The 115,343-nt window shown below is 45.6% G+C and carries 120 protein-coding genes, 6 tRNA genes, 1 rRNA gene and 1 pseudogene (1 of these 128 running past the window's edge); 26 read left to right on the top strand and 102 right to left on the bottom strand.

Translation table 11 applies throughout. From position 1 onward, the window contains the following. Window positions 1–648, top strand: the 3' portion of a protein-coding gene (locus MUB50_RS06475) for a hypothetical protein (RefSeq protein WP_118624145.1). Its footprint begins 1,596 nt before the window's first position; only the last 648 of its 2,244 coding nucleotides appear in the window; the start codon falls outside the window, past its left edge; the stop codon is at window positions 646–648. 204 nt (window positions 649–852) lie between these two features. On the opposite strand, the gene MUB50_RS06470 is transcribed toward MUB50_RS06475, so the two are convergent. From MUB50_RS06470 to MUB50_RS06455, 4 genes are all read right to left on the bottom strand, one after another. Further along, window positions 853–3,411: an HAD-IC family P-type ATPase gene (locus tag MUB50_RS06470; protein ID WP_118624147.1), complete on the bottom strand. Its 2,559-nt coding sequence runs from the start codon at window positions 3,409–3,411 to the stop codon at window positions 853–855. A gap of 89 nt (window positions 3,412–3,500) precedes the next feature. Further along, complete coding sequence (nifU, locus tag MUB50_RS06465; RefSeq protein ID WP_015526995.1) at window positions 3,501–3,947, bottom strand: Fe-S cluster assembly scaffold protein NifU; 447 nt, start codon at window positions 3,945–3,947, stop codon at window positions 3,501–3,503. A 28-nt stretch (window positions 3,948–3,975) separates the two neighbouring features. Beyond that, window positions 3,976–5,163 carry a cysteine desulfurase NifS gene (gene nifS / locus MUB50_RS06460; protein WP_118513047.1) on the bottom strand — a complete coding sequence of 396 codons (1,188 nt, stop codon included), beginning with the start codon at window positions 5,161–5,163 and terminating at the stop codon, window positions 3,976–3,978. 25 nt (window positions 5,164–5,188) lie between these two features. Then, a complete protein-coding gene (locus MUB50_RS06455; protein WP_015526993.1) occupies window positions 5,189–5,617 on the bottom strand; it encodes an RrF2 family transcriptional regulator in 429 nt (142 codons plus the stop codon). A gap of 190 nt (window positions 5,618–5,807) precedes the next feature. Between MUB50_RS06455 and MUB50_RS06450 the strand changes: the two genes are divergently transcribed. Together MUB50_RS06450 and MUB50_RS06445 are read left to right on the top strand one after the other, a co-directional pair. Beyond that, on the top strand, window positions 5,808–7,142 hold the full coding sequence (locus MUB50_RS06450) for a polysaccharide biosynthesis protein (RefSeq protein WP_244790242.1): 1,335 nt from the start codon (window positions 5,808–5,810) through the stop codon (window positions 7,140–7,142). Between the two features lie 42 nt (window positions 7,143–7,184). Further along, window positions 7,185–8,216 (top strand): 3-deoxy-7-phosphoheptulonate synthase, encoded by a 1,032-nt coding sequence (locus tag MUB50_RS06445; RefSeq protein WP_118513045.1) that lies wholly within the window; start codon window positions 7,185–7,187, stop codon window positions 8,214–8,216. Between the two features lie 139 nt (window positions 8,217–8,355). Here the strand turns inward: MUB50_RS06445 and xerD are convergent, their stop codons facing one another. From xerD to uraA, 6 genes are all read right to left on the bottom strand, one after another. Next, window positions 8,356–9,240: a site-specific tyrosine recombinase XerD gene (xerD, locus tag MUB50_RS06440; RefSeq protein WP_118513044.1), complete on the bottom strand. Its 885-nt coding sequence runs from the start codon at window positions 9,238–9,240 to the stop codon at window positions 8,356–8,358. 179 nt (window positions 9,241–9,419) lie between these two features. Continuing rightward, entirely contained in the window at window positions 9,420–10,028 is a 609-nt protein-coding gene (locus MUB50_RS06435; RefSeq protein WP_118513043.1) for a stage II sporulation protein M, read from the bottom strand. A gap of 130 nt (window positions 10,029–10,158) precedes the next feature. Further along, window positions 10,159–11,718, bottom strand: a complete 1,560-nt coding sequence (gene rny / locus MUB50_RS06430; protein ID WP_021650814.1) for a ribonuclease Y — start codon at window positions 11,716–11,718, stop codon at window positions 10,159–10,161. 173 nt (window positions 11,719–11,891) lie between these two features. Next, window positions 11,892–12,380, bottom strand: a complete 489-nt coding sequence (locus MUB50_RS06425) for a regulatory protein RecX (protein WP_118513042.1) — start codon at window positions 12,378–12,380, stop codon at window positions 11,892–11,894. Window positions 12,381–12,383: 3 nt separating this feature from the next. Next, window positions 12,384–13,436, bottom strand: coding sequence for a recombinase RecA (gene recA, locus MUB50_RS06420; RefSeq protein ID WP_118513041.1), 1,053 nt, complete (start codon window positions 13,434–13,436; stop codon window positions 12,384–12,386). A gap of 264 nt (window positions 13,437–13,700) precedes the next feature. Beyond that, on the bottom strand, window positions 13,701–14,951 hold the full coding sequence (gene uraA / locus MUB50_RS06415) for a uracil permease (protein ID WP_330637451.1): 1,251 nt from the start codon (window positions 14,949–14,951) through the stop codon (window positions 13,701–13,703). Window positions 14,952–15,139: 188 nt separating this feature from the next. On the opposite strand from uraA, the gene pepT reads away from it, so the two are divergent. Continuing rightward, the gene (gene pepT, locus MUB50_RS06410; RefSeq protein WP_118624279.1) at window positions 15,140–16,366 is read left to right on the top strand and encodes a peptidase T; all 1,227 of its coding nucleotides are present in this window, start codon (window positions 15,140–15,142) and stop codon (window positions 16,364–16,366) included. A gap of 132 nt (window positions 16,367–16,498) precedes the next feature. Here pepT and MUB50_RS06405 read toward each other — a convergent pair whose 3' ends face one another. The 27 genes from MUB50_RS06405 to MUB50_RS06275 all read right to left on the bottom strand — a co-directional run bounded on the left by MUB50_RS06405 (window position 16,499) and on the right by MUB50_RS06275 (window position 46,038). Continuing rightward, window positions 16,499–18,124 carry a putative polysaccharide biosynthesis protein gene (locus MUB50_RS06405; RefSeq protein WP_118624151.1) on the bottom strand — a complete coding sequence of 542 codons (1,626 nt, stop codon included), beginning with the start codon at window positions 18,122–18,124 and terminating at the stop codon, window positions 16,499–16,501. A gap of 15 nt (window positions 18,125–18,139) precedes the next feature. Next, complete coding sequence (ung, locus tag MUB50_RS06400) at window positions 18,140–18,814, bottom strand: uracil-DNA glycosylase (protein WP_118513038.1); 675 nt, start codon at window positions 18,812–18,814, stop codon at window positions 18,140–18,142. A 21-nt stretch (window positions 18,815–18,835) separates the two neighbouring features. After that, entirely contained in the window at window positions 18,836–19,594 is a 759-nt protein-coding gene (hisF, locus tag MUB50_RS06395; protein WP_118513037.1) for an imidazole glycerol phosphate synthase subunit HisF, read from the bottom strand. 2 nt (window positions 19,595–19,596) lie between these two features. Continuing rightward, window positions 19,597–20,229: an imidazole glycerol phosphate synthase subunit HisH gene (hisH, locus tag MUB50_RS06390; protein ID WP_118513036.1), complete on the bottom strand. Its 633-nt coding sequence runs from the start codon at window positions 20,227–20,229 to the stop codon at window positions 19,597–19,599. A gap of 146 nt (window positions 20,230–20,375) precedes the next feature. Beyond that, on the bottom strand, window positions 20,376–21,893 hold the full coding sequence (locus tag MUB50_RS06385; RefSeq protein WP_244790240.1) for a sensor histidine kinase: 1,518 nt from the start codon (window positions 21,891–21,893) through the stop codon (window positions 20,376–20,378). Then, window positions 21,890–22,570, bottom strand: coding sequence for a response regulator transcription factor (locus MUB50_RS06380; RefSeq protein ID WP_015526981.1), 681 nt, complete (start codon window positions 22,568–22,570; stop codon window positions 21,890–21,892). Before MUB50_RS06380 ends, MUB50_RS06385 begins: the two co-directional genes overlap by 4 nt. 225 nt (window positions 22,571–22,795) lie before the next feature. Continuing rightward, the gene (locus tag MUB50_RS06375) at window positions 22,796–23,662 is read right to left on the bottom strand and encodes a phosphatidylserine decarboxylase (protein ID WP_244790238.1); all 867 of its coding nucleotides are present in this window, start codon (window positions 23,660–23,662) and stop codon (window positions 22,796–22,798) included. Continuing rightward, window positions 23,659–24,342, bottom strand: coding sequence for a CDP-alcohol phosphatidyltransferase family protein (locus tag MUB50_RS06370; RefSeq protein ID WP_118513034.1), 684 nt, complete (start codon window positions 24,340–24,342; stop codon window positions 23,659–23,661). The genes MUB50_RS06375 and MUB50_RS06370 overlap by 4 nt, the downstream gene beginning before the upstream one ends. Before the next feature lie 99 nt (window positions 24,343–24,441). After that, window positions 24,442–25,473: a lysylphosphatidylglycerol synthase transmembrane domain-containing protein gene (locus tag MUB50_RS06365; RefSeq protein WP_244790236.1), complete on the bottom strand. Its 1,032-nt coding sequence runs from the start codon at window positions 25,471–25,473 to the stop codon at window positions 24,442–24,444. After that, window positions 25,473–26,171 (bottom strand): phosphatase PAP2 family protein, encoded by a 699-nt coding sequence (locus tag MUB50_RS06360; protein WP_118624283.1) that lies wholly within the window; start codon window positions 26,169–26,171, stop codon window positions 25,473–25,475. Before MUB50_RS06360 ends, MUB50_RS06365 begins: the two co-directional genes overlap by 1 nt. Before the next feature lie 325 nt (window positions 26,172–26,496). Further along, a complete protein-coding gene (locus MUB50_RS06355) occupies window positions 26,497–27,144 on the bottom strand; it encodes an L-rhamnose mutarotase (protein ID WP_244790234.1) in 648 nt (215 codons plus the stop codon). 192 nt (window positions 27,145–27,336) lie between these two features. Continuing rightward, a complete protein-coding gene (locus MUB50_RS06350; RefSeq protein WP_244790232.1) occupies window positions 27,337–28,524 on the bottom strand; it encodes a S41 family peptidase in 1,188 nt (395 codons plus the stop codon). Window positions 28,525–28,659: 135 nt separating this feature from the next. Then, on the bottom strand, window positions 28,660–29,565 hold the full coding sequence (gene ftsX, locus MUB50_RS06345) for a permease-like cell division protein FtsX (RefSeq protein ID WP_118624163.1): 906 nt from the start codon (window positions 29,563–29,565) through the stop codon (window positions 28,660–28,662). Beyond that, window positions 29,555–30,238 (bottom strand): cell division ATP-binding protein FtsE, encoded by a 684-nt coding sequence (ftsE, locus tag MUB50_RS06340; RefSeq protein ID WP_015526972.1) that lies wholly within the window; start codon window positions 30,236–30,238, stop codon window positions 29,555–29,557. The genes ftsX and ftsE overlap by 11 nt, the downstream gene beginning before the upstream one ends. Before the next feature lie 477 nt (window positions 30,239–30,715). Beyond that, window positions 30,716–31,807 (bottom strand): PucR family transcriptional regulator, encoded by a 1,092-nt coding sequence (locus MUB50_RS06335; RefSeq protein WP_015526970.1) that lies wholly within the window; start codon window positions 31,805–31,807, stop codon window positions 30,716–30,718. Window positions 31,808–31,943: 136 nt separating this feature from the next. Further along, window positions 31,944–32,813: a YitT family protein gene (locus MUB50_RS06330; protein ID WP_244790230.1), complete on the bottom strand. Its 870-nt coding sequence runs from the start codon at window positions 32,811–32,813 to the stop codon at window positions 31,944–31,946. A gap of 191 nt (window positions 32,814–33,004) precedes the next feature. Further along, window positions 33,005–33,379, bottom strand: a complete 375-nt coding sequence (locus MUB50_RS06325; protein WP_244790228.1) for a PqqD family protein — start codon at window positions 33,377–33,379, stop codon at window positions 33,005–33,007. Next, the gene (locus tag MUB50_RS06320; RefSeq protein WP_118513029.1) at window positions 33,379–35,277 is read right to left on the bottom strand and encodes an OPT family oligopeptide transporter; all 1,899 of its coding nucleotides are present in this window, start codon (window positions 35,275–35,277) and stop codon (window positions 33,379–33,381) included. The genes MUB50_RS06325 and MUB50_RS06320 overlap by 1 nt, the downstream gene beginning before the upstream one ends. A gap of 218 nt (window positions 35,278–35,495) precedes the next feature. Continuing rightward, window positions 35,496–37,295 (bottom strand): nitric oxide reductase activation protein, encoded by a 1,800-nt coding sequence (locus MUB50_RS06315; protein WP_118624165.1) that lies wholly within the window; start codon window positions 37,293–37,295, stop codon window positions 35,496–35,498. Continuing rightward, the gene (locus tag MUB50_RS06310; RefSeq protein ID WP_118624167.1) at window positions 37,288–38,205 is read right to left on the bottom strand and encodes an AAA family ATPase; all 918 of its coding nucleotides are present in this window, start codon (window positions 38,203–38,205) and stop codon (window positions 37,288–37,290) included. Before MUB50_RS06310 ends, MUB50_RS06315 begins: the two co-directional genes overlap by 8 nt. 204 nt (window positions 38,206–38,409) lie before the next feature. Beyond that, window positions 38,410–40,527: a glutamine synthetase III family protein gene (locus tag MUB50_RS06305; RefSeq protein WP_118624169.1), complete on the bottom strand. Its 2,118-nt coding sequence runs from the start codon at window positions 40,525–40,527 to the stop codon at window positions 38,410–38,412. Window positions 40,528–40,620: 93 nt separating this feature from the next. Then, complete coding sequence (locus MUB50_RS06300; RefSeq protein ID WP_059085348.1) at window positions 40,621–41,586, bottom strand: diacylglycerol/lipid kinase family protein; 966 nt, start codon at window positions 41,584–41,586, stop codon at window positions 40,621–40,623. Between the two features lie 179 nt (window positions 41,587–41,765). Continuing rightward, window positions 41,766–41,839: transfer RNA gene (locus tag MUB50_RS06295), tRNA-Met, on the bottom strand. Between the two features lie 16 nt (window positions 41,840–41,855). Continuing rightward, window positions 41,856–41,928 (bottom strand) — tRNA-Val (locus tag MUB50_RS06290). A gap of 7 nt (window positions 41,929–41,935) precedes the next feature. Further along, window positions 41,936–42,009: transfer RNA gene (locus tag MUB50_RS06285), tRNA-Met, on the bottom strand. A gap of 17 nt (window positions 42,010–42,026) precedes the next feature. After that, window positions 42,027–42,099 (bottom strand) — tRNA-Val (locus tag MUB50_RS06280). Between the two features lie 183 nt (window positions 42,100–42,282). Beyond that, a complete protein-coding gene (locus MUB50_RS06275) occupies window positions 42,283–46,038 on the bottom strand; it encodes a phosphoribosylformylglycinamidine synthase (RefSeq protein WP_118624171.1) in 3,756 nt (1,251 codons plus the stop codon). Window positions 46,039–46,192: 154 nt separating this feature from the next. On the opposite strand from MUB50_RS06275, the gene MUB50_RS06270 reads away from it, so the two are divergent. Then, window positions 46,193–47,071 (top strand): LysR family transcriptional regulator, encoded by an 879-nt coding sequence (locus MUB50_RS06270; RefSeq protein WP_021650784.1) that lies wholly within the window; start codon window positions 46,193–46,195, stop codon window positions 47,069–47,071. A gap of 169 nt (window positions 47,072–47,240) precedes the next feature. On the opposite strand, the gene MUB50_RS06265 is transcribed toward MUB50_RS06270, so the two are convergent. From MUB50_RS06265 to MUB50_RS06255, 3 genes are all read right to left on the bottom strand, one after another. Further along, a complete protein-coding gene (locus tag MUB50_RS06265; RefSeq protein ID WP_118513025.1) occupies window positions 47,241–48,077 on the bottom strand; it encodes an Mrp/NBP35 family ATP-binding protein in 837 nt (278 codons plus the stop codon). 94 nt (window positions 48,078–48,171) lie between these two features. After that, the gene (locus MUB50_RS06260) at window positions 48,172–48,540 is read right to left on the bottom strand and encodes a metal-sensing transcriptional repressor (RefSeq protein WP_118513024.1); all 369 of its coding nucleotides are present in this window, start codon (window positions 48,538–48,540) and stop codon (window positions 48,172–48,174) included. Between the two features lie 14 nt (window positions 48,541–48,554). Continuing rightward, a complete protein-coding gene (locus tag MUB50_RS06255; protein WP_015526956.1) occupies window positions 48,555–48,782 on the bottom strand; it encodes a hypothetical protein in 228 nt (75 codons plus the stop codon). A 173-nt stretch (window positions 48,783–48,955) separates the two neighbouring features. Here MUB50_RS06255 and MUB50_RS06250 point away from each other — a divergent pair, with 173 nt between their 5' ends. Next, window positions 48,956–49,528 carry a xanthine phosphoribosyltransferase gene (locus MUB50_RS06250; RefSeq protein WP_015526955.1) on the top strand — a complete coding sequence of 191 codons (573 nt, stop codon included), beginning with the start codon at window positions 48,956–48,958 and terminating at the stop codon, window positions 49,526–49,528. Window positions 49,529–49,623: 95 nt separating this feature from the next. Here MUB50_RS06250 and MUB50_RS06245 read toward each other — a convergent pair whose 3' ends face one another. The 12 genes from MUB50_RS06245 to rpmJ all read right to left on the bottom strand — a co-directional run bounded on the left by MUB50_RS06245 (window position 49,624) and on the right by rpmJ (window position 59,288). Continuing rightward, window positions 49,624–51,015, bottom strand: coding sequence for a substrate-binding domain-containing protein (locus MUB50_RS06245; RefSeq protein ID WP_138277145.1), 1,392 nt, complete (start codon window positions 51,013–51,015; stop codon window positions 49,624–49,626). A gap of 13 nt (window positions 51,016–51,028) precedes the next feature. Beyond that, window positions 51,029–51,646, bottom strand: a complete 618-nt coding sequence (locus tag MUB50_RS06240; RefSeq protein ID WP_118513022.1) for a WYL domain-containing protein — start codon at window positions 51,644–51,646, stop codon at window positions 51,029–51,031. Window positions 51,647–51,655: 9 nt separating this feature from the next. After that, window positions 51,656–52,384, bottom strand: coding sequence for a type 1 glutamine amidotransferase (locus tag MUB50_RS06235; RefSeq protein ID WP_015526951.1), 729 nt, complete (start codon window positions 52,382–52,384; stop codon window positions 51,656–51,658). Next, entirely contained in the window at window positions 52,381–53,715 is a 1,335-nt protein-coding gene (locus MUB50_RS06230; RefSeq protein ID WP_118513021.1) for a MurT ligase domain-containing protein, read from the bottom strand. Before MUB50_RS06230 ends, MUB50_RS06235 begins: the two co-directional genes overlap by 4 nt. A 30-nt stretch (window positions 53,716–53,745) precedes the next feature. Then, complete coding sequence (locus tag MUB50_RS06225) at window positions 53,746–54,597, bottom strand: phosphatidylinositol-specific phospholipase C/glycerophosphodiester phosphodiesterase family protein (RefSeq protein WP_244802530.1); 852 nt, start codon at window positions 54,595–54,597, stop codon at window positions 53,746–53,748. A 232-nt stretch (window positions 54,598–54,829) separates the two neighbouring features. Continuing rightward, window positions 54,830–55,570, bottom strand: a complete 741-nt coding sequence (locus tag MUB50_RS06220; protein ID WP_244790224.1) for a LytR/AlgR family response regulator transcription factor — start codon at window positions 55,568–55,570, stop codon at window positions 54,830–54,832. Window positions 55,571–55,768: 198 nt separating this feature from the next. Then, window positions 55,769–56,305: a 50S ribosomal protein L17 gene (gene rplQ / locus MUB50_RS06215; RefSeq protein WP_118513018.1), complete on the bottom strand. Its 537-nt coding sequence runs from the start codon at window positions 56,303–56,305 to the stop codon at window positions 55,769–55,771. 91 nt (window positions 56,306–56,396) lie between these two features. Beyond that, window positions 56,397–57,356: a DNA-directed RNA polymerase subunit alpha gene (locus MUB50_RS06210; protein ID WP_118513017.1), complete on the bottom strand. Its 960-nt coding sequence runs from the start codon at window positions 57,354–57,356 to the stop codon at window positions 56,397–56,399. Window positions 57,357–57,440: 84 nt separating this feature from the next. Next, a complete protein-coding gene (rpsD, locus tag MUB50_RS06205; RefSeq protein ID WP_118513016.1) occupies window positions 57,441–58,034 on the bottom strand; it encodes a 30S ribosomal protein S4 in 594 nt (197 codons plus the stop codon). 16 nt (window positions 58,035–58,050) lie between these two features. Continuing rightward, complete coding sequence (gene rpsK / locus MUB50_RS06200; RefSeq protein WP_015526942.1) at window positions 58,051–58,443, bottom strand: 30S ribosomal protein S11; 393 nt, start codon at window positions 58,441–58,443, stop codon at window positions 58,051–58,053. Between the two features lie 55 nt (window positions 58,444–58,498). Beyond that, window positions 58,499–58,867 carry a 30S ribosomal protein S13 gene (gene rpsM, locus MUB50_RS06195; protein WP_008707282.1) on the bottom strand — a complete coding sequence of 123 codons (369 nt, stop codon included), beginning with the start codon at window positions 58,865–58,867 and terminating at the stop codon, window positions 58,499–58,501. Between the two features lie 307 nt (window positions 58,868–59,174). Next, window positions 59,175–59,288 carry a 50S ribosomal protein L36 gene (gene rpmJ / locus MUB50_RS06190; protein ID WP_003022746.1) on the bottom strand — a complete coding sequence of 38 codons (114 nt, stop codon included), beginning with the start codon at window positions 59,286–59,288 and terminating at the stop codon, window positions 59,175–59,177. A gap of 220 nt (window positions 59,289–59,508) precedes the next feature. Here rpmJ and MUB50_RS06185 point away from each other — a divergent pair, with 220 nt between their 5' ends. The 3 genes from MUB50_RS06185 (at window position 59,509) to MUB50_RS06175 (ending at window position 62,768) form a co-directional block, all read left to right on the top strand. Continuing rightward, complete coding sequence (locus MUB50_RS06185; protein WP_227573670.1) at window positions 59,509–60,237, top strand: YoaK family protein; 729 nt, start codon at window positions 59,509–59,511, stop codon at window positions 60,235–60,237. Window positions 60,238–60,544: 307 nt separating this feature from the next. Beyond that, the gene (locus tag MUB50_RS06180; protein ID WP_227573669.1) at window positions 60,545–61,270 is read left to right on the top strand and encodes a UTRA domain-containing protein; all 726 of its coding nucleotides are present in this window, start codon (window positions 60,545–60,547) and stop codon (window positions 61,268–61,270) included. Between the two features lie 175 nt (window positions 61,271–61,445). Continuing rightward, window positions 61,446–62,768 (top strand): sodium-dependent transporter, encoded by a 1,323-nt coding sequence (locus tag MUB50_RS06175; protein ID WP_244790223.1) that lies wholly within the window; start codon window positions 61,446–61,448, stop codon window positions 62,766–62,768. 257 nt (window positions 62,769–63,025) lie between these two features. On the opposite strand, the gene infA is transcribed toward MUB50_RS06175, so the two are convergent. The 31 genes from infA to MUB50_RS06020 form a co-directional block, all read right to left on the bottom strand. Further along, window positions 63,026–63,244, bottom strand: a complete 219-nt coding sequence (gene infA / locus MUB50_RS06170; protein ID WP_005428560.1) for a translation initiation factor IF-1 — start codon at window positions 63,242–63,244, stop codon at window positions 63,026–63,028. A 34-nt stretch (window positions 63,245–63,278) separates the two neighbouring features. Further along, window positions 63,279–64,037 (bottom strand): type I methionyl aminopeptidase, encoded by a 759-nt coding sequence (gene map / locus MUB50_RS06165; RefSeq protein WP_015526936.1) that lies wholly within the window; start codon window positions 64,035–64,037, stop codon window positions 63,279–63,281. Between the two features lie 2 nt (window positions 64,038–64,039). After that, window positions 64,040–64,684: an adenylate kinase gene (locus MUB50_RS06160; protein ID WP_118624187.1), complete on the bottom strand. Its 645-nt coding sequence runs from the start codon at window positions 64,682–64,684 to the stop codon at window positions 64,040–64,042. 98 nt (window positions 64,685–64,782) lie between these two features. Beyond that, entirely contained in the window at window positions 64,783–66,096 is a 1,314-nt protein-coding gene (gene secY / locus MUB50_RS06155) for a preprotein translocase subunit SecY (protein WP_118513011.1), read from the bottom strand. Further along, window positions 66,096–66,536 (bottom strand): 50S ribosomal protein L15, encoded by a 441-nt coding sequence (rplO, locus tag MUB50_RS06150; protein WP_015526933.1) that lies wholly within the window; start codon window positions 66,534–66,536, stop codon window positions 66,096–66,098. Before rplO ends, secY begins: the two co-directional genes overlap by 1 nt. Window positions 66,537–66,548: 12 nt before the next feature. Next, window positions 66,549–66,728: a 50S ribosomal protein L30 gene (gene rpmD, locus MUB50_RS06145; RefSeq protein WP_015526932.1), complete on the bottom strand. Its 180-nt coding sequence runs from the start codon at window positions 66,726–66,728 to the stop codon at window positions 66,549–66,551. A 13-nt stretch (window positions 66,729–66,741) separates the two neighbouring features. Further along, a complete protein-coding gene (gene rpsE, locus MUB50_RS06140; protein ID WP_015526931.1) occupies window positions 66,742–67,251 on the bottom strand; it encodes a 30S ribosomal protein S5 in 510 nt (169 codons plus the stop codon). Window positions 67,252–67,268: 17 nt separating this feature from the next. Continuing rightward, window positions 67,269–67,637 carry a 50S ribosomal protein L18 gene (gene rplR / locus MUB50_RS06135; RefSeq protein WP_118513010.1) on the bottom strand — a complete coding sequence of 123 codons (369 nt, stop codon included), beginning with the start codon at window positions 67,635–67,637 and terminating at the stop codon, window positions 67,269–67,271. A 17-nt stretch (window positions 67,638–67,654) separates the two neighbouring features. Next, window positions 67,655–68,194 (bottom strand): 50S ribosomal protein L6, encoded by a 540-nt coding sequence (rplF, locus tag MUB50_RS06130; RefSeq protein WP_015526929.1) that lies wholly within the window; start codon window positions 68,192–68,194, stop codon window positions 67,655–67,657. Between the two features lie 97 nt (window positions 68,195–68,291). Continuing rightward, window positions 68,292–68,693: a 30S ribosomal protein S8 gene (gene rpsH, locus MUB50_RS06125; protein ID WP_118513009.1), complete on the bottom strand. Its 402-nt coding sequence runs from the start codon at window positions 68,691–68,693 to the stop codon at window positions 68,292–68,294. Window positions 68,694–68,774: 81 nt separating this feature from the next. After that, window positions 68,775–68,960, bottom strand: a complete 186-nt coding sequence (locus tag MUB50_RS06120; protein WP_015526927.1) for a type Z 30S ribosomal protein S14 — start codon at window positions 68,958–68,960, stop codon at window positions 68,775–68,777. 13 nt (window positions 68,961–68,973) lie between these two features. Next, window positions 68,974–69,513 carry a 50S ribosomal protein L5 gene (gene rplE / locus MUB50_RS06115; RefSeq protein WP_021650765.1) on the bottom strand — a complete coding sequence of 180 codons (540 nt, stop codon included), beginning with the start codon at window positions 69,511–69,513 and terminating at the stop codon, window positions 68,974–68,976. 22 nt (window positions 69,514–69,535) lie between these two features. Next, complete coding sequence (rplX, locus tag MUB50_RS06110; RefSeq protein ID WP_021650764.1) at window positions 69,536–69,847, bottom strand: 50S ribosomal protein L24; 312 nt, start codon at window positions 69,845–69,847, stop codon at window positions 69,536–69,538. Window positions 69,848–69,858: 11 nt separating this feature from the next. Next, entirely contained in the window at window positions 69,859–70,227 is a 369-nt protein-coding gene (gene rplN, locus MUB50_RS06105; RefSeq protein WP_118513008.1) for a 50S ribosomal protein L14, read from the bottom strand. Window positions 70,228–70,240: 13 nt separating this feature from the next. Next, the gene (gene rpsQ / locus MUB50_RS06100; RefSeq protein WP_021650763.1) at window positions 70,241–70,495 is read right to left on the bottom strand and encodes a 30S ribosomal protein S17; all 255 of its coding nucleotides are present in this window, start codon (window positions 70,493–70,495) and stop codon (window positions 70,241–70,243) included. 17 nt (window positions 70,496–70,512) lie between these two features. Beyond that, the gene (rpmC, locus tag MUB50_RS06095) at window positions 70,513–70,722 is read right to left on the bottom strand and encodes a 50S ribosomal protein L29 (protein WP_021650762.1); all 210 of its coding nucleotides are present in this window, start codon (window positions 70,720–70,722) and stop codon (window positions 70,513–70,515) included. After that, complete coding sequence (gene rplP, locus MUB50_RS06090) at window positions 70,712–71,149, bottom strand: 50S ribosomal protein L16 (RefSeq protein ID WP_015526924.1); 438 nt, start codon at window positions 71,147–71,149, stop codon at window positions 70,712–70,714. Before rplP ends, rpmC begins: the two co-directional genes overlap by 11 nt. Beyond that, entirely contained in the window at window positions 71,149–71,805 is a 657-nt protein-coding gene (gene rpsC / locus MUB50_RS06085; protein ID WP_015526923.1) for a 30S ribosomal protein S3, read from the bottom strand. The genes rplP and rpsC overlap by 1 nt, the downstream gene beginning before the upstream one ends. Before the next feature lie 11 nt (window positions 71,806–71,816). Further along, window positions 71,817–72,206, bottom strand: coding sequence for a 50S ribosomal protein L22 (rplV, locus tag MUB50_RS06080; protein ID WP_015526922.1), 390 nt, complete (start codon window positions 72,204–72,206; stop codon window positions 71,817–71,819). Window positions 72,207–72,292: 86 nt separating this feature from the next. Continuing rightward, window positions 72,293–72,574, bottom strand: a complete 282-nt coding sequence (gene rpsS / locus MUB50_RS06075) for a 30S ribosomal protein S19 (RefSeq protein ID WP_015526921.1) — start codon at window positions 72,572–72,574, stop codon at window positions 72,293–72,295. A 15-nt stretch (window positions 72,575–72,589) separates the two neighbouring features. Then, window positions 72,590–73,435: a 50S ribosomal protein L2 gene (rplB, locus tag MUB50_RS06070; RefSeq protein ID WP_015526920.1), complete on the bottom strand. Its 846-nt coding sequence runs from the start codon at window positions 73,433–73,435 to the stop codon at window positions 72,590–72,592. A 102-nt stretch (window positions 73,436–73,537) separates the two neighbouring features. After that, window positions 73,538–73,837: a 50S ribosomal protein L23 gene (gene rplW / locus MUB50_RS06065; protein ID WP_015526919.1), complete on the bottom strand. Its 300-nt coding sequence runs from the start codon at window positions 73,835–73,837 to the stop codon at window positions 73,538–73,540. After that, window positions 73,837–74,457, bottom strand: coding sequence for a 50S ribosomal protein L4 (rplD, locus tag MUB50_RS06060; RefSeq protein ID WP_015526918.1), 621 nt, complete (start codon window positions 74,455–74,457; stop codon window positions 73,837–73,839). The genes rplW and rplD overlap by 1 nt, the downstream gene beginning before the upstream one ends. Window positions 74,458–74,478: 21 nt before the next feature. After that, the gene (gene rplC / locus MUB50_RS06055) at window positions 74,479–75,111 is read right to left on the bottom strand and encodes a 50S ribosomal protein L3 (protein WP_015526917.1); all 633 of its coding nucleotides are present in this window, start codon (window positions 75,109–75,111) and stop codon (window positions 74,479–74,481) included. Between the two features lie 65 nt (window positions 75,112–75,176). Further along, a complete protein-coding gene (gene rpsJ / locus MUB50_RS06050; protein ID WP_015526916.1) occupies window positions 75,177–75,494 on the bottom strand; it encodes a 30S ribosomal protein S10 in 318 nt (105 codons plus the stop codon). A 348-nt stretch (window positions 75,495–75,842) separates the two neighbouring features. After that, a complete protein-coding gene (locus MUB50_RS06045; protein ID WP_138277140.1) occupies window positions 75,843–76,922 on the bottom strand; it encodes a hypothetical protein in 1,080 nt (359 codons plus the stop codon). A gap of 144 nt (window positions 76,923–77,066) precedes the next feature. Next, on the bottom strand, window positions 77,067–77,321 hold the full coding sequence (locus MUB50_RS06040) for an HPr family phosphocarrier protein (protein WP_015526913.1): 255 nt from the start codon (window positions 77,319–77,321) through the stop codon (window positions 77,067–77,069). Next, window positions 77,318–78,274 (bottom strand): DNA-binding protein WhiA, encoded by a 957-nt coding sequence (whiA, locus tag MUB50_RS06035; protein WP_118624191.1) that lies wholly within the window; start codon window positions 78,272–78,274, stop codon window positions 77,318–77,320. The genes MUB50_RS06040 and whiA overlap by 4 nt, the downstream gene beginning before the upstream one ends. Before the next feature lie 48 nt (window positions 78,275–78,322). Then, complete coding sequence (rapZ, locus tag MUB50_RS06030) at window positions 78,323–79,201, bottom strand: RNase adapter RapZ (RefSeq protein WP_118513004.1); 879 nt, start codon at window positions 79,199–79,201, stop codon at window positions 78,323–78,325. A 148-nt stretch (window positions 79,202–79,349) separates the two neighbouring features. Then, window positions 79,350–80,267 (bottom strand): UDP-N-acetylmuramate dehydrogenase, encoded by a 918-nt coding sequence (gene murB / locus MUB50_RS06025; RefSeq protein ID WP_118624193.1) that lies wholly within the window; start codon window positions 80,265–80,267, stop codon window positions 79,350–79,352. Between the two features lie 117 nt (window positions 80,268–80,384). Beyond that, window positions 80,385–81,116 (bottom strand): tRNA threonylcarbamoyladenosine dehydratase, encoded by a 732-nt coding sequence (locus MUB50_RS06020; protein ID WP_244790221.1) that lies wholly within the window; start codon window positions 81,114–81,116, stop codon window positions 80,385–80,387. A 191-nt stretch (window positions 81,117–81,307) separates the two neighbouring features. Here MUB50_RS06020 and MUB50_RS06015 point away from each other — a divergent pair, with 191 nt between their 5' ends. From MUB50_RS06015 to MUB50_RS05995, 5 genes are read left to right on the top strand one after another with little or no spacing between them, the layout of a single operon-like run. Next, window positions 81,308–81,724 (top strand): stage V sporulation protein AB, encoded by a 417-nt coding sequence (locus MUB50_RS06015; protein ID WP_118513001.1) that lies wholly within the window; start codon window positions 81,308–81,310, stop codon window positions 81,722–81,724. Window positions 81,725–81,765: 41 nt separating this feature from the next. Further along, window positions 81,766–82,224, top strand: coding sequence for a SpoVA/SpoVAEb family sporulation membrane protein (locus MUB50_RS06010; RefSeq protein ID WP_182433951.1), 459 nt, complete (start codon window positions 81,766–81,768; stop codon window positions 82,222–82,224). Further along, entirely contained in the window at window positions 82,221–83,276 is a 1,056-nt protein-coding gene (locus MUB50_RS06005; RefSeq protein ID WP_118624197.1) for a stage V sporulation protein AD, read from the top strand. The genes MUB50_RS06010 and MUB50_RS06005 overlap by 4 nt, the downstream gene beginning before the upstream one ends. Before the next feature lie 2 nt (window positions 83,277–83,278). After that, the gene (locus MUB50_RS06000) at window positions 83,279–83,635 is read left to right on the top strand and encodes a SpoVA/SpoVAEb family sporulation membrane protein (RefSeq protein ID WP_138277136.1); all 357 of its coding nucleotides are present in this window, start codon (window positions 83,279–83,281) and stop codon (window positions 83,633–83,635) included. 25 nt (window positions 83,636–83,660) lie between these two features. After that, the gene (locus MUB50_RS05995) at window positions 83,661–84,275 is read left to right on the top strand and encodes a stage V sporulation protein AA (RefSeq protein WP_244790218.1); all 615 of its coding nucleotides are present in this window, start codon (window positions 83,661–83,663) and stop codon (window positions 84,273–84,275) included. A 132-nt stretch (window positions 84,276–84,407) separates the two neighbouring features. Here the strand turns inward: MUB50_RS05995 and MUB50_RS05990 are convergent, their stop codons facing one another. Beyond that, entirely contained in the window at window positions 84,408–86,390 is a 1,983-nt protein-coding gene (locus MUB50_RS05990) for a sodium-translocating pyrophosphatase (protein WP_044961021.1), read from the bottom strand. 196 nt (window positions 86,391–86,586) lie between these two features. Continuing rightward, entirely contained in the window at window positions 86,587–87,510 is a 924-nt protein-coding gene (locus tag MUB50_RS05985; RefSeq protein ID WP_244790217.1) for a 4Fe-4S binding protein, read from the bottom strand. Between the two features lie 227 nt (window positions 87,511–87,737). On the opposite strand from MUB50_RS05985, the gene MUB50_RS05980 reads away from it, so the two are divergent. Further along, a complete protein-coding gene (locus tag MUB50_RS05980) occupies window positions 87,738–88,655 on the top strand; it encodes a LysR family transcriptional regulator (RefSeq protein WP_118512997.1) in 918 nt (305 codons plus the stop codon). 119 nt (window positions 88,656–88,774) lie between these two features. Here MUB50_RS05980 and MUB50_RS05975 read toward each other — a convergent pair whose 3' ends face one another. Both MUB50_RS05975 and rfbD read right to left on the bottom strand, forming a co-directional pair. Further along, window positions 88,775–90,073, bottom strand: a complete 1,299-nt coding sequence (locus MUB50_RS05975) for a dicarboxylate/amino acid:cation symporter (RefSeq protein WP_118512996.1) — start codon at window positions 90,071–90,073, stop codon at window positions 88,775–88,777. Between the two features lies 1 nt (window position 90,074). Then, window positions 90,075–90,965 carry a dTDP-4-dehydrorhamnose reductase gene (gene rfbD / locus MUB50_RS05970; RefSeq protein WP_442863183.1) on the bottom strand — a complete coding sequence of 297 codons (891 nt, stop codon included), beginning with the start codon at window positions 90,963–90,965 and terminating at the stop codon, window positions 90,075–90,077. A 293-nt stretch (window positions 90,966–91,258) separates the two neighbouring features. Here rfbD and MUB50_RS05965 point away from each other — a divergent pair, with 293 nt between their 5' ends. Continuing rightward, complete coding sequence (locus tag MUB50_RS05965) at window positions 91,259–93,790, top strand: leucine-rich repeat domain-containing protein (protein WP_244790213.1); 2,532 nt, start codon at window positions 91,259–91,261, stop codon at window positions 93,788–93,790. A gap of 169 nt (window positions 93,791–93,959) precedes the next feature. Then, complete coding sequence (locus MUB50_RS05960) at window positions 93,960–94,457, top strand: QueT transporter family protein (RefSeq protein ID WP_173754285.1); 498 nt, start codon at window positions 93,960–93,962, stop codon at window positions 94,455–94,457. Window positions 94,458–94,519: 62 nt separating this feature from the next. Here the strand turns inward: MUB50_RS05960 and MUB50_RS05955 are convergent, their stop codons facing one another. From MUB50_RS05955 to MUB50_RS05915, 9 genes are all read right to left on the bottom strand, one after another. Next, entirely contained in the window at window positions 94,520–95,242 is a 723-nt protein-coding gene (locus MUB50_RS05955; RefSeq protein ID WP_021977047.1) for a SigF/SigG family RNA polymerase sporulation sigma factor, read from the bottom strand. 2 nt (window positions 95,243–95,244) lie between these two features. Further along, window positions 95,245–95,670: an anti-sigma F factor gene (spoIIAB, locus tag MUB50_RS05950; RefSeq protein ID WP_015526893.1), complete on the bottom strand. Its 426-nt coding sequence runs from the start codon at window positions 95,668–95,670 to the stop codon at window positions 95,245–95,247. Continuing rightward, window positions 95,654–96,013 carry an STAS domain-containing protein gene (locus MUB50_RS05945; protein ID WP_118512993.1) on the bottom strand — a complete coding sequence of 120 codons (360 nt, stop codon included), beginning with the start codon at window positions 96,011–96,013 and terminating at the stop codon, window positions 95,654–95,656. Before MUB50_RS05945 ends, spoIIAB begins: the two co-directional genes overlap by 17 nt. Window positions 96,014–96,138: 125 nt before the next feature. Next, window positions 96,139–97,458: a hypothetical protein gene (locus tag MUB50_RS05940; RefSeq protein ID WP_118512992.1), complete on the bottom strand. Its 1,320-nt coding sequence runs from the start codon at window positions 97,456–97,458 to the stop codon at window positions 96,139–96,141. Between the two features lie 10 nt (window positions 97,459–97,468). Next, window positions 97,469–97,621: a hypothetical protein gene (locus tag MUB50_RS05935; protein ID WP_021977044.1), complete on the bottom strand. Its 153-nt coding sequence runs from the start codon at window positions 97,619–97,621 to the stop codon at window positions 97,469–97,471. Further along, window positions 97,618–98,916: a bifunctional folylpolyglutamate synthase/dihydrofolate synthase gene (locus MUB50_RS05930; protein ID WP_138277132.1), complete on the bottom strand. Its 1,299-nt coding sequence runs from the start codon at window positions 98,914–98,916 to the stop codon at window positions 97,618–97,620. The genes MUB50_RS05935 and MUB50_RS05930 overlap by 4 nt, the downstream gene beginning before the upstream one ends. Before the next feature lie 171 nt (window positions 98,917–99,087). Then, window positions 99,088–101,199: an LTA synthase family protein gene (locus tag MUB50_RS05925; RefSeq protein WP_244790211.1), complete on the bottom strand. Its 2,112-nt coding sequence runs from the start codon at window positions 101,197–101,199 to the stop codon at window positions 99,088–99,090. 15 nt (window positions 101,200–101,214) lie between these two features. Next, window positions 101,215–103,869: a valine--tRNA ligase gene (locus MUB50_RS05920; protein ID WP_118513122.1), complete on the bottom strand. Its 2,655-nt coding sequence runs from the start codon at window positions 103,867–103,869 to the stop codon at window positions 101,215–101,217. Between the two features lie 413 nt (window positions 103,870–104,282). Further along, window positions 104,283–105,026 carry a creatininase family protein gene (locus tag MUB50_RS05915; protein ID WP_118512989.1) on the bottom strand — a complete coding sequence of 248 codons (744 nt, stop codon included), beginning with the start codon at window positions 105,024–105,026 and terminating at the stop codon, window positions 104,283–104,285. Window positions 105,027–105,261: 235 nt separating this feature from the next. On the opposite strand from MUB50_RS05915, the gene MUB50_RS05910 reads away from it, so the two are divergent. The 5 genes and pseudogenes from MUB50_RS05910 to MUB50_RS17035 all read left to right on the top strand — a co-directional run. Next, window positions 105,262–105,624 carry a hypothetical protein gene (locus MUB50_RS05910; protein WP_002584990.1) on the top strand — a complete coding sequence of 121 codons (363 nt, stop codon included), beginning with the start codon at window positions 105,262–105,264 and terminating at the stop codon, window positions 105,622–105,624. Between the two features lie 210 nt (window positions 105,625–105,834). After that, a complete protein-coding gene (locus MUB50_RS05905; RefSeq protein ID WP_244802529.1) occupies window positions 105,835–106,755 on the top strand; it encodes a DUF6017 domain-containing protein in 921 nt (306 codons plus the stop codon). Between the two features lie 14 nt (window positions 106,756–106,769). Continuing rightward, window positions 106,770–106,994: a DUF5348 domain-containing protein gene (locus tag MUB50_RS05900; protein WP_002584988.1), complete on the top strand. Its 225-nt coding sequence runs from the start codon at window positions 106,770–106,772 to the stop codon at window positions 106,992–106,994. Window positions 106,995–107,065: 71 nt separating this feature from the next. Beyond that, window positions 107,066–107,542: a PcfB family protein gene (locus MUB50_RS05895; RefSeq protein ID WP_046921244.1), complete on the top strand. Its 477-nt coding sequence runs from the start codon at window positions 107,066–107,068 to the stop codon at window positions 107,540–107,542. Continuing rightward, window positions 107,539–107,814: pseudogene (locus MUB50_RS17035) on the top strand (VirD4-like conjugal transfer protein, CD1115 family); the annotation flags it as partial. The gene MUB50_RS05895 and the pseudogene MUB50_RS17035, both read left to right, overlap by 4 nt. A 212-nt stretch (window positions 107,815–108,026) precedes the next feature. Here MUB50_RS17035 and MUB50_RS05885 read toward each other — a convergent pair. Next, on the bottom strand, window positions 108,027–108,380 hold the full coding sequence (locus MUB50_RS05885) for a helix-turn-helix transcriptional regulator (protein WP_244802527.1): 354 nt from the start codon (window positions 108,378–108,380) through the stop codon (window positions 108,027–108,029). 160 nt (window positions 108,381–108,540) lie between these two features. Here MUB50_RS05885 and MUB50_RS05880 point away from each other — a divergent pair, with 160 nt between their 5' ends. The 3 genes from MUB50_RS05880 to MUB50_RS05870 are packed head-to-tail and all read left to right on the top strand — an operon-like array spanning window position 108,541 to window position 109,231. Then, window positions 108,541–108,723 (top strand): helix-turn-helix domain-containing protein, encoded by a 183-nt coding sequence (locus MUB50_RS05880; RefSeq protein ID WP_006863686.1) that lies wholly within the window; start codon window positions 108,541–108,543, stop codon window positions 108,721–108,723. A gap of 42 nt (window positions 108,724–108,765) precedes the next feature. Then, a complete protein-coding gene (locus MUB50_RS05875; protein ID WP_244790209.1) occupies window positions 108,766–109,065 on the top strand; it encodes a response regulator in 300 nt (99 codons plus the stop codon). Next, window positions 109,055–109,231, top strand: a complete 177-nt coding sequence (locus tag MUB50_RS05870) for a hypothetical protein (RefSeq protein WP_006860138.1) — start codon at window positions 109,055–109,057, stop codon at window positions 109,229–109,231. The genes MUB50_RS05875 and MUB50_RS05870 overlap by 11 nt, the downstream gene beginning before the upstream one ends. A gap of 228 nt (window positions 109,232–109,459) precedes the next feature. Here MUB50_RS05870 and MUB50_RS05865 read toward each other — a convergent pair whose 3' ends face one another. Both MUB50_RS05865 and MUB50_RS05860 read right to left on the bottom strand, forming a co-directional pair. Then, complete coding sequence (locus tag MUB50_RS05865; protein WP_244802526.1) at window positions 109,460–113,317, bottom strand: FtsX-like permease family protein; 3,858 nt, start codon at window positions 113,315–113,317, stop codon at window positions 109,460–109,462. An 8-nt stretch (window positions 113,318–113,325) separates the two neighbouring features. Next, on the bottom strand, window positions 113,326–114,039 hold the full coding sequence (locus MUB50_RS05860; RefSeq protein WP_138277130.1) for an ABC transporter ATP-binding protein: 714 nt from the start codon (window positions 114,037–114,039) through the stop codon (window positions 113,326–113,328). A gap of 327 nt (window positions 114,040–114,366) precedes the next feature. Here MUB50_RS05860 and MUB50_RS05855 point away from each other — a divergent pair, with 327 nt between their 5' ends. Then, a complete protein-coding gene (locus MUB50_RS05855; RefSeq protein WP_244790205.1) occupies window positions 114,367–114,705 on the top strand; it encodes a hypothetical protein in 339 nt (112 codons plus the stop codon). A 180-nt stretch (window positions 114,706–114,885) separates the two neighbouring features. Here the strand turns inward: MUB50_RS05855 and MUB50_RS05850 are convergent. From MUB50_RS05850 to MUB50_RS05840, 3 genes are all read right to left on the bottom strand, one after another. Further along, window positions 114,886–114,956, bottom strand: a tRNA-Cys gene (locus MUB50_RS05850). A gap of 3 nt (window positions 114,957–114,959) precedes the next feature. Then, a tRNA-Asn gene (locus tag MUB50_RS05845) sits at window positions 114,960–115,032 on the bottom strand. A 90-nt stretch (window positions 115,033–115,122) separates the two neighbouring features. Then, window positions 115,123–115,343, bottom strand: a 23S ribosomal RNA gene (locus MUB50_RS05840); the annotation flags it as partial.

Raw genomic sequence — 115,343 nt, 5'->3', positions numbered from 1 at the left:
CTGGCAGGTATTTTCCCTGATTCCTTTGCCCGGGGTGAAATTTATGTAAATCCGGAAAACGAGGAATCTGAGCTCTGCGGAACAACCGCATCTCTTGCAGGAATTGAGCGTTTTGATTATGAAGGAAATATGGAGGGTGTCAGCCGGGGAATCCGCTATGACGTAACACTTCATGCATTGCTTCTTTCCCTCCCCGGAATTCCGGTACTTCGAAGCGGTGACGAGGTCGGACAGCTGAATGACTACACCTATAAAGCAGACATTTCCAAAGCATCTGATCCCCGCTGGCTCCACAACGGACGTTTCAACTGGGCACTTGCCAGGAACAGAGCCGATGTCGAAACGATTCAGGGACGCATTTTCAACAGCCTTGAGCAGCTGGAATCCATCCGCGCCAGCCATCCGGTATTTGCACCTGAAGTTCCTGCACATACGGTGGAAACCTGGGAAAGGGCTCTCCTTGCCCTGGTAAGAGAAACTTCTGAAGAAAAGCTGATCTGCATCTACAATTTCAGTGATCAGGATAAGGTAGCCTGGATCAACGAACAGGACGGTACTTACACAGATCTTCTCACAGGAGTTCAGAGAGACGCACAGGCTGTAGAGATCCCTGCCTTCGGATTTATCTGGCTTATGCACACGAAATAATAACTTCGTCAGGCGGATATCCACAATCTGCATTCTCTACACAGATCTGCACCGGATAACTTCTCCACAGTTTATTCGCCCAAAAAAGGTTACTGTTCACTCCGTTCTCAGTAACACACCTCGCGGGATATTACCAGTGAACAGTAATCAAAAAAGAACACTGCCATTTTCAACGGGCAGTGTCCTTTTTTATTTCTCATATTATTATTTTCTCAGCTTATCAATAAATGCGGCAAATTTCCCCTGTTCCCCACTATCCAGCGAACGACTGTAAATATTTCTGAGCCAGGCCGTGATCACATCGATCAGGATCGGAGAAAATGTCATCAAAAGGAACACCAGAATGATCATTCCGAATTCCAGAGATCCCAGTGTCAGAAGATTCTGCAGAACCACCGCCGCACCGAAAAAGATCACCTGCATACTGTAAATGATCACCTTTCGATAGGTATTCAAAGGCGCATAAACCGTCTTAAGTGCCGCCATATAATTCCATCCTGTCACAAGCACACAGGCTGTATTCAGCATGGCATTGGAATGGTATACATTCTGGCATACCAGCATCACACTGAACACACAGCCCGTGATGGTCACAGCAGCCGGAAATGCATTCATAAACACATGACGCAAAAATGTATGGTCGATCTTCTCATAATTATTCTCCTGTGCCAGAAGGAACGTAGGAATACCAACAGCACAGGCACTGATCAAAGACATCTGGATCGGCTCAAAAGGATAAGAATCCCCGAAGAAGATCGTAATCAGTGACAGCAGCACGGAAAAAATCGTTTTGATCAGAAACATAGATGCCGCAGTACGGATATTATTTACAACCCGGCGTCCCTGATTCACGATTTCCGGCATTGCTGCAAAATTAGAATCCAGCAATACCACATTGGCAATATTCTTGGCGGCATCACTGCCCTCAGCCATGGCAATACTGCAGTCCGCCTCTTTAAGCGCCAGAACATCATTGACACCATCACCGGTCATGGCAACCGTATGCTTCTGAGCCTGCAAAGACTTCACCATTGCCTGCTTCTGCTGAGGTGTTACACGTCCGAACACACTGTATTCTGCAACTGCCTCGTCCATCTGTTCCTGGGTTGTGATCGTTGTCGCATCTATATAATGCTCTGCATTTTTAAGACCTGCACGTCTGGCAATTGCAGAAACTGTCACCGGATCATCACCGGAGATCACTTTCAGATCAACACCCTGACTTTCGAAATATGCCAGCGTATCCGGTGCCTCTGCACGGATCACATCCGTAATAAGCAAAAGTCCGACAGGTTCCAGTCCCCCCGGAAGCTCCGCACCCTCACTCACATTTACACTATGGGCAAGGACCAGCACACGAAGACCTTCCTCTGCAAATCCGCCACAATACTCCATCAATTCCGGGTTCCCTTCCGGGAAAAGAAACTGCGCTGCACCCATCAGATAAGTACCTGCATCTGTAAATGCAGCTCCGCTGTACTTCCTGTCAGAAGAAAACGGGATCACATGATCCAGCTCCATATCCTGAGATACTTTAAATCTTGCCCTGAGTGCATCGGCAGTGGCATTCTGATCCTTCAGCACAGAAAGCAGATTTCCCATGATATGCTCGATCTCCCGGAGCTTCTCCGGATTTTCCTGACTGTGTTTCTCCGGGTCAGTGTCTGACTTTTCCTGCAATACGAGATTCGCGCTTCCATCCTCCTTTGCGATAGCATCTGTTGCTGAAACTGCAGAGGCAGCAGAACTTTCAGTTCCATCGCTGTCACCTTCGCCGGATTCAGGATCTTTCCCGGATATTTTCTCGGAAATCTCATCATACACCGGCGGATAGCTTTCCACCGCTTCCACACACATGGTACCCTCTGTGATAGTTCCTGTCTTATCCAGACAGAGCGTATCCACGCGTGCAAGAGTTTCTATACAGTACAGTTCCTGCACCAGCGTCTTCTTCTGAGCCAGCTTCAGTGCCCCCAAAGTCAGTGCCACACTGGTAAGAAGGACAAGCCCCTCCGGGATCATTCCCAGGACCGCTGCAACCATATTGACAACAGAATCCCGGATATTATCTCCCACAAAATAGTACTGTTTATAAAAAAGCAGCGCCCCCATTGGTACGATAATGATACTGATCACCTTCAGAATGGCATTCAGGGAATTTCTAAGCTCTGAATTATGGCGTTTGAATTCCTTTGCCTCGCTGGTGATCCTTGACGCATAGTTGTCGCTTCCCACATGGATGATCTGGCAGCAGGCCTGTCCCGCCGTCACAAAGCTTCCGGAAAAAAGCTCATCTCCCGGATTCTTCGGAAGATTGTCTGCCTCACCGGTAAGCAGGGATTCATTGACCTCAAGGCTTCCCTCCAGGATCTTCGCATCTGCCGGAACCTGTTCTCCGGTCTTCAGGAATATCAGATCATCGACAACCAGCTTCTCTGTAGAAATTTTCCATTTTTTTCCTTCACGCAGAACAACCGTCTTGGATTCTGTCAGGATTGCCAGCTTGTCAATAGTTTTCTTAGCACGGACCTCCTGAATGATCCCGATCACGGTATTAATAAAAATGATTCCTACAAACATGGAGTTTTTGTAGGAACCAACCAGCAGTACGAGAACCAGCAGCACCAGGTTCAGAAAATTGAAGAATGTCAACGTATTCTCCAGAATAATCTGCTTATATGTCCTGGTGTTGGGGTTTTCGTTATTATTTACCTGACCCTGCGCAATTCTTTCCTGAACCTCTTCGTTCGTAAGTCCTGTCATGCTTCTTACTTACCTGTCCTTTCAATGGCTTACGGTTCTGTTCAACTGAAGCTTGCTCATGCCCCGGTTATGATCGTAAATAAAAGGGATCAATACTCCTCTTCTGTATCCTCTTCACCCTCGTGGATATCAGACTTCGGTTTGGAAAGACCCTCGATCTTAATGTGATGTTTCTCTGCATAATCCCAGAGAGCTGCATGAATTGCTTCCTCAGCAAGCAGGGAACAGTGGATCTTCACCGGCGGAAGTCCGTCCAGAGCCTCCATAACGGCCTTGTTGGTTACTTCCATAGCTTCCTCAATGGTCTTGCCCATTACAAGTTCTGTTGCCATGCTGCTTGTTGCAACTGCTGCACCGCATCCAAATGTTTTAAACTTGCAGTCTTTGATAATATGAGTTTCGTCATCGATATCAAGGAATATTCTCATAATATCACCGCATTTTGCATTTCCTACAGTACCCACGCCACTTGCGTTCTCGATCTCACCTACATTACGTGGATGCTGAAAATGATCCATTACTTTTTCACTATACATTATTTTTTCCTCCTGGCAAGTATTTTTATTATTTTTTCTGTTTTTTAATAAAATCTTCATATAACGGAGACATGCTTCTTAAGTTTGCAGTAATATCTTTCAGCTTATCTACTACAAAATCAACATCCTCCATTGTCGTCTCCTCGCTTAAGGTCATACGGAGAGATCCGTGTGCGATCTCATGAGGAAGACCGATAGCTAACAAAACATGTGACGGATCCAGAGAACCGGATGTACATGCAGAACCGCTGGATGCACAGATTCCAAAATTATCAAGCATCAGAAGAAGTGACTCTCCCTCGATGAACTGGATGCTTACATTTACGTTGTTCGGAAGACGTTTTACTTTATCTCCATTGAGGCGTACGTACGGGATCTCTGTGAGGATCCTGCTGATCATATGATCTCTGATCTCGATTTCTTTTGCAGTACGTTCTTTCATGGACTTGTTTGCACGCTCTGCTGCAAGACCGTATCCTACGATACCAGGAACGTTCTCTGTACCTGCACGACGTTTTCTCTCCTGTGCTCCGCCATGTACGAAGGAGCGGATCTTAACGCCTTTACGGATATAGAGGAAGCCGATTCCCTTCGGTCCGTTGATCTTATGTCCGCTGGAGCTGAGCATATCAATATTGAACTCATCTACATTGATCGGGATCTGGCCAAATGCCTGAACAGCGTCTGTATGGAACAGGATTCCATGCTCATGTGCGATCTGTCCGATCTCTTTCAGCGGCTCAAGAGTACCGATCTCATTGTTTGCAGCCATAACAGAGATCAGGATGGTCTCCGGTGTGATGGCTTTCTGAAGCTCATCCAGGTCAATGAAACCATTCTCATCTACATCCAGGTATGTGACCTTGGCACCACGCTCTTTTTCAAGGTACTCGCAGGTATGAAGGATTGCATGATGCTCGATCTTTGTTGTGATGATATGGTTTCCTTTATTTTTATATGCCTCAAAGGTCGCTTTCAGGGCCCAGTTATCGGACTCGGAACCACCTGCTGTAAAATAGATCTCCTCTTTTTTGGCTCCGATCACATCTGCGATCTGCTGTCTTCCTTTTGCGATGGCAGCCTTGCTGTTTGCCGCAAAATCATAAACAGTTGAAGCATTTCCATAAAACTCTGTAAAATACGGCAGCATTGCCTCCACAACTTCCGGTGCGGTCTTTGTGGTAGCCGCGTTGTCCAGATATATCATTTTTCCCATTTTCTTTTCCTCCTGTTCAGGATAATTATTTTTCGTGTATTCTCCGGCTTTCTTCGATCAGCTCACTGAGCATCAGGGTATCCACTGCATCTGTGATGCTGTCATTGATCCTCTTCCACACTAATTTAGCCACGCAGAGATCGGAACCCTGGCAGCCACCGTCACCTTCTGTTCCCGGACATGTTGCAGCCTCCAGGCCACCCTCCAGGACACGAAGGATATCTCCCACTGAAATCTCTTCTGCCGGTCTTCCAAGGAAGTATCCCCCGGCTGCGCCGCGGACACTCTTCACAAGGCCCGCTTTCTTCAAAAGTGCCATCAGCTGCTCCAGATAGCTGACTGATATATTTTGACGGCCCGCAATACTCTGAAGCGAGACCGCTTCTTTTTCACTGTAAAGACCAAGGTCTATCAAAGCCTTAAGTCCGTATTTTGCTCTTGTTGACAGTTTCATCCGCTCACCTCTTTTTTCAATTCCCAGTGTTTTCCTCGGATTTCATGTTTACTCTATCAGAAACATATGGTTCTGTCAAGGCTAACTTCTTCATATACTGACAAAAAGGTGCAAGGTTGTTACTATTCACTGGTAATATTCCGCGAAGCGTGTTGCTGAAAATGGGGTGAACAGTAACTCAAGGTTATCCATGTCAAAAAAAATATTTCTCAAAGGAACCCTGATTCTTGCCTGCACAGGCCTTATCAGCCGTATCGCAGGTTTCTTTTATAGAATATTCCTCTCCCATGCCATTGGTGCGGAAGGTCTTGGTTTGTATCAGCTGGTTCTTCCTCTCCAGGGACTTATGGCCGCTTTATCCTATACAGGGATCCAGGCTGCCCTTTCACGCCTGATCGCATCCAGACTTGCCCTTCAGGAGAAAAAGGAGGCACGTTTTTCGCTGGTTACAGGAACACTTATGGCTGTCTTTTTTTCTGCTACAGCCGGTTTTCTGCTTTTTCAACACGCATATTTTTTTGCTTCCACAATTCTGAAAACACCGCAGACTGCCAGTCTTCTTCGCATAACAGCTGTCAGTATTCCGCTCTGTGCCATTCATTCCTGCATTGACAGCTATTATTATGCCCGGAAAAAAGCCTCTGTTCCGGCAGCCGTGCAGCTTTCGGAGCAGGCTGCCCGGATCGGCACTACCTATATCCTGTATCTGATCTTTCTTTCCGAAGGACGTCCGATCACTGCATTGATCGCAGCGGGTGGTTCTCTTGCCGGAGAGGCTGCCGCTTCGCTGGTGTCTCTGCTGGTAGTTTCCTTTCATTTCGGAAATCACCCTGTACAAGAAAAAAATCCCATCAGGATCTTTTCGCTGTTAAAGGACCTTTTCACACTGTCTTTTCCCATTTCCCTGAACAGAATTCTTCTGACACTTCTCGGCAGCATAGAAGCGGTTCTGATTCCACAGATGCTTCTGCGTTCCGGCATGACAGCATCAGACTCACTGAAAATCTATGGGATCTTTACCGGAATGGCACTGCCCCTGCTCCTGTTTCCTTCCACACTTACGTCTTCCGCCGCTGTGATGCTGATGCCTTCCATCGCACAGCTTGATGCGCTGGGAGAGCAGAAGCAGATCCGCCGTGTCACAGACCAGACCTTTTTTCTGTGCATGTTCCTTGGATTTCTGTGCGGAAGCGGATTCTTTCTTTTTGGCCCATTCCTCGGAGCGTTGCTTTTTCACAGCCAGACTGCCGGCACCTACATACGGTATCTGTCTTTTATCTGTCCTTTTCTTTATACAAACACCATGCTCACCAGCATCCTGCAGGGACTTGGAAAACCGGGGCTCTGTCTGATCCACAGTATTGCCGGTATTCTCATCCGCATTTCCTCCGTTGTTTTTATAATTCCGTTGACAGGGATACGAGGCTATTTTTACGGAATTTTCCTGGGTGAGCTGCTGCTTACTCTTCTACACGTGAAAGCGCTAAAATTTCCCTATCGACAATCGGCCAATAATCGTTTATAATAAATAATCGAAATGTCTATAGTTATGGAGGAATAGAGTACTATGAGTTTTGAATTCATAAAAAAACTGCCAACTCCTGAGGAAATCCGCAATCAGTATCCGCTCGATGCTGAACTTCAGGCGCTCAAGGAGAAACGCGATGCTGAGATTCGCGACGTTTTCACCGGAAAATCCGATAAATTCCTCGCTATCATCGGACCATGTTCTGCAGATAACGAAGATGCCGTATGCGATTATCTTTTAAGACTTCGCAAAGTTCAGGAAAAGATCGAAGATAAAGTCCTTATCATCCCGCGTGTTTACACAAACAAACCACGTACGACCGGTGAAGGATACAAAGGAATGGTCCATCAGCCGGATCCTGAGAAAAAACCGAACCTTCTTGCCGGACTGATCGCGATCCGTAAGATGCACATGCGTGCTATCCGCGAAAGCGGCTTCACCTGTGCAGATGAGATGCTTTACCCGGAGAACTACCGTTATCTCTCCGATGTGCTCTCCTACGTTGCTGTAGGCGCACGTTCTGTTGAAGATCAGCAGCACAGACTGACTGTCAGCGGTATGGATGTTCCGGCTGGTATGAAGAACCCTACCAGTGGTGACTACAGCGTTATGCTGAACTCCATTGTTGCAGCACAGGGCGCTCATCGTTTTATTTACAGAAGCTGGGAGGTTGAGACCACCGGTAATCCACTCTCTCACGCAATCCTTCGTGGTGCGGTAAACAAGCATGGGGAAGCAATCCCGAACTACCATTACGAGGATCTTCGTCTTCTCTATGACAAATACCATGCAAAGAACCTTGCCAACCCGGCAGTGATCGTGGATACCAACCACTCCAACTCCAACAAGCATTACGAGCAGCAGGTTCGTATCGCAAGTGAGGTTCTTCACAGCCGTCAGGTAGATCCTGAGCTTCACTCAATGGTAAAAGGTCTCATGATCGAGAGCTATATCGAACCAGGCAATCAGAAGATCGGCGGAGATCACATCTACGGAAAATCCATCACAGATGCCTGCCTTGGTTGGGATGAATCTGAGAAGCTGCTTTACACGATCGCTGAAAATTGCTAAGCTCTGTCTGATCTGCACTTCAGGGAACAGACATTTGTGATCATTCTACAATTTACATTCAAAAAAAGAACCGACATTCTTCCATTTTGGAAGCTGCCGGTTCTTTTTTGAACGCGTTTTTTGTATTATTTCTTACAGATCAATGCCTCGGATGTGCTTTCATATATACGTCTCGCATTTTCGCAACGCCAAAATTCAGATAGACCTGTGTAGTGGAAATATCCGAATGTCCAAGCATTTCCTGCACACTCTTCACATCTGCTCCATTCTGCAGCATATGTGCGGCAAAAGAATGTCTCAGTGTATGTGGTGTGATATCATGCTGGATTCCGGCTTCCTCTGCATATCCCTTCAGGACCTTCCAGAATCCCTGTCTGCTCATGGATTTTCCTGAACAGTTGGTAAAAAGACTCTCCGTCTCATTTTCTTTCACAAATTTTCCACGGGCTTCTTTCAGATATTTCTCCATGGCTGTTTTGCATACATTTCCAACCGGGATCACCCGTTCCTTATCTTCATCGTGACAGACTACATAACCAAACCGGAGATTGAGATCCTCCAGGTTCAGCCGTAAAAGTTCACTGACACGCATTCCTGTGGCATACAAAAGCTCCAGCATGGCACTGTCTCGGATTCCCTTCGGTGTATTCAGATCCGGCTGTTTCAAAAGGCGGTCTACCTCATCCACAGTAAGGATCTCCGGCATCCGTTTCTCAACCTTGGGCGGCTTCAGCTCCAGGGACGGATCCCTCTCGATCCTGTTCTCCTGATAAAGATACTGAAACAAAGCACGGATAGATGCTACATTTCTGGAGATCGTCGAGGAAGCGAACTGTCCTCTCTCCATATAGCTGAGATAGCCTTCCAGCTCCAGTTCTCCTACATCTCGGATATCATAGATCCCACGATCCGCAAAATACACTGCCATCTTCTTCAGGTCTCTCTGGTAGGATACTTCTGTATTATGTGACGTTCTTTTTCTATTATGTAAATATGTAATAAATTCCCGTATCTCTATGTCCATTTCTCTGCATCCCGTTTCTCTAAAATCATACTCGTTTATGACTGAATTATACTGTGAATTTTACATAAAATCAAACAGTTTTTCATCGTAAAACCGCACAATTTCAACACTTTCCGGCACAAACTACCAAATATCGCAGATTTTATGGAAACCATTACTAGATATTGTGGAAATTTTCCTCAAAAAATTTTCAGGCCCTTTATAACTTTTTCTACGATACAGGGGTTCAAAAAACTTTCTGCAAGGATTCCCCCTGTATACAGCAGAAAAGCTGTGATCCCCTGCCGAAAATAAGCCCCGGATTTCTGCGGCACAAGCCCATAATTTTTCCAGATCCCATACGATTGTCTGTATACAATACCTGCAAGATAAAAATACGCCGGAATATAGATCAGATACTGTGGCATCAGAAGTCCAGCTCCGGCCACACTGCCATAAATACCGAATTCCAGAACTGATAATGCCAGGATCATTCCTGTCTCCATTCCCAAAAACAGCATATATGCAACCGTCAAAGGCACTCCGAATATTGTAAATCCGCATAAAAACAACAGAAGAAAAAAACCTCCTCTTCGTCGCAGCACCTCCAGGAAATAAGCTCCACCGGAAATATCTTTTCCTGCAAAGCTGCGGATCAGATAAAAAGAAGCCAGGGTTTTCTGCTTCCACTCCATTTTCCATATCAGATTCGGCAACACATTTCCCGCAAAAAATCCGATCATAAAGAGGATCTCCGCCGGAAAACGTCCGGCATTTTTCCACTTCCGGTTCTCTGTCTTACTCTCCATTTACTCACCCTGTACCAGTTTACGCCTGTTTTTCCGGTAATATGACCGTTTTTCCACATGACAAAAAAGACCGGTCAGCTAAAAAGCTGTCCGGCCTTTGGTATTTCCAGAACTTTCTTCCATTGAAAGCTTATTTTGCGTAGTCAACCGCTCTGCTTTCACGGATCACATTAACTTTGATCTGTCCAGGATACTCAAGCTCTGCCTCGATCTGCTTTGCAATATCTCTTGCAAGGAGAACCATATCTGCATCACTTACATGATCCGGCACGACCATAACACGAATTTCTCTTCCTGCCTGAATAGCAAAAGATTTCTCTACACCCTTAAACTCATTAGTGATATCCTCAAGCTGTTTCAGACGATTGGTATAGGTTTCCAGAGTCTCACGTCTTGCTCCAGGTCTTGCTGCGGAAATTGCATCAGCAGCCTGTACAATACACGCGATCAAAGATTCCGGCTCCACATCACCATGGTGAGACGCAACCGTGTTGATAACGATCGGGGACTCCTTGTATTTCTTGCAGAGATCCACACCGATCTGAATATGAGAACCCTCTACCTCATGGTCAATGGATTTACCAATGTCATGAAGAAGTCCGGCACGCTTGGCCATACGCACATCCACACCAACTTCTCCTGCAAGAAGTCCGGAAAGCTGTGCAACCTCGATTGAATGTCTCAGCGCATTCTGTCCATAGCTTGAACGGAATTTCATACGTCCAAGAAGCTTCAGAAGTTCCGGATGGATTCCGTGTACCCCTACATCCATGGCAGCATTCTCACCGTCTTCCCGGATCTGTGCTTCCACTTCTTTCTGGGCTTTCTCTACCATCTCTTCAATTCTTGCCGGATGGATACGGCCATCCACGATCAGTTTCTCAAGAGCCACTCTGGCAATCTCTCTCCTGATCGGATCAAATGCGGAAAGTACCACTGCCTCCGGTGTATCATCAATGATCAGATCCACACCGGTAAGTGTCTCAAGTGTACGGATGTTACGGCCTTCACGACCGATGATCCTTCCCTTCATTTCATCACTTGGAAGCTGTACCACAGAAATCGTTGTCTCGGAAACATGATCCACTGCACATTTCTGAATAGCATTGACTACATATTCCCTAGCTTTCTTATTGGCATCTTCCTTGGCTCTGTTCTCAAGCTCTTTATAGAGTCTTGCAACATCCACCTTTACGTCATCTTCTACAGATTTCAGTAATTCTTCTTTTGCCTGTTCGGAGGTAAGACCTGAAACTCGTTCCAGTTCCTGTACTCCTTTTTCCTCAAGTTCATTTACTCGTTTTTCTTTTTCTTGTAACTCGTTAAATTTCGCTGTACATTCCAGCTCACGCTTCTCCACCGCATTCGCTTTTTTGTCAACAGATTCCTCTTTTGACAAAACTCGCTTCTCATATCTCTGCAGCTCGTTTCTCCGTTCCTTGGTTTCCCTTTCCAGTTCATTTTTAGTTCGCAGAGATTCTTCCTTTACTTCAAGTAAAGTTTCTCGTTTCTTGGTCTCTGCTGCTTTCAATGCTTCATCAAGAATATTCCTTGCCTTATCCTCTGCTGTACCTATGATTTCCGCATCCTTGCGTACTTTCTTGTCAACAGCAACCTTGCAAGTAACAGGAACTGCAATAAGTAGCGTGACTACCACAGCGACAATAACACCGATAATTGTGCCTGCCACAGGAGCACCTCCTTATTTAGTTTTCATTGTACAAATACAACAATACAAGTTTAGCTGTTTTTCACATTTATGTCAAGTTTTTCTCATGAAAAAGCAGATTTTGGTTAGCATATGTGAACTGGCTCTTTTCTCGTTACTATTCACTGGGAATATTCCGCGAGGTGTTTTCAGAGTTATTCTATATCATGTTTCACCCGGATGTTCATTTCTTCCAGAGTATGGGAAATATCTTCATACCGGAACGCCCTTCTGGCCAGGTATCCATACAGCCTTCTCATCTGTCCTTCATCAAGCTCTGTGTCCGGTGCATATTTCTTCTCGATCGTCCTGCGTAATATCTCCCGCTCGTCCGGTTCCATAAGCTCTTCCATCTCATTCCAGGCATCCAGGGCAATCTGACGGTCCACGCCCTTTAACTGAAGTTCCGAGAGTATCTTCTGACGGCTCCTGGTTTCCATGCGGAAGGAGATATAGGTTCTGGCATAACGGGCATCGTTGATATACCCATAGGACTTCACATAAGCAATGGCATCTTCTACTGCCTCCGGTGAAAATTCAGCCTGACGGAGTTTATCCGTCAGGCCTTTCTCTGTGCGGTCCATATGTTCCAGAAGCCGCATGGCTTTCTTTCTTGCACGGTTTCGTTCTTCCAGATCCAGCATGGACTACTCTTCCTTCTCTGTATCATCTGCCTGTACTGCTGCTTCTGCTGTCTCATCTGCCGGATCCAGATGATAATGTACACGAACCTTCTTCTCAATCTCATCGCGGATCTCCGGATGCTCTCTCAGGAATAATTTGGCATTCTCACGTCCCTGTCCGATCTTATCCCCTTCATATGCATACCAGGCTCCGCTCTTGTTTACGATGGAGCATTCTGCAGCCAGATCCAGGATATCTCCCTCTCTGGAAATACCGGTTCCGAACATGATATCAAACTCTGCCTGCTTAAATGGCGGAGCGACCTTGTTCTTAACTACTTTCACACGGGTGTGGTTTCCGACCATCTCACCACCCTGCTTCAAGGTTTCCACACGACGTACATCCATACGGACAGATGCATAGAATTTCAGCGCACGTCCACCGGTTGTAGTTTCCGGATTGCCAAACATCACTCCAACCTTCTCACGAAGCTGGTTGATAAAGATCACCACGCAGTTGGACTTGCTGATAACAGCCGTCAGTTTACGGAGTGCCTGTGACATCAGACGGGCCTGCAGACCTACATGGCTGTCTCCCATATCTCCTTCGATCTCTGCCTTGGGAACCAGAGCTGCAACAGAATCCACAATCACGATATCCACAGCACCGGAACGTACCATAGTCTCTGTGATCTCCAGCGCCTGCTCTCCGTTATCCGGCTGTGAAATATAAAGGTTGTCGATATCAACACCTATACTCTTGGCATAAACAGGATCAAGAGCATGCTCCGCATCGATAAATCCTGCGATTCCGCCTCTCTTCTGCACCTCAGCGACCATATGTAAGGCTACCGTTGTCTTACCACTGGACTCCGGTCCGTAGATCTCCACGATACGTCCCTTGGGAACACCACCTACACCAAGGGCGATATCCAGGCTTAAGCATCCTGTGGGAACTGCCTCCACCTGCATATGGGAGCTGGAATCTCCAAGCTTCATGACAGAGCCTTTACCGAACTGTTTCTCAATATTTCCAAGGGCCGCTTCCAACGCCTTCTGCTTCTCTTCACTGATCATTATGTAATCTCCTATTCTTTATTCTCTTTCTAATCAGGTTTCCTGCAATCCGAACCTTTGTTCGTGTTTTCTGTATTACATAGTATTATAAAACGGAATGATTGTCAATAAGATACTTGAAAATCCCTCTGTTTTTTTGTTGACAGGATCTCTAAAAATCCGACAAAAGGCTTCCCATACATGATTTCTTTTTCCTCTCTGAATACAAAAAAGCAGATAAAAAGATTTCCCTCTTCATCTGCTTTTTATGCAATACATTTCCTGTTACTGATCGTTGGTCAGCTTCAGTTTGTCCAGAATATAGAATACAAGGCTTAACGCCATGGCAACCACACATGCCAGCACCATACCGGTAAGCTCAACATTTCCAAGCTTCAGGGCAATTCCGGAAAGACCTACAACAAAGACAACGCTTGTCAGCGTCAGATTTCTGGACTTGCTGTAATCCACGTGATTGTCAACCAGCATGCGAAGTCCGGATGTTCCGATCATTCCGTAAAGAAGGAAGGAAATCCCACCGATCACCGGACCGGGAATGGTACTGATCAGGGCTGCCAGTTTACCAAGGAAGGAACAGCAGATAGAAAGCACTGCCGCACCACCGATCACCTGTACACTGTAAACCTTTGTCACCGCCATGACACCGATGTTCTCACCGTAAGTAGTTGTCGGCACAGAACCAAGGCATCCGGAAACTGTGGTAGAGAAGAAATCTGCAAACAGGGATCTGTGAAGCCCCGGATCTTTCAGAAGATTTCTTCCAACAATCTTTCCGGTTACGATCTGATGGCCGATATGCTCGGAGGTTACCAGAAGCAGTGCCGGAAAGATCGTCATAATGGCCTCAAAATTAAATTTCGGAGATGTAAAGTTGGGAAGAGCAAAAAATGCCGCTTCCCTTACCTGTGTAAAATCCAGAAGCCCGCATGCACCTGCTGCCACATATCCCGCAATGATCGCAATCAGGATCGGAATAACAGAAAGGAAGCCTCGGAACAGGATCTGCCCGAATACCGCAACTCCAAGTGTGACCAGAAATACGATCACATTCTTCGGATCTACCTTATCGTCCAGAAATCCTGCCGTACTTGCCGCATTTCCCGCAAGCTCCAGACCGATCAGTGCCACTACCGGTCCCATTGCCGCTGTAGGAAGCACGATATCGATCCAGTCTGTTCCGCACTGGCGGACAATCAATGCAACACACATACCAGCAATACCCAGAACAACGAAACCACCAAGGGCATACTCATATCCATACTTGCTGATCACCAGAAGAGCCGGTGAAAGGAAGGCAAAACTGGAACCTAAATAAGCCGGTGCCTTTCCTTTTGTGATGAAAATAAAAAGGAGTGTTCCCACACCATTCATCAGAAGCACAATAGCCGGACTGATACCAAAAAGGAATGGCACCAGCACGGATGCTCCGAACATGGCGAACATGTGCTGGATACTTAACGGTATCAGCATCTTTGCAGGTACTTTTTCCTCGACCTGTATAATTCTTTTTTCCACTCTCAAATCCTCCTGTTTCTTATTATCTCACAGATTATAGCACAGGTTTTCACATCGTGGGAAATTTTTTACACAAATATGCAGATACTGTGTGTTATACTGTTATTATCTCCGGAAAAACAGACGTATTCCATAAATACAGCTGCTGTCTGTTCCGGAAGGAATTTTTCAGAAAGGAACATTCTTCTATGAAAGCATACCAACGACTTCTATCCTATGTAAAAATATTCACCCCCAGCAATGAAGAAAGCTCTTCTTCCCCCTCTTCCCAGTGCCAGTTTGACCTGGCCCGGCTTCTTGTGGAGGAACTGAAAGATCTTGGGATCTCCGATGTGTCTCTGGATGAACACTGTTACGTTTATGCACATCTTCCTGCTACAAAAGGCCTGGAGCACTGCAAAGCACTGGGCTTTATCGCTCATATGGATACGGTTTCCGATTTCTGTGACCATGTAGTCACACCGGTGGTCACAGAAGATTACGATGGAAAAGAGCTCCCTCTCGGCACAAGCGGCAGAACCCTTTCCCCGGAAATGTTCCCGCATCTTGCTTCACTTGCCGGGCGTACCCTGATCACCTCAGACGGAACCACGATCCTGGGCGCAGACGACAAGGCCGGCATTGCAGAGATCATCACTGCGCTGGAGCATATCCTTACGGAAAAAATACCTCACGGACCTCTCTGCGTCGCTTTTACTCCGGATGAAGAAATCGGCATGGGACCGGCCCACTTTGATGTAAAAAAATTCGGTGCGGATTATGCATATACCCTGGACGGCGATACGGAAGGCGAGATCCAGTACGAAAACTTTAACGCCTGCAGTGCAAAAGTAACCTTCCAGGGCGTTAATGTACATCCCGGTTCTTCCAAAAATACCATGGTCAACGCTGCTCTCGTTGCCATGGAGTTTAATTCCATGCTTCCATCTGCGGATACTCCAAGGAACACAGCGGACTATGAAGGATTTTTCCATCTTTGCTCCATGAAAGGAGATGTTTCCCAGGCTGAACTTCAGTATATTGTCCGTGATCACGATGCCGCTTCTTTTGAAGTACGCCAGAAAACGCTCTCACATATCGCAGAAATCCTCAATGAAAAATGGGGCAAAGGCACCGTAACTCTTACCATCACCCAGCAGTACCGCAATATGAAAGAGATCATCGATACCTGCCCATGGCTGATATCTCTGGCAGAGGAAGCCTGCCACAGCTGCGGTGTCACGCCGCTGATCCTGCCTATCCGCGGCGGCACAGACGGTGCACAGTTAAGCTTTATGGGACTGCCCTGCCCGAATCTCGGAACCGGCGGACATGCCTATCACGGTCCTTATGAGCACATTACATCAGAAGGAATGGATGCCGTTGTAGAAGTTACCCTGGAGATCATAAAGCTGTTTTCCCAGAGGGAATACTGAGAAGAAACTTTTTTCAAAACCTGCATTACCAGTAATCTGAGATAATGTAAAAAACACCCGCAGATCATCCGGTCCATCATTCGCCGGAATAAATCTGCGGGTATTTTTTATTATCCTGTAAAACTTTCAAAATCAGATGATCTTCATCATTCTCGCCAGCTTCTTCATATATCTTCCACCAGGCATCATACCCAGCTCTTTTTCACCAGGCTTGCTTACAAACAGATATACAATAAAGTATACAACTGCTGCCAGCATCACGGAAATACCCAGGCAGATCACATTGGAATGGATCAGCGCATACAGACCGTAATACACCACTCCCGCAACAACCCCCATCGGGATAGATGCCAGGAACGGGCTTAAATAAGCACTTCTCCACGGATTCTTATAGCCCATATATTTCTTGATGGAACGGTCATTGAGAAGACACATCACAACCGCATAAACGATCTGGGCGATGACAATGGTATAAACACCAAGATTGGTAAATACCAGAAGCAGTGCCATGGCTATCACATCTGCCACCAGAGCAATGGCTGCATGGATCATCGGGAGCTTCGGCCTGCCGATCCCCTGAAGTACACCGTTGGTGATATTGGAGTTGCCATTCAGGATAATGGTGATTCCTCCCAGGATCAGAAGCTGTCCGCCTACACCGTTGGTTCCCGGGAAGATCAGTCTCGTGATCGATCCGGAAAGAACTGCAAGACCTACTGCCGCAGGAATAGAGATCAGCATACTGATCCATGTGGCACGGTCCGTCTTCATATTTGCACCTTCAATATCGTGCATTGCATAATGAGCGGAAACCTCAGGGATCATAGATGTTGGTGCTGTACTCGCCAGGGTAAGCGGGATATTGATCAGCGTCATATAATATCCGTACTCGGAATACAAGGTCTGGATCACGTCCTTGGCGGCACCCTTGATATCCATGATACCGGAATACATATAGCTGTTGATATATCCGTTTACATTATAAATAAAAGCACTGAGAATGATCGGCATAATGATGAGCACGATATTGCTCATTACATGACCCATACTCTCATTTACAGAATGGCGGTCATTGACGATCCTTTTCCGGATGATCTTACGGTTTATCCCATAAACGATCAGCATAAAGATCAGCGCGGAAGCCACACCTGCTCCGGTACCCATAGTAGCTCCTGCTGCACCCCAGCGATGAACCAGATCCATATCTCCTGTTGCGGAAAAATGCTGGATAAATACATGTGACATCAGAAGCGCAAAGGTTGCCACAAAGATCTGCTCAATGATCTGCGAGATCGATGTAGGCATCATATTGCGGTATGCCTGGAAATATCCACGGAATACACCGCAAAGACCGGACATGAAAATTGTGGGCGCAAGCATCTGCAGTGCCAGACGGGCGTTCGCCATACTGTCAGGAACCAGGATCCCTGCACCAAATACACAGATCAGCGCCACGATACCGCCGGCAACTGCCGCATAGATCAGTGCGCCGTAAAATACCTTCTGTGCATCCTTATATCTGTGAAAAGCAATCTTCTCCGCCATGATCTTGGATACAGCCTGAGGAATACTGAAGGACGCAATCATCAACAGAATAAAATATACATTCTGTGCAAACTGAAAAAGTGCAAAGCTCTGACTTCCCAGTGTGGTTGAAAGCGGACTCTTATACAGCATTCCGATGATCTTGGAGATCAGCGCCGCAACCATAAGAAAAGATGCGTTTTTCACAAGTGTGTTATCATTTTTTTTACCCATTTTACTTTCCCTAACTTAAATATTCTCAATCTGCCAGTCAACAGGTTCTACCCCATTGGCTTTCAAAAATTCATTAGCCTTGCTGAAATGCCTGCATCCGAAAAATCCCCGGTAGGCAGAAAGGGGACTTGGATGTGGTGCCTCCAGGATCAGATGCTTCGGATTATGAAGCATGGATGCCTTCATCTGAGCAGGTCGCCCCCAGAGAAGAAACACGATCGGGCGATCCTCCTGGTCCAGGATCCGGATGGCCGCATCGGTAAACTGCTCCCAGCCGATCCCTCTGTGGGAATTGGCCTGATGTGCACGTACAGTCAGCACTGTGTTCAAAAGAAGCACGCCCTGCTTTGCCCATTTTTCCAGATTACCGTTGTTTGGGATATAACATCCCATATCATCCTCAAGTTCCTTATAAATATTCACCAGAGATGGCGGTGTTTCCACACCTTTTTTTACGGAAAAGCAAAGCCCATGAGCCTGTCCGTCATTGTGATAAGGGTCCTGTCCCAGGATCACAACCTTTACCTGATGCAGAGGCGTAAAATGAAACGCATTGAACATATCTTCCGGCGGCGGAAAAATCTTTCTTGTTCTGTATTCTGTCATCACGGTTTTATAAAGTTTGGCATAGTAAGGCTGATGAAATTCACCTTTCAGTGCCTCCTGCCAGTCTCCTGCTATAGGAGCCATATCTATCACCTCTCATCCAACTTATCTTCTCACGGAAATTCCTTTTTCCGCAAGGTAATCCTTCACTTCCCGGATCTCCAGCTCTTTGTAGTGGAACAGAGATGCTGCCAGTGCCGCATCTGCTCCGCCTTCTGTCAGTGCATCATAAAAATGCTCCAGGGTTCCGGCACCACCGGAGGCGATCACCGGGATGGAAACCGCATCTGCAACGGCTCTTGTAAGTTCAATATCATACCCGGCCTTTGTTCCGTCACAATCCATGCTGGTAAGAAGGATCTCACCTGCGCCAAGTTCTTCCACCTTCTTTGCCCATTCAAGAGCGTCAATACCGGTATCCAGTCTTCCGCCATGTTTGTAGATATTCCAGCCGCCATCCGGTCTTCTCTTGGCATCAATGGCAACTACTACACACTGGCTTCCGAATTTCTGTGCAGCCTCATGGATCAGCTCCGGACGGTCGATAGCTGCGGAATTTACAGAAATCTTATCCGCACCTTCACGGAGAAGCTTCCGGAAATCATCTACGGTACGGATTCCTCCGCCTACGGTAAACGGGATAAATACGTTGGCTGCAACAGCTCTTACCATATCCACCACGGTATCACGCTCCTCACAGGAGGCAGTGATATCAAGAAAAACAAGCTCGTCCGCACCGGCTGCATCATAAGCTTTGGCAATTTCCACCGGATCTCCGGCATCCTTAAGATCAACAAAATTCACGCCTTTTACCACACGTCCCTTATTTACATCAAGACATGGAATGATTCTTTTTGTAAACATGATCATGCCTCCTCCTTTCCGGTGCCTGCCTCAAGTGCCGCAAAATTCTCAAGGATCTTCAAGCCCCACCGGCTGCTTTTTTCCGGATGGAATTGACATGCAAATACATTTCCCTTCTCCACCGACGCATGGATGCATGTGCTGTACTGAGTAGTCGCTTTCACGATCTCTTTCTCCTCTGCCTGAAGATAATAGGAATGTACAAAGTAAACGTATGTGTTTTCCGGAATATCCTTAAATAATCTTCCGCTGTTCTGAATATGCAGGGAATTCCATCCCATATGCGGGATCTTCAGTCCCGGACTTGGCGGAATGCGCAGGATTTTTCCCTTCAGGATCCCAAGACCTTTCACTCCCGGTGTCTCATCACTGCTCTCAAAAAGCAGCTGCAGTCCAAGGCAGATTCCAAGAAAGGGCGTTCCCTTTTCCACGATCTCATGTATTACCGGAACAAGTCCGTATTTTTTGAGATTTTCCATAGCATCACCAAAGCTTCCAACTCCCGGAAGGATTACTTTATCTGCTTTCAGAAGCACCTGGGGATCTCTTGAGACGACAGTCTCCTGTCCCAGATACTGAAGTGCTTTTTCCACACTTTTGATGTTTCCCGCATCGTAGTCAATGATTCCTATCATAATAATGCTTCCTCCTGCTCTTTTGTATCTCGATATTCCTCTCTCACCTTCGATTTACATTGCTTTAGTATAACGCAAAAACAGGCGGTTGCAAAGACTTTTCTCTGCTGCCGCCCATTTTTTCACATTATCACGGTAAAGTTTTATTATTTCCGGTCCAGTGTAAACCAGAATTCCACGCCATTATCAAAGTTCTGCACACCATATTCCTGGTTCATACTTTCCATGATGGCCTTTACAATAGATAAACCGATACCGCTTCCGCCGTATTCCCTGGTTCTCGCTTTATCAACTTTATAAAATTTATTCCAAAGATTAGGTACATCTGCCTCAGGGATCGGGGTCCCTGTGTTAAACACACTGATCTTCACATGGTTATCCTCATCCTGCAGCTTGATCTCGATTTCTTTCTCTCCCTCCAGATGGTTCAGGGCATTGCTTACATAGTTTGTCACAACCTCTTCGATCTTAAACTCATCGGCCCATACATAAACCGGCTTCTCCGCCTCAAAGATCACTTTTGCATCCTTCTGTCCGATCATGATATTCATAGTCTGAAGCACGCCGCGGATCAGGGATACGATATCAAAACGCTCCATTACAACTGCATCTTTGCCGGATTCCAGCTGATTCAGTGTGAGAAGATTTTTTACCAGTTTATTCATCCTGGAGGCTTCATCCATGATGACATCGCAATAGAACTCTCTGCTCTCAGAATCATCGGAAATATTTTCTTTCAGGCCTTCTGCATAGCCCTGGATCAGGGCGATCGGAGTTTTCAGCTCATGAGATACGTTATCCAGAAATTCCTTCCGCATCTTGTCGATCTTGATCTTGTCCTCAATGTCACGCTGCAGTTCATTATTTGCGGATTTCAGTTCACTGATGGTAGTCTCAAGCTGTGAAGACATCCGGTTGAAATTATCTCCCAGAACATCGATCTCATTGCCGACTTTGCTCTCGTATTTTGCTTCAAAATCCAAATCTGACATTTTTCTGGAAAGTTCCGTAAGCTCACTGATGGGACGGGTGATCCTCCTGGTCACGACCATAATGATCAGACCACTTAGGATTATGATCATCAGACCTACTGCAAAGTAAAACTTATTGGAAATATCAGCGCTCTCCCTGATGCTCTCAAGGGGTGTCCTTATGATAAAATAATGTTCATCATCCAGCTGTCCCCAGCATTCCACATAATCCATTCCCGCAAAACGGTCATGCGACTGCTGGATGGTATAATTGTCACCCTGCTTCAAGGTCCGGCTCTTATCTCCGTCCTCATCCAGACCGTAGACATATCCGAACAGCTTGCTCTGAAGCATTTTTTCATTTTCACCCCAGGAAAGCCAGCTGGTATTGCTGCTGTCAATGATAACCCAGGAAAGATTGTTTCTGGAGCAGGCTCTCTGGATCTCATCGGGAATACTCTCAGAACCTTTCGAGCTGTTGCTGTTCATCATCTTGTTAATATCTGTATTTTCCAGAGTTGTTCGGAGATCCAGAAGTACATCGATCTTTTTTGTCACATAGTATTTTTCAAGAAAGGCTCCGTTGATCACGGTAATAGTCAGAATGGATAAAAACAGCAGACCGATAAAGTATGCTGTGATCTGATGGCGGAGACTATGGATCTTTTTTATTTTTCCCTTCGTTTTTTTCATTCTCCTACCTCAAACTTGTAGCCCATCCCCCAGACTGTCTTGATATACTCTCCCTTATCGCCCATTTTACTTCTCAGCTTTTTGACATGAGTATCAATGGTTCTGGCATCTCCGAAATAATCATAATTCCACACAGAATTCAGGATCTTTTCTCTGGAAAGAGCGATTCCCTCATTCTCCAGAAAATAAGTCAGAAGCTCAAATTCCTTGAAGCTCAGATCCATCGGTTTATCATCTACCGTTGCCTGATGCGCTGCCTTGTCGATGACAATCCCACCTGCTGAAAGTATCTCATCCGGGTTGCTCTGTCCCGTTCTTCGAAGAATGGCTTCTACACGTGCTACCAGGATCTTGGGGCTGAAGGGTTTGGAGATATATTCGTCCACCCCGAGTTCAAATCCCAGAAGCTCATCACGCTCATCTCCTCTTGCTGTCAGCATAATGATGGGAACCTTGGAATTTTTGCGTATCTCACGACATACTTCCCAGCCATCCATCTTCGGCATCATCACATCCAGGATCAAAAGCGCAATGTCCTTTTCTTTATAAAAAATATCCATGGCCTCCTCACCGTCACCTGCTTCCAGTACCTGGAAATTCTTTTTGGTGAGAAAATCCTTTACCAGTTTTCTCATTCTGCTCTCATCATCTACTACAAGAATTTTTAATGCATCCATTCTATCTTCCTCCGTTTCTCAGTCGCTGTTCCGGCCAGCTGCTGACAGCCCGAAATGCTCTGTATTATCCCTCTTTACAAAAAGCTGAGCTTTTACTTCCGGTTCATTCTAAAGCGGATATTTCCATTCCACTTTGCTACTGCTCATAATATATCACAGGTTTGTGTTGTGTGTGTGAACGTAATTTCATTTTTTTTATTTTATCCGCCAAAAAAGGAGAACCCTCTAAAAGGATTCTCCGATCTTTTCTCCCATGAGTACTCTTGTTTCAATTCCTTCACGGGAATTGTTTAAAATATCTTCATCCGGCTTTACCGCATTTTTTTCAGTGATCAGCACAATGGTGGAGCCGCCGAAAGCAAAATTTCCTTTTTCGTCTCCCCGTTTCACAGATCCTTTCCTTGGCCGGTTTTCAATCCTTCCAACAAAAAGAGCACCTACCTCCATCATCAGCACGGTACGGAAATTCTCTGTTTTCAAAAGAGAATACTCTCTGCTGTTTTCCTTGTAGATCGGATAGGCATCGTTGGCCACGGGGTTGACTGTATGCAGGATCCCCGGGATCCTGATGCGTCCGGACTCCGCCGCATTGTCCGGATAAATATATCTGTGATAATCCTGAACGCAGAGACGAAGCACCCACACATAGCCATCCTGATATCTTTTTCCAAGAGAAGGATTCCTGAGAAGCTCCTCTATGGTATATTCGGTCTGTTTGATATGAAGACGGGCTTTTTCATCTGCCGGATACACACTCACCCTGCAGTCACAGGGACTGATAAAATGTCCCGGTTCCATATCAATATGGCGGGCACCCTCCCGGATCTTCCGCTTGAAAAAATCATTGTAGGAAGTATATTTACGCTTTTCATAATCACTCATATCCAGATGATTGAACCGTATAAAGGGTTTCACCGCTGCTGCCGAAAGCCTGGAATCCAGAAGCCATCCCATGGCAATGGAAACAACGGGAGTAACCAGCGGCCGGATCATCATACGTCCGGCCACAGAACCGTAAATTTTTTCCAGGAGATTGTTCTGAAAGGAATCCTCCTCTGTAATATGCCCCATTCTGTCCGCTGTCCGGATCATAGATTACCGCCTCTCTCCATAGAAAGCTTGTAGAGATAATTGAACTTCCACCATCCTTCGTTGTAGAAAAGTACAAGAAGAACTGCCACCGCAACTACCGCAACAATGATCACCAGTTCCCGGTTGGTCGGCTTACGGAATTTAAAATCCAGGATAAACAGAAGTCCTACCGTCAGCATTGCAATATGAAGGAGCACCACAAACCATTTATACTCCGGAAAAAGCAGGGATACCACAAACAGAAGCGGCAGGACCACAGACATGGATGTGATGGGAAGGCCCTGATAATATTTTCGGTTTTCGGAGGTTTCATTCTGGCGTTTTTCCTCCATGACGTTGAAATACGCCAGACGGATCAGGCCTGCCAGACCATAAAATAAAAGAATAGCTATTCCGTAAACATGACACATTCCAAGCTTAAATCCCAGCACAATGGGAAGGATTCCGAAACAGACGATATCTGCAAGGGAATCAATCTGGATCCCGAAGCATTTCTCTTCCTCCGTTCTGTTTTTCTTGGTCCTTGCGATCTTTCCGTCAAACATATCGCACAGTCCGGAAAATGCAAGACAGCACACCGCTGCTGAAATATGGTCCGTCACAGCACAGAAGATTCCGATCATGGAAGAAACTACGCTTATGTAAGTCATTATTACCGTGTAATCATAAAATCCTATCATTTGCACACCTCTTTTTCTTTTTCATGTCAGGCTATATTCACAGTCCCGCAGGGGACTTACCTGATCTGGGTCAAGCAGATCTCCGCGATCTGCATTCGATTAAATCTTTTCAGGATTCCTTTTTCCGATAGTGAGCTGAGCCACCGCAGTAAACACCGCACTGATCAGCAGCTCTCCGTAATATCCCAGTCCTCTGCTAAGTACCATTCCAGGAAGCAGCAGGCCACCGAATACCGGACTGAAAATGGTAAGAAACAAAGTCTCACTGATTCCCATTCCTCCCGGAAGCGGCAGCATATCCACAGATACCGATATCACTGCCTGGAGAAAAAGGATATCCCAGAAACCGGTTCCATGAAGTCCAAAAGCCTGATATACAAACCATGTTACTGCAAACAGTGCCATACGCTGGATAAAAGTGATCCCTATTACTTTAACGATCACCAACGGATTATTCTTCAGATATGCCGCAGTATTTCGGTAAGTATCCATGGAAGCTTCCAGTTTTTTCAGCCGTCCCTCTTTTTTCCTCATCAGATGAAACCGTTCCAGAAGCTTCATTCCCTTCACCAGGATCGCTTTTGCAAAAAGCGGATGAAATACCAGAATGGTCATAAAAGTGACACAGAAGATATTCAGCATCAGTCCCAGATAAAACACCGGCAGGATTCCTTCCAGATATCTGTGAAGAAATCCTCTTCCGAAAATCGCGATTCCAATACCGATCACCACAAGCACCAGCTTATAGGTGATCGTCACGATCATCAGTATCACCGTTGACACCGGAATGGAAATCTTCTCTTTTTTCATATAGTAGATCTGCATGGGCTGTCCGCCGCTGGCGGATGGTGTGATACAGCTGAAAAAAAATCCTACAGACGAAAACAGAAAGCAGGTCCTTTTTTTCAGATGGATCCCACTGGAACGCATCATATACCAGATAATGATGGATTCTCCCCAGATAAAAAATGCTACCAGTGCAATTCCCGGAAGTAACCACCGTTTATCTGCCCTGTGTATGGCATCCATCATGAAAGACAGGTCTTCTCCGTGAAAAACACCGTAGATGGTCAGGGCAAAAACTGCTGCCAGGAACACTCCGTTAAATATGATCTTTTTTCTGTTCTTCATCACTTGACACCTTCTGTATATCTGTTGATCTTCTTTTCAATTTTAGTTCCAAACCGTTCATAAATATGCCAGAGTTCTGTTTTCTGTCCCAGAATAAAGCATACCTGAGCTAGGATCACACCACCTGCTACATCCACAAGTACATGCTGCTTGGTAAAAATGGTAGACAGAAAAACCAGCACAGCCAGTGTAAACGATACCCCCTTATACCATGTCGGAATTCTTTTCTGATCTTTGATCCCCAGAAAACAGAACCAGCTTACCAGACAATGGATAGATGGAAACAGGTTATCTGCCGCGTCAATGGAATACAGCCAGCCGGCCAGCAGATCCCAGATTCCGTTTCCTTCGATCATCGGTCTTGTATTGGTAGTGGGATATGCCAGAAATATGATCAGACACACACAACGGGATATAATATCCGCAGTAAAAAAACGGTAAACCTGTTCCCGCTCCTGCCTTGCCGCTAGAATATAATTCACTGCCCAGAATACATAACAGCCAAAATAGATAATCAAAAACTGCGGCACAAATGGGAGCCGCAGATCAAGATTACTTTCTATATTGTGATGATACCAACCGCCTGCGATCGCCCTTGAACCGGAATATACAAGACAGTTAAATACAAATGAAAAAACAAGGGGAAAAAGCCCGTACGCAGGTACGATCCCTATTACATATTTCCAAAAACGTTTCATAAATTCACGCCTCATTATTTTATTGATATCAGGAATAAAACATATTCTTCTCCTGCTAACATCTGCTAGTCACAGTATAACAGTCGGGGCGTATGGTTTCAACTAAATATGGAAAGTTTAAGAATTGTTAAGATTTGAGTTCAGTTATTTTTTCTTTTTTGTTCATACTTTTTTCAGAATGACGTCACAGAATGACCACAAAATATGAGTATATTATTAGATGTGCAAAGGGTACTACCTTTGATAACACTTTTTTCTTTTTCATACTGCCGGGGCTGCCTCCAAACAAAGCCCCGGCCTCCTTCCTTTTTAATTTCCCCTTTTTTTAATTATGCCATGCAAGACGTACACTTGACGGATGTACTTCTTTTGTCATCCAGTCCACATCGTTGGTGATCCAGTCCATGATCCCGAGCTGGCGTGTCTCCCATGCGATGGTTGCCTCTCTTGCTTCCGGTGTTTCTTCCACTTCCATGGTTATGTCGATCTCATCATATCCAAAAATATATCCTCCTGCGCTCCAGATGCTGAAGTTGCTGTCCGGGCCCGGATCTATTGTTTCGCCTCTTTGTGCCACAAGTCCGTCATGACGGGCTTTATATTCTTCCTCACAGCCGTCTTTTAATTTTGTCATGAACATTCTGTGGCGGATCAGTTCTTTGTTTTCTCGCACAACACCAAAATTGTGATACATCAGGCGCATGTCTTTTCCGGGAGTAGAGATCCAGGTAAAGGTATTTCCTATCTTTTCAGTCAATGCTGCCTTTACTTTCTCCTCTTCCGGAGAGATCACCGCTCCGTCTGCATTTTCGTAATATCCAAAGACAAGGTCTGCCGCATTCCAGATGCTGAAATTATGGATGCCGTTACGGTCAAGATATGCAGTAAGCTCCGGCCAGATCTCGCCTAAGATCTTACGGTAATCATTCATTTTTCCTTCTTTTACTTTCATTGCAAAAGCATGTCGTTCCATTTGTGCTATCCTCCTGTTTTGATGTTCTGTGCTATGCTTTCCACTATGAGCAGATGTAGTTCTTCTGCTCTCATATGATTTGATTCTATCACTTTCATTCTGTTTTTACAATTATGAGGACAGGATTTCCGATCACTGCCACCAGACTGATAAGCAGAATGGGTTTTCCATCCTTTCTCCCCTCCGGACGCGTCAGCTCTGTCCAATCTCTTTCAGGGCTGTCTGAAGCTGCGTATCTTCTTTATGTGTAAGTTCTGTCCAGTCTGTGATGTCTCCGGAAAGCTCTGCTTCCACATCCGGATTGATTCCTTTTTTGTTGATATCATTGCCCTTTGGCGTAAAATATTTTGCGATAGTGATCTTTACCGCACTGCCATCGGTAAGAGAATGGATGGTCTGCACCACTCCCTTTCCATAGGTAGTTGTTCCTACAATCGTTCCAATCCCGTAGTCCTTCACCGCCCCCGCAAAGATCTCAGATGCACTGGCACTGTTTCCGTTTACCAGAACAGCCAGCGGCATGTCCAGTTCATTTTTTCCGTCGCAGGTTTCCTCTTCCCTCTTTCCGTTTTTGTCCTCTGTATAGACAATCAGCCCTTCCGGAAGTATCTGGCGGAGTACGCCGCAGACTGCAGTAAGAAGGCCTCCCGGATTATCACGGAGATCCACGACCAGCTTCTTCATGCCCTGATCCTTCAGATCTGCAAATGCTTTTTTATACTGATCGCTGGTCACCTCAGAAAATTCGGAGATCCGGATATAGCCGGTGTCTTCGGAAAGCATCTCATGGGAAACAGTCTGAATCTCCACATCCCGAATCTCCACTTTGACATCCCGGGTTTTCTCTTCGTTTTCCCGCTGTATGGTCAGCATTACGGAATCTTTCTCACTGTCACGGACCATGGAAGCAATATCTGAAGTTTCTTTGTCTGTAACATCAGCTCCATCTACTGCCTTGATCACATCTCCCTTTTTCAGTCCCGCCTGTTCTCCAGGTCCCCCCTCATAAAGCTGTATGATCTTTGCCCCTCCGGCGTCATCCTTCTGAAGAACGGCACCGATCCCTACATAGGAGCCTTCATTGGAAGTATTCAGCTCTTTATACTGTTCTGCTGTGTAATAGGTGGAGTACGGATCCTTCAAGCCGGCAAGCAGGCCAGCATAAAGCCCCTCCCGCAGGCTGCTTTCGTCTTTTTCATCCAGATATTCTTCATCGATCAGTTCTTCCAGGTAATTCAGCTTCTGAACCGTTTTAACATCGGACAGCGCATTACCTTTCGGAAACAGCATTTTCTGATAGCTGGCAAAAACAGTGCCTGTCACAACCAGCGTTGATGCCACTCCAATGGCTATACCTTTTTTGAATTCTTTATTTTTCATATTTTTCCTTTCTTCTGTCCCCCGCTGTGCGCCGTCCGGTTTTTGTATACCGAAAACGGCTGCCGATTTTCCGACAGCCGCTGTATATCTTATGATCACACATCATGCGGATACATAAGATTCTCTGCTATTTGGTTATACTCTGAGATGTTTTCTTGTTGTGAAAAAGCTTCCCAGAAGACCGATTCCAACACCAAGTCCAAGTCCCATGGGAACCAGACCCTCATAAATCTGCCAGATTGGAATGAAATCCACGATTCCTGTCAATACATTGAATTTTGTCAGAATAAACTCTACAGCGGAATTATACAGGAAAAACAGGCAGATCAGCGGTATCGCCGCACCGATCACACCGAGGATCATACCTTCCAGAAGGAATGGCAGTCGTACAAAAGCATCTGTAGCTCCTATGTATTTCATAATTCCGATTTCTTCCTTACGGACGGAAATCCCCATAGATACTGTATTGCTGATCAGGAATATGGAAATGATCAAAAGGATTGCGATCACGGCAATCGACACATAAGAAACCAGCTTGTTGATGGACCCCAGTGTCCTGGATGCCTGTTCAGACTGATTTACCTTCCGGACATGTTCCAGTCCCTGGATATAATTCACCAGTTCTGTCTGCTTGGTAATATCATTGAGATATACCTGATAATTGGATGAATTGGCAAGAGGGTTATCATCTTTAAATCCATCTGCCGCATCTTCATCTCCAAAATATTTCTGTTTGTATTCTTCCCATGCCTGATCTGCGGACTGATATTCCATCCTGGCCACTTCCGGCCTGGACTGAATAGCATCGCCGATTGCCTGGATCTCTTCCTCTGAAGTGCCCTCATCAAAGAATACTGTGATCGGTACTTCTTCCTCCACCTTATGGGCAATATTACCGACGTTGTTCACGATGGAATAGAAAATACCTACCAGAAAAATGCAGGCTGCCATTGTGATGATACATGCCAGGGAAAACATCCAGTTTCTTTTTATATTCTTAAATCCCTGCTTCAGGGTATACCAGATCGTACTAGGCCTCATGATATCCTCCCTCTTTCTCATCGCTGATGATCTTGCCGTTGTGCATGGTGACTACTCGCTTGCGCATGGCATTGACGATGTCCTTATTGTGGGTGACTACCAGAACTGTGGTTCCTCTGTCATTGATCTGCTCCATCAGAGCCATGATCTCTTCGGAGGTTTTCGGATCCAGATTTCCGGTCGGCTCATCTGCCAGAAGGATGTCCGGGCGGTTTACCAGTGCTCTGGCAAGAGCAACTCTCTGCTGCTCACCACCGGAAAGCTCATCCGGGTATGCCTTATACTTTCCTGCAAGTCCTACCTCCTGGAGAACCTCCGGCACACGTTTGCGGATCACACGAGTAGGTCTTCCTATGACACGCTGCGCAAATGCTACATTCTCATATACATTACGGTCTTTTAAAAGACGGAAATCCTGAAATACTACCCCAAGCTTTCTGCGATACTTGGCAACGCGTCTGTGTTTCATCTTCTCCAGACGTTCTCCGCTGACTGTGATCGTTCCGCTGGTAGAATCCAGTTCTTTCATCAGAAGCTTGATCAGTGTGGATTTACCAGAACCACTGCTTCCTACTACAAATACGAATTCCCCTTTATCAACATGTAAGTTCGCATGATTCACAGCCGGAAGACCCGGGCCGTAAGATTTGCTCACATCTACAAGATCGATCATATATATCCTCCTCTATATTATAAAAGCATAATTCTCTTAATTTTTTTGTAACATTATTGTAATATATATTCTGTTTAAATGCAAGAATAAATTTCCCAGGCCCCACAACCGTTACTGTTCATTCCATTCTCAGTAACACACTTCGCGGAATATTACCGGTGAACAATGACCAACAGACCTCTTCAAATTATTTATTTTAACGTAAAAATACCAAAATTACAATAGAGTCATGGATGTTATCTGTGAAGTTCATGTGAATTCGTTATTGTTCACTCCGTTCTCAGTAACACGCTTCGTGAATGCTTCCACCCGGGGGGGGACATTTACACAATATTCCATGATGAAAAACACTCATACAAAAACTGCCACCTATTCCGGGAAGGAATAAGCGGCAGTTTAAAAGTTCTATAGCAGTCCTCGTAAATAATGCATTTAAGACAGTTCAGCAGAGTGTGAAATCCTGCATTCTGCATGCTATTAATACTCTAATGTCTCCATATATTTCATATATCGAACAACCATCAGCGCGATCTTAAATGTAATGGCATCCTCAAACACTCTCAAATCAAGGCCTGTACTCTTCTGGAGTTTATCCAGACGATATACCAGCGTATTTCTGTGGATATACAGCTGACGTGAAGTTTCAGATACGTTCAGACTGTTCTCAAAGAATTTATCGATGGTGACAAGTGTCTCCTCATCGAAATCATCCGGAGATTTGTTATCAAAGATCTCGCGGATAAACATCTTACACAGAGGAATAGGCAGCTGATAGATCAGTCGTCCGATTCCAAGTGAGCTGTATGCGATAACTTCCCTGTCTCCGAAGAAGATCTTACCTACATCAAGGGCCATACGCGCTTCCTTGTAGGAACGTGAAACTTCTTTCAACTCATTGACAATGGTACCGTATGCCATGTGGACATCCTCACCATCTTTATTCAGATCCAGAGTATCCATAATAGTATGAGCCAGCTTATCCATCTCCGGATAGCCCTCTCCCTCTTCCAGTTCCTTGACAATAATGATGCTCTTCTCATCAACAGCAGTGATAAAATCTCTGCTCTTTCCGCCAAAAAGGCTCTTCACGCTCTCTACAGAGCTGTGATCTTTCTCCTGGTTCAGTTCCAGGATCATAACTACACGACGGACATCTGCTTCAATATGAAGCTTCTTCGCTCTGTTGTAAATATCCACCAGAAGAAGATTATCAAGAAGAAGATTCTTGATAAAGCTGTCTTTGTCAAAACGCTCCTTGTACGCAACGATCAGATTCTGGATCTGGAAGGCTGCAAGCTTGCCTACCATATAAGTATCCTCATCATCTCCGTGGGCTACCAGGACATATTCCAACTGATAATCATCACAGACCTTAAAGTACTGAAATCCCTTGACAAGCTGGCTGTCTGCCTGGGATTCTACAAAAGCCTGGATATCTGCCGGCTGGATTTCAAAATCAGAAAAGGTAGACGCAAGTACCTTGCCGTCTGTGTCAATGACACAAAATTCCGTCCTTGATATTTCTTTAAGTCCCTCGAGCGTATTCTGTAACACCTGATTCGATATCATTCCGTTCAATCCCTTCTCACTTATGTGTATGCTTATCTTCTGTCTTTCCCTCTCTATCTACGGCTATTTTAATACAAAATCACCAAAAATGAAAGAGGAAAACTGAAAAAATTTACAAATTTTTGTTGAAATCCGCCTAATTTTTCTCTATAAAACCTTCTCCATGAACTTCTCTTGCATCGGAAACGATCACAAAAGCGTTGGGATCGATATCATCTACCATCTCTTTCAGCTTCACAATTTCCTTTTTGTTTACCACACAGAAGATGATCGTCTTCTCCTGACCCGAATACATCCCCTTGCCACAGATCCCTGTCGCTCCGCGATCCAGGTCTTCCATAATGACTCTGGCAACCTCATCCGGCTTCTCCGTGATGATAAATGTTTGTTTGGAAAACTTCAGACCTTCGATCAGACTGTCGGATACTTTTGTTACCAGATAAACCGCAATAATGGCATACAGGGCCCGCTGGATACCGAACACATACATTCCCACGATCACAATAAGCCCATCAATAAACTGCATGATCTGTGCGATGGAATAATGACTTATATACTTCTGGATCAGTGCTGCCATCATATCCGTTCCGCCTGTGGTTCCCTGTCCGAGGAAAACCATTCCGATGCCGATTCCCAGGATTACACCACCGTATACAGCAGCCAGAAGAAGATCATCTCCCGCAATATTCCACACCGGCTGAATGGCAAGCCAGGTTGAGAGGGAGATCTCACCGGCCAGAGCTTTTTTTACAAAGGAAAAGCCTTTGATCCGCCATCCCAGAAAAAACAGCGGGATGTTCAGCGTGATGTTGGTAAGCCACAGCGGAACTCCGCCATCTATGATTCCACCGGTCCAGTGCTTCACCAGGATCGCAATACCGGAAAAGCCGCCTGTTACCAGCCCGGTTGCATCAAAAACGGAATTGATGGCAAGTGCCATCAGCCCGGTTCCTACTATGATCAGAAGATAATCCAGATACCAGTTCTTTTTTTCCACAAGACTCATAAAGTGCTCCTTTCATTTTTTACAGCGATTCTCAAAATTTCTGTCATGAAATGTCCGCAATATTTCCATTCCACTGTAAAAATCCCGGAAATGCTATAGTATCATACGACAACTGCATCAGTTTCCCGTACTGACGTGTCATAAAAAGAACGGGACCGTACACTATTCTGCGTCCGTTCCCGTTCTCCATGCTATTTCTCTGTCTTTTTATTTATAAAATGAACAAATTCATAGCTTTCCATTATCTGAAAGTATTTTACGATTCTCGGATAAAGCGGTTCTGCCTTATCTCCGAAATGTTCTTTCACCAGCAGGGCAAGCTCCTGCACGGTTTTGGCTCCATCGATCTCAGGCCAGATAAAAGTTCCCATTTCATCAAGATGAATCTTGGAAAACCTTGGCTTGCCAAAAACCTTCTGCGCGATGGTATTGAACATACCCTTATTCTCTATCTCAAGAATGATCCGCTGCTTCAGGTCCCGGTGCCACCGGATCGACTGGTTTGTTTCCGGGATCAGATCAAGATAGTTGATATCCTGTTTCTTATCCTTTTTGTTTTTTCTCATCAGGCTTTCTTCTTTCTCCAGATAGAGAATTTAAGCAATGACAGGATCATGATGATCATCAGCACAACACCGCCGATATTTCCAAGGCTTACAACGCCGGACATATCAAGACTGATACCGACAACTGCAAAGATTGCAAGAAGAATTCCAACAAGACCCTCGCCGGCGATCATACCAGCACAGTACAGGGTACCATCTGTAGCCTGAGCTGTCTTGGTTTTTTCGTCAACGCCTTTTCTGCGGTCAAGTAATCCACGAACGATACCACCGATCATGATAGTTGCGTTCAGGTAGATCGGAAGGTAAAGACCGATTGCGAAAGGCATTACCGGGATACGGAGGATCTCAAGGCAGATTGCAAGGAATACACCTACAAATACAAGTCCCCATGGAAGGTTTCCACCCATGATTCCCTCAACGATCATCTTCATAAGCTGAGCCTGCGGAGCAGGAATCTCTGCTGTACCGTAGCCCCATGCTGCATTCAGAAGATACAGAACACCGCCAATAGCAAGACCTGAAACAACAACACCGAGCATCTCGCCCATCTGCTGCTTCTTAGGTGTAGCACCAAGAAGGTATCCTGTCTTAAGGTCCTGAGAGGTATCACCGGCAATTGCTGCGATGATACAGATAACAGATCCAACAGCGATTGCTGCTGTCATTCCGTCGATACCTGTTTTACCGGAGCTCTTGATCGCAAATGTAGCGATCAGAAGAGTAGCGATAGCCATACCGGAAACCGGGTTGTTGGAGCTTCCTACAAGACCTACCATACGGGAAGATACTGTTGCAAAGAAGAATCCAAAAACTACGATAATAAATGCACCAAGAAGAGTCACCGGGATTGCCGGAACGATCCAGATGATAAATACCATTGCAACAATACCGAGAAGGATGAACTGCATCGGAAGATCCTGTGCTGTTCTCTCTGTGCTTGTGTTCTTGCTTCCCTTCATGCTCTTCATGGAGTCACGGAAGGTTGTAACGATCAGCGGCAGGGATTTGATCAGAGAAATGATACCACCTGTTGCGATGGCACCTGCGCCGATATACTTAACATAAGTAGACCAGATTGCTGCTGCTCCGCCGTTTGCGTAAAGCTGGGCAATTGTTGTTCCCTCTGCTGCCGGGTACATCCATGTGTCAGGTCCGAACAGGCAGATCAGCGGGATGATGACCATCCAGCCAATAAGAGAACCTGTAAACATGTAGGATGCGATCTTCGGTCCTACGATATAACCAACACCGAGAAGTGCCGGATAAACCTCCATACCGATCTCACCCTTGAAGGATTTAAATGCTGCTGAAACATCTGCCGGAAGAAGCTTCAGTCCATCAACAACAAATTTGAAGATAGCAGCAAGTCCCATACCGGAGAATACTGTGGAAGCATTGGCTCCTCCTTCCTCACCGGCAAGAAGAACGTCTGCACAGGCAGTTCCTTCCGGATAGAGAAGAGTTGCATGCTCCTTAACGATGAGGGCATTACGAAGGGGCACCATAAAAAGTACACCAAGGATACCACCGCAAAGTGCGATCAGAGTGATCTCAACGATGCCTGGCTTGTCTGAAAGTCCTTCCTCTGCCCAGAGGAACAGTGCAGGCATGGTGAAGATAGCACCTGCTGCAAGAGACTCACCGGCTGAGCCGATGGTCTGGACCATATTGCTCTCCAGAATGGAGTTTCTACGAAGAATCACGCGGATAACACCCATGGAGATAACTGCCGCCGGAATGGAGGCAGATACTGTCATACCAACACGAAGGCCAAGGTAAGCATTGGCTGCACCGAAGATGACAGCAAGGATACATCCCATGATCACAGATGTAACTGTGAGCTCCGGAGTGACTTTCTCCGCAGGAATGTAAGGTTTGAACTCTGTGTTTTTGTTCATATTTCCTCTCCCTTTATCTATTAAATTAGTAACGTAATATAGTATAGCAAATTCCGCATTATTTTGCAAGGAATTATATCTGAGATATTATATATAATTTACAATTTTCTGTATAATTATAAGCAAATAATTGGTCACTATGCAGCTTGTATGCTAACATAGTGACCTTATTCCTTTCAATTGAATATTATATATTTTTAAAAAAATGCTTTTTTTTTTCAGTTGTCCGCCTCCAGCTGTTTTGTCAGATATCGTCCTACGATCTTCGAGAAATTTCCGATATCACGGATATAGGCAAAATCCTTTCCAAAAATCTTCTTTTCCGCCGGAAGATCCTTCTCTTCGCCTGCAAATACCCCCAGAACACTGACGCCCTGGCTCCGAAGACGCCGCACCTCTGATGCAGTATCTGAAATGGCATATTTTCCCTGGTAAGGGGCCGGATTCTTTGCATTGGGACGGTTTATGATCACATCGTAGGGGCGTCCGTCACTTAAGATGATCAGGATCTTTTTTTCCTCTTCTCTCTGCAAAAGACTGTATCCCGCTGCTTTTATGGCAAGCCCGTCCCGATTGTTGGAGGAAGTCACATAATTGAAAATATCCTCATCTGCCGAAACCGGATCATCATATTCCCGGAACCTGTGCAGGATCGTATGATCCCAGAATGTGCAGTAGCTCATAACCCGATGAGGGATGTCCACATTGCTCAGGGCAGAACTGATCATATAAGCCTGCAGTGCCACATCTCCCTGTCGGCTCATCTGTGAACCACTGGCATCGATCAGTATATCCACCACAAAATCCGTATTGTCTCCACGAAGAATCCTCTTGAAAAGATTTGCCTCACAGCTTCTGCCTATACGCCACAGCCTGGAAGGAACGATAGTTCCACGGTCTGATAGGACTTCCTGGTTTTCACTTCGGATCACCAGTGCTTTTTTCAGGAGTTCAGTCAATATGGCAATATTTCGTTTTGCAATTCTGTGCTTGTCATGATAGGTCCATATGTTCTTATTACGCAGACGCTTTGCATACTGGTACTGATAATTATCACGAACCGGATTTTTCAGGATTCCTTCTGTAAAATACAGGCTGCAGTCTCCGTGTATTCCCCGGCACATAAGATGGTTCATTCTTTTTTCTTCTGCAGGTGTGAGATAGGTTTTTCCAAAATTCAGTTCCACATAGGTATGAGCTTTCTGAAGAGCTTCCTCTGAAATCACCGTGATCTTGTTTTTCACCTTACGTTTTTCTTCCATATCCTGTGTCAGCGAGGAATCTTCAATATCTGTCATCCGGTCTGTGAGCTTTTCCACATAATTTTCCAGGGCTTCCTCATACATCTCTTCATTAAGGTAGTCTTCCCAGCCAAATTCCGTCAGTTCTTCCAGCGTCACCGCCATTACCCGTTCAAGGGAACCGTTTTTCTTCTCAAAGTCCGGATCGATGACCGTATTATAGAGGCTGTCGATGATCCGAATCAGTTCCATGGTGTCTCCGCTTTCTGCACAGGCATAGATCTGATCCCGGAATGCAGACAGTTTTTTCTCCAGAGGCTGTACGCTTCCTGTAAGTACATCACGGAATACTGCAATTTTCAGCCTGTCTAACAGCTTATCGTAGGAAGGCAGGGTTTCATATTCCTGATCCAGGATATCTTCCAGAGCTTTTTTTCTCATGCGGCGAACCCCCGGGCGCTCTTCGCAGATCCGCTCTCCCACTGCCGCTTCAATACATAGCTGTGTCAGCCCGGTCAGCTCCGTCTCAGATGCATCCAGATAGATTTTTTTTACAAGATAAAGACCAAGAAGATTTTTGTCAAAATATCTGGCAAAAGCACCCTGTTTGATTCCATCGTAAAGAGCGATCTCTTTTGAGCGGAGAAACAGCGATACATCCGGCTTCACATCCAGGGTATAATCGCCGCTTACCGTCCAGAGGAGATTACGGATCCGGTTTTCCAGCTCCATCTCGTAATCTTCTATAGAAAGTTCTTCTGTCAGATCTTTATGCATAGACATCGTCCTTTGTCCATTCTTCCGGGATCCTTGTACGGACTACATCGTCCACGATCTCCTTTTCAAAAATATCGAAAGTTTTGTTCACCACTCCCATCTGCACTGCTGCCAGGGGAGAAAGTCCTGCACGAACAATCTTCATGGCAGCCAGAAGTCCTCGAAGATCCAGCGCTTTTGTAGATATCTCGCTGTTTACGGATTTCTTCTGAAGATCCATAAATACACCGATAAACTGTTCCACTGCCTTTTCCTTTGCCTCCGGGAACATTTTGCGGAAAATAAATCCCAGGGTTTCTTCTGTCTGCGCGGGCATATCGATCACCAGGAAACGAGAAACAAGAGCTTCGTTCAGCTCCTTTGTTCCTGCATATCCGTAGTTCATGGTTCCGATAAAACGTGCCGCAGGATGAAGGTCGATCCGGTCATAGCCCGGAACATCAATGGAGCGGCGATAGTCCAGAGTTGCATGCAGGACAGAGACCGCATCGTTCTTTGCCATATTGATCTCATCCAGAATACCGAAGCCACCATACTCGGCACACTGATAGATGCTCCCTTTTCGGAGGCAGACTTCATTGTTTACAAAGGTATCCGTTCCGATCAGGTCTCCGCTGTTTGTATTGACATGGAAAGATACATTGTAAACCGGGCGGCCAAAAGCATATGCCAGATTTTCTGCCAGGATATTTTTTCCCGTGGCCTTTGGGCCTGCAAGAAGAAGATTTTCTCCTTCCAGAAGTCCTGCAATGGACATTTCCAGGATTTCTTTTCCGTAGAACGGTATGGATGGTCTGGAAACTCTGGCTGCAGCCCCCTCATCAACGTTATAATTTTTTCGAAATTTCTCAATGCCGTGGATCAGGTTTTCGGAAACGTTCTGTTCTTTTAAAAATTCTAATTCTATCATATATACTTACTCCTGAATCTGATTGAATGCCGCAGATATCCTCATCCGCAGTTATTATATGATCCTATGACGGACAACAGCTTACAGATTCTTTCTCCGTCAGGTAAAAAACGGGACAGATCTTACATCTGTCCCGTCATTTGATCTCAAAGATGCCGCTTCACCCAGGAAACATCTCTTATTTCCTGTATTTTATTTAACCGATCATACCTCAAAGATCAGATCACCGTAGGATGGCATCGGCCACATATCTTTATCTACGATCATCTCAAGCTCGTCTACAGGTTTTCTTAAAGCCTGCATTGCCGGTACCACGCTCTCTCTGAAAAATACAGCACGGTCACGTCCCTCTTCATGGGATTCCGACTCAGCGATCAGTCCGGAAAGCTTATCCATAGCTGTCTTGGTCTCAGCAAGAAGTGCGGAGGATTTTTCCAGAAGACTTGTCTGTACACTGACATCAAGCGCTGCGCTCACTGCCTTCACAGAATTGATGGACTCTGCAAGAACTGTTGTGTAACGGATCACTGCAGGGATGATCTGCTTGGTAGCAATATCCACCATGGTCTTGGCCTCAATATTGATAGCCTTTGCATAGCCTTCATACTGAATTTCTGCTCTGGACTCAAGCTCTGCTCTTGTAAATACATTAAAGGATTCAAAAAGCTTCACAGCCTTGTCTGTAGTCAGTGCAGGAATGGCATCTACCATGGACGGAAGAATCGGAAGTCCACGTCTCTTTGCCTCTGCCTCCCACTCCGGTGCATATCCGTTTCCGTTGAATACAATACGCTGATGCTGGATCGCATACTCCTTGATCAGGTCATGTACTGCAGTATCAAAATCGTCTGCTGCTTCCAGACGGTCGCATGCATCGCGGAATACTTCTGCTGCAATCGTATTCAGAACTACGTTGCACTCGGAAATGGAATCACGGGAACCAACCATACGGAACTCAAATTTGTTTCCTGTGAACGCAAACGGTGATGTTCTGTTTCGATCTGTAGCATCCTTCATGAAATCCGGAAGTGTCTTAACACCGGTATCCAGGATCTCGCCGGTCTTACTGTGTGTGGCGGTACCTGTGCTGATCAGCTGCTCCAGAACATCCTGAAGCTGCTCACCAAGGAATACGGAGATAACTGCCGGCGGTGCCTCATTTCCTCCGAGACGTTCATCGTTTCCGACGTCTGCTGCAGACTCTCTCAGAAGATCTGCATGCTCATCAACGGCTTTCAGGATACAGGTGAGAACAAGAAGGAACTGGATATTTTCATGAGGAGTTTTTCCCGGCTCAAGAAGGTTGATCCCGTCATCCGTTGTCAGGGACCAGTTGTTGTGCTTACCGGAACCGTTAACTCCTGCAAACGGTTTCTCATGAAGCAGGCAGCGCATACCATGACGGCTGGCAACTTTTTTGAGGATACGCATCATGATCTGGTTGTGATCTGCTGCAATATTTACCGGTGCGTAGATCGGTGCCAGCTCATGCTGTGCAGGTGCAACCTCGTTGTGCTGTGTCTTGGCTGTTACACCCAGTTTCCAGCACTCCTCGTTGACTTCTTTCATATATGCGGAGATTCTCTGACGGATAGTTCCGAAATAATGGTCATCCATCTCCTGTCCCTTAGGAGGCATGGCGCCGAAAAGAGTTCTTCCTGTGTAGATCAGGTCTTTTCTCTGGAGCCATTTCTGCTTGTCAACCAGGAAATATTCCTGCTCAGCTCCAACGGAAGGAGTTACTTTTTTTGATGTTGTATTTCCGAAAAGTCGAAGAAGTCGAAGTGCCTGTGTATTAACCGCTTCCATAGAACGGAGAAGCGGTGTTTTCTGATCAAGCGCCTCTCCTGTATAGGAGCAGAATGCTGTAGGGATACATAAGATCCCGCCGGCTGCGTCATGACGTACAAAGGCAGGTGATGTGCAATCCCATGTTGTATAGCCTCTTGCCTCGAATGTTGCACGAAGTCCTCCGGATGGGAATGAGGATGCATCCGGCTCACCCTTGATCAGCTCCTTACCTGAAAAGCTTAAGAGTACCTTGCCGTCCTCTCTTGGCGCTGTGACAAATGCGTCATGTTTCTCGGCAGTAACACCTGTCAGCGGCTGAAACCAGTGACAATAATGAGTAGCACCTTTCTCAATAGCCCATTCCTTCATCTCATGTGCAACCACATCAGCGATCTCCATGGACAGCTCCTTGCCCTCTTCTATTGTCTTTTTCAGTTCGCGGTATACCTTCTTCGGCAAACGGTCCTGCATAACAGAATCGTTAAATACATCGCAGCCAAAGATTTCCTTTACGTTGATATAATCTCCCATTTCTTCCTCCTTTTCGTTCCTGTATATCCAGTCTTTCTTATGAGGAAAGACATTTTCACCTCTGTATGATCACCTTATCTCCGGATACCCGGATCATTCTTCGCTCTTCTGGGTGATCTCCTTGATCTCCTGCATTTTCTGGTTCAGCCGGCTTTTTTTCTGTTTCTTGCTGCTGGTAAGATAAAGGTTCATGGCCTCATGAAGATTATCGATTTCCACACGGGTCTGGTCTCCTCCGAACTCTCCGTCCAGCGTCCACGGAACAGCCTCCTCTGACTCGATCACAACATGCGCAGACTTAAAAGAATAGATCAGATCTGTATTATCCTCTGCAGTAAGAAGCGCAGTCATGATCTCCTGAAGCTCCAGCGGATTCTTCGGATTGGTGATCAGTGTCACCTCAAACAGTCCGTCATTCATATCCACGTTTTTTCCGGTAAGATTCTTAAATCCACCTACAGATCTGGAATTGCTGATCATACCGTAGATAAAATCATTCTCCACAGTCAGCTCATCGGAAGTTACCTTCAGATGATAGGATTTCACCTCAAAAAGCTGTTTCATTCCTTCCAGCACATAGGCAACATGTCCCAGGATATTTTTCAGATCCTGGTCCGTCTCATAGGAAACATTGGTAAACAGTCCAAACGCAGCCACATAGGCAAATGTCTGGTTATTAAATTTACCGATGTCACAGTGATAGATCTGCTCCTCCATGATCATGGAGGCAGCTGCAGTCATACTCTTCGGCATAAACAGACTGTTGGCAAAATCATTGGTGCTTCCTGCGGGGATATACCCGATCGGTGTCTGGCTGCCCACTTCCACGATTCCGGTAACCACCTCATCCAGTGTACCGTCACCTCCGCTGCAGGCGATCAGATCCACCTGATCTGCATATTCCTTCACCTGTTCATAAGCATCCTTCGGTCCCTGCGTGGCACGGATGATCACTTCGTAACCACCTTTATTAAAGATATCCACAATGTCCAGCAGATGCATCTTGATTCTTCCTTTTCCTGCTTTGGGGTTGAAAACAAAAAGCATTCTTTTTTTCATTATACAATCCTCATTTCCCGAAATGATTCGTTATGTCTATTCTTTTACTATGATAAAAAAAACGATGTAAAATGTCAATCTTAACTTTTCACATCTGGTCTTACCACAGACAACCGGAATTTTATAACAAAAAAAGTCCGAAAACCCAATGAAATTGAATCTTCAGACCTTTTGTTAAGTAGCGAGAGGGGGATTCGAACCCTCGACACCACGGGTATGAACCGTGTGCTCTAGCCAACTGAGCTATCTCGCCATATTCTTTTGTAACATGGGACCTATAGGGCTCGAACCTATGACCCTCTGCTTGTAAGGCAGATGCTCTCCCAGCTGAGCTAAGATCCCATATAAATAGCGAGAGGGGGATTCGAACCCTCGACACCACGGGTATGAACCGTGTGCTCTAGCCAACTGAGCTATCTCGCCATATCTTTTTTGTAACATGGGACCTATAGGGCTCGAACCTATGACCCTCTGCTTGTAAGGCAGATGCTCTCCCAGCTGAGCTAAGATCCCATAACAAACGCTTGTCTTAAGAACTCTTCCGTTCCGCAACTCGCTTTGCTATTATATAATGGTTTATGACTTGTGTCAACAGTTTTTTTCACTTTTTTTAATTTTTTAAAAAATATATGCTTTTTTGTATTTTTACAGTGGCAGGGAGGTCTGAAATCCCCTGCCACTGCATGCTTACGGATATTACTTGAAGTACTCAACACCAGATTCGAAAATCTTGATATCCTGTTCTCCGTAGATATTAACAGCAACGCCTGCGTCACGACGCTCACTGTGTGCCATCTTTCCGAGGACACGTCCATCCGGGCTTGTGATACCCTCGATGTTCATATAAGAGCCGTTTACGTTAAACTCACCCTCATATCCGGTCTCATCTACCGGTACATACTCTGTTGCGATCTGTCCGTTTTCCTTGAGTTTCTTCAGCCACTCATCGTTTGCGACAAAACGTCCCTCACCATGAGAAGCCGGATTACAGTATACGCCGCCAAGCTGTGCTTTCTGAAGCCATGGAGACTTGTTGCTGACAACCTTGGTGTAAACCATCCTGGATACGTGACGTCCGATAGTGTTGTAGGTCAGTGTCGGAGAATCCTCTTTCTGTCCGCAGATCTCACCGTACGGTACCAGTCCAAGTTTGATCAGTGCCTGGAATCCGTTGCAGATACCAAGAGCAAGACCGTCACGCTCATTGAGGAGCTTCATAACTGCCTCCTTGATCTTCTCGTTCTGGAATGCGGTAGCAAAGAATTTCGCAGATCCGTCCGGCTCATCTCCAGCTGAGAAGCCGCCCGGGAACATGATCATCTGTGCCTGAGCGATGGCTTTCTCAAAGAGTTCTACAGAATCATGGATATCTTCTGCTGTAAGGTTCTTGAATACCTTTACGTCTACCTCGGCACCTGCTCTCTCAAATGCACGGGTGCTGTCATACTCGCAGTTTGTTCCAGGGAATACCGGAATAAATACACGTGGTTTTGCAACTTTATGTTTGCATACATAGATGCTGTCTGCTTTGTAAAGGGAACCATCATCTGCCTTGACATCCTCGGTTCCTGCTGCTGTTTTAAATACATTCTCCAGAGTTCCTTCCCATGTGGAAAGCGCCTCTTTCAGAGTAATCTCTGTATCACCATAGGTGAACTTCGCATTATCCGTAACCTCACCGATCACAGTATAGGTAATGGCAAGCTCACCGACTTTTCCATCCGGAACCTCACAGATGATATCACCGAATGCCGGAGCAAAGAAATCTCTTGGATCAAGGTTATGCTCGATCTTTACGCCCATGCCGTTACCAAAGGCCATCTTGCTGACTGCGGCAGCGATTCCATGACGGTCAAGTGCATATGCGGAGATCACACGGCCTGCCTGGATATCCTGGTGTAATTTATCATACTGCTCCATAAGAGCCGGGTAATCCGGAAGATCATAGGAATCCTTCGGTGCACGGAGCCATACCAGCCTGCTTCCTGCTTTTTTGAATTCCGGTGTGATCACATCTTTTACCTTTGCAACATCCACTGCGAAAGACACCAGTGTCGGAGGAACATCAATATCATTGAAGGTTCCGGACATACTGTCCTTACCGCCGATGGAAGGAAGGCCGAATCCGATCTGTGCCGCATAAGCGCCAAGCAGTGCGGAGAACGGCTGGCTCCATCTCTTAGGATCTTCTGTCATACGACGGAAGTATTCCTGGAAGGTGAAACGGATCTTCTTATAGTCACCACCGGTTGCAACGATCTTGGCAACAGACTCAGTTACTGCGTAGGCAGCTCCATGATACGGACTCCATGAGGAAAGGTATGGATCAAAGCCGTAGCTCATCATGGTAACAGTCTCTGTTTTTCCGTTCTGTACCGGAACCTTTGCAACCATGGACTGTGTCTCTGTCAGCTGATATTTGCCACCGTGAGGCATAAATACACTGCCTGCGCCAATGGAGCCGTCAAACATCTCCACAAGGCCCTTCTGTGAGCATACATTCAGGTCAGCAAGAACATCCAGCCATTTTTTCTTTACGTCTGTTACATCCGGACGTTCCTCGAAAAGATTTCCGTCCTTTGACGGGATCTCAACCTCAACGGAGGTCTCCTGATGTGCACCGTTGGTATCCAGGAATGCGCGGGAGATATTTACGATCTCTTTTCCTCTCCAGTTAAGGACAAGGCGTGGCTCCTCAGTTACAACTGCAACCGGAACTGCCTCAAGATTCTCTTCATTTGCAAATTTCAGGAAAGTATCCACATCTTTCGGGTCAACTACAACAGCCATACGCTCCTGAGACTCAGAGATGGCGATCTCAGTGCCGTCAAGACCTGCGTATTTTTTCGGAACCTTGTCAAGGTCGATCTGAAGTCCCGGTGCCAGCTCGCCAATGGCAACGGAAACACCGCCTGCGCCGAAGTCGTTACATTTCTTGATGATATGGCTGACTTCCTCTCTGCGGAACATTCTCTGGATCTTACGCTCGGTAGGTGCGTTACCTTTCTGCACCTCAGCGCCGCAAACCTCGATGGAAGCCTCTGTGTGGACCTTGGAGGAACCTGTTGCACCGCCGATACCGTCACGGCCGGTACGTCCGCCAAGAAGGATGATGATATCTCCCGGGTCGGAATTTTCACGGATGACCGCACGTCTCGGAGCCGCACCCATAACCGCACCGATCTCCATACGTTTTGCAACGTAGTCCGGATGATAGATCTCTTTTACAGCACCGGTTGCAAGACCGATCTGATTTCCGTAGGAACTGTAGCCGTGGGCTGCGCTGCGGACAAGCTTCTTCTGCGGAAGTTTTCCCTTCAGAGTTTCCTTTACGGATACGGTAGGATCTGCTGCACCTGTCACACGCATCGCCTGGTATACATAGGTACGTCCGGAAAGCGGATCACGGATGGCTCCGCCAAGGCAGGTTGCCGCACCACCAAAAGGCTCAATCTCCGTCGGATGGTTGTGTGTCTCATTCTTGAAGTTGATCAGCCACTCTTCTTCTTTTCCATCCACGTCCACCGGTACCACGATACTGCAGGCATTGATCTCATCAGACTCTTCCTGATCTGCCAGCTTGCCTTCTGCTTTCAGTTTCTTCATTGCCATAAGTGCAAGATCCATCAGGCAGACAAACTTATCGTCACGGCCCTTGTACATGTTCTTATGGGCATCCAGATATTCTTTGTATGTTTTTTCGATAGGAGTCTTATAATCACCTTCATCAAACTTCACGCTGGTAAGCTCTGTGGAGAAAGTAGTATGACGGCAATGATCAGACCAGTAGGTATCCAGAACGCGGATCTCTGTCATGGAAGGATCGCGTTTCTCTTCATTCCTGAAATAATTCTGGATATGCTGGAAGTCCTTGAATGTCATGGCGAGGTTCAGAGAAGCGTACAGCTCCTTCAGATCAGCCTCAGCCATATCCTTGAATCCGTCAAAAATCTTCACATCCTCAGGATCCGGGAATACTGTTACCAGTGTTTCCGGCTTCTCAAGACCTGTCTCACGGGAATCCACAGGGTTGATGCAGTGATGTTTGATTGCCTCAAACTCTGCATCTGTAACGGTTCCTTCAATTACATAAGTAGTTGCTGAACGGATGATCGGTGCTGCATTCTCATCCAGGAACTGTACACACTGCACTGCAGAATCTGCTCTCTGGTCAAACTGTCCGGGAAGGAATTCTACGGAAAATACACGTGCGCCCTCTGCCACATCAAATTTTTCAAGATACAGATCATCTACCGGCGGCTCTGCAAATACGGTCTTGCAGGCTTTCTCAAATACTTCATCGGAGATATTCTCCACGTCATAACGGATCAGCTCACGGACTGCTGTCACAGTGCTGATACCAAGATAATGTTTGATCTCATGTTTCAGTTCCTTTGCTTTTACTGCAAAGGCAGGTTTCTTTTCTACATACACACGTCTTACGTTGCTCATAGAAGGCTCCTTTCTCTATATCCGATAATAAGGATGGTAAACGTGCAGAAAGCATTTCAGTCTTTCTTTTCTGCTGAAAATATAGTATCATAGGAAATATCATTAGTAAAATTAATATATCTTATATCATTTATAAGCGGAGGATTTTTCACATATGGATATCAATCTTGAACTTTACAAAGTGTTTTATTATGTGGCCACAACACTGAGCTTTTCGGAGGCTTCCAGACAGCTTTTTATCTCACAGTCTGCAGTAAGCCAGGCCGTCAAAAACCTTGAAAAAAAGCTGGGCCATACTCTGTTTGTGCGCAGCACCAAACGGGTCATCCTGACTCCGGAGGGAGAGCTTCTTCTCCAACATGTAAAACCGGCCCTTTCCATGCTAAACGAGGGAGAGGCTGTCCTTTCCGGAGAAGGAAATCTTACCGGTCAGCTGCGGATCGGTGCCAGCGATACTCTGTGCCGCTATTTTCTCATCCCCTATCTCCGCCGTTTCCACAAGGATCATCCGGAGGTACGGATCAAGATCATCAACAGTACTTCTATCGGATGTGCGGAGCTTCTGGAAAACGGCCAGGCTGAGCTGATCGTCACCAACTACCCGAATTCCCGGCTTTCGGCCCACACCAAGCTTCAGACTGTGCTGGAATTCCGGGATATCTTCGTGGCAAATCCGGACTATTTCACCATGGGCAAATCTCCTCTTTCCATGGAAAATCTTCTGGATTATCCCATCCTGATGCTCGCTCCAAAGAGTACCACCAGCGAATATCTTCATCAGGTGTTTGCAGCCCAGGGACTGAAGCTGCTGCCTGAGGTTGAACTGAACAGCAACGATCTGCTGATCGATCTTGCAGAGATCGGACTTGGTATTGCCTGTATCCCGGATTATATGCTCCGCAACCGTCCGGGCCTGGAACCTGTCCATCTGAAAACACCTCTGCCTGCAAGAAGTGCCGTGATCGCTCATCATGAAGCACTGCAGCTTTCTCAGGCTGCCCAGTGTTTTCTGAAATATTTTTCCCAGATCTGATACGATCAAGTCCCTGCCGCTTACTGCTTTTCGCGATTGAAGCAGGATATTTCCCTGATCCAGTTAAAAAAAGCCACCGGAATCTGCCATAAGGTTATTACGATCCTTATATACTCAATTCCGGTGGTCTTTTCTGTTATTGATATCGGTCAGATATTATTCTTATTACTTACGCTTCAGCCTTCGGCATCACGTCTGCTGCCGCGGTGATATACTCATTCTCGATCTTACTGAACAGACCGCTGTCTGCAAGCTCTGCAAGCTTCACGTCAATCGGCATCTTGCCCAGGACCGGAACCTTCAATTCTGCAGCGATCTCATCGATATGGCTCTCGCCAAAGACCTTGATCTCTTTTCCGCAGTCCGGACATTTCACATAGCTATAGTTCTCCACGATTCCAAGGACCGGAACCTTCATCATATCAGCCATATTATAGGCCTTCTTGACGATCATGCGGACCAGATCCTGCGGGGAAGTAACGATCACAACACCCTCGATCGGCAGGGACTGGAATACTGTCAGCGGAACATCTCCGGTTCCTGGCGGCATATCTACAAAGAGATAATCCAATTCACCCCAGATCACATCACTCCAAAACTGTTTTACCATATTTGCAAGGACCGGACCTCTCCAGATCACCGGTGTCTCCTCATCCGGAAGAAGAAGGTTTACAGACATAACCTCGATTCCATTTGCAGTTGGCATCGGATAGATCCCATTGTCACTGCCCTGTGCATTGCCCTTGATGCCATACATCTTCGGGATGGACGGACCGGTGATATCAGCATCCATAATGCCCACTTTATATCCCTTGGAAGCCATCAGGTTTGCCAGGGAGCCTGTTACGAAGGATTTACCCACGCCTCCCTTTCCGCTGACAACTCCGATCACATGTTTTACGTCAGAAAAAACATTTGGTTCTGCCATGAGGCTCTGGTTTTTCTTCTCTCCGCAGCCTTCACAGCTTGATTTGTTGCAGGATGTATTGCTACACTCTTTTGCCATAATAGATTCCTCTCATTCTTTGTATTTACACTGACCGAACTGACTCTCTGTCCGTGCATTTTTCTCATTCATGATCTCTCATGAACTCCTTACCTTACTTCATAAATCTGTCGATCGCTTTTTCCAGTTCTTTGATAGCATCCCTGTCTCCATGCTCTACTGCATCCACGATGCAGTGTTCTATATGATCCTGCAGTATGATCTTGCCTGTATTATTGATCGCAGATTTTACGGCTGACAGCTGGATCAGCACTTCGCTGCAGTCACGTCCTTCCTCCACCATACGCTTAATGGATTCCATATGACCAATGGCCCTGGAAAGTCTGTTGAGTACGGCCTTGGTCTGTGCGTGGCTGTGATGATGAGGATGTGTGCTATCGTGAGTATGCACATGTTCCTGTTCCCCGTGGGTATGCTCAAGAACGGTTCCATCCTCGAGAACGTGCACATGTGTTTCTTTCATGTGTATTTCCTCCTTCAGATTTCCGTGAAAGAACAGCGCTGCCGGATCATAGATGTCTGAATGTCAAAAATGATGGTTCCGTCTTCCAGTACTGTCTTCTCGTAGGAGACATCCTTCCCCTGAAATTTCTGTTTCACATACGCTTCCGGATCTGCAATCTCCACTTCTTCCACAAATACATCACGCATCTGATTTCTCGGGCATTTGTTAAAAATTTCCCAGATTACTTCGTACTCTTTCATCTGTGCCTGTTCCTTTCTTCGTCATCTTATCTATTATAATAATTTTATGTTTTTTTGTCAAAAATAATTGCACTCACGCAAATATTGTCGTATGATACATATTAAAAATATTACTGCTCTGTCCGTGGGCGGTAAACATATATTAATGTGATAAATCAAAGGAGATAAATTTCATGCAGCTTTTAAAAGACAGAATTCTGACAGACGGCGTAGTAAAAGAAGGAAATATTTTAAAAGTGGACAGCTTTCTGAATCATCAGATGGATATTGACCTGATCAACGAGGTCGGCAAAGAATTCAAGAAACGTTTTGACCACTGTCCAATCACCAAGATCCTTACCATCGAAGCTTCCGGTATCGGTATTGCCTGTATTGCGGCACAGTATTTCCATGTACCGGTTGTATTTGCCAAAAAAGCACAGAGTGTGAACCTTGACGGCGAGATGTACACCACCAAGGTAGAGTCTTTCACCCACAAGAAAGTTTACGATGTGATCCTTTCCAAGAAATTTCTCGGACCGGAAGATCACGTACTCCTGATCGATGATTTTCTTGCCAATGGCTGTGCACTTCTCGGTCTGATCGACATCGTTAAGAAATCCGGCGCAACTCTTGAAGGAGCCGGAATCGTTATCGAAAAAGGCTTCCAGTCCGGCGGACAGACCATCCGTGACATGGGTATCCACCTGGAATCTCTTGCTATCATTGATTCCATTGCTGATGGCAAACTTACTTTCCGTGAATAAGATTTATCATAAAAAATACTCCTGAAAACTTATATACATTGTTTCCAGGAGTATTTTTATTTTTATCACAGCCGGATCATGATGTCATTTCTGATTTATGCAGTGGCATCCTTTTCTGGCTTCTCTGAAGGTGTCGGAGTTACTGTTTCCTCCGGTGTCGGTGTTCCGGAAATTTCCGTTTCTTCCTTTTCCGATGAAGCCGATGCAGCTTCCGTTGTATTTTCATCTATATCCGGTTCTTCCGTCACCGTAGCTTCCGGTGTCACTGTCGGCGTTGGTGTGGCAGTTGCCTCCGGCATGATTTCATTCTCTTCATAATATCCGTCATCCACAAGCATCTGATAATTATCTGCATCGATCAGCTGGATATCACTGGTCACAGTTCCCACGATCTTGGTCCCGTTATCATACTGCTCATAATCGGAGATCTCCGGTTTCTCCCCTTTCAGAATAGCATCCACCATCGTTACACAATCATTTGCCAGTACACGGTTATCAAACAGCAGATCATCCTCAATCTTTCCCTGGATCACAGCTGTCACTGCTTCTGCCTCACAGCCGCCTCCTGTGATCATAGGCCAGCCATCCTCTCCAGACACATATCCAGCATCCTCCAGAGCATCCACAGCCCCAAGTGCAAGGTCATCGGCACCTGTGCAGATAATATCCGGCGCATCCTCTGTATAATTCTGAGAAAGGATCTCCGCCATATCATTCTTTGCGGTATTTCTTCCGGAACGCATCACTGCAGTATCATCAAAGGTCAGCTTTCCTGAAGTACATGCCAGTGTTCCATCGTCGAAATATTCCTGAAGCTTCTCCATCACTCCATTATAAAAGAACAGTGCGTCACGATCATCCGGAGAGCCCATAAGGAACTCAATGGTCAGAGTTTTCTTTTCTTCCCGTGCTTTCTCCAGATCCATTTTTTTTATGATGGAATCTCCCACCATTTTTCCGGCTTTTCTTGTATTAAAGGTAACATAATAGTTGACCTTATCTGTATCCATGATCAGCTGATCGTACGAAATCACGGGAATGGATTTCTCGTACACCTGCTCCAGCACATCGTTCAGGCTGTAAGCATCTGCAGGTGCGATGACAAGTGCAGAAAGCTCTTCATCATCCAGAATAGACTGAATCTGGGATACCTGCGTATCACTGTCTTCATCTGCCCAAAATATCTCTGCATCATATCCATCATCTTCCAGTGTATTCTGAAGAGTTTCTCCATCAGCAGACCAACGGGGATCATCTGCTGATGAAGGCAGAAACACACCTACTTTCTTATCTGCTGCCGCAGTTTCCTTTGCTTCTTCTTTTTCTTCTTTCTCTGCATCATCGCTGTTTTTGGCTTTTCCTTCCGGGTCTTCAGACTCCACACTTTCATTGGCTGCCTCTGTCGCCTCTTTGTTTTTTCCACAGCCGGAAAAGGCTGCTGTAAAGACAAAAGCTCCCACAAGCAGGATTGCTGTTTTTTTCTTCATGATCAAATCTCTCCTATAAGCCTTTATAGTCCTTTGCCAGTGATTTCAGATAGTCTCTGTAGGCGGCTGCAGATTTCTTGGGTTTCAGGATACGTACACTGCCGCCCATCCCGGTCAGCCATCCGTAGAATTTTCCATTTTCCGGAAGTTCTGCAGTTACCGTCAGATCTCCGCTATCTTTCATTTTATATTCTGCAGCTGTGCCGAAAAAGTCTCTCACCTCCACCTGTACAGCTCCGGCACAGAGAAGTTTTATTTCTTTTTTTATGGTTCCGGCTGAAGCCTCAAGAAGCTTCCGGTACCCTGTCACAGATGTCTCATGAATATCTTTAGTTTCACGAATATCCTTAGCTTCAGCAGTCAGCCCGGGTTCTTCAGACAGCTGTTCCTCTCCGGCACTCTCACCGGCAAGATAATAACCACCCGGCCGTTCTCTTGTATAACGGATATCCATTCCAAAAGAACGTAATACCTCCACATCATCATAAATGCTCTTTCGCTCTGCACGGATTCCCTGTTTCTCAAGATTCTCAAGGATCTTCTGCATAGATATTACCCGATGCTCCCCTGTTTCCCGCAGCATTTTTTCAAGGTACAGGATCTTCGCCTTCTGATTGTTTGATTTTGCCATACTGCCCTCTTATCCTTCGTTTTTTACAAAGCGGTGGAAAATATAGGAGTTTGCCTCCTGTTCCTCGCTGTCGTCCAGTTTCTCAAGTTCGATCTTTTTACCGTATTTCTTTTCCAGTGCACGGCTGATCAGAAGATCTGCAAGCTGCGGATTCTTGGGAAGAAGTGGTCCGTGAAGATACGTACCGATCACATTTTTGTATACAACCCCTTCCTCTCCGGATTGTCCGTCATTTCCGTATCCTGACAGAACCTTCCCCAGGGATCTGTTGTTTCCGATGGTGGTACGCCCTCCATGATTTTCAAAGCCTACGATAGGCATATCAAAAAGATCGCTCTGCATCACAATGTTTCCAATAAGGCGGCCTTTTCCCTGCTCAGTGCTCATATCTACAAGCTTCAGCCCTTCGATCATTCCCTGATCAGTTTTATAATAATTTCCAAGGAGCTGATACCCTCCACAGATTGCGATCACAACTCCATTATCTTCCACATACGCCTTGAAATCCTTCTGGATTTCTTTCAGCTTTTCACATACCAGCATCTGTTCTCTGTCGGAGCCACCGCCAAGAAGTACGATATCCAGTTTGGAAAAATCGATTCTGTCATCCAGTTCGTAGGCTATGGTTTCTGCCTCGATTCCTCTCCAGAGACAGCGCTTCATCAGACACTGGATATTTCCTCTGTCACCGTAAAGGTTCAGAAGATCCGGATATAAATGTCCTATCGTTATCTTCATTTCTCACCCTCCAGTTTCTTCAGGATATTTCTGGTGCCAAACAGCGCCGTATAATTAACAAGTACATAAAGATTGCCGCATCCATCCCCGATTCGTTTGCGGATGGCTGTCTCCACATCATTTTCCAGCATGGACGGGATATCCACATATTTCAGACGGAGGCGCATATCCTGACACCGGATACCACTGACTGTGATGGAATTGATATTGTCCCCTCCGAAAAGATCAAAATCCACATCCCAGAGCCAGGAGATATCTTTTCCATCCTGTGCATTATCATTGATCACAATGATGATATCCTTTGGTGATCCGTCCTGCATCACAGCTGAAATGTTCTGGTTAAAACCGGCCGGATTCTTAGCTAGATTCAGAACAACACCGGTGCCCTTGATCCGAAACTGTTCATTGCGTCCGTTCTCCGGGTTAAACTTCCGGAGCATCTCATTAAAATGCTCCGCCTTAAAGCCTGCGGTACGAATTCCCGCATAAGCAGCCAGAATATTATACACATTATAGAATCCCTTATAATTGGCCACGATCCGTTTATCTTCCACTGTAAAGGCGATCTGATCATCCACCTTCACATCTGTGGCATCAAAGTCGATCTCCGGACGTTTAAAGCCGCATTTCGGACATCTGTAGTCACCCAGCTGACTGTAATGATAGAAGCTGTAGATCAGTCTTTCTCCACAGCACTTACAGAACCGGCCCTCACGGATCTCGTTTGTTTTGTTCTCGATCACCGGTTTGCTGATCCCGTAGGTTACAAAAGGATTTCCGCAGTCCATGGCAAGATATGCAGACAGTGCATCGTCGCCATTGACAATGACCTTCATATCCGGAACCTTTTTCATCATTTCTTCCAGGATGTTCATAGTGATATCGATCTCGCCATAACGGTCCAGCTGATCACGGAACAGATTGGTCATAACCATATAATCCGGTTTGATTCTTGTGAACACATGTCTTGTGGATGCCTCATCCACCTCTATACAGGCATAATCCGCATCCAGTTTTCCGCTGAATTTGGCCCCCAATACAAAGGCTGCCACAACTCCGTTCAGCATATTTGAACCGGTATGATTGCAGATGACCTTTTTTCCCTCTGCCTCAAGGCCTGCGCACAGCATGTTATTGGTTGTGGTCTTTCCGTTGGTTCCGCATACTACAAATATTTTTTCTCTTACCTGAGAAGAAAGCTCTTCCAGGATATCCGGACAGATCTTCATCGCGACCTTACCGGCCCAGGTCACACCCTGCCGGCCCATAAGCTTACAGACATGTCCTGTGATCTTTGCTGCCATCACAGCAATAGTTGTTCTTATTTTCATAATCTTCTGATTCCTTTGTTTTTATTTCTCTTACCAAAGATCTTCCGCTGTCAGGAAATCGGTACAGATTCCTTCTGCGCCCTGTGAAATATATCTTCTGGCCTGGTCACGGTCATTGACCGTATAAACATACAGACTGATCCCATTTTTTTCGAAGATCTTCTCCTTTTCTTCTGACCAGTACTCCCAGTATACTGTTGCTGCCGGAATTCCCTTTTCTTTACAGAAGGATGCAATATGCTCCAGCTCTTCCACAGAATACTCCTGCCACAGTGAATATACATAGGAAGGAAAGGAATAGATCATGGCCGTCCCGGGAAACATTGCTTCATTGTAGATTTCCGGAATGATCTGATCCAGCGTCTCACCGGCACCTGCATTCCTGGCGATTTCCACATAATCACTGTAATCCTCCAGCGTTCTCTGATAATTGCGAAGAGAATACTGTTTGGAATCGATCAGCACATATGCATCCGGATAATCTTTCAGAAGAAGAAAAAAATCCTCCAGTGTCATGGGGGTGTATTTCCCATATATTTTACTTTGTCTGAATTCCTTTTCTGTAAGGACTTTTTTTCCGTTGCCATCCCACTGTCCCATGGAATCGTTCCAGTTATGCCTGCAGACCCATACTCCATCTGATGTCCTGGAAAGATCCAATTCAAAAAGACGTACTCCCTGTTCATACATGAACAGAAATCCCTCTCTGGAATTCAGGTAATCCTTTCCGTCCATACCTCCCAGAGCATGTGCAATGGTCCTGCGGTCCTTCCAGCTAAATCTTCCTGATGTATTCCGGGCAGCTTCTGTTTCCGGAAAACTTCCTCCCAGAAGAAAAAGCGATACAAACAGTATTTCCAATGTCAGTATAAAACGTCGCATCATCTCAGGCAACAAAAAAATGCACAAGACGTAAAGGAAAACAGTTCCTCTCTGCTTTCCTTTTTATCTTCTGCAAATTTATCATATCCGGGAAACTGTCCCAAATCATTCCTATATTGTTTCTGTCCGGTAATACCAAAAGTCCCACCGACCATGTTTATCATCCTTTCGCATACGTGTAGTCGTATTTCGTACATTACCGATTGTACGCTAAAAAAGGATAATAATCAAGTTAATCCTCTTCTTCCTCGTCATATTCCTGCTGAAGCCTCAGATATTCCTCATATTTCTCATGTGCATTCCGGTTATAGGATCGAGAGATCGGTATTACATGCTCGCCAATATGAAAGCTGTCATTTTCAGCTCCTGTGACCCGTTCCATATTTACTATAAAACTCTGATGACACCGCAAAAATGTACTGTCATCAAGCTGTTTTTCAAAATCTTTCAACTTACCTCGGCACTGAAGTATGCTTCCGTCTGTCTTATGGAAATTCACGATATGAAGACTGCTGGTAATATAACTCACCTGACTGTACCGCACCGTATACACACGGGCGCGATACTGAAAATGGATCACCCGATCATCATTTCCGTTGCAAAGTAGCTTCTTCAGTGGTTTCATTACATATTCCAAAGTTTCTTCGGTTACAGGTTTCAGTAAATAGTTATATGCAAACAGGTCAAAAGCCTCTCTGTAATATTCATCGCTTCTGCTCATAAAAAGCACTGCCATTGACATTTCTTTTTCCCGTATCTTCCGTATTGTTTCCAGTCCGTCTACTTTCTTTGAATCAATGTTCACAAAGATTGCATCATAAGGTTTCCTTTTCTTTTCCAATTCTTCCAGTAAAAGCTCGCCGCTTTTAAATATCCGAATTTCTGACCCTGGAACGATCCGCTCAAGCTGTTTGTGAAGTCTCCTTGCATCCACCTGCATGTCGTCACAAATGGCAATGGTCATCATCGTCATATATATGTATCCCCTTTTACTCCATCATTGTTACCTTTTGTTCTATATATTATACCATGATTTGTTATTCAAATTATGGTATCTTCATGTAATTTATGGTCGAAAATCCACCATTTATGCATTTTTTCAAACTTTTTGGAATATAAAAAAAGGACATTTGCATTTCTGCAAATGTCCTTTAAATCGGTCAGAAGTAAATTATACAAGCTCGATAAGAACTTCCATAGCTGCATCGCCCTTACGCTGTCCGATCTTAACGATTCTTGTGTAACCACCGTTACGATCTGCGTATTTCGGAGCGATCTCGCTGAACATCTTGTCAACCATGTCAACTTCTTTTGTGTTTTTCTTTCTGCCAGCGCCCTTAGCAGGAACATCTGTTACAGGATAGAAAACTTTCATCATCTCACGACGTGCATGAAGTCTGGAAGAAGCATCTTTCTTGATCTCTTTCTGAACTTCGTCGTAAACTGTTTTCTTCTTACCGTCTACAACTTCTTTTACACGTTTTCCGTCAGCATCTTTACGAGCAACCTTAGCTGTTACTGTAACTGTTTCGAAATTGTCTTTCTCACGTACAGCCATAGCAATAAGTCCCTCAGCGATCTTACGGATCTCTTTAGCCTTAGCTTCTGTTGTCACGATCTTTCCGTGATAAAGAAGGTTTGTAACCTGATTTCTGAGAAGTGCTTTTCTCTGGTTAGATGTTCTGCTTAATTTTCTATATTTTGCCATTTTATTATCCTCCATCTGTGGGACACCAGGACATGCTTGTTCGGTCTTACTGCCCTGCTGCTGACACCCCACTCATTACTCTGTTTCCGGATTATTCCTCGGTAGGCTGGAGCTGAAGTCCCAGCTCTTTGAGTTTTGCAAGTACTTCCTCTAAGGATTTGCGGCCCAGATTACGAACCTTCATCATATCGTCAGAAGTCTTGTTGCATAATTCTTCAACCGTATTGATACCGGCTCTCTTAAGGCAGTTGTAGGAACGAACAGAGAGCTCAAGCTCATCAATGCTCATCTCCAGAACCTTTTCCTTCTCATTGTCTTCTTTCTCGATCATAACCTCTGCGGTCTTAGCATTCTCGGAAAGATCAATGAACAGACTTAAATGCTCGCTGAGAACCTTCGCTGCAAGGCTGACTGCCTCATCCGGATCAAGTGTTCCATTGGTATATACATCCAGTGTAAGCTTGTCGAAGTCAGTTACCTGACCAACTCGTGTATTCTCTACGATCATGTTGACTCTGTCTACCGGTGTGTAGATCGCATCCACTGCGATCATACCGATCGGCATGTCATCGGTTTTGCCTTTGTCTGCACTGATATAGCCACGTCCCTTGGTAATGGTAAGCTCCATGGCCAGTCTGCAGTCTTTTCCACCGTTCAGGGTTGCGATCACCTGATCCGGGTTCATGATCTCAATATCCTGATCTGCCTGGATATCAGCTGCTGTAACAACACCTTTTCCCTCACACTCAATGTATGCGGTCTTCGGCTCATTGTCACTGCTGTGATTCTTGATGGCAAGAGATTTCAGATTCATGATGATCTCGGTCACATCTTCCTTCACGCCCGGAATAGAGCTGAATTCATGAAGTACACCATCGATCTTCACCTGGCTTACTGCAGCTCCCGGAAGGGAGGACAGCATAATTCTTCTTAAAGAATTGCCAAGGGTAGTACCATAACCTCTTTCCAGAGGCTCTACAACGAATCTTCCAAACTTCTTATCTTCGGATATTTCGGTAATTTCGATTTTTGGTTTATTGAAATCAAACACTATAAGGTTCCCTCCTTCTGGGTTAATCAACATTCGAGGGTATTACCAATTTTTATAACTGTAGACACAGTAAACAGTTATTAATTATTTAGAATACAGCTCGACGATAAGCATCTCGTTTACAGGAACATCGATCTGCTCTCTTGTAGGAAGCTCTTTAACTACACCCTTCAGGTTCTCCTGATCAACGTCGATCCACTCCGGAACAAGTCTTCCGCCAGTGATCTCAAGGATTCCTTTATATCTCTCAGAACCTTTGCTCTTCTCTCTGATCTCAATTGTGTCTCCTGCTTTGCACAGGTAAGACGGAATATTTACAGATTTTCCGTTAACAAGTACGTGCTTGTGATCTACGATCTGACGAGCCTCTCTTCTTGTTCTGGCAAATCCCATACGGAAAACGATGTTGTCAAGTCTGCTCTCAAGCATAACCATAAGGTTCTCACCTGTCTGGCCCTGCATTCTGTCGGCTTTCTTGTAGTAATTACGGAAAGGTTTCTCAAGAACTCCGTAGATAAATTTTGCTTTCTGTTTCTCTTTTAACTGAAGACCATACTCAGACACCTTGCGGTTTGCACGTTTTAACTGTCTTGTGGACTTCTTATCAATTCCTAAGTAAATCGGATCCAGGCCAAGGGATCTGCATCTTTTCAGAACAGGTACTCTATTTACTGCCATTTCAACTACCTCCTAATTAGACTCTTCTGCGTTTTGGTGGACGGCATCCGTTGTGAGGAACCGGAGTTACGTCACGAATGCTGGTTACTTCAAGTCCGCATGCCTGAAGCGCACGGATTGCAGCTTCACGGCCTGAGCCCGGGCCTTTTACCATAACGTCTACTGTTTTTAATCCATGAATTAAAGCAGCCTTTGTTGCAGTCTCTGCTGCCATCTGTGCTGCATAAGGGGTAGATTTCCTTGAACCTTTAAATCCAAGACCACCGGCACTTGCCCATGAAAGAGCGTTTCCTTCGTTATCTGTCAGTGTGACGATTGTATTGTTGAAGGAAGACTGAATGTGTGCCTGTCCGTGTTCAACGTTTTTCTTGACACGACGTTTTGTCGTTTTCTTTGTAACTTTTGCCATTTTAAAACTAACCTACACTTTCCTTTTATTGAAATTAATTAGTTATATCTATAAATTATTTCTTCTTGTTTGCAACAGTTCTCTTCGGTCCCTTGCGAGTTCTCGCATTTGTCTTAGTCTTCTGACCACGAACCGGGAGTCCTTTACGATGACGGATACCTCTGTAGCATCCAATCTCCTGCAGTCTCTTGATGTTAAGGGCGATTTCCCTTCTCAGATCACCTTCTACTGTCATTGTCTCATCAATAACAGCGCTCAGTCTCTTAACCTCATCATCAGTCAGATCTCTGACACGTGTGTCAGGATTAACCTCTGCTTTAGCAAGAATTTTGTCTGCGCTTGGTCTACCAATTCCATAAATGTAGGTAAGACCGATTTCAATACGTTTCTCTCTTGGTAAGTCTACACCAGCTATACGAGCCATGTACTGTTTCCTCCATTTTCTGTTTCTGAAAGTTCCGCATATCGTATGTCACTTGCTCTCGCAAGGTGAAATGGGACATATCGACCTGCCGCTTTCTTTTCTAGTTTCCTAATTGGGGTGCCTCGGTAAAACACCCAGCTGTAATTGGCGAATCACAGCCTTTCCGAAATTGCGGATCTTAACCGCTGTTGCCTCTCGGTATTAGGCAATACATGCTTATTATCTGTTCAGCAGAACAACCCTACCGGGTGTTTCATACTGCAGCCGCACGTTTCACAAACATTCCAAAGAAGTTCCGATATGGAAATCAACCCTGACGCTGTTTGTGCTTCGGGTTCTCACAGATGATTCTGATGGATCCCTTTCTCTTAATGACCTTGCACTTCTCGCAGATCGGCTTTACAGATGATCTTACTTTCACTGGAAATCCTCCTTCCGTAAATTAGTCTCATATCTGCAGTTTCACAGGCGCACTCATACACAGTATTTGCGCGCTTGAAATATATACTAACACCTGTTTTCCTGAAATGCAAGAAAAATTTAAAAAATTTTTGATTTTTTTTACGGGCTGTATTATAATGGGTGGCAAAGTCCGGCAGACATATGGAATCTGCCTATTTTAATGAAAGGAATCTTTACATATGCATACGGAAATGAAGTATCGTTTTCTGATACATTACACCTTATCTTTTATCGGTGGATACCTGGGGCTTTATGCCATTGTGTCAAGAGCTGATCTTTTTGGCAATGCCCAGACAGCCAACCTTCTTGGTGTTGTTCGTGATCTCATAGGCAGGGATTTTTCGGATATGCTACTGCGTGTGGGTGCGCTTCTCATATATATGGCTGCTGTGATCCTTACGGTCTGGATCCCGGAGCATTTTTCCACAGATCTTCGTTTTATCAGTATCGGGATCGATATCTTTGCGATCCTGCTCCTGGGATTCTTTCCTTCCGGAATGTCTCCGGTTGTCGCTCTTTACCCCGTGTTCTTTGCGATGCCTTTCCAGTGGTGTACCTTCAAGGCTCCCGGCGGATATAACAGCTCAACGATCTTTTCCACCAACAATCTCCGTCAGTTCACCACAGCTGTCACACAGTTTCTTATGAAAAAGGACAGCGCACAGTGCGATAAAGCAAAATTCTACGGAATGACGCTGCTTTCTTTCCATACAGGTGCAGCTCTGTCTCTGATCCTGTATATGACCTGCGGTCTCTCAGGCGTATGGCTCTGTCTGGTTCCTGCCTTCTATGCTGTATGGCTGATCAGTGCAGACCGGAATACTGCTGATACACCGGCAGTTACCCGAAGCAGCGCTTCTGCCTGCAGCAGCTTCAGGAATCTTTCTTATAAGAAAAAAGAGGCCTGACTTTATTTTAGTTTTGATAAAAGAAGGGGAAATGTGATCTGTTTTTACACTGTCACATTTCCTTTTTTGTTTACGCGCAGCTTACAGCTTATATGCGTTCGAAATCCAGTATCATGGTTTTGAATAGCCGCAAATTGATTTCATCTATATTTCTCATACTGTCTTCATAACATATCAATATGTTTTTTAACTTGTTTAAACATTTTCCGGCATTTTCATTGCACTTGCCGGGAAAATCTCTTATAATTATTTCAGAAATCATAAATCCCTCTATATATTTTTGACCGAACATGAATGGAGAATTGAAATGCCCAGAAGTATTTACGAAGATATTTATAAAGATCTGAAAATGAAAATAGAGGACAACACCTTTGCCTATCAGGAGCTTCTGCCTTCCGAAAACACTCTGATCCGGACTTATGGCTGCTCCCGCAATACCCTGCGCCGTGCAGTCCGTCTTCTTGTCAGTGATGGCTATGTACAGACCATGCAGGGAAAAGGTGTCCGCAATATCTACCGTCCAAACGAACAGACTGCTTTCACCATCGGAGAGATTGAAACCTTCAAGGAATCTGCTGCAAGGAACGGTCAGAATGCCCATACAGAGGTGGCTCTCTTTACAGAACTTTGTATCAGCAAAAAGCAGTCTGCTTACACAGGATTTCCCGCTGGTGCAGAAGTATATTATATTCAGCGTATCCATTATCTTGAAGATATCCCACTGATCATCAACCATAATTATTTTCTGAAGGAATCCGTTCCCGGCCTTACTGCCGAGATTGCCAGCCATTCTATCTATGAATACCTGGAGCAGGAGCTTCATATGACCATTGTCAACAGCAAACGTGTCATGACTGTGGAAAAGGTTACGGAAATTGATGAAAAATATCTTCATCTGAATGTAAAAGATTATAACTGCGTGGCTGTGGTGTCCAGCCAGACTTATAACAGTGATGGCGTGATGTTTGAGTATACCCAGTCACGACACAGACCGGATCACTTTCGATTTTATGATAATGCCCTGCGCCGATGAGCCCGGCTCATAACTGCTTCGCAGCTATACGGTTATAAGCCGGCAACAAATGTGGCTCACAAATATCCGCCTGGATCTGTATAGATACCTGAATCTGTATAGATGCTGCAGTTTCCTATTTCCCGGAATTATGTTATACTGAAACGATCAAATGGAGAGAGGATATTTTATTTATATGAAAAAACGAGAATCTTTTAACAGCCGCTGGGGATTCATTCTTGCCTGCATCGGGTCTGCGGTTGGAATGGGAAATATCTGGATGTTTCCCACCAGAGTTTCCCTGTATGGAGGGGGATCGTTCCTGATCCCGTATTTTATTTTCGTAGCACTGATCAGCTTTACCGGAGTGATCGGTGAGATGAGCTTTGGCCGTGGGACACGTTCCGGGCCCATTGACGCCTTCGGCATGGCCTGTGAAACCCGCGGAAAGCGAAAGCCTGGCGAACTGCTCGGATGGATCCCTGTGATCGGAGCACTGGCTATGGCTATCGGCTATACAGTTGTTATGGGATGGATCTTCCGATATATGATCGGAGCCTTTACAGGATCTACCCTGGCACCTGCGGATATTGAGTCCTTTGAGTCTCAATTCGGAGGTATGGCCTCTGCCTGGGGAAATAATCTCTGGCAGCTGGCTGCTCTTGTGATCTGCATGTTTATCCTGATGTACGGCGTTGGAAGCGGTATCGAAAAAGCCAACAAGATCATGATGCCTGTTTTCTTTATCCTGTTTGTGATCCTTGGCATCTATGTTGCGTTTCAGCCGGGCTCAAACGCAGGATACCGCTATATCTTCCGCGTGGAGCCGGAAGTTCTGGCCAAGCCTTCCACCTGGATCTTTGCACTGGGGCAGGCATTTTTCTCCCTGTCTGTGGCCGGAAACGGAACCCTGATCTACGGTTCCTATCTTCCGGACAGTGAGGATATCCCGGCTTCTGCTGCAAGAGTGGCTCTTTTTGATACCATTGCCGCCATGCTGGCAGCTCTTGTGATCATTCCGGCCATGGCGACCACCGGAGCCAAGCTTGACCAGGGCGGTCCCGGACTTTTGTTCATCTACCTGCCGCACCTGATCAAAACCATGCCCGGCGGACGGATCATTGCCATCATCTTTTTCGTAGCTGTATTCCTTGCAGGTATGACCTCGCTTATGAACCTTTATGAAGCACCCATTGCCACAGTCCAGGAAAAAACAGGTCTTGGCCGGACTCCTTCCTGCATGGTGATCGCAATGATCGGCGTTGTAGCTTCTCTGCTGATCCAGGGCATTGTTTCTGACTGGATGGATGTGCTTTCCATCTATATCTGTCCTCTCGGCGCAGGACTTGCAGGAATCATGTTCTTCTGGATCTTCGGCCGGAGCTATGTGGAAAATCAGGTCAGCAAAGGACGTGAGAAACCGTTCACGAAATATTTTTATCCGGTGTGTAAATATATTTATGTTCCTGTTTGTTTTCTGGTTCTGATTCTTGGAATTGTACTTGGCGGAATCGGATGATGCGGCATCTGTTCTTATAATAAAGAATCCTGCCTGATGTTATCGGAACATCACAGAATATTTTCCTGTAGCATAAAAAACGCCGGGAATGATAGTTCTCTATCATTCCCGGCGTATATCAGCAAAATCTGTTCCCTTTATGTTTAAAGCGTGAAATAAATGTGAGTAATAAACTCCACTTCAGATTCTTTTTCTGCAGAAAAGGCAAAAAAAGACCCGGCAGCTTAACGCCACCAGGTCATCTTTTACAATATTTCTTATTTATCTCTCCAGATGATTCTTCCCTTGGAAAGATCATACGGAGAAAGTTCGATCGTTACTTTATCTCCCGGGAGAATACGGATAAAATTCATACGGAGCTTGCCACTGATATGTGCAAGTACCACATGTTTGTTTTCCAGTTCTACTTTAAACATCGCGTTAGGCAGTTTCTCCAGAACAGTGCCTTCTACTTCGATCACATCTGCTTTTGACATTTTTTACCTCCTATGTCATAACAACAATTGCTGCTTACAGATTCGTAAGCGTCAGAATCTCTGGTTCCCCATCAGTGATGAGAATCGTGTTTTCATAATGGGCGGAAAGTGAACCATCCATGGTTACTACTGTCCACTCATCGTCCAGCCATGCCACGTCCGCACGACCAAGGTTGATCATGGGCTCGACGGCCAGGGTCATTCCCGGAAGGAGCTTGATGCCCCTGCGCTTCTGCGGGAAGTTTGGAATCTGCGGATCCTCATGAAGATGAGTTCCGATTCCATGTCCTACAAGGTCACGTACAATACCGTAACGGTATTTCGCTGCGTGGGCTCCGATGGCTTTGGAAATATCATTTAAATGATTTCCTGCTTTTGCCATTTTCAGTCCTTCAAAAAAGCACTCTCTTGTAACTTTAATGAGCTGCTGTGCTTCTTTGGATACTTCACCTACCGCATAGGTACGTGCTGCGTCAGAATGGTAGCCCTTATAAATCAGGCCGGCGTCGATCTTAACCAGATCCCCGTCCTGGATGATCTTCTCCTCGGATGGAATTCCATGCACAACCTCATCATTCAGGCTGATGCAGAAAGAAGCCGGAAAACCTCCGTAGTTCAGAAAGTTCGGAATACAGCCCATAGACCGGATCATTTCTTCCCCGATCTTATCAATCTCTTTGGTGCTGACACCCGGTTTGATGTAAGGGATCAAACCGTCATGCACCTTCTCAAGAAGATGGCCTGCTTCTCTCATAAGTTCAATTTCATGCTGTGTCTTAATTGTTACGGACATTCTTATTCTCCTAAGATGTCAACGATCTCCTGGAATACCTCATTCAGATCCCTGGTTCCGTCTACCGTCTTCAAAACACCCTGTGTGGTGTAATAGTCAATCAATGGCTGTGTCTGCTCATGATAAACATTCAGACGCTTCTGGACTGTTTCCGGCTTGTCATCTTCACGGAGTACAAGCTTGTCACCACAGGTATCGCATACACCCTCTGTCTTCGGTGCTGCAAATACAACGTGATAAGTTGCACCACATTTCACACATGCACGGCGTCCGCCCATACGTTTCACGATGTTATCATCCGGCACATCCACATCAATCGCATAGTCAATTTTGCTTCCAAGTTTGTTCAGAGCCTCTGTCAGACATTCTGCCTGCGGAATTGTTCTCGGGAAACCATCCAGAACATACCCTTCCCGTGCGTCATCCTGCTGGATTCTGTCAACAACAAGGTCGCAGGTCAGTTCATCCGGAACAAGAAGTCCCTGATCCATGTAAGTTTTTGCTTTGTTTCCAAGCTCGGTACCGTTTTTGATGTTGGCACGGAAAATATCTCCTGTGGAGATGTGCGGAATCCCATATTTCGCCGCAATTTTCTTAGCCTGAGTACCTTTACCTGCCCCTGGTGCACCCAACATAATAATTCTCATAGCATACCCTCCATTTTCCTGTTTTCTGCCTGATTTTCAGACAGTCCTGTTTACAAATCAAGGCTGCGACACTTTCGCACCGCAACCTTCATTTTCAATTAGTTCAGGAAGCCTTTGTAATTACGCACAAGCAGCTGAGATTCCACCTGCTTAACGGTCTCCAGGATAACACCTACGATGATGATGATAGATGTACCGCCGAAGGAAACATCCGCACCGAACACACCGTTGAAGAAGAACGGTATAACGGCCACGATAACAAGACCTACTGCACCTATAAATATAATATAATTCAGGATTTTAGTCAAATAATCTGAAGTCGGTTTTCCCGGACGGATGCCTGGGATAAAACCGCCCTGCTTTTTGATATTATCGGCTACTTCCAACGGATTAAAGGTAATTGATGTATAGAAGTATGCGAAAAATACGCAAAGTACTACATACACGATCAGACCCCAGCTGTACTGGATCTGACTTGGATTACACCAGTTATTGGAGGAAAGTCCTCTTAATATCTCACTTCCGATGCCCGTTCCGTTTCCTTTGCCAGCGAACTGAGCAATGATCGACGGGAAAGACATGATAGAAGAAGCAAAAATAACCGGGATAACGCCGGCAGTATTTACCTTGAGCGGGATGTTTGTGGACTGACCGCCCATCATTTTACGTCCAACCATCTTTCTGGAATACTGAACCGGAATTCTTCTCTCTGCTCCGTTGAGGATAAGTACGAGCACTACAACAAACAGAATAATCACAGCAATGATGCAGGCTGCAAGCATTCCTTTTGCAATTGTTTTGCCCTTGACGAAGTTCTCATAAAGAAGGGACATATCACTCGGGATCCTGGACACGATATTGATAGTCAGGACGATGGAAATACCATTTCCAATGCCCTTCTCTGTAATACGCTCGCCCAACCACATAAGCATTGCGGAACCCGCTGTTAAACTTGCAACAACTACGACTCCTTTAAGGAAGTTCATGTTCGGGATCATACCCTGACGTCCGAATCCGATTGCCATGGCAACAGACTCAAACAGAGCAAGACCAACCGTTACATAACGTGTGATTGCTGTAAGCTTTTTTCTTCCTTCTTCTCCGTCACGCTGCATCTCTTCCAGTGCCGGAATGGCAATGGTAAGAAGCTGAATGATAATGGAAGAAGTAATGTAAGGTGTGATGTTCAATGCAAAAATTGACATCTGAGTAAAGGAACCGCCGGTGAACGCATCAAAGAAATTGAATGCGTCACCGGTATTAGATTCAAACCACTGCTTAAAGAAGTCACTGTCGACTCCCGGTACAGGAAGCTGGGATCCGATTCTGATCACGAATATCATCCAGATCAGATAGAGAAGCTTTCTTCTCATTTCCTTTACTTTGAAAACACTCTTAAGAGTCTCAAACATTAGATCACCTCTACTGTACCACCAGCAGCTTCAATTTTTGTTTTTGCAGTCTCGCTGACAGCGTTTACTTTAACATTAAGTTTTTTTGTAAGCTCGCCGTTTCCAAGGATCTTAACACCATCACCGATCTTGGAGATTGCACCGCTTGCAAGTAAGCTGTCAACTGTAACCTCTGCGCCATCCTCAAAACGATTGAGAACGTCTACATTGATTGCGATAATTTCTTTAGAGTTTCTGTTAGTGAAGCCTCTCTTAGGAAGACGTCTGTATAAAGGCATCTGACCTCCCTCGAATCCCGGTTTCTTGTGGCCGGAACGAGCAAGCTGTCCTTTATGTCCTTTACCAGCAGTTTTGCCGTTTCCTGAACCATGTCCACGGCCTCTTCTGAAGTTATCGCTATGCTTGGAACCCTCTGCGGGTCTTAAGTTTGATAATTCCATTCTGGCACCTCCTTAATCTTCTACTTTTACCAGGTGCTGCACCTGCTGAATCATTCCTCTGGTTGCAGCGTTGTCTGGCATCTCAACTGTTTTATGCATCTTTGTAAGACCCATAGCTTTTACAGTTTTTTTGTGTTTCGGTACTGCACCGATCGGAGATTTTACCAGTGTAACCTTGATTGTATCTGCCATTTCCATATCCTCCTTAACCCAGAATCTCATCTACAGATTTTCCGCGGAGCTTTGCAACCTCTTCCGGAGTCTTTAACTGGCTCAGGCCTGCGATTGTTGCCAGAACTACGTTCTGTTTATTTCTGGAACCCATACATTTTGTACGGATGTTTTTGATACCTGCAAGCTCGATTACGGCACGTGCCGGGCCACCGGCGATAACTCCAGTACCTTCCGGAGCTCTCTTCAGAAGCATCTCAGCACTTCCGAATTTTCCGATGAAGTCATGTGTAATGGAATTGTTCTCGTCTCTTGCAACAGTAACAAGTTTCTTCATAGCGTCCTCTTTACCTTTGCGGATCGCCTCCGGAATTTCTGCTGCTTTTCCTAAACCTGCACCAACGTGTCCATTGCCGTCACCTACAACAACTAAAGCTGTGAAACGGAAGTTACGACCACCTTTAACAACCTTGGTAACACGCTTGATTGATACTACTTTATCTTCTAACTCTAACTGACTAGCATCAATAAGATTACGTTTCATGTGTTCTTTTCCTCCTCTTAGAATTTCAGTCCAGCTTCTCTTGCTGCATCTGCCAGTGCTTTAACTTTTCCGTGGTAGATATATCCACCTCTGTCGAAAACAACGCTCTCGATACCAGCCTCAACAGCTTTTTTACCGATCACTGCTCCAACTTTTGCTGCAGCCTGTACATCATCAGTGTTCTCAAGCTCTGCTTTTACGTCCTTCTGGAGAGTAGAAGCGGATACTAAAGTTTTACCAACTGTGTCATCAATAATCTGTGCATAGATGTGCTTGTTGGAACGAAATACTGCCAGACGAGGAGTAGTTGCAGTTCCGTTTAAATGATGACGTAATCTTCTATGCTTCTTTTCGCGAATTTCGCTTCTGGATGCTTTGTTAATCATATTCTCACTCTCCTTAATTATTTCTTACCGGTCTTACCGACTTTACGTCTGATAACTTCGTCAACGTACTTGATTCCCTTGCCCTTGTATGGCTCAGGTCTTCTCTTGTCTCTGATCTCAGCTGCGTACTGGCCAACTTTTTCTTTGCTGATACCAGATACGATGATCTTGTTTCCGTCAACTGTGGACTCAAGACCTTCTGGATCTTCCATCTCTACCGGGTGAGAATATCCGAGGTTAAGTACAAGTTTCTTGCCCTGCTTAGCAGCTCTGTAACCAACACCGTTAACCTCAAGCTCTTTTTTGTATCCTTCACTTACACCAACAACCATGTTGTGGATAAGGCTTCTTGTTAAGCCGTGAAGGGCTTTGATTCTCTTTAAGTCGTTCGGTCTTGTTACAACTACATGACCGTCTTCAACTTTGATCTCTAACTCTGTCGGGAGTGCTCTCTCAAGTGTTCCCTTAGGTCCTTTTACTGTTACAACGTTTCCATCTGCGACTGTAACCTCAACGCCAGCTGGAATTGCAACCGGAAGTCTTCCGATTCGTGACATAAATTTGTCCTCCTTACTTAGATTGTCGGAGAGGGCCCCTGCCCTCTCTGTTTTCAGTTTAAAAGCTATATGACTGCTTCGTTAAGCGGCTTTCGGCCTACCAAACGAATGCAAGTACCTCGCCACCAACCTGAAGCTTACGAGCCTCTTTGTCAGTGACAACGCCTTTGTTTGTGGAAAGGATCGCGATACCAAGTCCACCAAGAACCTTCGGAAGCTCATCCTTGCCTGCGTATACACGAAGACCCGGTTTGGAGATTCTCTTAAGTCCTGTGATGATCTTCTGGTTTTTGTCCTCACCATATTTCAGTGTGATGTGAAGAGTTTTAACAACTCCATCCTCAACCATATCATATTTTGCGATGTATCCCTCATCTACAAGGATGTTTGCAATAGCAATTTTCATCTTGGATGCCGGTACGTCTACAGTGTCATGTTTTGCAGTGTTTGCGTTACGGATTCTTGTAAGCATATCTGCGATCGGATCGCTCATTGTCATGTAAGTTTCCTCCTCTTTCTTCAGACTTTACATGTCGTGTGAATATTATTTATATAATTAAAAAGTTGCTTTCGCCTCGGCCTACCAGGAAGCTTTCTTAACACCCGGGATCTGACCTTTGTATGCCAGCTCACGGAAGCAGATTCTGCAAATTCCGTATTTTCTCAGGTATGCATGTGGACGGCCACAGATTCTGCAGCGGGTATACTCTCTTGTGGAGAATTTAGCTTTACGCTGCTGTTTAATTTTCATTGCTGTCTTAGCCATGAATCTTTTCCTCCTATTTAGCAAATGGCATGTTGAATAATGTCAGTAATTCGCGTGCCTCTTCATCTGTTTTAGCAGTTGTAACGAAGATAACGTCCATTCCTCTTACTTTATCAACCTTATCGTACTCAACCTCTGGGAAGATCAGCTGCTCTTTGATACCAAGAGCATAGTTTCCTCTGCCGTCGAATGCGTTCGGGTTAACACCACGGAAGTCACGTACACGTGGAAGAGCAAGGTTGATAAGACGATCAGCGAACTCATACATCTTCTCGCCTCTCAGAGTAACTTTACATCCGATCGGCATACCCTCTCTGATTTTGAAGTTAGCAACAGATTTTTTAGCTTTTGTAGCGATTGCTTTCTGTCCTGTAACAAGTTCCATATCTGCGATTGCAGCGTCAAGAAGTTTAGCGTTCTCTTTTGCCTCGCCAACACCCATGTTAACAACGATTTTCTCGAGTTTTGGCACTTCCATTACGTTTTTGTATCCGAATTTCTTGGTCATGGCATCCATGATCTCGTTCTTGTAAAGATCTTTTAATCTACTCACCTTTATATGCCTCCTCTCTTAATTAATCGATTGTCTTTCCTGTTGCTTTGGCAACACGAACTTTTTTGTCTCCGTCCATCTTGAATCCAACTCTTGTAGCTTTTCCGTCTACAACGAGCATTACGTTGGAAATATGAAGCGGAGCTTCTTTTGTCACGATTCCACCGTTCTGATTAGCTGCGGACGGTTTAGCGTGCTTTGTAACCATGTTTACGTTCTCAACAACTACTGTGTTGTCTTTTACGTTAACTGCAAGAACCTTTCCGTCCTTACCTTTATCTTTTCCAGCGATTACCTTTACAGTATCACCTTTTTTAATTTTCATAGCTGACATTCGGCACCCTCCTATAATACTTCCGGAGCTAAGGAAACGATCTTCATGAATTTCTTCTCACGAAGCTCTCTGGCAACTGGTCCAAAGATACGTGTTCCTCTCGGAGTTAAGTCATCCTTGATAATTACGGCAGCATTTTCATCGAAACGGATGTAAGATCCGTCTTTACGACGAGCGCCTTTTTTAGTTCTAACAACTACAGCTTTAACAACGTCACCTTTTTTAACAACGCCGCCTGGTGTTGCATCTTTAACCGTAGCAACGATTGTGTCACCGATGTTTGCATATCTTCTTGTAGAGCCGCCCATAACACGAATACAAAGGATTTCTTTTGCACCAGTGTTGTCGGCAACTTTCAGTCTACTTTCCTGCTGAATCATACTGGTTTCCTCCTTATTTAGCTTTCTCTACGATCTCAACCAGTCTCCATCTCTTGTCTTTGGACAGCGGTCTGGTCTCCATTACCTTAACGGTATCTCCGATGTTGCACTCATTGTTCTCATCATGAGCTTTTAATTTATATGTTCTCTTCACGATTTTTTTGTAAAGAGGATGTTTTACATGGTCTTCAATTGCAACTACGATGGTCTTATCCATTTTGTCGCTGATAACCTTACCCACGCGGGTTTTTCTCAGATTTCTTTCCACGATTATGTCCTCCTGTCCTATTTGGAAGCGTTTGCCTGCTCAGTGATTACTGTCTGGATTCTGGCAATATTTTTACGAACCTCTTTGATTCGTCCTGTATTGTCTAACTGGTTTGTTGCATTCTGAAATCTCAGATTGAAAAGCTCTTTTTTAGCAGCTACTAATTCTTCATTCAGTTCTGCAACTGACTTTGCTTTTAAATCTTCCACGAACTTATTAATTTTCACTGTTATCACCGCCTTCTAAGTCTGCACGAGAAACGATTTTACATTTACATGGTAACTTGTGCATTGCAAGACGTAATGCTTCACGGGCAACCTCTTCGGACACGCCTGCAATCTCAAACATAACACGACCTGGTTTTACTACTGCTACCCAGTACTCCAGAGCGCCTTTTCCGGAACCCATTCGAGTCTCAGCTGGTTTAGCTGTTACCGGTTTATCCGGGAAAATCTTAATCCAAACTTTACCGCCACGTTTGATGTAACGGGTCATAGCAACACGGGCTGCCTCGATCTGATTAGATCTGATCCAGCATGGCTCAGTAGCAACAAGACCGAAATCACCATAGTTGATAACATTACCTCTAAGGGCTTTTCCTCTCATGGAGCCACGGAATTGTTTACGACGTTTTACTCTTTTTGGCATTAACATTATTTATCGCTCCCTTCCTTAGTTCCTTTTGTCGGAAGAATCTCACCATTGTAGATCCATGCCTTAACACCAACTTTACCGTATGTGGTGTCTGCTTCCGCAAAGCCATAATCGATATCTGCACGAAGTGTCTGAAGCGGGATTGTTCCCTCGCTGTAGAACTCTGTACGAGCCATATCAGCTCCGCCGAGACGTCCGGATACGGAAGTCTTGATTCCCTTAGCGCCAGCCTTCATTGTTCTCTGCATTGTGGACTTCATAGCACGTCTGAAAGAAATACGGTTCTCAAGCTGAAGAGCAATGTTCTCAGCAACCAGCTGTGCATCCTTGTCCGGTCTCTTAACTTCTTTGATGTCAACGATAAGCTTCTTGTCTGTGTATTTCTGAAGCTCAGCTTTAACTTTCTCAATCTCTGCGCCGCCCTTACCGATTACGATACCAGGTTTTGCTGTGTAGATGATGATCTTAACTCTGTCAGATGCTCTCTCGATCTCGATCTTGGAAACACCTGCACTGTATAATTTCTTTTTAAGGAATGTTCTGATGTTGTAGTCTTCTACCAGGTAGTCAGCAAACTTGTCTTCTGCATACCATCTGGAATCCCAATCCTTGATAACTCCGACTCTAAGGCCATGCGGATTAACTTTCTGTCCCATGCTTTTCCTCCTTACCTTTCATCAAGCACAACTGTGATATGGCTAGTTCTCTTCTCGATTCTGTAAGCTCTACCCTGTGCTCTCGGCTGAATTCTCTTCATTGTAGGTCCCTTATCTGCATAGCATGCTGCAACATAAAGGTTGTCTGCGTTCATTCCGTTGTTGTTCTCAGCGTTTGCTACTGCTGACTCAAGCAGTTTTTTGATCACGCTGGAAGCGTATCTCGGATTGTATGTCAGGATACCAAGTGCTGTCTGTACATCTTTGCCACGGATCGCATCTAATACGTAGCAGGCTTTCTGAACAGAAATTCTTGCATAAGATAACTTTGCAGACGGCCTTGTCTCTCTATTATTCTCATTTCTGGCTCTCTTTATCTGGCTTCTATGTCCTTTTGCCATCTTAAAGTGCCTCCTTTCTTAAATTCGATATCTAAGTTATCTGCCAGCTGTCTTAAATTGACAGCGGGCAGTTATAAATCTGATGACTAGCGTACTCCGGACTTCTTCTCGTCTTTTCCGTGTCCTCTGTAAGTTCTTGTTGCAACGAACTCACCAAGTTTGTGTCCTACCATATCCTCTGTGATATATACCGGCACATGTTTTCTTCCGTCATGAACAGCGATTGTGTGTCCTACGAAAGACGGGAAGATTGTGGAACGGCGAGACCAAGTTTTGATTACGGATTTATCATTTGCAGCATTAAGAGCGTCTACTTTTTTAAGTAAGCTCTGGTCTGCAAAAGGTCCTTTTTTCAGTGAACGAGACATGCTTTCTCCTCCTTATTATTTCGATAATGCTTTTCCATCGCGTCTTCTTACGATGTACTTGTTGGACTGTTTGTTTTTCTTTCTGGTCTTCAGGCCGAGAGCAGGTTTGCCCCACGGTGTACAAGGACCTGGGCGTCCGATACCGGTCTTACCTTCACCACCACCATGTGGATGGTCATTCGGGTTCATTACGGAACCACGAACTGTAGGTCTGATACCCATGTTACGTTTACGTCCGGCTTTACCGATGTTAATAAGGTTGTGATCTCCGTTTCCGATTACACCAACAGTTGCGCGGCATACGATCGGAACCATTCTCATCTCACCGGAAGGAAGACGAAGTGTTGCGTACTTTCCTTCTTTAGCCATGAGCTGTGCGCCGTTTCCTGCAGAACGAACCATCTGTCCGCCTTTTCCAGGATGAAGCTCAATGTTGTGAACCATAGTACCAACCGGGATAAGTTCCAGTGGGAGGCAGTTTCCAACACGAACCTCAGCTTCCGGACCATTGTAAACCTTCTGGCCTACTTTAAGTCCCTCTGGAGCGAGGATGTAAGCTTTCTCGCCATCTGCGTAGCAGATCAGAGCGATGTTAGCTGTTCTGTTCGGATCGTACTCGATTGTTTTAACTGTTGCAGGGATTCCATCTTTTCTTCTCTTGAAGTCGATGATTCTGTATTTTCTTCTGCTTCCGCCACCCTGATGTCTTACAGTGATCTTACCCTGATTGTTACGTCCAGCGTTCTTCTTAAGGGAAGTAACGAGGGATTTCTCTGGTTTTGCAGCTGTAATCTCAGAGAAGTCGGAACCAGTCATATGTCTTCTTGACGGTGTATATGGGTTATAGCTTTTGATTCCCATGATGTTTCTCCTTTCGAATTTGTTCTCGTGCTTTCGTGCACATATTCGCGATAATCAGAGTGACACTGTGTCACTCATACCGCTCTTGGCTTGATCTTCTAATTAAAGTCCTTCGAAGATCTCGATATCTTTGCTCTCTTCTGTAAGAGCTACGATAGCTTTTTTAGTCTTAGCAGTTTTTCCAACTACCATTCCACGGCGTTTTTTCTTCCCATCACTGTTGATGGTGTTTACGCTCTTAACTTTTGTTCCCTCGAACATCTTCTCAACAGCCTCTTTGATCTGAGTCTTGTTAGCTTCCGGATGTACAAGGAATGTATATTTCTTCTCACCCATGTCTGCCATGGATTTCTCTGTGATAACCGGACGGATGATTACGTCATAGTACTGAATACTTGCCATTATGCGTATACCTCCTCGATAGATGCAACGGCATCCTTTGTAACAACTACGGTGTTGTGTTTCATAACATCGTATGTGTTGATTGTAGCCGGTGTTGCAGTTTCCACGTCAGCGATGTTTCTTGCAGAAAGAACTACGTTCTGATCGTTGTCAGCTGTGATTACAAGAGCTTTCTCTGCTTTCAGGTTTGTAAGAACCTTCTGCATCTCTTTTGTCTTAACCTCAGCAAGTGCAAGGCTGTCAACAACAACAAGTTTATTATCCTGAACCTTGGATGTCAGAGCGGATTTAAGAGCTGCTCTTCTTTCCTTTTTGTTCATTTTTACTTCATAATCTCTCGGAACCGGAGCGAATACAACACCGCCGCCTGTCCACTGTGGTGCACGGATGGAACCCTGTCTTGCATGACCTGTTCCTTTCTGTCTCCACGGTTTTCTTCCGCCGCCTCTTACCTCAGAACGAGTTTTCGCTTTCTGAGTTCCCTGACGGTTATTTGCAAGCTGACGAACAACTGCAAGATGAACGAGATGCTCGTTGATCTCAACGCCGAATACTGCGTCATTCAGCTCCATTGTGCCAACTTCATTGCCTTCCATATTATAAACAGTTACATTAGCCATTCTGATGCTCCTCCTTTCCTATTATAAGGACTTTACTGTCTCTTTGATTGTAACCAAAGATTTCTTAGGTCCTGGAACAGCACCCTTAACTAACAGTAAGTTATTTTCTGTATCTACACGTACGATCTCAAGATTCTGAACAGTTACCTGAACATGTCCCATGTGACCTGGCATATGTTTTCCTTTGAAAACCTTGCTCGGATCGGAGCAAGCGCCGTTTGAACCTGCATGACGATGATATTTAGAACCGTGAGCCATAGGTCCTCTGGACTGGCCATGTCTCTTGATAGCGCCCTGGAAGCCTTTACCTTTGGAAACTGCAGTAGCATCGATATGATCTCCTGCTGCAAAGATATCAGCCTTGATCTCCTGTCCAACCTCATACTCGCCGGCATTGTCAAATCTGAACTCTTTTACAAATCTCTTTACAGCTACACCAGCTTTGTCAAAGTGGCCTTTCTCCGGTTTGTTGACCAGTTTCTCTCTGATCTCGCCGAAACCAACCTGAACTGATGTGTATCCATCGTTCTCCTCAGTCTTAACCTGAGTTACAACGCAAGGACCTGCCTGTAAAACAGTTACCGGAATTAACATTCCATCTTCATTGAAGATCTGAGTCATTCCGACTTTAGTAGCTAAAATAGCTTTCTTCATTTCTTTCTTCCTCCTTATAGCGGATTACCATTCGGTAATCATATAGTTAATGTCAAATGACATTATTAGCGGTTTTTCATCTTGATATCGATGTGAACACCAGCCGGCATTTCCAGTCTGGAAAGTGCATCTACTGTTTTCTGAGTTGGTGTCAGGATATCGATAAGTCTCTTATGTGTTCTCTGCTCAAACTGCTCTCTGGAATCTTTGTATTTGTGAACAGCTCTTAAGATTGTAACAACCTCTTTCTTAGTAGGAAGCGGAACCGGTCCACTTACCATTGCTCCGTTCTTCTTTACTGTCTCGATGATCTTTGCTGCAGATGCATCAACGAGCTGATGATCATATGCCTTTAATGTGATTCTCATTACCTGATTTGCCATAAAAAAAGTCTCCTCCTATTCGTACTTATATAGCAGTACGACAAGCGGCGACTGTACACATCTCCGTGTGTGTCATGGTATATTTACACACACGCCCATCCCAAGATGGTTATTGAACTTTGTACAGTGACTTGTCGTCAGTTTCCTAACTTGACATTCGCTCCACGGAAAACCTGCCAGTGTGGCAGCAACCTCGCGCTTCATAGCTATCAATGTCACAGCAAGGATTAGTATATACGATGATTCTTCAGAATGCAAGCCTTTTTTTTAATTTTTTTGATTTTTTTTAAAAAAGAAGAAAATGGCTCATTTCTGAACCATTTTCTTCTTATATAATAGGTACTTATTTTATTCTTCCATATCGTCCACATCGCCACTGATGATATCCGAGTAATCAAACAATGTAACCTTCGTAATGTCATCCTTAACGATATCCGGTGCATCACCGGCCTTCTTTACACGGCTTGCAAGCTGCGCTGCGGAATAAGACGGCATCGCAAGGCTTCCAATGGTAACCGGTTCTTCTTCCTCTTCCGGAACCTCTTCAACCTTTCCGGCCGGGTGCGGCTTTCTGTTTTCTTCAACCGTACGTTCTGCCATTTCCAGTCTGGAAAGCATATCTGCTTCTTCCGAAGTGGCTGCTGCAATCTCTTTCTTAAGTTCCGCATGAGCTTCGCTTGCGGCAGTCTGTGCAGTCTGCTGTATAGCAGCCTTCTTTCCATTCTCCGAATAGTCTGTAACATCCTCTTCATCGATCTCATCTACGAAACCGCCTGTGCGAACCTTACGCTTATCTGCTTTTTTATTTTTGTGTTTTCGTGCCTTTTCTTCCTGAATGATCTCTTTTTCTTCTTCCTTCATTCTTCTGGCACGTGCTTTTTCTTCCTGCTTCAGTTCTTTCCTGGACTTCACATAACCCGGTTCCGGATCATTCACATCTTCCTCAATATCATCCGGCTCTTTCTTCCAGAGCTCTGCGATCACGTACAGGATGATCAGGAACAATACGATCAGACCAAGAATGATCAGACCTTCAATACTTTCTGTAGCCACCATAAGATATCCCACATAGCCAATGGTAACTACAACTTTCGGAACATAATCTCCAACCTTAATGGTAAAAGTCTTTCCTCCGGAAACGGACTGATCTGTTACTGTTCCGGTTCCCTTGGAAGCATCGAGATTGGTGATCGTATATTTATATGTCTCGGAATCTTTCTGTACAAGTATCGGAGTACCTGCGCTGATCGCAGAACTCTTCTCCGGAATCGCATATGTAACAGATCCGACCGGGAGGTTCGTTGCCTTATCGGATTTATCCACGATCACTGTTCTCACCCCGAAGAACGGCGGAAGAACAAGTCCCAGTACACAGATCAGTGTGCATATCACAACAAAATGTACGATAAATTTCAATACTTTTGACATAGGTAATCTTCCTCTTTCATATTTGTAGGTGCTTTGAAGCGGAAAGGGATACAGCGGGAATCGGTCTTCCTTTCCTTCTGTATCCCTTTATATTCCACATCCGCAGAACTCTACCTTTTCTGCGGACTGCTCTGTCCCAACTGATTACTGGTTGCTTAAATACTGTTCAATGCTCTCCATCGCTGCATTCTCATCATCACCATTGGCAGACAGTGTAATCTCTTCTCCAGCGTCAAGTCCCAGGGTCATCATTCCCATAATACTCTTTGCATTGACTCTTTTTTTGCCAATCTCAACATAAATTTCACTGTTAAACTGGCTTGCCACCTGAACAAGCTGTGCTACAGGTCTTGCCTCCAGTCCAGTGGATAAGTTGATAGTGATTGGTTTTTTAATCATAATAGCTCCTCCTTGTTCTCCCGCAGCTCATCTGCGATCTCACTCAGCTTGCGAAGCCGGTGATTCACACCTGATTTGCCCACCTGCGGATTCAACATCATACCTAATTCTTTCAGTGTAGCATCCGGATACTGCAGTCTCAGCCTGGCTATCTGTGCCAGTCCATCGCTCAAGCTCTCAAAGCCAATAGTTCTGCTGATCAGCTGTATATCTTCCACCTGTCTCACTGCCGCATTTACCGTTTTATTGATATTCGCAGCCTCACAGTTCACCTTACGGTTTACCGTGTTACGCATTTCCTTAAGTATCCGGATGTTCTCCAGATCCATCAGTGCTACATTCGCCTCCATGACTGCCAGCATGTCAACGATCTGTGCGCCCTCCTTCACATAGACCACATATGATTTCTTGCGCACCACAATTTTAGCTTCTACGTGAAAGCTGCGGATAATCCCCTGTAATTGTTCTGCTTTCCTGCTGTCCGGACACACGATCTCAAAATGATATCCTTTCTCTGGATCACTGATCGAACCGGACGACAAAAAAGTGCCGCGAATAAATGCCCGCTTGCAACAGTTCATCTGAACCACAAGCGAATTATCCATTTCAAGTAAACCGGTTTCGTTATCCACAGAAAGTTTCGTCCCCTGCAGTACTTCCTCTGTTCTGACAGGATCAGCAACCTCAACAAGATATACCCTACCCCGTTTGAGATGAGACCCTTCCCGGATAACAATCGCTGTCTCTATATTAAAGGTTTTTCGCAATAATGTAAAGCTTTTTCTTGCAACTGCTTCATTTTCTGTCTGGATCCACAGTTTCCTGTTTCCATCCGACATTTTTTCCACACGGCCACAGCCACAGAGCAGTGCCGCCAGTTCTGCCACCTGACAGTGCCTTGCCAGACTAAGCTGTCCTGCAAGTTCCTCTTTGACTTTTCCCGAAAATGACATCCCGAACCCTCTTTTACTGTTTCCCTGCCATACTTTTCATCGCGGCAGTTATTTTTTCAGAAGTCTGTCCTTCTCCGCATCCCTGTGCTCCAGGCGGATACCATATTCATCCGATTTGGCAAGCCTGGAAAAAAGTTCTCTGGCAATAGTAACGGAGCGATGTTTTCCCCCTGTACATCCGATACCGATCACAAGGCTTGTTTTCCCTTCTTTAATGTAGTTAGGGATCAGAAAGCGGATCATATCCTCCAGTTTGTCCGCGAAGGCTTTCGCCGTATCACTGGCCATCACATAATTGAACACTTCATCGTCAAGGCCTGTCAGAGGACGCAACTCATCCACATAATAGGGATTGGGAAGAAATCGGACATCAAACACAAGATCTGCATCTGCCGGGATTCCATACTTAAAGCCGAAGGAAAGCACTGAGATCATGATATTGCTGAACTCTCTGTCATCAACAAAAATCTTTTCGATTTCCTGACGAAGCTCCCTGGTAAGCAGATGGCTGGTATCAATGATATAATCCGCACGTTTCCGGAGAAATTTTGTTTTCTCACGTTCCAGGCGGATTCCCTCATCCACTCTCCCTGTTCTTGCCAGCGGGTGGCTTCTTCTGGATTCTTTATAGCGTTTTACAAGGACAGAATCCTCAGCATCCATAAACAGGATCTCGTAGTCATACCCTGTCTGCTTCATACGGTCCAGAACTACTTCCAGTTCATCAAGGGCACTTCCGCTTCTGGCATCGATCCCCAGAGCCACATTTCTGACATTTTCACTCTGCATCTCAGGAAGAAGAGAAGCAAATTTTTCCAGAAGCTGAATTGGAAGATTATCCACGCAGAAATATCCCATATCCTCCAACATTTTAAGTGCAGCTGTTTTTCCTGCTCCTGACACTCCTGTAACGATTACAAAACGCATAGTCTCTCTTCCTTTCCATTTCTTCTTCCGTTATCTGTAAAGCGTATATACGCATTCCTGTTCCCTCTGTTTCGTATCCTACAGCAATCGGATTCACAGACAAGTACGTGGTATAATTATTTTGAAAACGATGTACCAGAAATGGTAATCAGGCTTCAAAATCACCCAGGAACTTCACCTCCGGTTCCAGCGTAACTCCATATTTCTTATAAACGATATCCCTGACATTATCCATCAGCGTGCGGACATCCCTTGCAGTTGCACCGCCTGCATTGATCACAAAGCCACAGTGTTTCTCAGAAACCTGTGCACCGCCTACCTGATATCCAGCAAGACCGCTGTCCATGATCAGCTTACCTGCAAAATATCCTTCCGGTCTCTTAAAGGTACTTCCAGCACTGGGATACTCCAACGGCTGTTTGGTGGTACGACGGATCGTCAGATCTTTCATGGTCTCACGGATCACTTCCGGATTTCCCTTCTTCAGCTGCAGCTTTGCTTCCAGCACGATATAACCTGCGGTTTTGATGATGCTGGTACGATATCCCAGTTCCAGTTTATCTGCCGGAAGGGTAATGATCTCTCCCTCCTCATCCATCACAGTTACCTCTGTAAGAACATCCTTCATCTCGCCGCCATAGGCACCTGCATTCATCACGACCGCACCGCCCATAGTTCCCGGGATCCCGCCTGCAAACTCAAAGCCTGTAAGAGCTGCATTTTTTGCTGCTGCTGCCACCGATGAAAGCAGCGCACCTGCCTGTACGGTGATCTCTGTTCCTTCTACGGTAACGGCAGACATATTTTTGTAGATCTGGATAACCGCGCCACGGTAACCGCCGTCTCCTACCAGAAGATTACTTCCGTTTCCGAGGATAAAATAAGGGATCGCACTTTCTTTACAGATTTTTACGATACGCCCCACATCTGTGCCTTTATCCGGCATCAGAAAATAATCCGCCGGACCTCCGATCTTAAAAGTTGTATGACGGCTCATTGCTTCGCCTGTAAAAACGCGTTCTTCTCCAAGAAGATCGCAGAACTTTTTTATGATTTCTGAATTCACTTTTTGTTTCCTCAGTCTTTCTGTTTTATTTCTGCAAAGCAGACATTACTGTTCCGCCTTGACTCATGCTCATGAACTGGATCTGTCCGTGATCTGCGCTCAATTTCTCATTTGCTGTCAGCTGTGTGAAACGTTTCCGGCTGACAGTATATCCCGCACAACTTCTCCCGCCAGCAGATATCCCGCAGTCCCTGTCACAAAGGAAATATTTCCTTTTGCAGGCTTCTTCACCATAGTTCTGCTCCGTCTGAAAAGCTTTTCTTTTGCCGGTTGTTCTCTGGAATACAGTACTTTGAGTTTACGTATTCCCTGTTTACGCAGTTCTTTTTTTATGATCCTGGCTGCCGGACATGCTGTGGTCCTGCTGATATCCGCAACCTCAAGTCTGGACGGATCTATCTTGTCCCCGATGTCCAGGCAGGAGATCACAGGCACACGTCCTTCCCTTGCTCTGCTGATCAGAAGCAGTTTTGACGACAGTGTTCCCATTGTATCCACAATATAATCAAAGGAACGCAGCTCAAACATTCCCGCAGTCTCCTCATTATAAAAGGTTTCGTAGGTATGCACCAAAATATTCTCATCAATATCCCGGATTCTCTTCTTGGCCGCCTCTACCTTGCTCATCCCCAGAGTAGAATGAAGTGCCAGCACCTGGCTTCCGATATTCGTCAATGTGATCTTTTCATGATCGATCAGTGTCAGACTCCCCACACCACAGCGCGCAAGTGACTCTGCCACCTGTGATCCAGCTCCGCCAAGACCGAATACTGCAATTTTCGCCCTGCTGAGTTTTTTTACACCTGTATTTCCAACGAGCAATTCCATACGTGAAAAAGCATCCTGCATATCCGTCCTCCTGACACTGTTTTTTCTTTTGATTGAGAAAGACAGCGCCTGTCCGCCGCTGTCCATATTCCTTTTTATTATACTATCTCTGTCCGTAAATGTACAGATATTCTTGTTTTTTAAGATTTTCGCATAAAAAATTTATATTTTCTCATACTATTCCCATACAATCCTACAAGGAGGTTCTATCCATGCTTCAACAGCTGATTCTGTGCTTTATCGGTTTCTGTGCCGGGATCATCGTTGCAGGAGGTGTCTCCGGACTGCTGATCGGCCTTTCCATTGTTCCCCGCTATGCAGGTATCACGCATACAGCTGACCAGATTTTTCTTTATGAAGATCTGACACTTCTGGGAACAGTTGCCGGAACCGTCGTCACCCTGTTTCCGATCAGAATTCCGCTGGGACCTTTTTTCCTGGCTGTCTGCGGAGTATTTTTCGGAATTTTCCTGGGCGGCTGGATCCTTGCACTGGCAGAGATCGCAAAAGTCTTTCCCGTCTTTGCCAGACGGCTGAAGCTCTCTCAGGGGCTTTCTCCGGTAATAATTTCCATTGCTGCCGGAAAAATCCTGGGTTCCCTGTTTTATTATGCCATGGGTTGGATGTAATTCTTACTGTCACTCTACCATCTCACGAAAGGATTTTCCATATGCAAAATATCAACGAAAAAAAATATGAACAATATGTCAAGCAGCTTACTCCCACCCACAGTCTGCCGCTGAATATGGCAAAAGCTTTTCTCACAGGCGGACTGATCTGTCTTCTCGGACAGGTTATCGTCAACACAGCGCAGGCTCTCGGTGCAGATGCTTCTGATTCCAGAACCTGGTGTTCTGTCCTTCTCATTCTCTTAAGCGTCATTCTCACAGGCTTTGGTATTTACCCCAAAATCGGCAAATTCGGCGGTGCTGGAAGTCTTGTTCCCATTACCGGGTTTGCCAACTCAGTGGCCGCATCCGCTATTGAGTTCCGGGCAGAAGGACAGGTTTTCGGCATAGGGTGCAAGATTTTTACTATTGCAGGTCCTGTGATTCTCTACGGCATCTTAAGCGCCTGGGGACTGGGTGTGATCTATTATATCCTGAAGATCCTGGAGGTGATATCATGAGCAAAAATCTCAGACTTGGCGCAGCCAGCATTGCCTTTTCACAGCCTCTGTATATCGAAAGTGCCGCATCCATCGTCAGTCAGAAAGAGGCGGACGGTCCTCTTGGAGATCTTTTTGACCTGGTCTGTGAAGATCCCATGTTTGGCTGTGACACCTGGGAATCTGCGGAAAGCACGCTGCAGAAAGAAACTGCCACTCATGCCATAAGCAAAGCCAAACTGAGTTCCGAAGATATCCATCTGATGTTCGCCGGAGATCTTCTCGCTCAGACAGCAGCCACCTGTTTCGGCTCCGCCGGACTTGGAATTCCCTTTTACGGACTTTACGGCGCCTGCTCTACCATAGGAGAAGCGCTGTCTCTCGGTTCCCTTGCTCTGACCGCCGGATTCGGCACACGGGTCTTATGTGCCACCTCCAGCCATTTCGCAAGTGCGGAAAAAGAATTTCGTTTTCCTCTGGGATACGGGAACCAGCGGCCGTTTTCTGCCACCTGGACAGTAACCGGAAGCGGAGCCTGTATCCTAAGTACATCTCCTCCCGGAGAAAAAGCTCCTCTGCGCTCCGGCAAAGGCTGTGCTGCTATCACCGGCCTTACTGCCGGCCGTGTGATGGATTACGGTCTCAGGGATCCCATGAACATGGGAGGCTGTATGGCTCCTGCAGCCTGTGACACCATTGCACGGAGCTTTTCAGATTTCGGGCGGACGCCTTCGGATTATGATGCCGTCTTTACTGGTGATCTGGGGATCATCGGACAGAAAATTCTCCTGGATCTTCTGGAGGAACAAAATATCCGGCTTTCTCCCATTCATAAAGACTGCGGTATCCTGATCTATGATGATCCTTCTCAGGACACTCACGCAGGAGGAAGCGGCTGCGGCTGTTCTGCTGTAGTCCTTGCCTCCTATATCCTTCCGAAGATCGTATCCGGAGAATGGAAGCGGATCCTTTTTGTACCAACAGGAGCGCTTCTTTCCAAAGTAAGCTTTAACGAAGGTGACAGTATTCCGGGTATTGCCCACGGAGTTGTCATCGAGCATATGGAGGTATGAGCATGGACTACTTTAACGCATTCTGGTTCGGCGGCCTTATCTGTGCCTTGATCCAGATCCTTCTGGACAAGACAAAGCTGATGCCTGGCCGTGTGATGGTACTTCTGGTATGCAGCGGCGCCCTGTTAAGTGCCGTTGGCATCTACCGGCCGCTGGTGGATTTTGCAGGTGCCGGGGCCTCCGTCCCGCTGATCGGTTTCGGCCATGTATTATGGGAGGGTATGAAAAAAGCCATTGAAGAAGACGGCATTCTTGGGCTTTTTACAGGAGGCTTCACTGCCTGTGCTGCCGGAGTTTCCTCCGCCCTGATCTTCTCTTATCTGGCCAGTCTCTTCTTCCGTCCAAAAATGAAGAAATAATATTTCGGGAAAGGAGTTTTTTCTCATGAGTGATACTCTTTATCTGCAGCTGGATCAGAACATTGAAGTCACCACCCCACATGTATATCTTCAGGATATTGCTGCACTTTCCATGAGTGATCCCAAAATCCTCAATCGCCTGCGGGTCATGCCTGTAATTGTTCTGGATGCGGAAAAGCCCGGACGCTATGTGATGTCTGTCTCAGATCTTCTGAAAAAGATCCAGAAGCTGGAACCCTCCATTGATATTTCTCCCATCGGTGAAACGGATTTTATCATCACCTACCGCATCAGCACCGCTAAGGGGAAGCTTTTCCGGTATATAAAAATTCTTTTTGTATGCCTGGTTTCCTTTTTCGGTGCCGCTTTTTCCATTATGACCTTTAATAATGACGTAGATATGGGCAGCCTTTTTAACCAGTTTTACACTCTTGTCACGGGAAAAAGCTCCTCCGGCTTTACCATTCTGGAGATTTCCTACTCCATCGGGATCGGCCTTGGCGTACTGATCTTCTTTAATCATTTCGGACAGCTGCGGCTAAGCGACGATCCCACGCCTATGCAGGTGCAGATGCGGACCTACGAAGATGAAGTAAACCAGACACTGATCGAACAGGCTGCACGGACAAAAAATCCGTAAACTGGGTCATAAGTATGACACAATACCATATCCGTACAGATCCACCGTCTGTCGCATCAAAAAAGCTCCCTGCAGATTTCTGCAAAGAGCTTTTTTATATAATATGGGTTTACTGTTTTTCTGAAATGATGTTTACAGAAGTCCTCCGATGGATAAGAACAGAGGAGCAAATACCAGTGATACAATAGTCATAAGCTTGATCAGGATGTTAATGGAAGGTCCTGATGTATCTTTGAACGGATCGCCGACTGTATCGCCGACAACGGCTGCTTTGTGCGCCTCGCTGCCTTTTCCGCCGTGATGACCTGTCTCAATATATTTCTTTGCATTATCCCATGCACCACCTGCGTTGGACATGAAGATCGCCATCAGTACACCTGTTACAAGAGCACCGGAAAGAAGTCCGCCAAGAGCCTCAACGCCAAGAACAACACCTACGATAACCGGAACAACGACCGCCATGATTCCAGGAAGCATCATCTCGTGAAGAGCTGCTGTTGTGGAGATCGCAACGCATGATTTGTAATCCGGTTTCTCAGTACCCTTCATGATACCCGGTTTCTCACGGAACTGGCGTCTTACTTCCTCGATCATCTTGTAAGCAGCCTTGGAAACGGATTCCATTGTGAATGCTGAGAAGAGGAATGTAAGCATACCACCGATAAAGATACCGATCGTAACACGAGGAGCAAGGATATTGATCGCATCCAGATTTACTGCATTCGCATAAGATACAAACAATGCAAGTGCTGTAAGGGCTGCGGAACCTATCGCAAAGCCTTTACCCATAGCTGCTGTTGTGTTACCTACAGAGTCAAGCTTATCTGTGATCTCACGAACTGACTCATCCAGACCTGACATCTCTGCAATACCACCGGCATTGTCAGCGATAGGTCCATATGCGTCAACGGCAACTGTGATTCCTGTTGTGGAAAGCATACCAACTGCTGCAAGAGCGATTCCGTATAATCCATCCACACCGTATGCTACAAAAATTCCAACACAGATCAGCAGGATCGGGAATGCTGTAGATTTCATACCTACTGCGATACCACTGATGATAGTTGTAGCTGCACCTGTCTCAGACTGCTCGCCGATTCCCTGAACCGGTTTGTAATCTGCAGATGTGTAATACTCAGTAATGTTTCCGATGATGACACCGACAACAAGACCTGCGATCACAGCAATGGCTGCTTTCATGTCTCCGAAGAGAGTCTTGCTGAGGATCAGGGACACGATGATAACAAGTGCTGCAGATACATAGCTTCCTCTTGTGAGGGCTTTCTGCGGATTGGAATTATCATCACCTTTTACAAAGAATGTTGCAATGATGGATGCGATCAGTCCACAGCCTGCAATAGCCAGCGGATAGAGAACACCGGAAACTGCTCCGGCTACCGCACCAAGTGTAAGGGCAGATACCAGAGATCCTACATAGGACTCAAAAAGGTCTGCACCCATACCGGCAACATCACCTACGTTATCACCTACATTATCCGCGATAACAGCCGGGTTACGAGGGTCATCCTCCGGGATTCCTGCCTCAACCTTACCTACAAGGTCAGCTCCTACGTCAGCTGCCTTTGTATAGATTCCACCGCCAACACGTGCAAACAGTGCGATGGAAGAAGCACCAAGGCTGAATCCGGAAAGTACGTCAACGTTCTTTGTGATGATATACACAACGCTGACACCCAGTGCGCCAAGACCTGCAACACACATACCCATAACAGCACCGCCGGAGAATGCAATGGAAAGAGCCTTGTTCATTCCTCCCTCTTTTGCTGCATTTGCTGTTCTTACATTAGCCTTTGTTGCAACAGTCATACCGCAGTATCCTGCGATTGTTGAAAACAGAGCACCTACTACGAAGCAGATTGCTGTTACCCAGCTTCCAACTCCGATTCCGATCAGTACAAAAAGTACGGCTACAAAAATAACCAGGATCTTGTACTCTGCTGTTAAGAAGGCGCGGGCACCTTCTGCGATCGCACCTGCGATCTCCTTCATTCTGTCTGTTCCTGCATCCTGTTTGCTGACCTTTGCTGCAAGGTATGCTGCGAACAGAAGTGCCAGTACTGCTGCCACCGGCACCAAATACATGTAGTTTTCCACTCTTTTTACCTCCGTTCATGTATTGTTAATACTTTATCACATTATTTTGCATATTTCAAATAGAATTTTCACTTAGTTTTTTGCAAATATTATGATATAATAAAAATTTATATAAATGAGATAAAAAAATTTTATATTATTACTTGTATTTTTTCAGTTTCAGACAGCTTATATAATAGGTAGTTTTTTTATATCTCTATTTGGACAAAATTTCCATTTTTCTTTCCAGAAGATTTTTTTCCAATAATTGTTTTTCTGCATTTTCAAATCCAATTCGTTCTATAGTCTCAGCAAAACGTTCTCCCTTTAATCCCTGGTCCTTAAAAAGCAGGATTGCCTTCTCAATAACATCCAGTGCCTCTTCCTCTGACGTAAAGATCCGATTCAGGGCCTTTCCATGAGAAATTTTCTTTCCCCAGCGTCCGCCGATATAGATCTTGAATCCGTAGGTACCATCCGGGATGGAATGGAACGGACATTTTCCCACACACCTTCCGCAGTGTCTGCAAAGCTCCTCATCAATGTGCAGTTTCCCGTCAACGACTTTTGCCACTTTGTTTGGACACACAGCTTCAATGGCACATTTTTTACATCCCTTGCAGGCCTCACTGTCAAAGTGCGGGATCCTCTGTCCGATGATTCCCACATCATTCAGATTTGGTTTCACACAGTTATTCGGGCATCCGCCTACTGCGATCTTAAATTTATGCGGCAGCGCAACCTGACGGTAGCCTTTATAGAATCTTCGGAAAATTTCTTCTGAAATTGCATAGGAATCCAGAAGTCCATACTGGCAGGTGGTTCCCTTGCAGGATACTACAGGCCGGACCTTTGCTCCTGTTCCTCCTGTCTCCAGATCTTCCTTCGCAATAAATTCCTGAAACTCTTCGATCTTTTCATATGGGATTCCCTGGATCTCCACGGAGAGTCTGGTCGTGTAGGTAAGATTTCCGTTGCCGAATTTCTCTGCTGCTTCCGCCATACATCTGTGCTGTGCCGCTGTCACCTTTCCGTTTACAGTGATCACCCGTGCAGAAAATTCATCGGTTCCCCGGTTATTTAAAAACCCCTGCCCCTTCAGTCTTTTCTCTTCCTCTTTGCTTACAGTTAATGCTGACATATTTCCTCCTCCTAATCTCATCGGCATTCCGATACTTTCCCACGGTATCTTTGCCCTGTATTTTGCAATGTTGAAGTTACTGTTCACTCCTGAACAGTAACACCTGTTGAAATCGTTTTCACGTACCTCCTACTATACCACTTGAAGATGTATTTGAAAAATGATATTATTTTATAAAAATGATAGTTTTTACCTATATATCAATTTACAATAAAAGGAGATTCCACATGACCATCCGCCATCTCACTGTTTTTGTTGCCGTTGCGGAACAGGGCTCCATGAGTGCTGCTGCCAAACATCTTTATCTTTCCCAGCCAACAGTCAGTCAGGCCATCCGGGAGCTGGAAGCTCATTATAACGGCCTTCTCTTTGAACGTCTTGGAAAAAAGCTTTATCTCACAGAACGGGGAAAGCTTCTTCTTCCCCATGCCCGTGAAATGATCCGCCAGTTTCAGCAGCTGGAAGAGCTGATGCAGAACCAGGGACAGTCTTCCACTCTGAAGCTGGGCTCCACCCTCACTGTGGGAACGTGCCTGACCCCATCCATTATCCTGGATCTGCAGAAAAAAATACCGGACCTTGACGTTTACTCCTTTGTCACCAACACGCAAAATATCGAGCAGAAGCTTCTGCGTTCTGAGCTGGACGCTGCTGTGGTAGAAGGTGAGATCCATTCTCCGGATCTTGTCGTTCTTCCCATCATCGACGACTGTCTGGTCCTTGCCGCCGGAAAAAAACACCCGTTTTACCGCAGAGGACGCATCCATGTCCAGGAGCTGAACAACCAGAAATTTGCAGTCCGGGAATATGGAAGCGGTACCAGACAGCTTTTTGAGGATTACACCCTTCGCCATGACCTGAAGATCCGGACTGCCTGGGAAGCCAACAGTCCGCAGGCACTGCTGAACGCAGTGCTGTATAACCAGATGCTATCTGTTATGTCCATCCGTCTTATGCCTCATGAGATCCGTCACCGTTCAGTCCGGGTCTTCTGCAACGAAGCAGGGGAATGGAACCGGAAATTCAAGCTGGTCTATCACAAGAATAAGTTTCTTACCCCTGCCATCTTTGAGCTGGAAAAGATCCTTCACACCTATCAGCAGCTGGAACTGCCCTCTGTCATGGGGGTTCTGGAACAGGAATAGGCAGGGGACTTACCTGATTCAGTTAAAAAACGGCCGTACATATCGTTCTTACGATATGTACAGCCGTTTTTCGTTTTTTTCTCACCCGACAGGGTCGGATCTTTTTCTGAACCGGATATTTAGTTTGATTCGTTGAACACTTTTTTATCCAGCGCACCGTTCTGGTGTGCAACGATGGTTGTGCAGACTGCATCACCGGTAATGTTAACCGCTGTTCTGGTCATATCCAGGATACGGTCAATACCCATGATCAGACCAATTGCCTCAACCGGAAGTCCTACAGAGTTAAATACCATGGTCAGGGTAACAAGACCAACACTTGGTACACCGGCAGTTCCTACGGAAGCAAGGGTTGCAGTTCCGATAACTGTCACATAATCCATCGGACTTAAGTGGATACCGAAGGCCTGTGCCGCAAATACTACGGCAACACCCTGCATGATAGAGGTACCGTCCATATTGATGGTAGCTCCAAGAGGAATGGTAAATGAAGAAATCTTCTTGGAAACACCCACTTTCTTGGACAGAGTATCAATGGACATCGGGATCGTGGCATTGGATGTAGCTGTTGAGAATGCAAATGCCATAACCGGGAAAAATTTCTTGATGAATTTTATCGGATTCAGTCCTGTGAATATCTTCAGCAGGATCTGGTATACGCCGAAGCACTGGATCGCCAGTGCAAGGAGAACACCGATCATATATTTTGCCAGCGGGATAAATGCGCTGAAACCGATGTTTGCAAAGGTTCTGCTGATGAGACAGAATACACCGATCGGTGCAAGTGCCATGATCATCATGGTCATCTCCATCATGATGTCATTGAACTGGCTGAAAAAGTTCGCTACTGTCTCTGCACGCTCTCCCATTTTCGCAAGGATCACACCCACGATCAGGGCAAATACGATAACCTGAAGCATGGTTCCGCTTGCCAGGGAATTGATCGGATTGTCCGGGATGATATTCAGGATAGTATCTGTAAGAGAGGTAGCCTCCATAGTCTCCACAGAGGAAGCGGAGGACTGAATAGAGCTCATATCGAGTCCCACACCCGGATTGATCAGATTACCCACAGTCAGAGCAACAGAAACAGCCAGAGCTGTAGTCGCCAGATAAAATACCAGTGTTCTCACACCTACGGTTCCAAGCTTCTTGGTATCACCGATGGACATACTTCCACAGACAAGGGAACAGAATACCAGCGGTACAACCAGCATTTTCATCAGACGGATAAATCCCTGCCCGATCACATAAAGGATTCCCTCCACGATCACATCTTTCTTGAAGCTGCTGTCAGGAACCAGGTAACAGAGAATGATTCCCAGTATCGCACCTGCGATCAGCGCCACAAAGATCTTCGTGGTAAGACCCATTTTCTTTTTCTGCTGTGTTTTCTCTTTTATATTTTTTTCTTTCATCCTAGTCCTCCGTTCTTTCATCCATATATTCTTTCAGTGATGCTTTCCAGTCCGGCATGTCGTACACTTCAATAATACGGAGGATAAAATTATCAAGGACGGCATAAGACGGTCTGACAGAAGAAAGATCTGACTGCTCTGTCGGCACGGATCTCAGTTCGATCTCCTTCCCTGCAAGGCGAAGGATCTCTGTTGCAAACTCATAACGGTTGCATACACCGCTGCAGGTTACGTGATAAGTTCCATATTCGTTGGTATCGATAAGATACAGGATCATTCTTGCCAGATCCTTGGCACTGGTCGGTGATCCGAACTGATCAGAAGCAACGGAAAGTGCCTGGCCTTTTTCTGCTGTCTCCAGCACACGGTTTACAAAATTGTTTCCGCCTTTTCCGTATACCCAGTTACTTCGGATAATGAAATGTTTGTGTGTAAACTCTTTTACATAGTTCTCTCCGGCTCTCTTGGAACGGCCGTAAACAGTCAGCGGATTGGTATCGTCAAACTCTGTATACGGTTTTTTGCTCTTTCCGTCGAAAACATCATCTGTGGAAAGCTGGACGATCTTTGCCCCGCATTTTCTTGCCACGATGCTTAAGTTTCTTGCTCCCAGTGCGTTGACACGGTATGCATGTTCCGGATTCTTCTCACACTCATCGGTATCTGTGATACCGGTGCAGTTGATGATCACATCCGGACGGTTAATGGAACCGAAGTTGATCACTTCATCTGTGTCTGTGATATCCAGCTCATCAAGGTCTGTGTTCAGAGTCTCGATCTGCATTGGATCCAGAACATCATTCAGTGCCCGTCCGATCTGTCCGTTGGCACCTGCGATCCATACTTTTAACATCTTTCTACCTCCCTGGTATAATGTGTGTGATACATAAATAAAGAGACATCGATTTAGATCAAAACCAATGCCCCTTTAACCTATATACTGAAATATATTTTATCAATATCACAAAAAGCTGTCAAGAAAAAAGCCCCTGTTTCCATAAGGTTCCTGCTGCTGATGTTACTGCCCACCGGCAGTATTTCCTCAAGATGTTTTTTGTGAACAGAATTTACAGAAATCCTGAGAACCGGTAGTTACATAACTCCCGATTTTGTATTGTAAATTCTGTCCTATGAATTATAATCTAAACAGAAGATCATCTAAAAACACATACAAAGGAGAAACTTATGAAAAAGCTAAAAAAATTAACATCTCTGCTATTTCTGTTCTGCTGTCTTTGCTTCTGTCTGATCCTGTTTCCGCAGACAGCCCGGGCAGGCTCTCTTACGCCAACCGCACAGGACAATCTCAATGTCAGGTTACGCCGTACCTCTGACCTTGTTCCTGTTTCCGGCGGATACATGAGGGTCTTCCACCAGAAAAATTCTATCGGCGTTGAATACTATGATAATGATCTGAAGATCAGAAGCAAACGCAAGATCAACATGGAGCTTCCGCTGTGGGGTGGCTTTTATGCCGGATCTGACGGATATTATCTGGTAGAAGGCCAGACAAACAACAAGGAAAACGATTCCGCTGAGGTTATCCGCGTCATCCGCTACGATACAAACTGGAAACGAACCGGTGCGGCAGCAATTACCAGTAACCCTGAGCTTTTTGGCGGTGAGGTCCGCACGCCCTTTGACTATGGCTGTGTGGAAATGACAGAAAGCAACGGCAGGCTCTATGTTGTTACCGGTCACGAAGGATATGTGGATTCCTCTGTCGGTCGGGGACATCAGGGCTTCCTTATGGCTGAGATCGACCAGGCAACCATGAAAGGAAAGATCGTTTCCTGCGATCTGTGGCATTCCTTTGCACAGTATATCAAATCACATGGTTCTTATCTCTACGTACTGGAGCAGAGTGAGGGTTCACGATGTACAAAGCTTTCCAGATATGACAGCAATACACTTGACTGCACCACCATAGAACTTTTGCCATACGGAGGCTCACGTACTTCTGTGTGGGCACTGGCCTGCTACGCAAGCGTTGACGGCATGGCTGTTTCCTCTGACAGTGTATTATGCGTCGGCACTTCCATCGATCAGTCCAAATATGATAAGGTATCTGAAAACACGCCTCATAATCTTTATCTGTCCGTCACACCAATATCTGACTTTTCCGAAAAAGCAACCGCTACCAGGAAGCTTACCAACTTTACAGGCGGAGGAAAAAGCTTTGCGGGCGTAAAGATCACCAAAATAAATGACAACCGTTTTATGATTTCCTGGGAGGAATACGTTTCCGACGATGACAGGAAAAGCTCTTCCGCTAACGATCCGCTCTCTTCCAGCACCCTTCATTATCTTTTTGTGGACGGAAAAGGAAAGAGCCTCAGCAAAGAGTTTACAACAGCTGCTCCGATTTCTGACTGTCAGCCTGTGGTAAAGGATTCCAAGGTCGTTTATTATGCTTCAAACTCCAACACCCTGAACTTTTATTCCATTAATTCCGACAACGGAAAAGCTGACAAAAAAACTTACCATATCGCAGGTGACAACGCAACCTGGAATTTCAAAAACGGTATCCTTACGATCTCCGGCTACGGACCACTTTCTATTTCCACAAAGGAAAACAACAGGTACCCGGTCTCTTCAACAAACGGCTGGTTTTCCTTCTCCAGCGATTCCTCCTGGAAAGCTATCAAAAACCAGATCAGAAAAGTCATAATAAAACCCGGGATCACAAGTATTTCTGAAAGGGCCTTTGTTTATCTTCCTGAGCTGAAAGAGGTGGACATCCAGAAAGGGGTCACAAAGATCGGAAAAGAAGCTTTCGCCTACTGTGACAAGCTATCCAGGATCAACATACCTGATACCGTTAAAAGCATTGGAACGGATGCTGTGTGGTGCGGCTATTACTGGTCTGACAGTTCTCATGCATATTTTTGCAAGATCCATGCTCCGTACGGCTCTTACGCAGTTACATATGCCAAGAAAAACAATATCAGCTATGCATGCAATATTTCCGATGCAGCTGTAACAGGGATCAAAAAAACATATACCTATACAGGCTCTGACATAAGGCCCGTTCCAACCGTAACTCTTGGAAAAGCAAAGCTTTCTGGCATCAATGATTATCATGTGACATACCAGAACAATAAAAAAGCAGGAACTGCTACCCTGAAGGTCATCGGTGATTACCATTTCTACGGAACCATCACCTTAAATTTCCAGATCACTCCTGCAGCCACACCAAAGCCACAGACTGCAAAAACATTCCGGGATGCTTATAATGTCTACACAGTCAACGCCACCGGGACTTCCGTAGCACTGAAGGGACCGCGTTCACGCAATACTGTCACTGCAAAGATTCCGGCCACTGTCAAAGCTAACGGAAAAACCTACAAAGTCACAGCCATTGCAGCCAATGCCTTCAAAAACTGTAAAAACCTGAAACAGGTAACGATTTCAGGAAATATCACAAGCATAGGTGCCGGAGCCTTCCAGGGATGCACAAGTCTTCGTACTGTAAAAATCGGTTCCCGAGTTTCTGTGATCGGCACGAAAGCTTTCTGGGACTGTAAGGCCCTTACCTCTGTCACCATACAGACAGGACGTCTTACTTCCAAAAGCTCAGGTAAATATATCTTCACAAGAGCAGGTCAGAATAATTACAAAAAACTGACCGTAAAAGTTCCGGCAAGCAGGCTTTCCTCTTACAAAAAGCTGTTTCAGAGCCAGGGTCTGTCCACACAGGCCAGGGTTATCAAATAGTCAGGATCGTACCTTGCATTTCCACGCCCCTTATGCTATACTCAATTCCGCTGCAAAAGCCCGCAAAAACCAAGGTCGTACAGGGCTTACACGGCGGTCACCGCCTATAAATGTGCCGAGTGTTCGTGACCTTCCACTCGTAAAACAAAACTAAAGGAGAATAAAAAACATGAAAAACAAAGGTACTCATTTTCTGGTACAGGGAGCTGCCATAGCAGCTGTATATGTTGTCCTGACACTGGTATTCGCGCCACTTAGCTTCGGTGAAGTTCAGATCCGGTTTTCCGAGGCACTGACTGTGCTTCCGTTCTTCACACCGGCTGCCATCCCGGGACTGTTCGTGGGATGTATCATCGCCAATCTTCTTGGCGGTGCGATTCCGGTTGACATCATTTTCGGAAGCATTGCCACACTTATCGGTGCATTCTTTACCTACAAGCTTCGCAGTACAGGCAAATGGACAGCCCCGATCCCGCCGATCGTTTCCAACATTGTGATCGTTCCTCTTGTGCTTCGTTACGGATATGGCATTAACCTTCCTATCCCATTTATGATGCTCACAGTAGGAGCCGGCGAATTTATCTCTGCCGGTGTGATCGGTATGATCCTTCTTGGAGCACTTTCCAAATACAAAAATGTACTTTTTCATAAAAAAGCAGCAGTCTGACTAAATCTGCTGCCCACAAAAAGGAGCCATGAGAAAACAGCAGCATTTCTCATGGCTCCCCTTTATTTTTTCTCTGCGGATTCCTGCAGACTGCGCAGGATCCTCTTTTCCATTCTGGATACCTGTACCTGGGATACGCCAAGCTCATGAGCAATCTCCATCTGGGTCATGTTCTGAAAATACCGCATATAGATCAGCCTCCGTTCCTTTGCCTCCAGAGTTCCCAGTATCTCTTCCAGAAAAATCCTGTCCAGTGCTTTTTCCTGCCGATTTTCTTTTTCCGGGAGCTTGTCCATCAGAGAAATCTCCGTTCCCTCACCCTGATAGATCGTTTTGTGAAGAGATTCCACCTCTGCACCGGATTCCATAGTCATTACCAGTTCTTCTATGGAAATTCCCATTTCCGCTGCCATTTCCCCCGTCGTAGGTTCCCGCTCCAGCCGGCGCGTCAGTGCTTCTCTCACCTGATAGATCCTGTAGTGATTTTCCTTCAGAGAACGGCTTACCTTCAGTATCCCGTCGTCCCTGAGATAACGTTTGATCTCTCCGATGATCATGGGAACTGCATAGGTAGAAAATTTCACATCATAGGACATGTCAAACTTATCCACTGCTTTCAGAAGTCCGATGCTGCCGATCTGGAACAGATCCTCCATCTCCACTCCACGTCCCAGAAAACGCTTTGCCACACTGTATATCAGTCCTGTATTTTCCTCAAACAAAAGATCTCTTGCCGCTTTATCCCCCTGGTGTGCACGCCCGATGAGGACAAGAGTACGATCCATAGTTACCTCCTGATGATCTTTTTCATGTGCACTGTAGTTCCACGGCCAACCTCCGATTCCACCTGAAGCTCATCCATAAACGCCTCCATGAATGTAAACCCCATACCGGAGCGGTCTTTATCCGCCTTTGTGGTAAACAGAGGCTCCATGGCTTTTTTGATATCCGGGATCCCGGCTCCGTGATCTGTCACATCTACCTGAAGTTCCTGCCCCCGGAGACGACATTCTACCCGGATCTTATGTATCTCCCCTTCATACCCGTGTATGATACAATTGGTCACTGCCTCCGATACTGCGGTCTTCAGATCCGAAATTTCCTCCAGCGTAGGATTCAGCTGTGTACAGAATGAAGCCACAGCAACTCTTGCCAGTGCTTCATTTACCGGTCTGCTGTCAAAAATGATCGTCATTTCATTTGTGTTTTCCATCATAAACACCCTCCTGTTCACCTGCCGATTTTTCAATTCCACAGATTTCAATATATTTTCCCACTCCGGATAACCGCAGAAGCTTTGCAATATGACTGTTCACATTGATAACCTGCACACATTTCCCCCTCATGCCAAGTGCCCGGTACCTCCCCATCAGCAGACCGATCCCGGAGCTGTCCATAAAAACGGTCTCTGAGAAATCAAAAATCATATTTTTTATATAGTTATGTCCAATAATACGGTCTGAGTCTCTCCGAATCTCATCAGAAGCCGGATGATCCAGTTCCGCCGGAAGATGTACAGTCAGCACGGTTCCGGATTTTTCAAAACCTGATGTCATTCTATCATTCCCCCATTTTTGATTTTTTATTCCATTTTTAATGACCAAAGGGTAAAAAAAGAGGAATGTGCCAACGCACATTCCCCTTATCCGAGGTTTCTCCTCTGTATGAGTTATGATCTTTTTTATTCTGTATAGCCTCCATCGTAAGAGGAATCCCCATATCCTCCGTCACTGTAGCTGCTGTCTTCTCCGGTATCTCCGTCAGAGCTCTGTGTATCTTCTCCATCCGAAGCTGCGGCATCAACTCCAGCTGTTCCATCTGTGCTGCTGTCATCACCGGACGTTCCGTCAGAAGATCCGCTCTCGGTCCCGCTTACACCGGTCTTTCCGCTGATAGTATTATAGATTCCCTTTGCAGAATCTGACAGTGTATCCACATATACCTTCTGGAGTTCCAGCGCCGCTGTATCCAGATCATCCTGCTGCATGGCAGTATATGCATTAAACAAAGCCTCATAGCTCTGACTGCGTTTCTGCTCTTCCTCTGCCTGTCTGGCAACTGCATCTGCCGTATCACTGGACTGGGCAGCTTCTCCCTGAGCTTTGGTAAGCTCCACGCTCTGGCTGGAAAGAGAATCACTGTACTGTATGATCTGCTGATTGGCCTGCCTGTAAATATCCTGTTTCACAGCCGGCAGTACAAGGAGCCAGAATGCTGCCGCTCCTGCCGCAAATCCAAGTACCGTGGTAAAGAAAAGTGATATCTTTGATCTTTCTTTATAAGACGACGGCCTTACAACGATTTCTCCTGAAATATTATCATTCTCATTTTTTTCATTTCCAAACAAGCCCTTACGCCGTTTTTCCATCTTTGTGGTAACACCCGTCTGCTCGTCAACTTCACGCAGGAAACGAAGTGTGGTGGTATTGGTCTTGTCGATCCTGGCTGCTTTTTTCAGGGTTCTTCTTGCCTTATTCCACTCCTGATTCTTCATCTGGATCAGAGCAAGAAGATGATACCCCTTGATCAGCTTGGGATTCTGGGACAGGATCTTTTTCAGGCGGATGGCCGCCATATCCTCATGGCCTTCCCTGCACATGGCGAGGGCATTGTTATATTTCTTGATGCTTTCGTTGATCGTTTCCAGTTTGTTCTGGTTTGCCTGAAGCCTGGCAATATATTCTGAAGCCAGATTTCGGTTCTTCTGGATATTCTTGCTAATGACCCACTCACTCAGTGCGGCAACCACCTCACCGGTCTCAAAATATACAAGACCAAGAAGATTTCTTGCACGGATATTCCGTTTGTCATAGGCAAGACTCTGCTTCAGACAGCTGATCGCCCCGGACAGATCCCGGATGCTGGCTTTTTCCAGCCCCTGGTTATAATAAAGCTTGGAAAGGTAATCCACCTTCTTCTGAATCAGTACATTGGCTCCACAGTGCGGACAATAATCCAGATCTGTATCTGTCAGGAACGCTCCACAGTTTATGCAGTTCATTCACTTCTCCTTATCTTACACGTCTGTTGCTCTTGACCTCACGCAGCATCTCCTGGAGTACATCCATGATATCTGTGATCTCCCGGTCATAAATGGCACCTTCTACATCTGCCACATCCAGACATGGTTCAAATTTCTTCAGTTCCTCTTCGTAATCGATCATAATTTTTTCCTCCTGATCACAGCCTTGATCTCACCGACCAGATAAAGGGATCCTACACAGAACAGCATTCCATCCTCGCCTTTTTCCTTTACTGCCCGTTCAAAAGCTGCTGGAACATCCTCTATTGCTTCCACTTCCGGTACTCCGTCTTCACGGAAGATCTCCGCAAGCTCTTCTACCGGAACTTTACGATATCCGCCTACCTGTGTGACGATCACATGTCGGAAACGGATCCTGGTACAGATCGTGCGGATCATATCCGTATAGTCCTTGTCATCCACTGCGGAAAACAGCAGAGTCAGAGGAAATTCCTTCTGGAAATGTTCTGCTGTCTCTACAAACTTCTCGACACCGTCTTCGTTATGTGCGCCATCCACGATCACACCCGGAAGAACCGTTTCCATCCTTCCCTGCCAGCGTGTTTTTGCCATACCGGCCTTCAGCGCCTCCAGAGATACCGGGATCTGATCTTCCAGTACCTGAATGGTTTTCACCGCAAGAGCTGCATTCATAACCTGATAACGAGCGATAAACGGTATATCAAATACGGTATCGCCATATGTCTCGTCCTTAAGAGAAAACCTGATTCCGTCCTTTGTGATCTTATGGATTTCTGTATCCTCCCGTTTCAGCTCATAATATGGACATCCCAGCTTCTCTGCATGCTCACGCATCACTCCGGCCGCATCCGAATCATTTCCATCGTAGATCACCGGAACACCCGGCACCATGATCCCTGCCTTCTCTCCTGCGATCTCGGAAACTGTATTTCCAAGATACTGCATATGATCGAGGCTGATGGATGTGATCACACAGGCTGCCGGATTCTCCACAGCAGTGGTTGCATCCAGACGTCCGCCAAGACCGGTCTCCAGTGTTACATAATCCACGCCGGCTTCTGCAAAGATCACCATTCCCATCAGAAGGAGTGTCTCGAAATAGGTGGGATGATAGCTTCCCTCCGCAACCAGCTCATCGGAAAGCTTTTTAACTTTTTCAAAAGCACGAAGGAAGGTATCGTCATCGATCACTTCCTCGTTGATCTGAAAACGCTCGTTGATCTCCACCAGATGAGGAGATGTAAAAAGTCCGCAGGAATATCCTGCTTCCCGAAGGACCGATGTGATAAAAGCACAGGTACTTCCCTTTCCGTTGGTTCCTGCCACATGGATCACACGGAATTTCTCCTGCGGATCTCCAAGTCTTCTTAAGCATTCTCTGGTATGGTCCAGGCTGTTCTTAGTAGTAAATCTCGGTATATCTTCAATATACGCAACTGCTTCTTCGTAATTCATAAAAAAAACCATCACTTATCTATAATGTATTCGTAAAGAACTTTTGGGGAGAAAAGCTTCTCCCCTCCTGTTCGTTACGATACCATTATATAATAGTGGTGGAAGATGTCCAGTCCTAATCGTAATATTTTATCCGACATTTTTTGTATCGGAGTATTTTTTCTATGCCATTTACTGGTTGTCTGTACTGTTTTCTTCACCGGAATCTTCTGTGGATCCCGTTTCTAACGCTATATCCGTTTCCTCCGTTAGCCCTGTATCAGAACTGCTCTTTTCACTGTCAAGCTTCCACTTGCTGTCAGCAAGCAGTGCATAAACTGCCCGGTCATGGCTCTTTGTCATGGCCTTTCTGGTGGAACTGTTGCTTCGCTGCACTACCGAGAGCCGGTCAAAATCATCCAGTTCCTTTCCGGTAATGATCAGCTTGGTAGGATTCACGTAAACCGTATCGTACCATTCTCCGTTGATCTTGACCTGGCTGGATGGCGTAAAGTTTGTTCCCTGGATATAATAGGTGTGATCCATCTCAGACACAACCTGAATCGAATCCAGTGTGGTATCATAGATTCCCATACGCATCTTTGTCCGCTCAAAAGGATTCTCTCCGTCATATGTATACTGTTTTCCGTAGAGAAGATCGTACTGCAGGGTCTCCAGATCCACCTGATAATTTTTGGTGTTTCTTCTTGCCTGGTGATACTTGAAAACATTTCCCTCATGGATTCCTACACGATCCATAACCTCTGCTGCCATCTGGTATGCCGCAAGATTTTCTTTCTTTTTCTTAAGTCCGAAATTATCCCACATCACATACTCTGTCTGGAACAGATATTTATTCTCCACATCCTCCACGGTCAGTCCCATGGTTGGAAGGTGATCACCATACATGACAAGCACCACATCCTCCGGATAATCTTCCAGCTTATCAGTAAGCTCCTTGACAAAATTATCCATCTCGTGGATCTGATTTACATAATACTCCCACTTATTGTTCAGCTCGTCAGTAGGTGCCCCGGAAACTGTGATCTCCGGATTTTCCAGTACCGGTTCTGAAGGATAATCTCCATGTCCCTGCACGGAAATAGTATATACATAATCAGGTCCTTCTGTGGAATCCAGACACTTGACGATCTCATCGGTGAGGACACTGTCCTTTGTCCAGCCCAACGGGTTCTTCTGGTTTTCATCCTTCATGTACTCTGCCGAAGTGAAGGTATCAAATCCCAGATTCGGAAAAATGCTTCTTCTTCCGTAGAAATTCGCCTCATTGTTATGTACTGCATGAGCAGTATAGCCCAGATTCTTCAGAACATACGGTGCGCTCTCACAGGTAGTTTCCTTAAGGATACTCTTGTAAGGATACTCTCCTGGTCCAAAATAATGAAGGCTCATTCCGGTAATGGACTCAAACTCGGTATTTGCGGTTCCGGCTCCTACGGAAGGTACCTTATAATATCCGGAGGAATACTCCTTCATCAGCTTTCTGAAATTCGGAATAGGATCTTCTGACAGTTCCAGATAATTTACCAGCGTAGGATCAAAAAAGGACTCCAGCTGCAAAAACAGAATATTCGGATGACTGCCTTCTTTCGTTTCCGGAAGATTTTCTTCCGACTTCTCGATCCTTTTGATCTCACTCTCGGAATAGTCTCTCGGAGCACTGATTCCGGTATTAAAGATCGTCGTTGCCAGACAGTAGGGATATCCGTAATCCTCATAAGCTATGGCAATGTTTCCAAAATAATTGGAAAGAACTCTTTTTTCCAGAGCAAGCTGTGTGATTCCTCCAAATGCAAGAACCCCGACCAGGACCAGCGGAATATTTACCTTATATTTCAGCTTGCCTCTGTACTTCGGCGATCTTATCAGGATGATCAGAAGAATCAGAACTGCAATCCCCAGAAGAACTGCACCTATGGTCATCTGGGTACAGGTCAGATATTTTTTTGCAATACTGAGTCCATCTGTCAGATTCTTCACATCCGGTCCTGTAAACGGTGTGACACGGTTGAGAAGAAGCACACCGTTTACTATTCCCAGAAACAGCCATAAGCTGCCCACAAATATACGCCAGAAAATTCTCTTTCGGAAGAGATAAACAATCAGCATCGTCGTAAAGATAAACGCCGCATTATAAGCAAATACAAGTGGCCTTGTGGTCATGTAGGTCCACGCCTCTGTGAACGAGTGCCTGCATATGGCCTCGATCACAAAGTACAGGACTGCACAGCCCAGAGCCTGAAGTATCAGCGAAATCTTATTGAAAAAGTTACACCACTTCATTAAAACACTCCTTCGTTATTTCACCATCTGTGTTAACTGCAGGTTCACTTTCTCTTTCATCTCTTTGTATTTCTCAAGTTTCTCCTTCTCTGCCTCTACCTTGGATGCTGGTGCCTTGTTCACAAAATTCGGATTGTTCAGCATTCCCTCGCAGCGTGCGATCTCTTTTGTGAGACGCTCCTGCTCTTTTGTGAGACGTTCGATCTCCTTTTCACGGTCGATCAGATCCTCCAGCGGCAGATATACTACACCGTCTGCCACAACGATGGATACCGCATCCTCACCGATTCCGTTCTTATCCTGCTGTACGTGGATCTCTTTTGCAAACGCAAGGTTTGTAAAGGACTTCTTGCAGGACTCAAAATGGGCACAGCACTCTGCATCTTTGCCTACGATGTAGATATTGGTCTTTCTGTTCTGCGGTACGTTCATCTCGTTTCTGGTATTACGGATTCCACGTACAACCTCCTGGAAGCTTGAAACTGCTTTCTCAGCATCTGCAAAATTCATCTCGTCTCTGTATACCGGCCAGTCAGAGATCATGATGGACTCTTCATCCGGAAGCAGTGTGCAGTAGATCTCCTCTGTGATAAATGGCATGAACGGATGAAGAAGCTTCAGTCCCTGTGTCAGCGCAGTGCGAAGTGTCCACAGTGCATCGTTTGCTGCTGCCGGGTTTTCCTCTGCCTTCCACAGTCTTACCTTTGCCATCTCGATATACCAGTCACAGAGCTCATCCCACAGGAAATCATAGACCTTCTGTACGGCAATTCCAAGCTCATATTTATCCATATTCTCAGTAACATCACGGATCACTGTGTTCAGTCTGGAAAGGATCCATTTATCCTCGTTGCACAATGCGTTCAGGTCTCCCGGCTCTGTTACTGTCTTGCCCTCCAGGTTCATCATAATGAAACGGGAAGCATTCCAGATCTTATTTGCAAAGTTACGGCTGGATTCTACACGCTCCCAGTAGAAACGCATATCATTTCCAGGTGCGTTACCTGTCATCAGTGTAAGACGAAGGGCATCTGCGCCGTATTTGTCGATAACTTCCAGCGGATCGATACCGTTTCCAAGAGATTTACTCATCTTACGTCCCTGGGAATCACGTACCAGTCCGTGGATCAGAACATGGTGGAACGGTGTCTCACCGGTCTGCTCCAGTGCGGAGAATACCATACGGATAACCCAGAAGAAGATGATATCATATCCGGTTACCAAAACATCTGTAGGATAGAAGTACTCAAGCTCCGGTGTCTTGTCCGGCCATCCAAGTGTGGAAAACGGCCAAAGTGCGGAACTGAACCAGGTATCCAGAGTGTCCTCATCCTGATGCATATGTGTGCATCCGCATTTCGGGCATTTCTCAGGCATTTCTCTTGCAACAACCATCTCACCGCATTCATCGCAGTAATAAGCCGGAATTCTGTGTCCCCACCAGAGCTGACGGGAAATACACCAGTCACGGATATTCTCCAGCCAGTGCAGGTAAGTCTTGTCAAAACGTGCCGGAACAAACTGAAGGTTTCCTTCGTCCAGAGTCTTGATAGCAGCTTTTGCCATTTCGTCCATTTTTACAAACCACTGTGGTTTGATCATCGGCTCTACCGTTGTACCGCATCGGTCATGAGTACCAACACTGTGGCTGTGCGGAACGACTTTTACAAGAAGTCCCTGCTCCTTCAGGTCTTCTACCATGGCCTTACGTGCCTCGTAGCGGTCCATACCTGCATATTTTCCGCCAAGGCTGTTGATGGTGGCATCATCATTTAAGATGTTGATCTCCTCAAGATCATGACGGCGTCCAACCTCAAAGTCGTTGGGGTCGTGTGCCGGTGTGATCTTAACGCAGCCTGTTCCGAATTCCTTGTCAACATACTCATCGGCAATAACCGGGATCTCTCTGTCTGTAAGAGGAAGCTTCAGCATCTTTCCTACAAGGTCTTTATATCTTTCATCCTCCGGGTTTACAGCAACTGCTGTATCGCCGAGAAGTGTCTCCGGACGAGTGGTCGCGATCTCAACGAAACGGCCCTCCTCACCTACGATGGGATAATTGATGTGCCAGAAAAATCCGTCCTGGTCCTCATGCACAACCTCTGCATCAGAAATAGAGGTCTGGCACACAGGACACCAGTTGATGATTCTGGAGCCTTTGTAGATATATCCTTTCTCATAAAGACGGATAAATACTTCCTGAACAGCCTTGGAACAGCCCTCATCCATGGTAAAGCGCTCACGCTCCCAGTCTGCAGATGCTCCCAGCTTTTTCAGCTGATTGATGATCTTTCCGCCGTACTCCTCTTTCCATGCCCAGGCATGTTTCATAAATTCGTCACGGCCGATCTCGTTCTTATCAATCCCTTCCTTACGAAGCTTCTCTGTTACCTTAACCTCTGTAGCAATGGCTGCATGGTCAGTTCCCGGCTGCCAGAGTGCCTCATAGCCCTGCATTCTTTTGAAACGGATCAGGATATCCTGCATGGTCTCATCCAGTGCATGTCCCATATGCAGCTGTCCGGTTACATTGGGCGGCGGCATTACAATTGTAAAAGGTTTTTTGTCCGGATTAACTTTTGCATGGAAGTATCCGTTATCCATCCATTTTTTGTACAGACGATCCTCAATGCCCTTAGGATCATAAGTCTTTGCAAGTTCTTTGCTCATGTTTTCCTCCTGAATCTTTCTGATTATAGGAACCTTAAAATGCTCCTGTTTTCTGCAAGAAAAAAACACGCCCTCCACACAAAAGCCAATAACTAATGTGCGAAGGGCGATCATTCTCGCGGTACCACCTTCATTATCCGGAAAAAACATCTGTTATTCCCGTCTATCTCTTGTCCCTTAACGCGGGGTACGTGAAAACCTACACAGCAGCATCTGTTCTGCATTTCTGCTTTCAGTTTCCCGGCTCCTAAGCTACCTTCTGCAGTCTTCCATCTGAAAATGCCTTTCAGCCTGCGCTTCTCTTGCGTCTGTGCATTTCTCTCTGTCAGCGTAGATCTGCATACTCCTCTTATTCAACGCCTTTGCCATGTTCCTACTATAATGAAATTTTCTTTTTTTGTCAAGACAGGTATCTATCTTTCTTTTATTGTTTTGTACTCCTTTTCAATGCCTGAGATCAGTGTTTTCATTGTATATTCCAGAATTTCATTTCCGAATGCTTCCGATGATTCTCTGACCGGATGACGTCCTGCAATACCGATCAGATTACTCTCATCTTCTTTTACCTGTCCAAAGTCAACCAGCTCCGGCCGAACAGCCATTACAATAGAGGTCTCATTTGCTCCGGCATGATCATTCTGATATTTCAGTCTCTCATCATCCGCATAGGTCCATGCTGTCATAATGCACAGTCCGTATTTTTCTTCTGCCTCTTCCTTCATTTCCTGAAATACATTTGTCGACGGACCGTGTCCATGTCCCACAACGATACGGACTCCTGCTCTGGAAAGCTGAGCAAAAATACTGCGCAGCAGATCCTGAAACAGTCCCTTTTCCATCCAGTAGGCACTGCCTTTCATCTGTTGGGCATAATAGGTATTCAATGCACCCTCTGTATTGATATCCATTCCATAAAATACAGTTCCACGATCATCAAATAAACGGTCAGGTCCCATGAACAGCATCGGAAGCACAACACCGCCGACCTTTTCTGCCACCCGGACAAACAGTTCTTTTGACTGGATTCCATCAGCTCCAAGAGGCATATGCGGCCCATGCCATTCCAGTGTGCCAAGTGGCAGATAGGCAACCGGCATCTCCTTTATCCTCTGTACACATTCTTCCGGAAGTAATTCCTCGTATAATACTTTTTTCATGCTCGTCTCCTTATCCTTTTACCTCTCCGGTAATTAATTTTTCGCTTTCTTATTTTTTATTGATTTGATAGACGGAAATCTTCTTATAAGCCCGCGCAAGTGTTTATAAAACCTTGTGAAAATGGCTTAAAATCAAGGTTTTCTGCATATCGTCATTTATCTTGCCATATCTCCGTATAAGATGATTTTGTAAGACCGGGCACCATTTTGGCACCACAAATTATAGGAGGACGACATGAAAAACGTACTTTTAGACAAGGGTATTATACTCCCGTCCGGCGAAATCAGCAAGGATAAGGTAAACCTTGTAACCGGAGCAATCACGCAGCCATTCGCAGAAATGGTATGGGTAACGACAGGCGGCGACATGGAAACCGTAAACCGCTTGACCGACGTACTTGTTACCATGAACACCCCCGCCGACCGGGGGAAGCTGTTCAAAATCATAAAAATGCTCTATGGGCTTATGGGCTTGCCCTTTTCCGAGGAAGCCGAGCCTATGGACGCAGACCCCGCCGTTTTGGAATACTTCATTTTTTCCTTTACGGCAGACTTTGGCGAAGTCATACAAGACCTCATAGCCGAAGAAGCAGAATAACGCACCGCACAGGCGGCGTTTCTCACTTCCCACAAGGAAGAACAGGAACGCCGCTTTTTTCATGCCTTTTGTTACGCAGTAGGCATGAAAAAGCCCTTGATTTACGCGGCTTTGCGGACGCGGTTTTCAGCGGATAAGGGATTGATACCTAAACCCTCAAAATCGCGTTTCTATTGCGTAACAGGTATGCAGCAAAGGAGTGATGAAGCTATGGCAGTTTTCAGAGTGGAGCGCAACAAGGGCTATACGGTTATGAGCAACCACCACTTACGCAATAAGGAGCTATCCCTAAAGGCAAAAGGGCTGTTATCGCAAATGCTGTCCTTGCCAGAGGATTGGGACTACACCCTTGCGGGGCTGTCCTTTATCAACCGGGAGAAAATCGACGCTATCCGGGAAGCCGTTAAGGAACTGGAACGCGCCGGGTATATCGTGCGTTCAAGGGAACGCGACGAGAAAGGACGCTTGCGCGGCGCAGATTATGTGATTTTTGAGCAGCCGCAGACCCCGCCTGTATCGGATTTACCTACATTGGAAAATCCAACATTGGATAATCCAACGTTGGAAAAACCTACGCAGGAAAAACCTACGTTGGAAAATCCAACGCAATTAAATAAAGATATACAAAAGACTGACTTACCAAAAAAAGAAAAATCAAATACGGATTTATCAAGTACCGATTCCATTCCTATCCATTCCCTAAATCCCTTGCCTTACGACGGGGAAGCGGCTACGCCGCCGGAACGGAAACGAAAGGAAGCGACAGACGCATACAGCGTTTATGAGGAAATCATCAAGGACAATATCGAGTACGACCATTTTGTACGCTACGGGCAGGTAGACAAGGACCGCTTAGACGAAATTGTTTCGATTATCCTTGAAACGGTATGCAGCAAGAGAAAGACAATCCGTATCGCCGGGGACGATTACCCGGCAGAGCTTGTCAAGGCAAAGTTTATGAAGCTCAACAGCAGCCACATTGAATTTGTCTTTGACTGCATGAAAGAGAATACCACCAAAATCCGCAACATTAAACAGTACCTTAAAGCGGTGCTGTTCAATGCGCCGAATACCATTGACAGCTACTATACCGCCCTTGTCGCACACGATATGGCGACAGGCAAAATCTAAAGGAGGATTACCACATGGCACAGAAAACAGGAGCTTTGATTTTTGACGAACAGACCGACCGCTACGACATTCGCTTTGACATTGCCGACTATTACGGCGGCTTGCATTGCGGGGAGTGTTTCGACGTATTCACAGGCGGCAAATGGAAGCCGACCCGTATTGAAATGAGCGCGGCGCAGGAATGGTACCTTGTGGGTATCCGCGCCGAGGATTTGAACGGCTTGCGCGTCCGTATCTAAAGCCTATGGGCGGCTACCGCAGCGGCGTACCACCCTAACATTATCAGACTACCGCGAAAGGAGGACGGTAAATGCAAGATGAAATCAACGAAAAGACCATAGCCCTTTACATCAAGACCGGGAAACTGACCGCGCAGACGCTTCAAAAGGCTATGAAAACGCTGCTTGCACAGATGAAGAAGCAGAAAGACAAAACGCCGCAGGGCAAACAGACTTTGAAGCAGCTTATGAAGCAGAACGCGGGCGTTTCCAACATTGAGATTACCGAGGGCAATATCAAAGCCTTTGAGAGTACGGCGAAAAAGTACGGTATCGACTTTGCGCTGAAAAAGGACACGACGGAAAGCCCGCCCCGCTACCTTGTGTTTTTCAAAGGGCGCGACGCTGACGTGCTGACCGCAGCTTTTAAGGAATTTTCCGCAAAGAAGCTGACGCAGGAGAAAAAGCCCTCTATCCGCAAGCTGCTTTCCTCTCTGAAAGAAAAGGCGGCGGGCTTGAACGCGCAGCGGGATAAAGTGAAGAACAAGGACAGGGAGGTATCGCTATGAAGCAGGAAGTCAAAAAGCTGCTTATCCTCAACCTGCCCTATCTGCTCTTTGTCTATCTGTTTGACAAGATAGGCGCAGCAATACGCCTTACCCCCGGCGCAGACGCAAGCGAAAAGCTCTTGCAGCTTGGGACGGGCTTTGCCGCTGCCTTTTCCAGTATCGCGCCAAGCCTGCACCCCGCCGATCTGCTTATCGGCGTTGCGGGGGCGGTCATTATCCGGCTTGCCGTTTACATGAAAGGCAAGAACGCGAAGAAATACCGGAAAGGCATTCCGAGGGTTTGGGACACTTCCCAACAAGCCATTTTCAACCGACGTGCCGCAGCGCAGGAGGGCGAAAATACGGAAGTGGGTACCCGCTTCCTATGCTTGCTACGAAAGTTTTTTCTTAATCCCTACTACAACGGAAAGCCCCGTTTTGCCAAACTTACACAAAAGAAAAACGCTGCAATCTCAAAAAGATTACAACGCTTCCTAAAGCCTATTTAGTTTTCGTTTTCGACTTCTGCAATTTCTTTCGCCGTCGCGGTAACAATCCGTATTCCCTTATCGCTCATGCCGTCAAGCAGTGTATCAAGCTGCCGCCTTTGCGTCGATTTTTCCGCTGCCTTATCCGGGAAAAAGAATTGGTCTACGGATATATCATAACGGGTTACAAGCTCATAAAAGATTTGCAGGCTTGGCTGTTGCCCTTTGTTTTCAATATTCGCAAGGTAGCGAGGGGAAATGTTCATTTCGTCGCTTACTTTCTTGCGGCTTTCATTTCTGCCTGTTCGCGCTGCTTTTATGGCTTGCCCGAAAGCTGCAAAGTCATATAAAGGTACTGGTCTTTTTGCCATAATAATTCACCCAACTACATTTTACTGTTCCTTTCTTTGTTTAGATATGTCTACACAGTTCTTATAATTAGCCAAAATAATTCATATTTTGGCACTTGCTATTATACGGCTACCCGTATATAATTATAATGATAGAGTTTGAAGAAAGGACGGGCGAATTATGGAATATATGTCTTGCCCCGAAGCAGCGAAAAAATGGGGCATTTCAGAAAGACGAGTACAGAAACTTTGCGAGGACAATCGAATACCGGGCATTTCAAAAATCGGCTATATGTGGTTGATACCAAAAGACGCACAGAAACCAAAAGATAAAAGATACAAAAAAATCAAATCTACACAATAGATTCAAATTACCCTGTTACAATTTACAGTTAGGAGGTGCGCCATGAGTAAAATCTTGATTGTTGAGGACGATATATCCATACAGGCACTATTGCATGATTTTATACAAGAAGCCGGACACAGCGTTGTACTGGCTGCTGACGGTGTGGAAGCCCTTGCAAAATATTCTGAACAGACTTTCGACTTGGTACTGCTTGATATTATGCTTCCCAAAATAGACGGTTACGGTGTTTGCGAGGTTATCCGGCAAAAATCCAACGTGCCTATTATCATGCTTACAGCACTGGATAAATTATACGCTTGCGGGTATCGGCGTATCGCTTGGACTGTCTATGAACTTTGAAGCTGTTACCGCCCGTTATGTGGACGTGCGGCTTGAACGCAAGAAAGAAGTCTTAGACGCTTATCATGGGGCGGTCAAACAGGCTGACCCGGCAAAGGCAGAGAAAGCCGAGCCGAAGAAAGCAAAGAGCGCGGCAAAGAAAAAGAGCAGCGATTTAGAGCTTTAACCGCTGTATCTCTTTACCGCTTCTTATATCGTTTTATAGCCCCGCGTGGGATTTGGGCACCATTTGGGCACCATTTACCGAAAAAGCACCACTAATACAGGCGATAAAAGAAACGCCGAGAACCCGCAAAAACATAGAGTTTATGCGGGTTTCCGGCGTTTTCTAATCCCTCAACCGACCTAAAATCATCTTGCGGCAGAGAGAAAAATTCTACTATTTTTTATTATTTTATTCTACGCTTTTCAGTGACTCTACCATATTGATCTTTTTCAGCTTAAAATGCATCACCATATTTACAAACATGGAGAATCCGAAGGTAATGATTCCACTGTAAACAAAGCTTATTGGCTTGATATTTCTTCCGAACATCACCGCATCTACCTCAACGGTTGTGATCACATACCGATGGAGGAAGATTCCGAACACTGCGCCTGCCAGGATTCCTATGAAGGACAGCAGGATATTTTCCCGGAATACATACTGGGAAACCTCGCCATCATAAAATCCCAGGACCTTCAATGTTGCAAGCTCTCTCTGACGCTCTGTGATATTGATGTTGTTCAGATTATACAGTACCACAAATGCCAGCATTCCGGCCGAAATGATCAGGACCCAGATCACCGCTCCGAGGGATCCCAGCATTCGCTCTACCTGACCTGCCGTGCTGCTTGTATAGCTGATACTTAAAGCCGCCGGATATTTCAGGATCGCATTTCCAAGAGTTTCCAGATCACTCTCTGCATCCTCTTTCATAGTATATACTGTACTTGAATACTCCGGTTTCTCTTCGAATGTTTTTTCATAGCAGGATGGGGTCATGTAAACGTAGTGTCCCATATAGTTCTCTGTGACAGCAGTGATCTTTACTTTATACTTTCTGTTATCTTTCTCCAGGGTGATCTCGTCTCCTGTTTTCACACCGATAAGTGAAGCTGTTTTTTCACAGATCACGGCTCCGTCGTCGGTAAGCTCATACTGCTCGTGGGACTTTCTGTCACGTAACGTTACATCCTCTTTAAAATTTTCCGTATTTTCCGGAACATACACATAGATACTGACACTTCCCTTTTCTTTTGGTGCCGTCATCTTGGTGAGTTGCACACGGGTATAGTGATCGATCTCGCTGTTTTTGTCCAGGAATTTCAGAAGATCCTTTTCCTGGCTGTCTGTGGCATCCTCATCATTGATCACCATGGCATCGTAATGCTGGATCTGATCATACTGAAGAATCGCAATATCCATAATGGAGTCATAAAGTCCGAATCCTACAAGCATCAGTCCCATGCTTCCTGCAATTCCGAAAATGGTCATAAAAAGACGTTTTTTATAACGGAAAAGGTTTCGCATGGACGATTTCCAGGAAAAGCTCAGATGCTTCCAGATAAAGCTGATCCGTTCAATAAGGATCCGTTTTCCCTCTTTCGGTGCAGGCGGACGCATCAGAGATGCCGGTGTTTCTGCCAGGGTTCTTGCACAGGAAAACAGTGTAGCGCCCATAGTACAGATCACCGCTGCTCCGGAAGCGATCAGTGCATATTGTAACTCATAATCCAGTTGCATGTGATCGCCAATATTCCAGTACATGATCCCATAGGCCTGGATAATGATATACGGAAGAATCTTTTCTCCGAAAAGTACTCCTGCAACGCTTCCGCCTGCTGTAGCCAGAAATGCGTAGCTGAGATACTTGGATGCAATGGATGCTTTTCCGTAGCCCAGCGCTTTCATGGTTCCGATCTGGGTTCGCTGTTCCTCCACCATTCGTGTCATCGTGGTAAGACTGATCAGAGCCGCTACAAGGAAGAATATCATCGGGAAAACCTTTCCGATGTTTTTCAGCCGCTCTGCGTTATCACCAAAATCCGAATATTCCGGAAGGTCATTACGATCTGTGATGATCCACTCCGGTGTTTCAATATCATCCACCTCTTTCTGGGCATCCTCGATCTTCTGCTGGGCTTCCGCAATTTTTTCATCGGCCTCTTTTTTGCCATCCTGATATTCTTTCTTTCCATCGGAAAGCTTCTTTTTTGCGTCCTCCAGATCTTTTTTTGCATCTTTTAATTTCTGTTCGTTTTCTTGGATTTCCTTTTCTCCGTCCAGGAGTTTCTGTTCATTTGCATCCAGTTCAGCCTGACTGCTGGTAAGCTTTTCTGTGTTGGCCTGGATTTCTGCCTGACCGGCATTTAACTGGGCCTGTTTTTCCTCCAGCTGCTGCCTCCCGGAGCTGAGCTGGACTCTGGCCGAATCCAGCTGACTCTGGCCATCATCCAGAGTTGCCTGGTTTGCCGCAATTTCTTCTTTTGCCGCTGAAAGCTCTGCTTTCTTTGTTTCCAGCTCTTTTTTCCCTTTATCCAGTTCTTCCTGGCCTTTGTTCAGCTGTGCCTCTGTCCCGGAAAGTGTTTCTTCCTGTTCTTTGATCTGGCTGAAGCCCTCATTGATCTGACCTAGGCTGCTCTCCAGTTCAGCTCTTGTCTGGGCCAGCTCTGATTTTTTTGCAGTAAGCTCTGACCGCGCCCCGTCGATCTGTGCCTGACCGGCATTTATCTGTTCTTCCATTGCACTGATCTGACCATTTAATGTCTGAATCTGTGTGAAAAGCTCCGCCAGCTCTTCCTCAGTTTTTCCTGCTTCCGCACCGGCGTCATACTGCGCCTGCAGCTCCGCCGCCTGACTGCTTAATGCCTCTTTCTGACTGGTCAGTTCATCCAGCTGTGCCTGCTGCCCGGAAAGGGCTTCTTCAACGGAACTGATCTGGGATTCGCCCTCGGAAACCTGTACAAGTCCTGCCTCACACTGTTCTTTCTGACTGGTGAGAGCAGCCTTTGTTTCTTTGATCGTATTCTTTCCCGTTTCCAGCTGTTCTCTTCCACTGTCAAGCTCAGCCTGTTTGCTTTCCAGGGTTTTCTCCGCTTCCCGGAGCTGAGCCTCACCGTCACTTACCTGCTGTTTTGCGGCAGTCAGCTGTTCATATCCGGCAGTCAGCTCTGACTGCTTCCCATTTATCTGTGCTTCGGAGTCGGCAAGCTGGGATCTGGCAGCATTTAACTGGGACAGACCGTCTTCCACCTGCTGTTTTGCGCTGTTAAGCTGAGACCATCCATCTTCGATCTGCTTTCTTCCGTCAGCAAGCTGCTGTTTTCCGTCGGTCAGTTCTTTTTTTGCATCGCTGAGCTGCTGTTTTCCATCTTCGTACTCTTTTTTTCCATCATCATACTTCTTCTGCCCATCATCCAGCTTTTTCTTCGCGTCGCTAAGTTTTTCCTCTGATTCCTTCTTTCCGTCCTCAAGCTCTTTTCTGGCATCATCCAGTTTTTCATTGGCTTCTGCGACGATCTCATCATAGCGCAGTCTGCACTGTTCTTTTTCGATGCCTTCCACACGCTTCTGTATTTTCCTGATAAGATTGTCATAGGCATCGGTATAGCTGATCACATCCCCGGATTCATGAACCATAACATAGATCTGGGTAAAAGCTTCCTGTTCAAAATCCTCAGGAAGAATGTATCCGAAGCCGCTGACCTCACCGGATCCAAGAGTCGTATTTCCTCTGTTAAACGAAATATAAAGAGGGCTGCTTCCGATTCCCACAACTGTATAGGTTGTTTTTTTCAGAAGCTCACTGTCTCCATCCTCCCTGACGGATATGGTATCCCCGATTTTATACCCCCGATTCTTTGCAAATGGCTTGTCCAGAAAAATCTCGCCGCTTTTTTTCGGTATCCTTCCTTCATCTGCTGTGAGCAGATTAAAATTGCTGCTGATGGATTCCAGATGAAGAACCTTCCTGGCATCGTCCTCTCCACTCATAACATCCGTAGAGTAACCGCCCTCAGCCAATTCCACACCGTCAATGTCTGATACCGCTTTTACATCACGCTCAGTCAGTCCCAGTGTTCCCTGGATCTTCAGGTCCATCAGCTTTGCTGCTTCATAATAGGCATCTCCGGAATATCTCATATCCGGAGAAGACGCCTGGATCCCGGAAAAAAATGCAACGCCCAGTGCCACGATCAGAAAGATCGAGATAAAACGTGCTTTGCTTTTCCGGATCTCCATCCAGAAATCTTTGTGCAATGCTTTCATTCCGTCACCTACCATTCAATCTCTTCCACTGGTGTGGGATGTGCATTTTCGGTCATCCTGGAAACCTTGCCGTTTTTGATCTTGATCACACGGTCGGCCATAGGTGTCAGTGCAGAGTTGTGAGTAATGACAATAACCGTCATGCCCCGTTCCCTGCTGGTATCCTGAAGGAGCTTCAGGATTGCCTTGCCGGTCTGATAATCCAACGCTCCTGTAGGTTCATCACAGAGCAGAAGCTTTGGATTCTTCGCCAGAGCTCTGGCTATGGAAACTCTCTGCTGCTCACCGCCGGATAACTGTGCCGGAAAATTAGTCAGTCTCTCCTTCAGACCCACTTCCTCCAGAACTGTCCTGGCATCCAGAGGATCCTTACAGATCTGAAGAGCAAGCTCCACATTCTCCAATGCAGTCAGATTTGGCACCAGATTATAAAACTGGAATACAAATCCAATATCCCTCCGCCGGTATCCGGTCAGCTGCCGGTCTGTATATTTTGCGATATTTTTTCCATCGATCCAGACATTGCCGGATGTGGCCTTATCCATTCCGCCCAGGATATTCAGCACCGTCGTCTTTCCGGCACCGCTGGGTCCTACCACAACCACAAATTCTCCTTTTTTTATCCGGAAGCTGATCTCATCCACTGCTATGATCTTCACTTCTTTTGAGCCATATATTTTGGATACATTCTCCAGCTTCACATAATCTTCCGTATGCTCCATTTCCACCCCTCCTCTTTGCTCTCTATATGATTTCAGGGGGCTTTTATCTGCCCCCTTTTAATTCTCTCACTCACGTATCACAGCTATAGAAAAATGTTTTCGGCTGTGATCGAATATTATCAATAACTATATTTATAAGTATATCGGTTCTTAATTCAAAATGCAATTTCTACTTATATTTTACAAAAATTTTTCATTCCTGCGCATTTGTATTTTACATTTCTTTTCTATAATACAGACAGATACAGATAAAGGAAATCAATATTATGGCTGACTGTTGCTGACAACAGCAGAAGTATAATTCCATCAAAACAGGAGGAATGGATTATGTATAAAACACTATGGAATCACTTAGATCAAAATAAAAAAAAGGCCCCTGCGCCAGCTGTTTTTCTTGCACTTTTGACAGCTGGATGGAGTGCAGCCGGAATTCTTGCAGGATTACTTGTTTGTCTGGAACTTCAGACAGAACTGATGGTGAAGCTGACTGTGATCTTATGTGCCGGTGGATACGCCGGACTGATTCCCGGTTTCTTCGGTGGGATCTTTTATCTTTACCGAATGGATCTTCGGAAACCTTCTGCGGATCCTGCAACTGATCTGGCAGCTGAACCAGAAAAAGCTTCTGCGGATCCTGCTTCATTGATCTATTTTCACAATAATTGACAAAAAAGCAAAACTCTGCCTGGTTGTGCAGGGTTCTGCTTTTTTTATTGAATATGTGTATTAAGTTTGATTATTTTCTTATGGAATCAGCGAGCTTTTTTGCTTCTGCTGTCAGCTCTTTTATTTTGTCAAATAACAATTAATAAGCCCTGGAAATTTATTCTTCCAGGGCTTTCTGAGAGGTGCCACCCGGATTTGAACCGGGGATAGAGGTGTTGCAGACCTTTGCCTTACCACTTGGCTATGGCACCATGCTCCCCCTGTTGGACTCGAACCAACGACACTGCGGTTAACAGCCGCATGCTCTACCGACTGAGCTAAGGAGGAATACTTATTAAGGTTTGTACCTTAAAAACTACATACATGCTTTGTTGATCGTTAATCAAACTTCTTGAATCAATTCTTAACCTGCGTTTCTTGGTCAAGCCCTCACCCGATTAGTAACAGTCAGCTCCATGTGTTACCACACTTCCACCTCTGCCCTATCTACCTCGTCGTCTTCAAGGGGGTTTACTTCACTAAGAATGGGATATCTCATCTTGAGGGGGGCTTCACGCTTAGATGCCTTCAGCGTTTATCCCTTCCGGACTTGGCTACCCGGCCATGGCTTTGGCAAGCCAACCGGTCCACCAGCGGTC

The sequence above is a fragment of the Blautia sp. NSJ-140 genome, from assembly GCF_022868965.1.
In the GTDB taxonomy this organism is placed as follows: Bacteria; Bacillota; Clostridia; order Lachnospirales; family Lachnospiraceae; genus Blautia_A.
This window is presented reverse-complemented; position numbering and strand designations above follow the sequence as displayed.

Coding starts and splice junctions, on each gene's coding strand:
- MUB50_RS06185 (WP_227573670.1), top strand. CDS start 59,509: ATGCATACGGAAATGAAGTATCGTTTTCTGATACATTACACCTTATCT.
- MUB50_RS06365 (WP_244790236.1), bottom strand. CDS start 25,473: ATGAAGAACAGAAAAAAGATCATATTTAACGGAGTGTTCCTGGCAGCA.
- MUB50_RS06445 (WP_118513045.1), top strand. CDS start 7,185: ATGAGTTTTGAATTCATAAAAAAACTGCCAACTCCTGAGGAAATCCGC.
- rpsD (WP_118513016.1), bottom strand. CDS start 58,034: ATGGCAGTAAATAGAGTACCTGTTCTGAAAAGATGCAGATCCCTTGGC.
- map (WP_015526936.1), bottom strand. CDS start 64,037: ATGTCCGTAACAATTAAGACACAGCATGAAATTGAACTTATGAGAGAA.
- spoIIAB (WP_015526893.1), bottom strand. CDS start 95,670: ATGGAAAACACAAATGAAATGACGATCATTTTTGACAGCAGACCGGTA.
- MUB50_RS06310 (WP_118624167.1), bottom strand. CDS start 38,205: ATGATAGAATTAGAATTTTTAAAAGAACAGAACGTTTCCGAAAACCTG.
- xerD (WP_118513044.1), bottom strand. CDS start 9,240: ATGGACATAGAGATACGGGAATTTATTACATATTTACATAATAGAAAA.
- MUB50_RS05920 (WP_118513122.1), bottom strand. CDS start 103,869: ATGAGCAAAGAACTTGCAAAGACTTATGATCCTAAGGGCATTGAGGAT.
- rplN (WP_118513008.1), bottom strand. CDS start 70,227: ATGATTCAGCAGGAAAGTAGACTGAAAGTTGCCGACAACACTGGTGCA.
- rplX (WP_021650764.1), bottom strand. CDS start 69,847: ATGTCAGCTATGAAAATTAAAAAAGGTGATACTGTAAAGGTAATCGCT.
- MUB50_RS06230 (WP_118513021.1), bottom strand. CDS start 53,715: ATGAAAATAAGAACAACTATTGCTGTGATGGCAGCAAAGATCACAGGA.
- MUB50_RS06250 (WP_015526955.1), top strand. CDS start 48,956: ATGCAGCTTTTAAAAGACAGAATTCTGACAGACGGCGTAGTAAAAGAA.
- recA (WP_118513041.1), bottom strand. CDS start 13,436: ATGATCAGTGAAGAGAAGCAGAAGGCGTTGGAAGCGGCCCTTGGAAAT.
- MUB50_RS06350 (WP_244790232.1), bottom strand. CDS start 28,524: ATGAAAAATAAAGAATTCAAAAAAGGTATAGCCATTGGAGTGGCATCA.
- MUB50_RS05955 (WP_021977047.1), bottom strand. CDS start 95,242: ATGGATCGTACTCTTGTCCTCATCGGGCGTGCACACCAGGGGGATAAA.
- MUB50_RS05975 (WP_118512996.1), bottom strand. CDS start 90,073: ATGAAAGAAAAAAATATAAAAGAGAAAACACAGCAGAAAAAGAAAATG.
- MUB50_RS06040 (WP_015526913.1), bottom strand. CDS start 77,321: ATGATTAAAAAACCAATCACTATCAACTTATCCACTGGACTGGAGGCA.
- MUB50_RS05985 (WP_244790217.1), bottom strand. CDS start 87,510: ATGTCAGCATTAACTGTAAGCAAAGAGGAAGAGAAAAGACTGAAGGGG.
- MUB50_RS05965 (WP_244790213.1), top strand. CDS start 91,259: ATGAAAAAGCTAAAAAAATTAACATCTCTGCTATTTCTGTTCTGCTGT.
- MUB50_RS05915 (WP_118512989.1), bottom strand. CDS start 105,026: ATGAAAAAAGTATTATACGAGGAATTACTTCCGGAAGAATGTGTACAG.
- hisH (WP_118513036.1), bottom strand. CDS start 20,229: ATGATAGGAATCATTGACTACGATGCGGGAAACATCAAAAGTGTGGAA.
- MUB50_RS06225 (WP_244802530.1), bottom strand. CDS start 54,597: ATGCGACGTTTTATACTGACATTGGAAATACTGTTTGTATCGCTTTTT.
- MUB50_RS06120 (WP_015526927.1), bottom strand. CDS start 68,960: ATGGCTAAGACAGCAATGAAAATTAAACAGCAGCGTAAAGCTAAATTC.
- MUB50_RS05900 (WP_002584988.1), top strand. CDS start 106,770: ATGGCACAGAAAACAGGAGCTTTGATTTTTGACGAACAGACCGACCGC.
- MUB50_RS06220 (WP_244790224.1), bottom strand. CDS start 55,570: ATGACGATGATGACCATTGCCATTTGTGACGACATGCAGGTGGATGCA.
- MUB50_RS05980 (WP_118512997.1), top strand. CDS start 87,738: ATGACCATCCGCCATCTCACTGTTTTTGTTGCCGTTGCGGAACAGGGC.
- MUB50_RS06010 (WP_182433951.1), top strand. CDS start 81,766: ATGCAAAATATCAACGAAAAAAAATATGAACAATATGTCAAGCAGCTT.
- MUB50_RS05995 (WP_244790218.1), top strand. CDS start 83,661: ATGAGTGATACTCTTTATCTGCAGCTGGATCAGAACATTGAAGTCACC.
- rpsH (WP_118513009.1), bottom strand. CDS start 68,693: ATGACAATGAGCGATCCGATCGCAGATATGCTTACAAGAATCCGTAAC.
- MUB50_RS05885 (WP_244802527.1), bottom strand. CDS start 108,380: ATGGCAAAAAGACCAGTACCTTTATATGACTTTGCAGCTTTCGGGCAA.
- MUB50_RS05895 (WP_046921244.1), top strand. CDS start 107,066: ATGCAAGATGAAATCAACGAAAAGACCATAGCCCTTTACATCAAGACC.
- nifS (WP_118513047.1), bottom strand. CDS start 5,163: ATGGGAAAAATGATATATCTGGACAACGCGGCTACCACAAAGACCGCA.
- rplV (WP_015526922.1), bottom strand. CDS start 72,206: ATGGCAAAAGGACATAGAAGCCAGATAAAGAGAGCCAGAAATGAGAAT.
- MUB50_RS05960 (WP_173754285.1), top strand. CDS start 93,960: ATGAAAAACAAAGGTACTCATTTTCTGGTACAGGGAGCTGCCATAGCA.
- MUB50_RS05925 (WP_244790211.1), bottom strand. CDS start 101,199: ATGAAGTGGTGTAACTTTTTCAATAAGATTTCGCTGATACTTCAGGCT.
- MUB50_RS06315 (WP_118624165.1), bottom strand. CDS start 37,295: ATGCATAAAGATCTGACAGAAGAACTTTCTATAGAAGATTACGAGATG.
- nifU (WP_015526995.1), bottom strand. CDS start 3,947: ATGTATAGTGAAAAAGTAATGGATCATTTTCAGCATCCACGTAATGTA.
- MUB50_RS06330 (WP_244790230.1), bottom strand. CDS start 32,813: ATGAGTCTTGTGGAAAAAAAGAACTGGTATCTGGATTATCTTCTGATC.
- rpsM (WP_008707282.1), bottom strand. CDS start 58,867: ATGGCTCGTATAGCTGGTGTAGACTTACCAAGAGAGAAACGTATTGAA.
- MUB50_RS06275 (WP_118624171.1), bottom strand. CDS start 46,038: ATGAGCAACGTAAGACGTGTGTATGTAGAAAAGAAACCTGCCTTTGCA.
- MUB50_RS05905 (WP_244802529.1), top strand. CDS start 105,835: ATGGCAGTTTTCAGAGTGGAGCGCAACAAGGGCTATACGGTTATGAGC.
- MUB50_RS06005 (WP_118624197.1), top strand. CDS start 82,221: ATGAGCAAAAATCTCAGACTTGGCGCAGCCAGCATTGCCTTTTCACAG.
- rplB (WP_015526920.1), bottom strand. CDS start 73,435: ATGGGAATCAAAAGCTATAACCCATATACACCGTCAAGAAGACATATG.
- rpsS (WP_015526921.1), bottom strand. CDS start 72,574: ATGTCTCGTTCACTGAAAAAAGGACCTTTTGCAGACCAGAGCTTACTT.
- MUB50_RS06320 (WP_118513029.1), bottom strand. CDS start 35,277: ATGAACAAAAACACAGAGTTCAAACCTTACATTCCTGCGGAGAAAGTC.
- MUB50_RS06235 (WP_015526951.1), bottom strand. CDS start 52,384: ATGAAGATAACGATAGGACATTTATATCCGGATCTTCTGAACCTTTAC.
- rpsK (WP_015526942.1), bottom strand. CDS start 58,443: ATGGCAAAAGTTACAAAGAAAACGACAAAACGTCGTGTCAAGAAAAAC.
- MUB50_RS06455 (WP_015526993.1), bottom strand. CDS start 5,617: ATGAAACTGTCAACAAGAGCAAAATACGGACTTAAGGCTTTGATAGAC.
- MUB50_RS06180 (WP_227573669.1), top strand. CDS start 60,545: ATGCCCAGAAGTATTTACGAAGATATTTATAAAGATCTGAAAATGAAA.
- hisF (WP_118513037.1), bottom strand. CDS start 19,594: ATGTTTACAAAAAGAATCATTCCATGTCTTGATGTAAATAAGGGACGT.
- MUB50_RS05860 (WP_138277130.1), bottom strand. CDS start 114,039: ATGGAGCATACGGAAGATTATGTGAAGCTGGAGAATGTATCCAAAATA.
- MUB50_RS06425 (WP_118513042.1), bottom strand. CDS start 12,380: ATGCTGGATCTGGAAGAACGAAACCGTGCAAGAAAGAAAGCCATGCGG.
- MUB50_RS06355 (WP_244790234.1), bottom strand. CDS start 27,144: ATGGAACGACATGCTTTTGCAATGAAAGTAAAAGAAGGAAAAATGAAT.
- MUB50_RS06175 (WP_244790223.1), top strand. CDS start 61,446: ATGAAAAAACGAGAATCTTTTAACAGCCGCTGGGGATTCATTCTTGCC.
- rplD (WP_015526918.1), bottom strand. CDS start 74,457: ATGGCTAATGTAACTGTTTATAATATGGAAGGCAATGAAGTTGGCACA.
- MUB50_RS06370 (WP_118513034.1), bottom strand. CDS start 24,342: ATGATAGGATTTTATGATTACACGGTAATAATGACTTACATAAGCGTA.
- MUB50_RS06015 (WP_118513001.1), top strand. CDS start 81,308: ATGCTTCAACAGCTGATTCTGTGCTTTATCGGTTTCTGTGCCGGGATC.
- MUB50_RS06270 (WP_021650784.1), top strand. CDS start 46,193: ATGGATATCAATCTTGAACTTTACAAAGTGTTTTATTATGTGGCCACA.
- MUB50_RS06405 (WP_118624151.1), bottom strand. CDS start 18,124: ATGGGTAAAAAAAATGATAACACACTTGTGAAAAACGCATCTTTTCTT.
- MUB50_RS05945 (WP_118512993.1), bottom strand. CDS start 96,013: ATGACATCAGGTTTTGAAAAATCCGGAACCGTGCTGACTGTACATCTT.
- MUB50_RS06385 (WP_244790240.1), bottom strand. CDS start 21,893: ATGAAAAAAACGAAGGGAAAAATAAAAAAGATCCATAGTCTCCGCCAT.
- rplR (WP_118513010.1), bottom strand. CDS start 67,637: ATGATTAACAAAGCATCCAGAAGCGAAATTCGCGAAAAGAAGCATAGA.
- MUB50_RS06360 (WP_118624283.1), bottom strand. CDS start 26,171: ATGAAACGTTTTTGGAAATATGTAATAGGGATCGTACCTGCGTACGGG.
- MUB50_RS05910 (WP_002584990.1), top strand. CDS start 105,262: ATGAAAAACGTACTTTTAGACAAGGGTATTATACTCCCGTCCGGCGAA.
- MUB50_RS06255 (WP_015526956.1), bottom strand. CDS start 48,782: ATGAAAGAGTACGAAGTAATCTGGGAAATTTTTAACAAATGCCCGAGA.
- MUB50_RS06380 (WP_015526981.1), bottom strand. CDS start 22,570: ATGGATGCATTAAAAATTCTTGTAGTAGATGATGAGAGCAGAATGAGA.
- MUB50_RS05935 (WP_021977044.1), bottom strand. CDS start 97,621: ATGATCGATTACGAAGAGGAACTGAAGAAATTTGAACCATGTCTGGAT.
- MUB50_RS06245 (WP_138277145.1), bottom strand. CDS start 51,015: ATGAAGAAAAAAACAGCAATCCTGCTTGTGGGAGCTTTTGTCTTTACA.
- rpsC (WP_015526923.1), bottom strand. CDS start 71,805: ATGGGACAGAAAGTTAATCCGCATGGCCTTAGAGTCGGAGTTATCAAG.
- secY (WP_118513011.1), bottom strand. CDS start 66,096: ATGTTTGAGACTCTTAAGAGTGTTTTCAAAGTAAAGGAAATGAGAAGA.
- rpsE (WP_015526931.1), bottom strand. CDS start 67,251: ATGAAACGTAATCTTATTGATGCTAGTCAGTTAGAGTTAGAAGATAAA.
- ftsX (WP_118624163.1), bottom strand. CDS start 29,565: ATGAGGCCTAGTACGATCTGGTATACCCTGAAGCAGGGATTTAAGAAT.
- MUB50_RS06260 (WP_118513024.1), bottom strand. CDS start 48,540: ATGAAAGAAACACATGTGCACGTTCTCGAGGATGGAACCGTTCTTGAG.
- rplF (WP_015526929.1), bottom strand. CDS start 68,194: ATGTCACGAATCGGAAGACTTCCGGTTGCAATTCCAGCTGGCGTTGAG.
- MUB50_RS05875 (WP_244790209.1), top strand. CDS start 108,766: ATGAGTAAAATCTTGATTGTTGAGGACGATATATCCATACAGGCACTA.
- whiA (WP_118624191.1), bottom strand. CDS start 78,274: ATGTCATTTTCGGGAAAAGTCAAAGAGGAACTTGCAGGACAGCTTAGT.
- MUB50_RS05940 (WP_118512992.1), bottom strand. CDS start 97,458: ATGAACTGCATAAACTGTGGAGCGTTCCTGACAGATACAGATCTGGAT.
- MUB50_RS05865 (WP_244802526.1), bottom strand. CDS start 113,317: ATGAAAGCATTGCACAAAGATTTCTGGATGGAGATCCGGAAAAGCAAA.
- MUB50_RS06435 (WP_118513043.1), bottom strand. CDS start 10,028: ATGGAGAGTAAGACAGAGAACCGGAAGTGGAAAAATGCCGGACGTTTT.
- MUB50_RS05855 (WP_244790205.1), top strand. CDS start 114,367: ATGTATAAAACACTATGGAATCACTTAGATCAAAATAAAAAAAAGGCC.
- MUB50_RS06020 (WP_244790221.1), bottom strand. CDS start 81,116: ATGCAGGATGCTTTTTCACGTATGGAATTGCTCGTTGGAAATACAGGT.
- rpsJ (WP_015526916.1), bottom strand. CDS start 75,494: ATGGCAAATCAGGTAATGAGAATCACATTAAAGGCATATGATCATCAG.
- rpmD (WP_015526932.1), bottom strand. CDS start 66,728: ATGGCAGATACAATCAAGGTTACACTGGTAAAATCTCCGATCGGTGCA.
- rplC (WP_015526917.1), bottom strand. CDS start 75,111: ATGAAGAAAGCTATTTTAGCTACTAAAGTCGGAATGACTCAGATCTTC.
- rplO (WP_015526933.1), bottom strand. CDS start 66,536: ATGGAATTATCAAACTTAAGACCCGCAGAGGGTTCCAAGCATAGCGAT.
- MUB50_RS06305 (WP_118624169.1), bottom strand. CDS start 40,527: ATGGGAGATTATATCAACGTAAAGGAAATCTTTGGCTGCGATGTATTT.
- MUB50_RS06450 (WP_244790242.1), top strand. CDS start 5,808: ATGTCAAAAAAAATATTTCTCAAAGGAACCCTGATTCTTGCCTGCACA.
- pepT (WP_118624279.1), top strand. CDS start 15,140: ATGAAAGCATACCAACGACTTCTATCCTATGTAAAAATATTCACCCCC.
- MUB50_RS06375 (WP_244790238.1), bottom strand. CDS start 23,662: ATGATCCGGACAGCGGACAGAATGGGGCATATTACAGAGGAGGATTCC.
- MUB50_RS06240 (WP_118513022.1), bottom strand. CDS start 51,646: ATGGCAAAATCAAACAATCAGAAGGCGAAGATCCTGTACCTTGAAAAA.
- rapZ (WP_118513004.1), bottom strand. CDS start 79,201: ATGCGTTTTGTAATCGTTACAGGAGTGTCAGGAGCAGGAAAAACAGCT.
- MUB50_RS06000 (WP_138277136.1), top strand. CDS start 83,279: ATGGACTACTTTAACGCATTCTGGTTCGGCGGCCTTATCTGTGCCTTG.
- MUB50_RS06265 (WP_118513025.1), bottom strand. CDS start 48,077: ATGGCAAAAGAGTGTAGCAATACATCCTGCAACAAATCAAGCTGTGAA.
- MUB50_RS06300 (WP_059085348.1), bottom strand. CDS start 41,586: ATGAAAAAAAGAATGCTTTTTGTTTTCAACCCCAAAGCAGGAAAAGGA.
- MUB50_RS06325 (WP_244790228.1), bottom strand. CDS start 33,379: ATGAGAAAAAACAAAAAGGATAAGAAACAGGATATCAACTATCTTGAT.
- ftsE (WP_015526972.1), bottom strand. CDS start 30,238: ATGATCGATCTTGTAGATGTGAGCAAATCTTACGGCCCGGGTCTTCCG.
- rplW (WP_015526919.1), bottom strand. CDS start 73,837: ATGGCAAGTATTCAGTACTATGACGTAATCATCCGTCCGGTTATCACA.
- ung (WP_118513038.1), bottom strand. CDS start 18,814: ATGGCTCCTATAGCAGGAGACTGGCAGGAGGCACTGAAAGGTGAATTT.
- MUB50_RS06335 (WP_015526970.1), bottom strand. CDS start 31,807: ATGATATCGAATCAGGTGTTACAGAATACGCTCGAGGGACTTAAAGAA.
- MUB50_RS05930 (WP_138277132.1), bottom strand. CDS start 98,916: ATGAATTACGAAGAAGCAGTTGCGTATATTGAAGATATACCGAGATTT.
- rplQ (WP_118513018.1), bottom strand. CDS start 56,305: ATGGCAAAATATAGAAAATTAAGCAGAACATCTAACCAGAGAAAAGCA.
- infA (WP_005428560.1), bottom strand. CDS start 63,244: ATGTCAAAAGCAGATGTGATCGAAGTAGAAGGCACTGTTCTGGAGAAA.
- MUB50_RS05880 (WP_006863686.1), top strand. CDS start 108,541: ATGGAATATATGTCTTGCCCCGAAGCAGCGAAAAAATGGGGCATTTCA.
- MUB50_RS05870 (WP_006860138.1), top strand. CDS start 109,055: ATGAACTTTGAAGCTGTTACCGCCCGTTATGTGGACGTGCGGCTTGAA.
- MUB50_RS06045 (WP_138277140.1), bottom strand. CDS start 76,922: ATGTCAAAAGTATTGAAATTTATCGTACATTTTGTTGTGATATGCACA.
- MUB50_RS06160 (WP_118624187.1), bottom strand. CDS start 64,684: ATGAGAATTATTATGTTGGGTGCACCAGGGGCAGGTAAAGGTACTCAG.
- MUB50_RS06470 (WP_118624147.1), bottom strand. CDS start 3,411: ATGACAGGACTTACGAACGAAGAGGTTCAGGAAAGAATTGCGCAGGGT.
- rplP (WP_015526924.1), bottom strand. CDS start 71,149: ATGTTAATGCCAAAAAGAGTAAAACGTCGTAAACAATTCCGTGGCTCC.